The sequence below is a fragment of the Microbacterium dextranolyticum genome (assembly GCF_016907295.1).
Lineage (GTDB): Bacteria > Actinomycetota > Actinomycetes > Actinomycetales > Microbacteriaceae > Microbacterium > Microbacterium dextranolyticum.
In genome coordinates, this window is record NZ_JAFBBR010000001.1 from 573657 (window position 1) to 687290 (window position 113634).

A 113634-nucleotide genomic window follows, 5' to 3' on the forward strand; every position below is an offset into this window, starting at 1 on the left:
AGCAGGTCGCCGTTCGGGCTCTTCGCGGTGAGGTCGACGTCGTCGGTGACGATGCCACCGGACAGCGGCGCGCCGCTGACCTGACTGCGTCCGACCGTCGCGTCGCGCGCGTCGGGCGCCAGCTGACGGAACGCGTCGACGGCGAGCGCGAAACGCCGGATCACGCACACGGTGCCGCCGGCGAGCGGGCCGCTCGCGATCCACACGTTCTCATCGAACTCGGCGGGCCCGTGCGGGACCTTGATGCCGTCCAGGTATCCGAACGGGTTGCGGGTGGCAGTGCCCTCCACGGCACCGCGGTAGCCGAAGTCCGACCAGCGCAACGCGAATCCCGGCAGGAGTGCGGTCAACGAATGCAGGATGGGCTCGAGCACGACGGGGTCGCTCGCGTTGACGGAGAGCAGGATGTCGCCGCCGCGCCGTTCCGGCGAGAGTGCGGGATCGCCCGCGAAGTCGGGCAGCGCGACGACGCCGGCAAGATCGGGGTGACCGGTCGCGGCGAGTGCGCGAGGCCCGAGGCCGATCGTGACGGTCGTATCGCCCACACCTCCCGGAGTGAGGTCGGTCAGCGGCGCCGCGGCGTCCGTCGCGCGGAGGATCTGGGTGCCGAGCGCTGTGAGCGTGCCGCGCAGATCGGCGAGGGTCAGATCGCCGATCGCCACGATGCAGTGCTGCTGGGGCATCGCGGGTGCGGCGATTCCCCCCTGGTGCAGCCCAGCCGCAACGACCGGAGCGCCGGGCACGGCGGCCGTGGCCGTGCCGGAGGGCGCGGGTGCGGCGGCGGGATCCGTTCCGCGAGAGGCAGCGAGCGCGATGCCGGTGCCGCCGGCCGCGCCCGCGATCAGCCCCGCCGTGGCGCCGGCGCCGAACAGCAGCGCGCGGCGTGACAGTGCCCGCTCCGGCGCGTGCGTGGAATCGGACTCGTCAGCGTCGGCAGGATGTCCGCGATCGTCCACCGCGCTCATCGCGCTCCTCCTGTCGAGGTCATGTCGGGCAGGTCGGCGCCGGTGCGGGTGCCGAAATCGACCGTGCTCCAGTCGTCGCCGAGGCGGAGCTCGGCGCGCAGGATGAGTCCCGAGGCATCCAGCCACAGTCGCACCGGCGACGAGTCGGCGGTGACCGGGGGGGAGGTGACGCCGAGCGGCTCATCGCTCGGAGGCGTCGCGAACACCTGCACGGGAACGCCGTCGACCGTGTCGGCGCGCAGCCACAGCCCCCCGGCCTGCTGGACGAGCAGGGGGTTGTCGGGCCGATCGGCGCCGAGCGCGGTGATCGCCGACAGGAGGGCGTCCATGCGCGAGGAGGCCGGGTCCATCGGGCGGCTCGTCCATCGGGAATCCGAGAGCGGGAGCACCGGCAGCGGGGGATCGCCCGCCGCGTCGGGGGCGGCCGGTGTGATCCCCACGGTCGAGGCCGACCACAGCAGCGCCTGCGGGTCGAAGGATGCCCCGCGGCTCGTCACCGAGACGTATCCCGATCCGTGCGGGTAATCGATCCACCCCTGCAGGTGCAGCGCCGTGCCCCGCTCGGTGAGATCGGTCGTGAACGGCCGGCTCCCCGCGTCGAAGCTCCGGAACCGTGCGATCGCGATCAGCTGCGCCTGCTCGGCGGTCACGCCCTGCGGCGAGGGGGTGGCAGCCTCGTCGGGCGACGCGGCACACCCGGCGAGCAGCAGGACGGCCAGCGCGAGCGCCGCGGCGCGGGGACCTGCGCCTCTCACCGCGTGCCCGACAGGTCGCCGAGAAGATCGCGGCCCGGTACCGGGAACGAGGCTGCATCGGGCAGGTCGATGCGATCCGGAAGCCGCGGATAGGAAGAACGCTGCGCCAGGTTCGGCTGCGGCTTCGGAGCGGGAACCTTCAGGAACGACATCCCCGGGGGAACGTCGGGACCGGGGGCCGACGCCGCCGCCGGCTGCGCGCTCGTGCCATCGCTGCACGAGGTCAGCGCGGACAGCAATGCGTCCGGAAGGGCCGTCGCGGCGGTCGGGGCGCAGGTCCCGACGGCGGGCGAGCGCGCCGCCGAGATGTTCGCCACGTCGACGCCGTTGCCGGAGAACACGTCGCCGTCGAAGCGGTTGCCGATCGAGGGGATGTCCTCGGTGTTGCTGATGATCGCTCCGGCGCGCGGGTTGCCGGCGATGAGGTTGCGTGCGAACCGGTTGTTCTGCCCGCCGCTGATGCCCACGCCGGTCGCGAAGGCTCCGTCGGCCTGCGACGGGGAGTCGGCCGCCACGTTGTCCGCGAGGAGGTTTCCGACGATGTCGTTGCCGCGCTGCGGGGTGAACGCCTCCTGATAGCTGGACAGCAGGGTCATCCCGATCCGGTTGCCCGCGAAGCGGTTGCCCGCGACCAGCACCGAATCGCTCGCATTCGCGTTCTCGAAGCCGACCGCGTTGCGTTCGGCGACGTTGCCGGTGATCAGCGCATCGCAGTTCACGCACTGCCCCAGGTAGATCCCGCTGTCGGCCGAGCCCGACGCGTACGAGTCGCGGATCACGCCGTGCTGCGCGTTGAAGGCGTAGATGCCGTACAGGCCGTTGTTGGTCGCCGTCACGTGGTCGACGAGGTACCGCTGCAGCGGCGGGAACTTCGTCGGGTCCCACTTCTCGTAGCCGTTGGCCGACGGTGCCGAGGGGCCGCTGTCGTCGTGCAGCCCCGTGAACAGGACGCCGTAGAAGGTCGCGCCGGTGACGGTGAGGTTCTCGACCCGCACGCCGTCGGCGATCGAGACGACGCCGTACGGGCGGATGCCGCCGCCGTCGATGACGGTGCCGTTCCGGTCCTCGCCGCGGACCGTCACGTCCGGAGTCGAGATGGTGACCGTCTCGGGATAGGTGCCGGGGGCGATCAGGATCATCCCGCCGGGCGCGACGCGCGCCGCGGCATCCTGCACCGTCGGCGCGTCCGCGGGCACACGTACCAGCTGCTCCTGACCGATGCTCGACGCCGAGGCGCCGGGGTCGGTGGGACCGCTGCAGGCCGACAGAGTGAGGACGGCGCACACGGCGAGCGCGAGGGCGCCGAGCGTCGGGGCGAGGCGAGGCGGAAGCACGGATCCCAGGGTACTGGCGCCGACGCGATCGCTCCGACCAGAATGGAGGGGATCCGCCCACGGGGGGCGGCGAAGGAGGCGATATGGGCATCGAGGACCTCGTCAATCAGGGCAAGGACTTCCTGGAGGAGAACAAGGAGAAGATCGACGAGGTGATCCACAGCGAGCAGGCCGAGCAGGTCAGCGACAACGTGCTCGACGCCGCCGCCGACTTCGTCAAGAAGATCGCTCCCGAGAGCGTCCACGGTCAGGTGGACAGCGTCCGCGACAGCGTCGACGGGGCCGTCGGCAACGAGTGACGCGTCTCCGGCGCGTATGAGCCGCGTGCACAGAGGGGGGATGCCTGAGGCATCCCCCCTCTTGGCTGTCCCAGGCTCCCTCGAGCACACCCGGGCGGTCCGCACCGCAGGCGCGACACGCCCGGGTTTGCGACACGCCCGGGCGCCGCGTAGACTAGTCAGGTTCCACATTCCTGCGCCGTTTCGGCATGCGCGGGATCACTGCCAGGGCAGTGCATAGGCGGCGCCACCTCGCGAGGGTCGGCGCAGGGTCCTAGGCCGCGGGCAGTAGAACAACACAATCCACCCCTTCCGCCTGGACTCAGGTGTTGCGCGTGCGCAACGAGGTGGGCTTGACATCAGAACAGTGGTGCAAGTCCCTCGAAGGCCTGGCGACAGGTTCGAGGAGGAAGTGCCCCGGCGCCACAAGCGCCCCGTGCGTCCAATGCCCGTGAGGTATGACGCGAGAAGAGAGAGAGCAGACAATGGCGGGACAGAAGATCCGCATTCGCCTGAAGTCGTACGACCACGAGGTCATCGACACGTCGGCACGCAAGATCGTCGACACGGTGACCCGCGCGGGCGCCACGGTCGTCGGCCCCGTGCCGCTTCCGACCGAGAAGAACGTCGTGTGCGTCATCCGGTCGCCCCACAAGTACAAGGACAGCCGCGAGCACTTCGAGATGCGCACCCACAAGCGCCTGATCGACATCATCGACCCGACGCCCAAGGCCGTCGACTCGCTGATGCGTCTCGACCTCCCGGCCGATGTCAACATCGAGATCAAGCTCTGAGGTTCGACATGGCTGACATCAACTCCAAGGTTTCCAAGGGTCTGCTCGGCACCAAGCTCGGCATGACCCAGGTCTGGGACGAGAACGGCAAGCTCGTTCCCGTCACCGTCATCGAGGTGGCCCCCAACGTGGTCACCCAGGTGCGCACGCCCGAGCGCGACGGCTACAACGCCGTCCAGATCGCCTACGGCCAGATCGACCCCCGCAAGGTCAACAAGCCGCTGACGGCTCACTTCGACGCCGCCGGCGTCACCCCTCGCCGCCACCTCACCGAGGTGCGCACGGCGGATGCCGGTGACTACAGCCTCGGCCAGGAGCTCACCGTCGACGCGACGTTCGAGGCCGGCCAGCTGGTCGACGTCGTCGGCACCAGCAAGGGCAAGGGCACCGCGGGTGTCATGAAGCGCCACAACTTCAAGGGTGTCTCCGCGTCGCACGGTGCGCACCGCAACCACCGCAAGCCCGGTTCGATCGGCGCCTCGTCGACCCCGAGCCGCGTCTTCAAGGGCATGCGCATGGCCGGCCGTATGGGTGGCGAGCGCGTGACCGTCCTCAACCTCACGGTGCACGCCGTCGACGCCGAGAAGGGTCTGCTGCTCGTCAAGGGCGCCGTCCCCGGCGCGCGCGGCCGCATCGTCTACGTCCGCAACGCAGTGAAGGGTGCCTGAACATGGCTGACTCGACTCTCGCGCTCGACGTCCTGAAGTCCGACGGCAAGAAGGTCGGCTCCGTCGAGCTGCCCGCCGCGATCTTCGACGTCAAGACGAACATCCCCCTCATCCACCAGGTCGTCGTGGCGCAGCTCGCCGCGGCTCGCCAGGGCACCCACTCGACCAAGCGTCGCGGTGAGGTCTCCGGTGCCGGCCGCAAGCCCTTCAAGCAGAAGGGCACGGGTAACGCCCGTCAGGGCTCGATCCGCGCGCCGCACATGACCGGCGGTGGCATCGTCCACGGCCCGAAGCCGCGCGACTACTCGCAGCGCACCCCCAAGAAGATGATCGCCGCCGCCCTGCTGGGTGCGATCAGCGACCGCGCTCGCGGTGGACGCCTGCACGTCGTCGACTCGTTCGGCATCGAGGGAACCCCCTCGACGAAGGCCGCCGCGGCGGTCCTCGCCCAGCTCGCTCCGACCAAGAACGTCATGGTCGTCATCGAGCGCGGCGACGAGCTCACCCTCAAGAGCATCCGCAACCTCGGCTACGTCCACGTGCTCGAGGTCGGCCAGCTCAACGCCTACGACGTGCTCGTCTCGGACGACATCGTCTTCACCAAGGCCGCCTACGACGCGTTCGTCGCTGCGAAGGCCGGCGCCACCGAGGAGGTCTCGGCATGACCACTGCGAACGTCTCCCTGAACAAGGACCCGCGCGACATCATCCTGAAGCCGGTGGTTTCGGAGAAGAGCTACGGCCTGATCGACGAGGGCAAGTACACCTTCCTCGTGGACCCGCGTGCCTCGAAGACCGAGATCAAGCTCGCCATCGAGAAGATCTTCGGCGTCAAGGTCGCCGCGGTCAACACGCTCAACCGCGCGGGCAAGGCCCGTCGCACCCGCTTCGGCATCGGCAAGCGCAAGGACACCAAGCGCGCCATCGTCACGCTGAAGTCGGGCACCATCGACATCTTCACGGCCGTCGGCTGACAGCTGGGATAGAGGACAACACACCATGGCTATTCGCAAGTACAAGCCCACGACCCCGGGTCGCCGCGGTTCGTCGGTGGCCGACTTCGCCGAGATCACGCGATCGACGCCCGAGAAGTCGCTGCTGCGCCCGCTGTCCAAGACCGGTGGTCGCAACAACCAGGGTCGCATCACGACGCGTCACATCGGTGGCGGTCACAAGCGTCAGTACCGTGTCATCGACTTCCGTCGCAACGACAAGGACGGCATCGACGCGAAGGTCGCTCACATCGAGTACGACCCCAACCGCACCGCGCGCATCGCGCTGCTGCACTACGCCGACGGCGAGAAGCGCTACATCCTGGCTCCCGCCAAGCTGGCGCAGGGCGACGTCGTCGAGTCGGGCCCCTCGGCCGACATCAAGCCGGGCAACAACCTGCCGCTGAAGAACATCCCGACCGGTACGGTCATCCACGCCATCGAGCTCCGCCCCGGCGGCGGCGCGAAGATGGCGCGTTCGGCGGGCGCCTCGGTGCGTCTCGTCGCCAAGGACGGCCCCTACGCCCAGCTGCGTCTGCCCTCGGGTGAGATCCGCAACGTCGATGCGCGCTGCCGCGCGACCATCGGCGAGGTCGGCAACGCCGAGCAGTCGAACATCAACTGGGGCAAGGCCGGCCGCATGCGCTGGAAGGGCGTGCGCCCGACCGTCCGTGGCGTCGCCATGAACCCGGTCGACCACCCGCACGGTGGTGGTGAGGGCAAGACGTCCGGTGGACGTCACCCCGTCACTCCTTGGGGTCAGGCGGAGGGTCGTACCCGCCACCCCAACAAGGAGAGCGACAAGTACATCGTCCGTCGTCGCAACGCCGGCAAGAAGCGCAAGTAGGAGTAGAGGAAGATGCCTCGCAGCCTGAAGAAGGGCCCCTTCGTCGACGAGCACCTGCTCCGCAAGGTCGCCTCGCAGAACGAAGCCGGTACCAAGAACGTCATCAAGACCTGGTCGCGCCGCTCGATGATCATCCCGGCGATGCTGGGTCACACGATCGCCGTGCACGACGGACGCAAGCACATCCCCGTGTTCGTGTCCGAGACCATGGTCGGCCACAAGCTGGGCGAGTTCGCGCCCACCCGCACCTTCCGCGGCCACGTGAAGGACGACAAGAAGGGTCGCCGCCGCTGACGCGGTGGTGATCCTGGAGAGGACTAGAGGAGGAGAGACATGGTGGATTCCATCGCACGCGTCAAGCACATTCGCGTGACCCCTCAGAAGGCTCGTCGTGTCGTCGCGCTCATCAAGGGCAAGCAGGCTCAGGAGGCTCTCGCCATCCTGAAGTTCGCCCCGCAGAGCGCCAGCGAGCCGATCTACAAGCTCGTCGAGTCTGCGGTCGCCAACGCTCGCGTGAAGGCGGACAAGGACGGCGAGTTCCTGGACGAGCAGGACCTGTACGTGCGCAACGCGTACGTCGACGAGGGCTCGACGCTCAAGCGTTTCCGGCCCCGCGCCCAGGGCCGTGCGTTCCAGATCAAGAAGCGCACGAGCCACATCACCGTCGAGCTCGCGACCCCCGAGGTCGCCGAAGCAGCCGGCACCAGCAAGAAGGCGAGCAAGTAATGGGACAGAAGGTCAACCCGTACGGCTTCCGCCTCGGCATCACGACCGACCACGTGTCGCGTTGGTTCTCGGACTCGACCAAGCCCGGCCAGCGTTACGCCGACTACGTCGCCGAGGACATCAAGATCCGCAAGCTCCTGCAGACGCAGCTCGACCGCGCCGGTGTGTCCGGCATCGAGATCGAGCGCACCCGTGACCGCGTCCGCGTCGACATCCACACCGCCCGTCCGGGCATCGTGATCGGTCGTCGTGGCGCCGAGGCCGAGCGCATCCGCGCCGACCTCGAGAAGCTCACGGGCAAGCAGATCCAGCTGAACATCCTCGAGGTGAAGAACCCCGAGGCCGACGCTCAGCTGGTCGCCCAGGGCATCGCCGAGCAGCTCACCGCCCGCGTGGCGTTCCGCCGCGCGATGCGCAAGGGTCTGCAGGGCGCGCAGCGCGCCGGCGCCAAGGGTATCCGCATCCAGGTCTCGGGTCGCCTCGGCGGCGCCGAGATGAGCCGGTCGGAGTTCTACCGCGACGGTCGTGTGCCCCTGCACACGCTGCGCGCGAACATCGACTACGGCTTCTACGAGGCCAAGACCACCTTCGGCCGTATCGGTGTGAAGGTCTGGATCTACAAGGGCGATCTGACGGCCAAGGAGCTCGCTCGCGAGCAGGCCAACGCCCCCAAGGCGCCGCGTGGTCGTGACGACCGTGGTGGCGACCGTCGTCGCGGCCCCCGCAACGAGGCCCCCGTCGCAGAAGGAGCGTCTGCCTGATGCTTATCCCCCGCAAGGTCAAGTACCGCAAGCAGCACCACCCCGGCCGTTCCGGCCAGGCGACCGGTGGCACGAAGGTCTCCTTCGGCGAGTTCGGCATCCAGGCCCTGACCCCCGCGTACGTGACGAACCGTCAGATCGAGTCCGCTCGTATCGCGATGACCCGTCACATCAAGCGTGGCGGCAAGGTGTGGATCAACATCTACCCCGACCGTCCCCTCACCAAGAAGCCGGCCGAAACCCGCATGGGTTCCGGTAAGGGTTCGCCGGAGTGGTGGGTCGCGAACGTCAAGCCGGGTCGCGTCCTCTTCGAGGTCGCAGGCGTCAACGAGGAGCTCGCACGCGAGGCCCTCACCCGGGCAATCCACAAGCTGCCGCTGAAGGCACGCATCATCAAGCGCGAGGAGGGCGACGCGTAATGGCTGTCGGAACCAAGACGCTCGCACCGAGCGAGCTCGACACGTTCGAGGACCAGCGCCTCGTCGAGGAGCTGCGCAAGGCCAAGGAAGAGCTGTTCAACCTGCGCTTCCAGTCGGCCACCGGCCAGCTCGAGAGCCACGGCCGCATCCGTGCGGTCAAGCGCGACATCGCGCGGCTCTACACCGTGATCCGTGAGCGCGAGCTCGGCATCCGTGCCACGCCCGCGCCCGCCGAGGTTGCGACGAAGGCGAAGAAGACGAAGGCCAAGAAGGCGGATGCCGCCGACGAGGCCGTGAAGGAAGAGGCTGAGTAATGGCCACCACGAAGAAGGCCGCCGAGGCGGTCGTCGAGGCGACCGAGCAGGCCGGGCACGAGCACGGCGCGCACGACGTGCGCGACGCGGATGCCCGTGGCTACCGCAAGGCCCGTCGCGGTTACGTCGTCAGCGACAAGATGGACAAGACCATCGTCGTCGAGGTCGAGGACCGCGTGAAGCACCCGCTGTACGGCAAGGTCATCCGTCGTACGTCGAAGGTGAAGGCCCACGACGAGCAGAACTCCGCCGGCATCGGCGACCTCGTGCTCATCAACGAGACCCGTCCGCTGAGCGCCACGAAGCGCTGGCGTCTGGTCGAGATCCTCGAGAAGGCCAAGTAAGGCCTCGGCCTTCTTGGAACCCAAGGAGTAACAAGTGATTCAGACAGAGTCCCGCCTCAAGGTCGCCGACAACACCGGCGCCAAGGAGCTGCTCACGATCCGCGTGCTCGGTGGCTCGAACCGCCGCTACGCCGGCGTGGGCGACATCATCGTGGCGACCGTCAAGGACGCGATCCCCGGCGGCAACGTCAAGAAGGGTGATGTGGTCAAGGCCGTCATCGTCCGCACCGTCAAGCAGACCCGTCGTCCCGACGGGTCCTACATCAAGTTCGACGAGAACGCGGCCGTGATCCTGAAGAACGACGGGGAGCCCCGCGGCACCCGCATCTTCGGCCCGGTCGGTCGTGAGCTTCGCGACAAGAAGTTCATGAAGATCGTCTCGCTCGCACCGGAGGTGATCTGACCGCATGGCCAAGATCAAGAAGGGTGACCTCGTCCAGGTCATCACTGGCAAGAAGCAGGACAAGGGCGGCGACCGCGGCAAGCAGGGCAAGGTCCTCGACGTTCTCGTCGAGCAGAACCGCGTCATCGTCGAGGGCGTCAACTACGTCACCAAGCACACGCGCGTGGGTCAGACCCAGCGCGGCACGAAGACGGGCGGCATCGAGACGATGGAAGCCCCGATCCACATCTCCAACGTCGCCGTCGTCGACCCCTCGACCAAGAAGCCGACCCGCGTCGGTCACCGCGTCGAGGAGCAGACGAAGGACGGCGTGAAGCGCACCGTCCGCGTGCGCTACGCGAAGAAGAGCGGTAAGGACCTCTGATGAGCACCACCACTGCCACGGAGACTGGCAAAATCCAGCCCCGTTTGAAGCAGAAGTACCAGGCCGAGATCCGCAAGGCCCTGCAGGAGGAGTTCGGCTACTCGAACGTCATGCAGATCCCCGGGATCGTCAAGGTCGTCGTGAACACGGGTGTCGGCGAGGCGGCTCGTGACTCCAAGGTGATCGATGGTGCGGTCGAGGACCTCACCAAGATCACGGGTCAGAAGCCCATCGTCACCAAGGCCCGCAAGTCCATCGCGCAGTTCAAGCTGCGCGAGGGTCAGCCCATCGGCGCGCACGTCACCCTCCGCGGCGACCGCGCGTGGGAGTTCCTGGACCGTCTCGTGACGCTGGCGCTGCCCCGCATCCGCGACTTCCGGGGCCTGTCGCCCAAGCAGTTCGACGGCAACGGCAACTACACCTTCGGTCTCCAGGAGCAGTCCGTGTTCCACGAGATCAACCAGGACAAGATCGACCGCGTCCGCGGCTTCGACATCACCGTCGTCACGACGGCGAAGACGGATGCCGAGGGCCGTTCGCTCCTGCGCCAGATCGGCTTCCCCTTCCAGACGGAAGACGCCAAGGCGTAACCACCTCAAGAAGGTCGGATGTCGTGTAACGGCATCCGAAACCACGTGAACAAAGGAAACAAGACATGACGATGACAGACCCGGTCGCAGACATGCTGACCCGTCTGCGCAACGCGAACTCGGCGCACCACGACACCGTGTCGCTGCCGAGCTCCAAGCTCAAGACCCACATCGCCGAGATCCTCCAGCAGGAGGGCTACATCTCCTCCTGGGAGGTCTCGGACGCCCGCGTCGGCCAGACGCTGACCCTCACGCTGAAGTACGGCCCGAACCGCGAGCGGTCGATCGCCGGCATCAAGCGCGTCTCCAAGCCGGGTCTGCGCGTGTACGCACGCTCGACCGAGATCCCCACGGTTCTCGGCGGCCTCGGCGTCGCGATCTTGTCCACCTCCTCCGGTCTCCTCACGGACCGTCAGGCCGAGCAGAAGGGCGTGGGTGGGGAAGTCCTCGCCTACGTGTGGTGATCTGACATGTCGCGTATCGGACGCCTGCCCATCGACATCCCCGCCGGCGTGACCGTTTCGGTCGCCGGCCAGGACGTCTCCGTCAAGGGCCCCAAGGGCGAGCTCGCGCTCACCGTGGCCAAGCCCATCGAGGTCAAGGTCGAGGAGGGCCAGGTTCTGGTCTCCCGTCCCGACGACGAGCGCGAGTCGCGTTCGCTGCACGGGCTCACCCGCACCCTGATCAGCAACAACATCATCGGCGTCACCGAGGGCTACACCAAGGGCCTCGAGGTCGTCGGCACCGGTTACCGCGTCGCGCAGAAGGGTGCGGCCGTCGAGTTCGCGCTCGGCTTCTCGCACCCGGTGCTGATCGAGCCCCCGGCCGGCATCACGCTGACCGTCGAGGGCAACAACAAGGTCACCGTCAGCGGTATCTCGAAGCAGGCGGTCGGCGAGGCCGCTGCGAACATCCGCAAGATCCGCAAGCCCGAGCCCTACAAGGGCAAGGGTGTGCGGTACGCCGGCGAGGTCGTTCGCCGCAAGGCCGGAAAGAGTGGTAAGTGATCATGGCTGTCACATCGAAGAGCGACGCTCGTACGCGTCGTCACCTGCGCCTGCGCAAGAAGATCGTGGGCACCGAGGCGCGTCCGCGCCTGGTCGTCACCCGTTCGGCCCGCCACGTGTTCGTCCAGCTCGTGGACGACAGCAAGGGCCACACCGTGGCCTCCGCCTCGACGCTCGAGGCGGACCTGCGTGGGTTCGACGGCGACAAGACCGCCAAGGCCCGCAAGGTCGGCGAGCTGGTCGCTGAGCGCGCCAAGGCTGCCGGCGTCTCGGACGTCGTGTTCGACCGCGGCGGCAACCGCTACGCGGGCCGCGTGGCAGCGATTGCGGACGGCGCCCGCGAAGGAGGTCTGAACCTGTGAGCGATGCAACTGCTCAGAATGTGGAGAACGAAGTGACCGGAGAGACGGCACCCGTCGAGGCGCCTGCTGCCGAGGCGCCCGTCGAGCGCGAGCGCGAGCCCCGTCGGGGCGGCCGCGAGCGCAGCCAGACCCGCGACCGCGGTGGTCGCGACGCCGAGAAGAGCCAGTTCCTCGAGCGCGTCGTCACCATCAACCGCGTGTCGAAGGTCGTCAAGGGCGGTCGCCGCTTCAGCTTCACGGCGCTCGTCGTCGTGGGTGACGGCAACGGTCTGGTCGGTGTCGGCTACGGCAAGGCGCGTGAGGTTCCCCTCGCCATCTCCAAGGGTGTCGAAGAGGCCAAGCGCAACTTCTTCCGCGTTCCCCGCTCCGGCTCGTCCATCCCGCACCCCGTGCAGGGTGAGGCCGCTGCCGGCGTCGTGCTGCTGCGTCCCGCGGCTGCCGGTACCGGTGTCATCGCCGGCGGTCCGGTTCGCGCCGTGCTCGAGTGCGCCGGCATCCACGATGTCCTGTCGAAGTCCCTCGGCTCGTCGAACACGATCAACATCGTGCACGCGACCGTCGCGGCGCTGAAGCAGCTCGAGGAGCCCCGTGCCGTCGCCGCCCGTCGTGGTCTCGACTTCGACCAGGTGGCTCCGGCCCGTCTGATCCGTGCCGAGGCCGACGCCCTGGCCGCTGCAAAGGGAGGTGCCTGATGGCTGCGCGCCTCAAGGTGACCCAGGTCAAGTCCAAGGTGAGCGAGAAGCAGAACCAGCGTGACACGCTGCGCTCGCTCGGTCTGAAGCGGATCGGCGACTCGGTCGTCCGTCCCGACGACGCGCAGACGCGCGGCTACGTCAAGACCGTCGCTCACCTCGTCAAGGTTGAGGAGATCGACTGATGGCCGAGAAGGCTGAGAAGGCGACCGAAGAGGTCGTCGAGAAGAAGGCTGCCGCCAAGAAGCCGGCTGCCAAGAAGGCGCCCGCGAAGAAGGCCGACGCCGCCGCGTCGCGTCCCGGCGTGCTGAAGGTGCACCACCTGCGCCCGGTTCCCGGCGCCAACACCGCCAAGACCCGCGTGGGCCGCGGTGAGGGCTCGAAGGGTAAGACCTCGGGCCGTGGTACCAAGGGCACGAAGGCCCGCTACCAGGTGAAGGTCGGCTTCGAGGGTGGGCAGATGCCCCTCCACATGCGGACGCCGAAGCTGCGCGGGTTCAAGAACCCGTTCCGCGTCGAGTACCAGGTGGTCAACCTCGACAAGCTCGCGGAGCTCTACCCCAACGGTGGCGACGTCACCGTCGGCGACCTCGTCGCCAAGGGCGCGGTGCGCAAGAACGAGAAGGTCAAGGTGCTCGGCACCGGCGACATCTCGGTGAAGCTCACCGTCGCTGTCGACAAGGTCTCGGGTTCGGCCGAGCAGAAGATCGTCGCCGCCGGCGGTTCGATCAAGTAAGTCCACGGCAGGGGCCGGCACATCATCCCGAGTCATTCGGGATCCGGTGCCGGCCCCTGTTGCCGTACTCTGGGAGACGGTGTCCCCGGTCCCGGCCGGCTGGAACCGCCCGACCACTGGAGGAAATCCCCTTGTTCAGCGCCATCGCGCGGGTCTTCCGCACCCCGGACCTCCGGAGGAAGATCGCCTTCACCCTCGGCATCATCGCCATCTACCGGCTCGGTGCGCACGTTCCGACGCCCTTCGTGAACTACCCGAATGTGCAGAGCTGTCTGCGAGACACAGGATCGGCCAGTGAGGGTCTCCTGTCGCTCGTGAACCTCTTCTCCGGCGGTGCACTGCTGCAGCTGTCGATCTTCGCACTCGGGGTCATGCCCTACATCACGGCGACGATCATCGTGCAGCTGCTGCGCGTGGTCATCCCGCACTTCGAGACCCTCTACAAGGAGGGTCAGGCGGGGCAGGCGAAGCTCACCCAGTACACGCGCTATCTCACGATCGCGCTCGCGCTGCTCCAGTCGACGACGCTGGTGACCGTGGCGCGCTCGGGTCAGCTGTTCGGCAACACGTCGATCGCCTCGTGCAACAGCCTGCTGACCAACGACGCCTGGTGGGCGCAGCTGCTCATGATCATCACGCTGACCGCCGGCACCGGCCTCATCATGTGGTTCGCCGAACTCGTCACCGAGCGTGGCGTCGGCAACGGCATGTCGATCCTCATCTTCACCTCGATCGCCGCGACGTTCCCCGTCGCCATGTGGTCGATCGCCCAGTCGCGCGGCTTCGAGGTCTTCCTCCTGGTTCTCGCCGTCGGCATCGTGGTCATGGGGCTCGTCGTCTTCGTGGAGCAGTCGCAGCGTCGCATCCCCGTGCAGTACGCCAAGCGCATGGTCGGGCGTCGCACGCTGGGAGGGACGAACACGTACATCCCGATCAAGGTCAACATGGCCGGCGTCGTGCCCGTCATCTTCGCGTCGTCGCTGCTGTACATCCCGGCGCTCATCGCGCAGTTCAACCAGACTCCGGATGCCAACGGCAACATCCCCGGCTGGGTGACCTGGATCCAGTCGTACCTCACCAAGGGCGACCACCCGCTGTACATGCTGCTGTACTTCCTGCTGATCGTCGGGTTCACCTACTTCTACGTCGCGATCACCTTCAACCCCGTCGAGGTCGCCGACAACATGAAGAAGTACGGCGGCTTCATCCCCGGCATCCGTGCGGGACGTCCGACGGCCGAGTACCTCGACTACGTGCTGACGCGCATCACGCTGCCCGGCGCGATCTACCTGGGCCTCATCGCCCTGCTGCCGCTGATCGCGCTGGCGACCGTCAGCGCCAACCAGAACTTCCCGTTCGGTGGCGCATCGATCCTCATCATCGTCGGTGTCGGCCTCGAGACGGTCAAGCAGATCGACGCCCAGCTGCAGCAGCGCCACTACGAAGGGCTTCTGCGATGACCGCGGCCCGTCTGCTGATCGTCGGACCGCAGGGATCCGGCAAGGGCACGCAGGGCGTGCGCATCGCCGAGCTGCTGTCGGTCCCGGCCGTCTCGACCGGGGACGTCTTCCGGGCGAACGTCTCGCAGGGCACTCCTCTCGGCCAGCAGGTGAAGGCGATCATCGACGCGGGTGACCTCGTGCCCGACGCGCTCACCGGCGAGATCGTGCGCGACCGCCTCGCGCAGGCGGACGCTGCGGAGGGCTTCCTCCTCGACGGCTACCCCCGCAACCTCGGCCAGGTGTCGGATCTGGACGAGTTCCTCGATGGACGCGGTGAGCCGCTCACCGCGGTCATCGAGCTCGTGGTGCCGCGTGAGGAGTCCATTCGGCGGATCGCGGTGCGGGCTGCCGAGCAGGGGCGCGCCGACGACAACGACGAGTCCATCGCGAAGCGACTGGCGATCTACGAGAGCGAGACGGCACCGATCCTCGAGGTCTTCCGCGGGCGCGGGATCGTCGACCAGGTCGACGGCGTCGGCTCGCTCGACGAGGTGTTCGGCCGCATCGTCGACGCCCTCGCGGCGCGCGGGATCACCGCGACCGTGGCGTGAGAGCGCTCTGATGGGCCTCCGTCGATCGCTGTACAAGACGCCGGCGCAGCTGCGCTCGATGGTCGAGCCCGGCCTCATCACCGCGGCGGCGCTCGACGCCGTGCGCGAGATCCTCGCACCCGGCGTCACGACGGGCGAGGTGGATGCCGTGGCATCCGCCGTCATCGTCGAGCGCGGTGCGGAGTCGAACTTCCAGCTCGTGCGCGGGTACCGGCACACGACGTGCATCTCGGTCAATGACCAGGTGGTGCACGGCATCCCCGGAGATCGCGTGCTCGAGGCGGGCGACATCGTCTCGATCGATGCCGGCGCGCAGTTCCGCGGGTGGAACGGCGACTCGGCGATCACCGTGGTGGTCCCGGGCGGCGATCCCGCGGTCGCGGCGTCGCGCACGCGCCTGTCCGATGTCACGGAAGGCTCGCTATGGGCCGGAATCGCGGCGCTGGCATCCGCTGACCGCGTCGGTGAGATCGGCGACGCCGTGCAGGGGTACATCGAGCGTGCGGCGGCCGAGGACGGCGGCGAGTACGGCATCCTCCGCGACTACGTCGGGCACGGGATCGGGCGCCGGATGCACGAGGGCCCGACCGTGTTCAACTACCGCGTGGACGACCTGGGGCCCCAGGTGCGGCCCGGGCTGTGCCTGGCGATCGAGCCGATGGTCACCTCCGGTTCGGATGCGACGTTCGTCGAGGACGACGACTGGACCGTCACCACCGTGGACGGCTCGGACGGTGCCCACTGGGAGCACAGCGTCGCCGTGCACGAGGGCGGCATCTGGGTGCTGACCGCGGCCGACGGCGGTGCCGCCGGCCTCGCCCCCTGGGGCGTCACGCCCACGCCCATCGTCTGACTTCTCGCCGCGCGCGCTTCGCGCCCGCCGCCGCGCCGCTTCGCGTCCGCCGCCGCGCGCGCTTCGCGCCCGCCGCCGCGCGCGCTTCGCGCCCGCCGTCGCGCCGCTTCGCGTCGCGCCGACATCCGTGTCGAGACAGGACATCCGCGTCGAAACAGGACGTGTCACGTGTCGTCTCGCCGTGAATCTCCTGTCTCGTGCGTGCGTTCACCTTGGCCGACGGGCGTCCCACCGCTTCGCGCCTGTCGGATGCCCGCGTGACGCCCGCCGTGCCGAGCAAGGCCATCTCTGTCGTGAGTCACGACATCCGCGTCGAGACAGGACACCCGCGTTGAAACACGGTGAGGCGTATGTCGTCTCGCCGTGAATCTCCTGTTTCGCGCTTGGTCTTGGGCTGGCGGGCGCGTGTGCCGCCGCCGCGCGCCTGCGGGATGCCCGCGTGACGCCCGCCGTGCGTGAGGACGGCCATCGCTGTGGCGAGACAGCACGTCCGTGGCGAGACAGGACGTGCTGCGTGTCCTCTCGTCGTGGACGTCCTGTCTCGTGCTTGGCGTTGGCGTCGGGGCGACCGGCATCCCGCCCCTTCGCGCTAGCGCGATACCTACGTGACACCTGCCGCACGCGAGTGAGGGCATCGGTGCGAGACGGCACGTCTGTGACGAGGCATGACGTGGCGCGTGTCGGCTCATCGCGTGTGTCCTGTCTCACGGCGGCGCGACCGGCGCGGCTCGGCGCGGCGCGACGAGGTGGATGCCACGTGAGGGTCAGCGCGCGGGTGGTGGATGCCCGACGGGAGCGGGCGGGAGGGCGCGCGGGCTCTGGCGCAACGTCGTGAGCAGCGCGGGCTCAGGCGCGCGGACAGGCCGGACGCCCGCCTGCTGCAGCGCTCGGCAGAGTGGCTGCACCCGCATCGCGTCGCCCAGCTCCCAGCGGGCGACCGTGTGGCCGCCGCGGCGCAGACGATCCTCGCGGCGCTTCTCGCGCATCAGGTGAGCCCGCGCCTTCTCGGGGTCGTCGAGGTCGTACTTGCCCCAGCCGTCGGATTCGCCGACGGCGTCGGTGGAGGGAAAACGGAAGTCCGCACGATCCGTGCACCCCTCGGAATGGAACACGGGCTGCAGCTCTGGCTCTTCGTAGCCAGTCCACTCGATGACCGCGCGACTCACCGACTCAGCCGGCGACTCGGAGAGGCCGTTCGCGCGATCCCACACCCAGCGCAGACGTGCACGTCCCCGCCGGTCCTCCTGCCCGGCTGCGCGATCACGCAGCTCGTCGAGGTGCAGCGGTCCGCCCTGTGCGCGCGAGATCACGGCATCCGCCACGCTCAGCGCCTGTGCCGGAGGCACGAGGCGCGCCAGATCCACCGCCGTGTCGACGAGGCCCGTCGCCCGGATGCCCGCGAACCGGTCGATCTCTCTGCCGTCTCGGTGCGTGTGCACGATGACGTCGCCGAAGCGGTGACCGCCGCGCGGCGCGGGGGAGAGGATGTGGATATGGGCGGTCTCGCCGAACAGGGGAATGCCGTGGATCACCGCGGCCGACTCGAGACAGAGCACGGCATCGGGGCTCACCAGCAGGAACGCGTGCACGCGGGTCGCGTAGCGCTGCCACGGCGCCAGCGCCTCCCACGCGGACCGCATCGTGTACACGCCCGGTCGCACGCGGTGGTGCAGGTGCGGTGACGGGCGGATGCCGGCGCGCGCGGCATCCCGCGCCGTCACGAGGGCGACGGGCGCGGCGACGACGGCGCGATCGGCGAGCAGCAGCGGCATGCTGAGATCCTGCATCGTGCCCGCATGCCGCCGTCCATGGCATCCGCCGCTTCGTGGACAACCGCCCGCGGCGCACCCCTGGGGAGGGTGCGCCGCGCCCGGTGCCGCCGCGCCTACGTCTGGCCGCGATCGCGATCGCGACCGCGGCGCGACACGACCGCCGCCGCCGCCGCGAGACATGACACGCGCGACGAGACACGACACCTCGCGCCCTGTTTCGTCATCGATGTCGTGTCTCACCGGCGCGCCCGGCGCACCTGGCGCGGTCGCGAGCCACGACCACGACGAGACCAGACACCCACGACGAGACCGGACACCCACGACGAGACCGGACACCCACGACGAGACCAGACACCCACGACGAGACCAGACACCCACGACGAGACCGGACACCCACGACGAGACAGGACGGCGGTGACGAGACACGACACGTCGCGCCATGCCTCGTCGTCGATGTCGTGTCTCGCGAGCGCGCCGCCCGCCGGGCGCCCCGCAGGGCAGCTCTCGGGGAACACCAAGGGACGGATGCGAGAGAATCTCTTCAGATGCGGTGGATGCCGCGCGAGAGAGGCAATCACATGGCACAGGCAGCAGCGGGCAAGACCAACTGGTTCGCGATCTGGGTGAGTGTGGCGGTCGTGGCGGTCGTGGCCGTCGTCATCGCCCTCGTCGTCTGGATGAACAACTCCGCGACCGACCCGGGAACCGCCCCCAGCAGCTCGGGCGTCAACCAGACCACCGGTGCCATCTCCGTCGGCACCGGCGAGAAGACTCTCGACACGTACGTCGACTTCATGTGCCCGATCTGCAACACCTTCGAGCAGACCTACGGCGGCGAGATCCTCGACCTGGTCAACGCAGGCACGATCACCCTCAACATCCACCCGATCTCGATCCTCGACCGCGCGTCGCAGGGCACCCAGTTCTCCACCCGCTCGGCCAGTGCCATGTACTGCGTCGCCGAGTCCGACCCGAAGGCGGCCGTGCCCTTCATGCAGGCGATGTTCGCCAAGCAGCCGCAGGAGAACTCGGCCGGTCTCACCGACGAGCAGATCACCGACATCGCCAAGAGCGTCGGCGCCGACAGCGCCGCCTCGTGCATCACGGCGGGAACGTACAAGAAGTTCGTCACCTCGATGACCGAGAAGACGCCGATCGCCCCGGGCGCCTCGGGCATCGGCACGCCGACCATCGCGGTCAACGGCACGGTCATCGACAACAAGACGATTCCGGCCAAGGGCAAGTTCGCCTCGCTCTTCCAGTGAGCCGCACCGCCTGCGCGTGAGGCAGACGGCGCGTGAGGTGAACGGCGCGGGCGGCAGGTTGCCGCCCGCGCCGTTATCACGTACAGTAGACCTTTGGTGTCTTACGCCTTCATTGGCGTGTCGCGACACCGCCCCAACCATCCACCGCAGACCGACCGGTCTGCTCATTGTGAGTGAGCGAATGGCGAAAAAAGACGGAGTCATCGAGATCGAGGGTGTGATCTCCGAGGCGCTGCCCAATGCGATGTTCCGCGTTGAGCTGACCAACGGGCACAAGGTCCTCGCGACGATCTCCGGAAAGATGCGGCAGAACTACATCCGCATCATCCCCGAAGACCGCGTCGTCGTGGAGCTCTCGCCCTACGACCTCACGCGCGGTCGCATCGTCTACCGCTACCGCTGAACCGGTCGAGAAGTAACGAGCGGGCGGATGCCACGGCAGCCGCATGACTCGAAGACAGCGATAAAGGAAGCATCATGAAGGTCAACCCCTCCGTCAAGCCGATCTGCGACCACTGCAAGGTGATCCGCCGCCACGGCCGCGTGATGGTCATCTGCAAGTCCAACCCGCGCCACAAGCAGCGCCAGGGCTGACGGCGAGCGGATGCCACGGCATCCGCTCCCACAAACGTACAACTGAACACGCAGACAGGCAGGATCAGATCCCCGCGAGGGGGGACACCCCGGGTGGAGGCCCGGGCACCGATCCTGCTCCACACCTCCACATACTCCTAGGAGACATCGCATGGCACGTCTTGCCGGCGTTGACATCCCGCGCGACAAGCGCGTGGTGATCGCCCTCACCTACATCTACGGCATCGGCCGTACCCGTTCGGTCGAGATCCTGAAGGCCACCGAGATCGACGAGTCGATCCGCGTCAAGGACCTCACCGACGACCAGCTGGTCGCGCTGCGCGACCACATCGAAGGCACCTACAAGGTGGAGGGTGACCTGCGCCGCGAGGTCGCCGCTGACATCCGCCGCAAGGTCGAGATCGGCTCGTACGAGGGACTCCGCCACCGCCGCGGCCTGCCCGTGCGTGGTCAGCGCACCAAGACCAACGCGCGTACGCGCAAGGGTCCCAAGCGCACCGTCGCCGGCAAGAAGAAGGCGCGCTAAGGCGCGGCCCGGGATTAGGAGAACCTGAACATGGCACAGGCCAAGACCGCTGCGCGCAAGCCGCGCCGCAAGGAGAAGAAGAACATCGCGCTGGGCCAGGCCCACATCAAGTCGACGTTCAACAACACGATCGTCTCGATCACCGACCCGTCGGGCGCCGTCATCAGCTGGGCGTCCTCGGGTGGCGTGGGCTTCAAGGGCTCGCGCAAGTCGACCCCGTACGCCGCCGGCATGGCCGCCGAGTCGGCTGCCCGCCAGGCTGCCGAGCACGGCGTCAAGAAGGTCGACGTCTTCGTGAAGGGTCCGGGTTCGGGCCGCGAGACCGCGATCCGTTCGCTGCAGGCCGCGGGCCTGGAGGTCGGTTCGATCAACGACGTGACGCCGCAGGCCCACAACGGCTGCCGTCCGCCGAAGCGCCGCCGCGTCTGACTCTACGAGCCGGATGCCGTCGCCCCTGTCGGGCGCGGCATCCGGCATCGGTCGTTCCTGAACACAACTCCATACCTCTTGCTAATCGCACGTGTCATATAGCGGGCACGTGACGGAAAGGAACACATAGTGCTCATCGCACAGCGTCCCACCCTGACCGAGGAGAAGATCGGCGAGTTCCGCAGCCGGTTCGTCATCGAGCCGCTCGAGCCCGGTTTCGGTTACACCATCGGCAACGCGCTGCGTCGCAGCCTGCTCTCGTCGATCCCCGGCGCGGCGGTCACCAGCATCCGCATCGACGGCGTGCTGCACGAGTTCAGCACCATCCCCGGTGTGAAGGAGGATGTCACCGAGATCATCCTCAACATCAAGCAGCTTGTGGTCTCGTCCGAGCGCGACGAGCCCATCACGGCGTACCTGCGCAAGACCGGCGCCGGTGAGGTCACCGCCGCCGACATCTCCGCGCCCGCCGGTGTCGAGGTGCACAACCCCGAGCTGGTCATCGCGACGCTCAACGACTCGGCACGCTTCGAGCTCGAGCTGACGATCGAGCGTGGCCGCGGCTACGTCTCGGCGACGCAGAACCGCAACGAGTACGCCGAGGCCGGGCAGATCCCGATCGACTCGATCTACTCGCCCGTGCTGAAGGTCAGCTACCGCGTCGACGCCACCCGTGCCGGTGAGCGCACCGACTTCGACAAGCTGGTCCTCGACGTCGAGTCGAAGCCGTCGATCACGCCCCGCGACGCCGTCGCGTCGGCCGGTCGCACCCTCACCGAGCTGTTCGGCCTCGCCCGCGAGCTGAACGTCGAAGCCGAGGGCATCGAGATCGGCCCCGCGCCGGTCGCCGAGGTCCTCACCAACGAGCTGTCGATGCCGATCGAAGACCTCGACCTGTCGGTGCGCTCGTACAACTGCCTGAAGCGCGAGGGCATCAACACGGTGTCCGAGCTCGTCGCCCTGTCGGAGACGCAGCTGATGAACATCCGCAACTTCGGTCAGAAGTCGGTCGACGAGGTGCGCGACAAGCTCGTCTCGCTCGGTCTGTCGCTGAAGGACTCGGTTCCCGGGTTCGATGGCGCGCACTTCTACGGCGGCTACGACGACGAGACCATCTGACCGGCGCTCGACCGGTTCTGTGACACTTTCCACCTGGAGTAATTGACATGCCCAAGCCCACCAAGGGTCCCCGCCTCGGAGGCGGCCCCGCCCACGAGCGCCTTCTTCTCGCGAATCTGGCCGCTGCTCTGTACACGCACGGTGCGATCACGACGACCGAGACCAAGGCCAAGCGCCTGCGTCCGCTCGCCGAGCGCCTCATCACCTTCGCCAAGCGCGGCGACCTGCACGCTCGTCGTCGGGTGCTGTCGGTCATCGGTGACAAGGAAGTCGTGCACGTCCTGTTCGCCGAGATCGCGCCGCAGGTCGCGGAGCGTGAGGGCGGCTACACGCGCATCACGAAGATCGGCAACCGCAAGGGCGACAACGCCCCCATGGCCCGTATCGAGCTCGTGCTCGAGCCGGTGAACCCGAAGCCGAAGTCGGCGAAGAAGGCTGCGGCGCCCGCCGCGGTCGCGAAGGACGAGGACGCTGCGGCGACCGAGGTCGTCGCCGAGGCCGACGAGACGCAGGATGCCGCGGACGAGGTCGCCGCCGAGAACGCCGGCGCCGAGTCGCAGGCCGAGGGCGAAGCCGCTGAGGCTGCCGCTGCGGACGCCGTCGTGGCACCCGCCGAGGGGAAGTCCGAGTAAGCACTCGCACATCGCTCGACAGGCCCGCACCCCGTTTCGGGGCGCGGGCCTTTCACGATGTGCCCGCTCGCAGCAGGAGGGAGCGGGTAGGGTGACGGGGTGAGCGCGCACACTCTGTCTCAGCGGATCGACGACCTGCGGGCGGCGCCGCTCGTGCTTCCGACCGGTGTCGCTGACGTGACCTGGAGGCCGCCGACGGCGGATGACATCGACGCCATGCACGCGGTCGCGGCGGCGGCCGACGCCGTCGACCACCCCACGTGGCTCACCCCGCGCGACGACATCGCCGACACGTTCGACCTACCGCACATCGATCACGCGCACGACACCCTGCTCGCGGTGGATGCCGCGGGCACCGTCGTCGCGTTCGGGTCGGCCCTGCTGCATCCGGCACGTGTGGGCACGCTGTCGGTGCACCTGGCCGGATCGGTGCACCCGCAGTGGCGCCGCCGGGGGATCGGTGGGGCTCTTCTCGCCTGGGAGCGGGCGCGAGGCCTCGAGAAGCTCGCCGATGCGGTGCGCGCGGGGCTGCCGGACGTGTCGGATGCCGCGGGGCCCTGGCAAGCCGAGCTGAAGGTCTACGCCGAAGAGAGCAACCGCGATCACGTCGTCATCGCGGAGCGGGCGGGTTTCGGAGTGGAGCGCTGGTTCACCTCGATGGAGCGCGATATGGCCGTGGTCGTGCCGGACGTCGCCGCACCCGAGGGGGTCGCTCTCATCGCGTACAGCCCGGATCGAGAGACGGATGCCCGTCTGGCACGCAACGATGCGTTCCGCGACCATTGGGGCAGCCAGCCCTCGCCGCCCGAGTCGTGGGCCAAGTTCGTTCGTGGGACGTTCTTCCGCCCCGACCTGTCGCGCCTCGCGCTCGATGCCGACGGCGAGGTGATCGGGTTCTGCCTCGTCTCGGTGAACGAGGACGACTGGGTCACGATGGGCGCCTCGAACGCGTACATCGACCTCATCGGGGTCGTGCGCGGCTCGCGGCGTCGTGGCGTGGCGCCGGCGGTGATCGCGGCATCCCTCGCGGCGATCGGTGCGGCGGGTCTCGAGCGAGCGGTGCTCGACGTCGACACGGCGAGCCCGACCGGCGCGCACACGCTGTACAGCGGTCTCGGCTTCGTGCCGACCGAGCGGACGGTCGCGCTCGTCACGCACGTCTGACGGATGCCCGGGCCGCGGCCGACGGTCGCGGGTCGACGGGTGCCGGGTCGGGACGCTACGGTGTCGGCGCCGGTGCGGGCTCGAACGCCTGCAGCGTCGCGGCGCGGATGAGGTCGACCCGATACCGCATCTGCGCGCGCTGGTTCTGGGCGGCGTCGAGTGCGGCGCCGACGGTCTGCGCGTAGATCTCTCCGCCGCTCGCCCCGGGGTGGATCTCGTCACCCGCCAGCAGATCGACGTGTGGCGCGATGGCCTGCGCCCAGTCGGCGATGACGACGCGGGGATGTGACGCGGCGAAGGCGGTGAGTTCGGCGTTGACGCCGGGAATCCAGTCGCGCGGCGCGAACGCGGTGACGAGGACGAGCGTGCGGTGGGGTCCGACGGCGTCGGAGATCGCTTGGAGGTCGCCGTCGTCCACGGGGCCGTTCGTCCCGAGCCCGACGACGACGTTCTCGCGCAGCGCGCCCTGCGCGGAGAGGCTCTGGACGATCTCGACGCCCGCCCACATCGACCGCGACACGGCCGCGTCGATCTGGATGCCGGGTCGCGCCGTCAGCAGTCCGTCGGCGGATGCCAGCATGACCGAGTCGCCGATCGCCGTGACGCGATCGCCGCTGACCCTGGCGACGGCGGGTGGCTGCGGCGTCTCGCGCGGATCCGTCGGAGCGGGCGGTGCGGATGCCCCGGCGGCGGGCCCGGGCGCGGAGCCGGACATCGTCGGGGCGGCGGGCGCCGCCGAGGCGCGGGCGAGGGCATCCGCGCCGGCCTGCACGACCGCCTCGCTCGAGGTCGACCGCGGGGGAGCGGTGACCGCCGCGACCGATCCCGTCACGATCGCCAGTCCACCGGCGACGGCGAGCACGGCGCGGAACCGACGCAGCGGAGAGCCGGAGAGGCGCGCTCCGAACGAGGCGAGCGCTCCCCGAAAACCGAGGCGGCGGACGGGCTGCTCGAGCAGGCGGTACGACAGGGCGCTCGCGATGAGCGTGAGGGCGAGGGCCGCCAGCCCGATCGGAACCGGCACGGCGGCGTCGACGAAGCGGCCCGTCACGGCGGCGGCCAACAGGACGAGAAGCGGCCAGTGCCAGAGGTAGATGCCGTACGACCGGGCGCCGATCCAGCGCAGCGGCGGGGTGTCGAGGGCACGTCCGACGGGCGAGTCCGCGGCGACGGAGACGGCGATGAGCACGGCGGTGAGCAGGGATGCCGCGATCGAGACGACCGGGAACAGCGCCCCGCCGCCCGGCCACGACGCGACCACGATGAGCGCCCCGAGCGCCGTGACGCCGACGCCGGCGAGTACCTGTGCGCGGGTGCGCTCGGAGAGCCGCCGCCAGGCGGCGGCGAGACCCTGCGGGTCGGCGGTGCCACGCACCTCGTCGGTGCGAGCGGTCCGTGCGAACGCGAGCGCGACGCCCAGCAGCAGACCGAAGGCGTGGGTGTCGGTGCCGTAGTAGACGCGGGTGGTGTCGGCGTGCAGCACGGTGGCCGCGACGAGCGCCCACACGGCCGATCCCGTCGCGGCGGCGAGGGCGATGCCCACCCGTGACCACCGGGCACGCGCGAGGAGCACGAGCGGCAGCAGCAGCGGCCACAGCACGTAGAACTGCTCCTCGACGGCGAGCGACCAGAGGTTGCGGAACAGCTCGGGCTGGCCCGCGCTGAAGTACGAGGCGCCGGCGGCGATAGAGAGCCAGTTGTACGAGAAGGTGGCCGCGCCGAGCACCTGGCGGCCGAGCCCGAGCACGACGTCTCCGCCGATGACCCAGGCCGCCGCGGTGCAGATCGTGACCACCGCGGCCAGGGCGGGCAGCAGTCGCCGTGCGCGCCGCACCCAGAAGGCCCCCAGTGCCACGCGGCCGGAGCGCTTCCGCTCGCGCAGCAGCAGCGAGGTGATGAGGAACCCGGAGATCACGAAGAACACATCGACGCCGACGAAACCGGAGTGCAGGAACCAGCCCGGGAACAGGTGGCACACCACCACCAGCAGCACCGCGATCGCGCGCAGACCGTCGAGTCCGGCGAACCGGGGCGCAGAAGACGTGGGCATCATGACGTGGAGGAGAAGCCGAGGATCCGGGGCGGACGGAGCGGGCAACGCCCCAGTTTACGCGCCCTGCACGGGCCCGGTGCGGCGCCGCGAGAGCGTCGATGTGACGCGCGGGCAGAACTTCGGTATGACTGAACCATGGATGCGGACGTGCTGGTGATCGGCGAGGCCCTGATCGACATCGTCGAGACCCCGGAGGGCGATGAGGAGTTCGTGGGCGGCAGCCCCGCGAACGTCGCCGTGGGACTCGCGCGGCAGGGGCACGCGGTGCGTCTGCTGACCCGGATCGGGCGCGATGACCGGGGCGCGCGCATCGCCGCACAGATCGAGGACTCGGGTGCCGGTGTCGACGATCGCTCGTGGACGGATGCCGCGACCTCCACCGCCCGTGCGCGTCTGCGCGCAGACGGCTCGGCCGAGTACGAGTTCGCGATCGACTGGGACATCCCCGTCTCGCCCGCGGCGGGCGTGCGCGCGGTGCACACCGGATCGATCGCGCTGTTCCTCGAACCCGGGGCGACGGCGGTGCGCGAGACGCTGCGCGCGGCGGCGGGCGCGGCGTTCGTCAGCATCGATCCGAACATCCGACCCGCCCTGGTGGGGGAGCGGGAACGCGCGCTCGCGCGATTCGCGGATGCCGCGGCATCCGCCGACCTCGTCAAGCTCAGCGATGAGGACGCCGCCTGGCTCTACCCCGATGCGTCGGCCGAGGAGGTGCTCGAGCGGATCGCCGGGTACGGTCCGCGCCTGGTCGTGATGACGCGCGGTGCCGAGGGGGCGATCGGCCGGGGGCCGGGCGGCATCATCGCCGTCGCCCCGCTGACGGTGACCGTCGCCGACACGATCGGCGCAGGCGACGCCTACATGGCGAGCCTCATCTCGAGCGTGCTCGATGACCCGACGGTCGTCGACGACGTGCAGGCCTTCGCCGCGGCGCTCCGCCGCGCCGCGGTGATGGCGGGTATCACGGTCTCGCGGGCGGGGGCGAATCCTCCCTCGCGCGCCGAGATCGACAGCCGGCTGGGCTGACGCGGTGCGGCTGCGCCTCGACCTCGCGTACGACGGCACCGACTTTCGCGGATGGGCCCGCCAGCCGGGCCTGCGGACCGTGCAGGGTACGGTCGAAGCCGCCCTGGCCCGCATCCTCGGCGGGGCTCCGCAGCTCGTCGTCGCGGGCCGCACGGATGCCGGTGTGCACGCGTCGGGTCAGGTCGCGCATCTGGACCTCACCGATTCCCAGCGCGAGCGCCTCGAGAAGGTGCGGACCCCGAGCGCCTCGACGCGCCCCCGCGCCGAGGCGCTCGCCGCCCGGATCGCCGGTGTACTGGGGCCGTACCCCGACGTCGCGGTGCATCGCTCCGCCGAGGCGGCGCCCGGCTTCGACGCGCGCTTCTCGGCCGTGTGGCGCCGGTACTCGTACCGCATCGCCGACCTGGCGACGCCGTACGACCCCCTCGACCGTGCCCGGACCACCACGGTGAAGGCGCACCTTGACGTCGATGCGATGGATGCCGCTGCGCGCTCGCTCATCGGTCTGCACGACTTCGCGGCGTACTGCAAGTGGCGCGAGGGCGCGACGACGATCCGCACGCTGCTGGAGTTCGACTGGCACCGGGGCGCCGACGGCATCCTGGTCGCGAACGTTCGGGCCGACGCGTTCTGCCACAGCATGGTGCGCGCGCTCGTCGGCGCGTGCGTGGGAGTCGGCGAGGGGCGGCTTCTGCCCGCCGAGGTCGAGCGCATCCGTGATGAGGGGGTGCGCACGAGCGAGATCAAGGTGCTCGCGGCGCGTGGCCTGACCCTCACCGAGGTGGGCTATCCCGCCGACGACCTGCTCGCCGCCCGCGCTGACCAGACGCGCGCGCGGCGTTCGCTCGACGAGGACTGACCGCGACGACCGGTCCCGTGAACTCCCGGGGAGATCTCACGGCGGCGGGAAAGGCGAGAACACTATGCTGTCGGCACGATGAAGGTCATCTCCTACAACCTCAACAAGCACAAGGCGGCCGGCGAGCTCGACGCGCTCGTCGAGTCGACGGGGGCCGACATCCTGTGTCTGCAGGAGGCGGTCAGTGACGCCCTGCCGGCGGAGATCTCGGGACTGCAGCTGGTCGAGGCGACCGCTCGCAACCGGTTGGGGCTCGCCGTCTATCTCCGCCGCAACACGTTCGAGCCGCTCGAGGTGCGCACGCTCGCGCTGAAGAAGTCGTTGCACGACATGGTTCTGAAGCCCGCCGAGGAACGGATGCTGGCGGTGCGGGTGCGCGACATCGACCTCGGCCGTGAGCTCATCGTGGCGAGCTTCCACGCGGCGCCGCTGACGGCTCTGAACTCGCTGCGGCGCAAGCAGATCACGGCGGCGCTCGGAGAGCTGGCGAGCCTGGGTGAGGGCCTGCCGATCCTCATGGTCGGCGACTACAACTATCCCGTGTTCAAAGAGAACCTCGGGCAGAAGGTGCGTGACGCCGGCTACGAGCTGAGCCTGAGCGATGCCCGCACGTACACGCGCTACAAGTTCTTCCGCGGGCACTACGACTTCGCGACCAGCGTCGGGTTCGACATCGACACCATCACGACGCTGCCCCAGGGGCGCAGCGATCATCTGCCGATCCTGGTCACCGCAACCCTCACGTGACCCGCCGGCGGGGAAAGGGAAGGACCCCTCGGCCGTGGCCGAGGGGTCCTTCGTCTGTTCGGAGAGGCGTCAGGCCTTGTTCTCTTCGCGGTTGCGGCGGACCGTGGCCGCCACGGCGACCGTGGCGCCGGCCAGGACGAGCGCGCCGCCGCCGACCCAGATGCCCAGGAGCGACTCGCTGTTGCCACCGGTCGAGGGGAGGGTGGACCCGGCGCTCGTGTCGCCGCCGGTGCTGCCACCCGCGCCGCCGCCGTTGCCGCCCGCGGCATCGGCACGGGCGCCGGAGGCCGAGAGGGTGTACGAGCCGCTGGCGCCAGCCGGCAGGTTGACGTAGACGGCCGCGACGCCGGAGGCGTCGGCGGTGCGGCTCGTGGAGATGGACTCGCGGGCGATCTTCACCGTGGCGAACGAGGCCTGGCTCGCGTTCTCGCCGACGAGGGTGAAGGTGACCGATGCGCCGGGCTGGAAGCCCGAGACCGGAACGGTGCCGCTGGAGGTGATGGTCACCGAGACGGTGTCGGGGCCCGTGGGCGTGTACGCCTGAGCCATGGCGGGGGCAGCGAACACCAGCGTCGTGGCGAGGGCAGCCGAGGCGAGCGCCGTGTAAAGACGGTTCTTCATGATGGCCTGCTTTCGATGCGGTCGTGCATGCATGAGGAGGTGATCCGCACGCCGAAGCGGGCGCGGAGGGAGGGGCGGGGGGTCCATTGAGTAGGTAGGGTGTACCTGACCTCCCTCTGAGTATCCCGTAAGGTCGTGCGAGAGTGCAAACCTCGGGGGTTTCCACTGTGTAAACAAAGTGCAACACTCGTGGTCGGTCGTCTTTGGAGAAAGGGCACACGTGCGCCATCGCAGCTCTCGGACGGCGGTCGTCGTCGGCCTCCTCGCCGCCTCGATTCCTGTGCTCGCGGGCTGCGGTCCGGCGCCCTGGGACCTTCCTCGTTCCGACGCCCCGACGCCCTCGCAGAGCGCGTCGCCCGTGGCGCCGCCGGCGCAGAACGATCTGTCGAGCGGGTCGACGCAGCGCGACCTCACCGCAGGCCCCGTCGCCGCGACGATCAGCTACTGGTCGACGCTGCGGATGGATCGGTGGACCCCGAGCGCCGTGAAGCCGATCAGCCTGTCGATGGAGACGCACGTGACGCCCGACAACGGGCAGAAGGTCTATCTGCAGCGCGCGACCATGACCGCGGTGCCCTCGAACGGGTCGCAGACGTTCGACCCGCTCGACCCGCAGGTCGACCAGTCGACCGTCGCGCCCGGCTACCTCGTGCTCGCCCCGTACAGCTACTCGAACTCGTTCAACATCGGCACCCTGCCCGACGACGCGACCTCGGTGACGGTGCAGTTCGTGTACGACTTCCTCGTGCAGACGACGCCGACCTCGACCGAGTACGCGAAGCAGACCGCGACCGACACCCTGACGATCGCGATCTCGCGGTCCTGAGCATGGATCGGCACGCACGGGCATCCGAGGCGAACCTCAAGATCAGGTAAAGACAACCGCGAGGTTCGCTCAAGTCGCCCGATTGCGGGGTGACGCTTTTCTAGCATGGTCGGCATGCCCCCTGCTCCCCTCACCGTTCGTGCGGCCGCCGTCGCCGCCACCGGCGTGCTCGTCGTCACCTCGTTCACGGGCTGCTCCGACATCGCGAACGCGTTCAACGGTCTGCAGCAGAACGCGGTCTCGACGCCCGCGCCCGGTCCGTCGGCCTCGACCGCCGCCATGCCGTTCGACTCGAAGTTCACGTACGACGGATCGGTCTCGCTCTCCAGCGACGTCGCCGAGGGGCTCGAGGTGCGGCTGGACGTCTGGGCCGCCGACCCCAAGCGGACGCTCGAGTGGACCCCGCAGAACGACAAGACCTTCGGCTTCGCGGTCAACGTCTACGACCACCGCGTCGACGAGAAAGCCGTGCTCACTCAGAAGCGCCGCGTGTACCTGTCGATGGTCAGCATCACCTCGCAGGTCTCGCAGTCGACGATCGGCGCCCCGCAGCAGCCGACGATGTCGCCGTTCCAGTTCTCCGCCGACCCCCGCACGCTCGTGCCCACCGACACGCTGCGCTCCGACCGGGGACTCCTGCTCAACAGCTATCAGGGCGGGCTGCTCGTGCCGCAGACCACGATCCACCAGCTGCCGGGCGACACGTACGGCATCACGCTGCAGTTCGCGCTGCAGATCTGGGTCGAGGGCACGGCCAACACCGATTCGAGCTTCGCCCAGCAGACCGTCTACGAAGTACTTCCCATCGCGATCTCCGATCCGACGGTGTCGGCGCGCTGATCGACGGCTACTCTCAGAACCACACCAGACACGAAGGAACCCACGTGACCACCCCCTTCGACGCCGGGCGGCCTGCGGCCGATCCCCCCTCCCCGGCGGTCCACGCGCCGGGCGGGCCCGGCATGCCGCACGCGCCGGAAGGACCGCTCCTGCCGGTCGCTCCGGGCGACGGGGGAGGGCGCCGGTACTCGATCAGCGCGCACGAGGCATCCCTGAACCCGTCCGAGCTCGACTTCACCGACTACGACGACTTCGCCTCGGTACTCGAGAACACGACCGTGCACCGGTCGACGATCGGCTGCGTCGTGCCTGCGTACAACGAGGAGGAGTCGATCGCCGACGTGCTGCGGTCGCTGCTCGGGCAGAGTCGGGTTCCGGATGTCATCCACGTCGTCGTGAACAACACGTCGGATGCCACGGTGAAGATCGCCTCGGAGTTCAGCGGACCCCACGAGATCACGACCGAGCTCGGTGAGCAGTTCACCGAGGTGTTCGTGCACGACATCGGCAAGAACCCCGACAAGAAGGTCGGTGCGCTCAACTACGGGTACGCCCTCGTCGAGGGGTACGACTACCTGCTGGGCGTCGACGGCGACACGATCGCCGATCGGCGGGCGGTGGAGTTCCTCGAGAGCGAGGCCGTGTCGGACTCGCGGATCGGCGGCATCTCGGCGATCTACTCGATCGACGACAAGCCGATCACGGGGGCGATCGCGAAGTTCCTCATCGCCGGCCAGCGCACGCAGTTCGCCGCCTTCAACCTGCAGAACCTGCTGCGCGGGCGCAACATGGCCGTGCTCGGCGGGCAGTTCTCGGTCTTCTCGACGACGGCGCTGCGCGAGGTCATGAAGGCCAACCACCAGAACTCGCCGTGGGTGAAAGACAGCGAGGTCGAGGACTCGCTGCTGTCGCTGCAGATCAAGAGCGCCGGCTACCTCACCAAGATCAGCCCGTTCGCGCGGGCGGACGTCGGTGGCATGACGACGCTCAAGGGCTACGACGCCCAGCAGGTGAAGTGGACGTACGGCGCGATCGAGCTCATGTGGCCCGGCCAGCGCGGCGACACGAAGGGCCAGCCGTTCCACCCGAACCTGCGCCTGCGGTGGTTCGAGAACTTCTCGATGCTCACGAACCTCTTCGTGCGCGTCGCGTTCCTGACCCTGCTCGTCGCCTCGCTGTCGATCGGCGCGTTCGTGTTCTCGGCGTGGTGGCTGATCCCGCCCGCGGTCGCGATGCTCCTGAATCTCCGCGTCGCGCGGGCGATGGAGGCCTGCGACACGCGCGACATCCTGTTCGCGGTGCTGATGCTGCCCGCCGAGGTCTTCATGTGGATCCGCATCAGCCACTTCCTGCGGTCGTGGACGAGGTTCCTCTCACGCAAGAAGGTCGACAACTGGGCGATGCAGGCCAAAGCCGAACGCGGCGGCGGCAGCATCGGGCACTGGGTGCCGTTCATCATGCTCGCGATCGTCGCGATCGCCGTCGCGGTGATCTGGGGCATCCTGACCCCGGTGACGCAGTCGGCGATCCTCTGGATCGGCTGGCCCATCGTCGGAGTGGTGACCGTCATCCAGACGGTGCTGATGGCCTTCAAGCTGTTCCAGCGGCACCAAGGGTTCAAGGTGTGACACGCTGCTGAGACCGGTCGGGATGCCGGGGGGCTCCCGACCTCGTCGGTCCGGGTTGTGCGTGAGGCGTTTCGCCCGCACGGCCCGGGCCGGCACTTTCTTTCCCTCCGCGGCGCCGGAAGGATGCCGGAGAGGTGCCGGCGGCGTGCTCAGGCGGCGTGCTCGGAGGTGAGGCGGTAGCCGACGCCGCGGACCGTCTCGATGTAGCGCGGGTTGTTGGGGTTGTCGCCGAGCTTGCGGCGCAGGTTCGTCATGTGCGCCTCGATCGCCCGCTTGTCGGCCTCGCCGACGAAGTAGCTCGTGACGTACGACTCGCCGCGCAGCACGAGCGTCAGATCGGCCTTGCTTCGGACGCGACGCTTGGATTCCATCAGGGTGGCGAGCAGGTCGAACTCGGTGCGGGTGAGCACGACCTCCTGCCCGCCGACCACGGCAGTGCGCTGCTCGGCGTTGACGGACAGATCGCGGTGCGCGACCCAGCCGGGCCCCGAGACGAGCACGGGCCCGGCCGCGGCATCCGCGGTCGCGAGGTCGGTGCCCGGCACCTGCGGACCCGCGGTGGCCGGCACGACGATCGGCACGGCGGCAGGGGCGGGCTCGGGCGTACGTCGATCGTCGAAGCTGTACGGCGGGTCGCCCAGGGGGGCCTCGGTGGGGGCGTCCGTCGCGGTGCCGGGCGGCACCGCCGCCGGCGGTTGCATCGGCCACGGTGCAGCGGCGGGCGGATATCCGTAGCCCGGCGCCTGCTGCGGATACCCGGGCTGCGGGTAGCCGGGCGGCGGATACGCAGGCTGGGCCGGGTACGCGCCCGGGTAGCCGGGATACCCCGGACCGGCGGCGATCGGCTGCCCGGGACGGGCGCCCGGGAACGAGGGGCCGCCGATCTCTTGACGAGGTGCCGACGGCGACGCGGCTACCGACGGAGCGCCCCCGCGGGGGCGGCGCAGCAGCGAGTCGATGCGCGCGCGCAGCTCGCGCGGGCGGAAGGGCTTGACGACGTACTCGTCGGCGCCTGCGCCGAGGCCGACGACGACGTCGGCCTCTTCTTCGAGGCCCGTGATCATGATGATATAGGTGTCGCTCTGCGCCCGGATGCGTCGCGCCGCCTCGAAGCCGTCGATGCCGGGCATGTTGACGTCGAGGGTCGTGACCAGCGGCTGGTACGAGGCGACGGCGCGCACGCCGTCGATGCCGTTGCCGACCGACACGGTCGAGAAGCCCGCCGCTTCGAGGACCTCGACGATCAGATGACGGATGTCGGGGTCGTCCTCGATGATGACGGCGGTCTTGAGGGGGAGGGAAGCATCTGTCATGGCCCGGTGTTCTCCAGTGGGGGGTGGTGGAGCGTGGGGGTGCGTGTGCCACAGTCTAACCACCGGCACGGCGGCGGTTCGGCGCTCGGGCCGTGCGTGCGACGCGGCCGGGGTGGCGGTGTGGTCAGCGGACATCCCGGGTGAGGTCTTCGGCGGCCTTCGGCCACCACACCCCGGCAGCGGGTCCGCCGTTGCAGGTGCCGTCGCTCTCGCCGGGGGGTTTGATCCACAGGTTGGTGTCGACGACGTCGTCGCCGTAGGTACCGCCCGGCGCCCCGACCGTCTGGCGGGGCGGGTTGCACCACGCCGATCCGGCGGTGGCGGAGCCGTTGCGCGAGGTGTCGATGATCGCGTGCGTTCCCCCGAGACGGTCGGAGAGGGCGTGCGCGTACGCGAACTCGGCGTGGCTGGACTGGTAGTTCGAGACGTTCGTCGCGACACCGCGCACACGGTCGATGAGACCCATCTGGCGGATGAGCGCCGCCATGTCGTCGGGGCTGTGCCAGGCGCTGTGGCCGCCGTCGATGTAGATCCAGGTGCCGGTCGAGGCGAGCGCGTCGACCGCGCGGGAGAGGTAGCCCGCGCGCGTCGGGATGTCGCCGCACTCGGATGCCAGGGCGATGCTGTCGGGTTCGAGCACGACGATCTTCTGCACATCGGGGGCCGTCTTCAGCGCGGCGGCGATCTCGTCGATCCACACCGGGTAGTCGATGGCCGACAGGCCGCCGGCCGAGTGGTTGCCGCAGTCGCGGTCGGGCAGCCCGTAGACGACCATCGCGGCGGCGCGCTTCTGGTCGCGCGCCTGCGACACGAGGCTCACGACGGTCGTGCCGGCCGTGCCGATCGGGTCGTGCTCGGGCGTGAGCCAGTACGCGGTCGGCTGGTCGGCGAGGTACTGCGTCGCGGCGGTGCCCGCGGCATCCATGGGCACGTTCTCGAGCGCGGTGCGGGCCTTGGACTGGGTCGGGGCGATCATGACGGTGCCGACCTCGGGCGCCTGCGCGGTGAGCGAGTACAGGCCGCGGGTCACGGTGATGCCGATCACGGCGATGATCGCCACGACGAGCACGAACGCGACGACGGCGAGGACGATGATGGTCCGCGTCGAGAGTCGGCGGCGCCGACGAGAGGCGAGGGGGGATGCCACTCCTGCACTGTACCTCGCGGGCGCTCAGCCGATGCCGCAGGAGGCCTCGACTGTCGGCGACAGTGCGGCCTGCGCGGTCGGGGTGACGATCGCCTCGGCCGCCGCCACGCGGGTCGTCGCACGGACGACGACCGTGAGGTGCGCGCTCTCGCCGGGGGCGAGGTTCACGGCCGAGGTCAGCACGCGCCGTCCCTCGTGCGTGCCCGAGGCGACCTCGCGGCCGGCGGAGTTGACCGCCGAGACGAGTTCGAAGCCTTCGGGCAGGTAGACGTTGCTCACGACCTCGGTGACCCCGGGGGCGGTGCCGAACCATCCGTCGCCGGTGATGTACGCCGGCAGCGCGGTCGCGGCGTCGGCCGGGGCGGTGCTCGTCAGAGTGACATCGAGGGTCAGCTCGCGTGCGGCGAGGGTTCCGGCGGGCTCGCAGGAACCCCAGCGCAGGGCGACGTCGGGGGTCGTGTAGTAGCTCATCTTCGAGCCGGTGCCGTCGTTGAGGTAGACGCCGAATCGGGCCGTGCGCGCGTCGGTGACGGGCAGGGCGCCGGCGATGACGCTGGTGTCGAGCACGGCCTCTTCGCCGGGGTCGGCGCTCCAGACGAGCAGGCGGTGCTCGATGCCGGCGCGGGTGAGGGCCGAGACGAGCTTCTCTGCCGAGCCGTGGCCGGCCGCGAGCGCCTGGAAGACGGCGCCCGAAGCGCCGGCGAAGAACGCGTCCTGATCGGCCGGGTTCGCGTAGCGGAAGTAGACCTGGTTGAGCAGCATCGGCACGGCGTCGTCGGACGACAGGGTGTCGCCGGTGGGCAGCGTGACGGGTCCGGTCGCCTGCAGCAGGTACGAGAGCACGACGGGGTCGACGGCGATGACCCCGTCGACCTGCACACCGGAGTGGCGCGCGTACATCTCGCGGGCGAGCGGGGCGCCGACGGCGAAGTCGGGCACCTGCGTGACGTTCTGGATGTACCGTGCCGGCTTCGTGTCGAAGATCTTCGTGACCTCGTCGCCGAGCGGGGCGACCGGTTCGGCGAACCCGCCCGGGAAGTCCCGCGTCGAGAGGGTGCCGACGAGGGAGAGCGCGCCGTTGTCGGCGCGCAGAACGACCCCCGCCCCGGCGATGCCGCCGAGCGAGCGCCACTCGGCGTTGTTCTGCACGAGCACGAGATAGGTGCGCGGTCCGTTCTGGCCGAGCATGCCCGGCAGCAGCTGCGTCGTGCGCGCGAGCGCGTCGGTGGCGGTGGCGACTCGGGTGAACAGCGTGTCGGCGGCATCCACCGCCCGCGCGACCTCGCCGACGAGCGGGGCGCGGTCGATGTCACGGATGCCGGTCGACGCGGCATCGGCGCGCGCCGCGGCGGTCTGGGCGGGTCCCGCGAGTGGGGCGAGCACGGCCGGGTCGATCCGGCCGCCGACCGGTCGGATCGCATCGAGCGAGAGCCCCTCGGCGGCGGACGCGAGCGGCGCCAGCCCCCCGAGCAGCTGATCGCCCGACGCGGCGACCGCGGCGAAGGCACCCAGCTGCGGGCCGAGCCAGGGCAGGTGCTCGGCGGCCCGCCAGACGGGGTCGGAGGTGAGGGTGTGGGCATCGGCGGCATCCGCGGCGAGGCCTCGCAGGGTTTGCGCAGCCGAGACGGGGTCGGCGGTCAGGGCGGCGGTTCCGGCGCCGGCGGTCTGCTCGATGTTGCGCAGGTGACCGTAGGCGTCCGCTCCGCGCACGCCGATCCAGACGGCGGCGATGAGGGCGAGCAGCAGCAGGGCGCCCACGACCCAGGCCAACACGCGGCCTGCCGTGCGCGCCGGAGGGGGGAGGGTGCTCACGCGAACGATCCTACGGGCGTGATGCCCGCCGCCGGCACGGGGTGGTCGCCGGCGACTCCCGGATCAGATCGATGCGATCGCGCGGTCCCAGCGGTCACCGCCCGCGCGCTGCGCGTCATCGGCGGCCGCGGATGCCGCGTGCACGAGGTCGTCGAGAGCGAATCCGAACATCGACACGCTCGCCCAGCCGACGCTCGCCGAGAGGCGCACCGTGATCGACTGGTCGTCATCGACGGTGGTGAGCCGGTCGAGGAGCGCGCGGATGATGGGCCGCACGGCCGGATCGTGCCGCGGCAGCAGCACCAGAGCGCGCGTCGGATCGAGCATCTCGATGTCGGCCTCGGGCGGCACGACGTCGAGGAGATCGTTCGCGAACCGTTCGAGCACCCGCGAGTAGGCGAGCGTGCTGGATGCCTCGCGCAGCACCTGCGGGTCGTCGAGGCGCACCTCGAGCACCGACCACCAGGCATCGCCGGCGCGCTCGGCGCGGGAGAGCCGGTCGCGGGCGACACGGTCGAATCCGGCGCCGGGGACGGTGTCGGTGGGTGCCGCCTCGGTGCGGCACAGCAGGAGCGTCGTGACGAGCGCGGTGACGAGGTAGATGATCGCCATGATGCCGAGGTCGGCGCGGATGGTGTCGACGGCACTGGCGACCGCGGCGGTGTCGTTGGTCGGACGCAGCACGCGAGTCACGACCCAGATGAGGGCGAAGACGCTGGAGACGCCGGCGCCGACCGCGAGGGGAAGCACCGCAACGCGAGTCGCGCCCCGCAGTGCGACGAGCTCGGTCGAGGTCGCGATGAGGGCGGCGGCGGCCAGAACGACCCCGACCGCTTCGGCGACGTCGAGGGCCACGCCGGGCGAGCGCTGCAGTACGAGCAGCACCGCGGTCCCGCCGATCGCGGCGGCGATCGTGGGCAGCAGGAACACGCGGGTGCGCCCGGCGCGGACGCGCACCCCGACCCAGACGAGGCCGAGGGCGAGGAGGGCGAACCCGGCCGACATCGCATTCAACGGGGCGACGTCGGCGGAGGCCGCCGCCTGGGCGAGGTAGGACGCGCCCATCGCCGAGGTGAAGGCGCTCGACCAGATGACCGACTCACGCGACGGGCCGGGCAGGAACCCGACACCGATCATGATCACGGTGCACAGCGTCGTCAGGGTGATGAGGACGGGGGCGATGCTCGCGTCGATCACGAGGCTCCTCCTTCTGCGGCGCCCTCGAGGGGGAGCGATACCGTCGCGGTGGTGCCCGAGCCGAGGGAGGACTCGAGGGTGATCGTGCCGTGGTTCTCTTCGACGATCGTGCGAACGATCGACATGCCGAGGCCCGTTCCCGAGATGCCGACCGAGGTCGCGCTGCGGGCGCGGAAGTAGGGGCGGAAGACGTTCTCGAGGTCGTCCGCGGCGATGCCGATGCCCGTGTCGCGCACGGTGAGCACCGCGCGGCCCTCGTCGCGGCGCAGGGTCACGTGCACCGCGCCGCCGCGCGGCGTGTACTTGATGGCGTTGCTCATCAGGTTGTCGACCACCTGACGCATGCGGAAGCCGTCGCCGACGATCTGCAGTCGCCCGTCGTCGTCGAGCGTGAGCTCGACGTCGGCGGCGGCAGCGGCCGGTGCGAACGCCTCGACGGCGGAGGTCGCGATCGTCGTGAGGTCGAACGCGTCGCCCACCTCGACGGGACGGTTGGCATCGAGCAGACGGGCGATGAGGACGAGCATGCGTTCGGCGGCGCCGTCGATGAGCGCGGCGTGCTCGCGCTGCGCAGGAGTCAGATCGTCGTCGAGCAGCAGGTCGGCGTGGCCGATGATGACGGTCAGCGGGTTGCGCAGCTCGTGCGAGACGGCACTGGTCGCGGCGCGCTGCGCGCGGCGGCCCATCTCGGTGACGGTGACGTCGTCGAGCTCGATGATCGACACGCCGTCGGTTCCCGGCTCAGCGCCGGTACGGCCGCGGATCGACAGCGAGAGGGCGCGCCAGCGGCCGTCGGCGTCGTACAACCACAGCGGTTCGTTGCGCACGCGCTCGCCGCGGCCGGCTCTCGCCAGAGAGGTCTGGTCCACGGGCACGACATCGCCGCGATAGGCCGCATACTCGACGGCGCGGCCGGGGTGGCGTTCATCGACCTCGCTGAGACCGTAGAGCGAGCGGTAGGCGGCGTTCGTGCGCTCGAGGCGGCCTTCGCCGTCGACGATCGCGAGCGCCGTGCCGATCGAGTCGAACAGGGCGATGGCGCGGCGCTCCTGCACCGTCGCCCGAGCGAAGGCGCGATCGACCTGCCGCGACTGCCGGCGGATGAGCCTGCGATACGCGCGTCCGCGCCGGGTGCCCTGACTCATCGCCACGCCGAGGAAGCCGAGCGCCAGCAGCACGATGATGACCTCGAGCGGCTCGGCCGCATCGGTGCCGGGCAGCCACCATCGGGTCACCTGCGAGCCGACGATGAGCGCGAGGGCGACCACGATCGCCACGGAGGAGTAGTAGGTCGCGATCCACGCGATCGGCACGATCCAGAGGTAGCCGAGCACATGGTCGGCGTTGGCCAGGCATCCGATTGCGAAGATGTCGACGATCGGCAGCGTCAGCGCATACGGTCTTGCCCGTGCCCACGGGGTCACCAGGGTGACGACCGTCAGGGCCGCGACGGCCATGATGCCGACGAGGAACCACCCGTCCGAGAACAGTGCCGGGTCGAGGGTCGCGATGACGACCGCGACCGTCACGGAGCTGAAGGCGACGACGAGCTGCCATTGCCATACCGAGCGCACGATGGTGCCGATCAGCTGCGAGTCATCCCATCTGCTCCAGTCGGCATCGGCGGTCGCCCACCGGTGGGACATCATGACGGGTCTCCTGTCGTCGCGTCGTCGGCCGGGGCCGGCGTCGGTGTCGTGTCGAGCGCGGGGGCACCGGCTCGACGCAGCAGCAGGGTGGCGCGCGTTCCCTGCCCGGGATGCGACACGATCGTGACCTCACCGCCGTTGCGGCGCGCGAGCATGCGGGCGATCGCGAGGCCGAGCCCCGTGCCCGGCATGGCGCGCGTCTCGGACTGCTCACCGCGGTAGAACGGCTCGAACGCCTGCAGCAGCGTCTCGTCGGCCATGCCGGGCCCGCTGTCGGCGACGGTGATCATGATGTCGTCGGCGACCGCGACCGCGGTGAGGTGCACGCGCCCCTGCGGCGGCGTGAACTTGATCGCGTTCGAGACGAGACTGCTGAGGGCGCGCTTGGCGTGGATCGGGTCGGCGTGGAGGGTGGGGCCGGGCGTCTGGTCGATCGTCACCGAGACGCTCCGTCGCTTCGCGTCGCCGGCGTGCAGGTCGACGACCGCGGCGATGAGGGTGGATGCCGGGATGTCGACCCCGACGGGCGGCGAGGCCTGCGAGCGCGAGAAGGCGAGAAGGTCGTCGAGCATGCCGGCGAGGCGGCCGGTGTTGCGGTGGATCGCCTGCACCCACGGCTGCGTCTCTGCGGGGAGGTCGTCGTTCTCGCGCAGCAGGTCGGTGTAGCCGGCGATGATCGTGACGGGGGTGCGCAGCTCGTGGCTCGTCGTCGACAGGAAGTCCTCGCGCTGGCGTTCGAGGTCGTAGCGCACGCGGAGAGTCTCGGTGGTGGCGCGAGCCGCCTCGGCGCGGGCGTTGGCGGCTTCGAGTGCGCGCCTCGAGTTGGCCAGCGACGCGGTGCGCTCGGCCGCGGTCGCCACGGTGAAGATCGCAATCGTGCAGAGGAAGCCGACCGTGCTCGTCGCGAGTTCGATCGACTCGAGTCCGGTGCCGAGACGCGACGGCCAGGCGAGGCGGGTCAGCGTGAGGATCGCGATCGCGATGAGGAGCGTCTCGACGTGGGCGAATCGCGGCGGAAAGCGCTGGGTCGCCCAGATCAGCGGCAGGAACACGAGGAACCCGAGCCGCAGCTCGAAGAAGAAGCCGAACCCGATGGCGAGCGTCGCGATCGTGACCGCGATCTGGGCGGCGATCTCACCCGCGCCGGGAACGGTGACGATGCGGCGGCGGGGCAGCAGGACGAGTGGGGTGATCAGGAGGATCGCGGACAGGTGCGACCCCGCGGTGAGCAGGGCCATCGCGCCGAAAGCCGAGTGCACGGTGACGCTTCCGATGGCGCCGGCGAGCAGCCCGAAGGCCGTCGAGGCGATGAGGGCCGAGACGGCGAACCGCAACGAATCGGCGGCCGTGTGCAGGCGCACGTCGGTGCGGGTGCGCAGCAGGAGGGCGATGAAGATCGCGGCCTCGAGCGCGTTCGCGGCCCCCAGGGCGATGGCCTGCGCGGGATCGCGACCGCCGACGAGGCTGCCGAGCGAGGTCGCCGCGAACACCGCGACGAGCGCCCACGGGCGATGTCGTGCGGGGGCGAGTAGGGCGAGGCACGTCGAGACGCCGGCCGCGGGCCACCACAGCGCGATGGGCATATGCGCCGGAGTGAATGCGACGCTGCCGACGGAGAGAGCGAGGATGAGAGCGGGGCCACCGGTCCACAGCACAATGCCGCGCCGACGCGAAGTCTCTGCGCGGCTGCTGCGATCCGCCGCACGAGCCTTCATACACCTACGCTAGTGCGTGGAGGGGTGCCCGCGCCTCCACCGAACGTCGCCCCGAGGAGCGGATCAATGGCGAATGTGCTCGTCGTCGAGGATGATGCCGATGTGGCAGAGTTGCTGCGCACGGTGCTCACCTTCGCCGGTCACTCCGTCGAGATCGCCGTCGACGGGCCGTCGGCGCTCGCCGCCGCGGCGGCCCGTCGGCCGGACCTCGTGACGCTCGACTGGATGATGCCGGGCATGACCGGCATCGACGTCTGCCGTGCGCTGCGCGCGGATACGTCGCTGGAGGGCGTGCGCATTCTGATGCTGACGGCGAAGTCCGCCCCGCACGACATCGCGCTCGCCCGCGAGGCGGGGGTCGACGAGTACGTCGTCAAGCCGTTCTCTCCGCGTGACCTGCGCGCACGGATCGCGACGCTGCTCGGCTGACGCCGGAGCATCGTGGATCCTCCGCTCGCGGGTCGTCAGCCCAGGCGGACGGTCCGGTCGCCGGTCCACACGATCGCGCCGGTCGAGGTGAGATCGAGGGCGACGGGCTGCGTGGGATCGGTCTCGACGCAGCCGAGGTCGCGGGCGTCGGGCTCGTAAGCGGTGACGCGCACGCCGGCGCACGAGGCATCCGTGTGCGCGACGACGACCGAACCGCGGGTGGCGGCGAGGGCGTGGGCCGTCATGGTGAGGGCGGTCCAGCCTCCGCTGGAGCGGACGTACGCGGTGCCGTCGCAGATGAGGCCGGCGGTGCCGTCGGATGCCACGCGCAGCCCCCACGGCTCGGCGCAGGGCGTCGCGGCCGTGCGCCCCGCGAGCGTGACGGAGCCGTCGGTGTGCGCGTACGACTCGGCGCCGAACTGGGCCGGGTAGGGCTCCCAGAACTGGCCGTCGGTGTAGGTGCGCACGGTGGTGGTCTGGCAGGCGGCGCCGAGGTCGGCGACGATTCCGGCGGCGTGCGGCGAGATCGCGGTGAGGCCGCGCACCTGCGCGAGCGGCTGCGCGGCGGGGGTCACGTTCTGCCAGGTCGCGCCGCCGTCGGCGGAGTGCTCGATGACGGGCGCGGTGCCGCCGCAGGTGCCGGCGGTGGCGCGCCAGAGGGCATCGGCGCCGATGGCGAGAAAGCGCTCCGCGGCGCCGGGGGCCGCCGCCGGGCGCGCCGTGGCGGATGCGCTGGGCGAGGGCTGCGGGTGCGACGCGGTCGGCGTCGGGTGCGGCGTCGGTGTGCGCGGGGTGACCGAAGAGGTGGGGGCTTGATAGGAGGGGGCATCGGATGCCGGTCGCACCTGCCGCAGGGCGAGCACGCTGAGCGCGCCCACGACGATGGCGAGCACGATCACGGCGACGGCGACCGTGATGGCGCCGCCTCGTGTGGCGGAGAGTCGGCGATCCGCACCGGGGCGGGCCACGACTCAGGAGTCCTGGCGGCCGTCGGTGGGTTCGCGTCGCGTGGCGTCGAAGCCCAGCTCGTCGAGCGAGGGCGCCGCGGGGACGGTGGCCAGGGGCGACGTGCGCCCGCGGGTCTTCTTGCCGCGGGTGTCGCTCGGGGTCTCGCGGTAGCCGTATCCGTATCCGTATCCGTACCCGTAGGCCGAGTAGTACGAGTCGGGGCCGCGCGTGGGGACCATCGACATGACGAAGCCGGCGAGCTTGGCGCCGACGGTGCTGAGTGCTTCGGTGGCTCCGGTGAGCTGGTGCTTGGTGGCGCGACCGGCCGAGACGATGAGCAGGGCGCCGCTGGTGGCGCGGGCGAGGATCGCGGCGTCGGTGACGGGCAGCAGCGGGGGCGCGTCGCACAGCACGACGTCGAACTCGTGCTCGAGGGCGTCGAGCAGGGTCGCCATCTGCTGCGAGCCGAGCAGCTCGCTCGGGTTCGGCGGAACCTTGCCGGCGGGCAGGACGAAGAGGCTGCGTCCGCCCCAGGGCTGCAGGACGTCGTCGACGCGGGCGCGGCCGATGAGCACGTCGGTGAGGCCGGCGCCGCCTTCGATGCCGAGGTATTCGGCGATCTTGGGCTTGCGCAGGTCGGTGTCGAGCAGGGCGACGCGCTTGCCGGCGTCGGCGAGGGCGATGGCGAGGTTGATCGCGGTGGTCGACTTGCCTTCGCTGGGGATCGAGCTCGTGATGACGAAGCTGGCGCGACCGCCCATGTCGAGGAACTGCAGGTTGGTGCGGAGGGCCCGGAAAGACTCGGCGCGGGGGCTGAGCGGGTCGGCGTGCACGATGAGCGGGCGCTCTTTGGCCTTGGCGTCGTAGGCGATCGCGCCGATGGCGGGGGCCTGCGTGATCTGCTCGGCGTCGCGCGGGGTGCGGACGCGATTGTCGAGGGTGGTGCGGAGCACGGCGACGCCGATGCCGAGCGCGAGGCCGACGAGCACGCCGAGCGCGAGGTTGAGCGGCACGTTGGGGCTCGAGGGCTTGAGTGCGGGCTGCGCGTCGGTGACGCGGCTGAGGCGCACGGGGCTCGACCCGTCGGCGGCTTCGGGCTCGAGCTGCGGCACGGCGGTGGCGAGGCTCGTGGCGATCGCGTTGGCGATGTCGGCGGCACGCACCGGGTCGGGGTTCGAGACGGCGATCGTGATCAGCGTCGAGTTGAGCGCGGCAGACACCTTGACGTCTTTGGCGAGGTCGGCCGACGTGCCCTTGAGGCCCAGGTCGGAGATGACCGGGTTCAGGACGACCGGCGTCGAGGCGAGGCCGACGTAGGTGTTGATGCGCGCCTGCGTGAACGTGGAGCCCTGCTGCAGCTCGGCGGCGGTGGACCCGGCCTGAGTCGACACGAAGACGGTGCTCGACGACTCATAGATGGGCGTGCGTGTGAGGGAGTACCCCGCGGCCGCTCCCAGCCCGAGAAGCGTCAGCACGACGATCACGAGCCAGTTCTTGCGGAGAATGCGGATGTAGTCGCTGAGCTCCATGGTGCCTCTCGGGGGGATCTGCGTCCGCTTGCTGGTGCGCAGGCCGGACGTGACGGGGATCAGTCTGCCACAGCGAGTGTTTCGCTCTGGTGACGTGGAGGTGTGCGGATGACGTTTGCGTCATCTGCGGGCACGGATCCGCGATGGCAGGGGGAGAGCGCGGCGGTTAAACACCAAGATGCGGCGGCGGGCACGGTTGCGGGGTGCCAGGCGTGGGGCCTCGGGGGCAGGGCCGGCCCACCCCGTCAGCCGGCCGTGGAGCCTCGGGGGCAGGCCCGGCTCACCCCGTCAGTCGGCCGTGGAGCCTCGGCGGTGGACCCGGCTCACCCCGCCAGCCGGCCGTGGAGCCGCGGCGGCCAAGCCCGGCCCGACCCGCCGTCCGGGCGCGGAGCCGCGCCGAGCCGCGGCGGCCAGGCCTGGCCCGCCTCACCCCGCCAGCTGGGCACGGAGCCGCGGCGGCCAAGCCCGGCCCACCCCGTCGGCCAAGCACCGAGCCGAGCCGAGCCGAGGCGCGACAGGGCGGCGACAGGGCGGAGGTCAGGCGGTCAGGGCGTAGCGGGCGGCCCCGCCGGGGCGGGGTGTGCGTGTCGGGTCTATCCACGGGGGTGGGATGAACCAGACGTGCGCGGTCGTTCCGGTGCCGTCGACATGGATGTCCCATCCGTCGTTGTGGATGCGGTGGTGGCATCCGGTGCAGAGCAGCACTCCGTTGGAGAGGTCGGTGGTGCCGTGGTCTCGTTTCCACCAGTTGATGTGGTGGGCGTGGGTCCAGGGTGGGGGCGCCGAGCAGAAGGCGCAGCCGCCGTCGCGTTCGACGAGGGCGAGCTTCTGTGCCGGGGTGAACAGGCGCGTGGTGCGGCCCCAATCGAGGATCTCGCTGTCGCCACCGAGCACCGCGGGCACGATCTGCAGGTCGGCGGCGAGGCGCCGCACCGCCCCGGCAGGCAGCGGCGCGTCGGTGCCGTCGACCTGCGCGGCGCCGAGGCCGGATTCGAGCTGTTCGAGCGTCATCCGCACGACGACGGTGGTGGTCGCCGCGGTGGGCACACGGGTGCAGCCGATCGCGTGCGCGCACACGTCGCTGAGCGCGTCGGCACGCATCTGGGTGGGGCTGCGGTGGTCGCGGGTGGCGTCGTCGGCGTGCTCGTTGCCCTGCATGATGCGGGTGACCATCGCATCGACGGCGGTTCTGATCGGAGCGGCGGTCTCGATGTCGAACACCCCGGTCAGATGCACCAGCCCGTCGCGCTCATGAATAGTGAGTGAACGCTTCGCGCGACGGTCTTCGTGGCGGTCGTCGACGCCGTTCGGGTCGAGGTGCGCCTCGGCCCGGGCGATGAGTCGGGCGAGGTCGTCGGCGCGCATTCCGGGAGCGCGTGCGCACAGTTCGCGTTCGGCCGAGTCGAGCCGCCCGGCATCCACCCGCACAGCCAGCCGGTCGAGGAGGGTCACGATCACCGCCGCCGTCGTCACCGACAGAGCCCCGGATGCCACGGCCGCGGCGACATGGGGGTGCGGGGCGGGCAGATGCTCGCCGTCGAGCGACATCCGCGGGGCGGTCGCCTCGCCGACCTGCACGATCTTCACCGCTTCGGCCACCGACGACCCCGTCGTCGCCTGGATCAGCGCGACGGGCGACCGGAACCCCTGCGTCTTCGCGAGCGACTCTTTGCCCAATTCGGTGCGCGACTGCCGCGAGATCTCGGCGGCGACCGGCGCGAACGCCGCATTCACGTGGCGCAGCAGGGCGCCGAATGCCTGATTCACCGCGACCAACGCGCCCGGCGTCAGCGACTCGGGCGCCTGCCCGCCACCCGCCGCGGTCAGCGCGGCGAGGGCTTCAGCGATGCCATCGAGTCGGTTCTCCATGACTTCGACATTAGAACATACCTCCGACACTGGCGCAGGTTATCCACAGTACGGATGTCGGCCCCGCCGCAGAAGCCAGCGCCGCACTGCACGCGCTCGGTCGTGTGAATGCCCGCGCTGCTCGGGAGGCTGCGGATGCGATCGGTCCCGTCGATGCCACCACTACGTCGGGTGTCGCGGATGCGCTCGATCCTGGCGATGCCCGCGCTGCCCCGGACACCGCTGATGCGCTCGATGCCGTCGACGTGCTCGGCGCCGTGGATGCTGCCGCTGTTCCGGACGCCGCGGATGCCGCCGCAACCCCGGATGCCAGAGGCGCGCGCACCCCTGCCCACACCAGCGCTGCCCCCGGATCCCACGGGCGCGCCCCGCCCCGCGAACACCAGCGCTGCCCCCGGATCCCACGGGCGCGCCCCGCCCCGCGAACACCAGCGCTGCCCCCGGATCCCACGGGCGCGCTCCGCCCCGCGAACACCAGCGCTGCCCCCGGATCCCGCGCACGCGCTCACCCCGCGAACACCCGCGCTGCCCCCAATCCCGCGGTTCCGCTCCGCCCCGCGAACACCTGCACTGCCCCGATTGCCGCGGAAGAGCCCGCTCCGGTGGCCGCCGACCGCCGGCCGCCGACCGCCGACCGCCGACGGGACGACCCGGGACCCTCCTGTGCCGGGTCACCGGCCCCGAGATGCCGCGCGGATCTCGGACGACCCCGAGATACGGCGCGACCCCGGTCGCGCGCCGTGAAGCCCAGCTTCGAGACCCCTCGACGCCCCACCCGCGCAACCCGCGACGCAGCGCCGAGCCCCGACAGGGAGCCCCGCCGCAAAACCGCGCTGGTGGCGACGCGCCCCTACGCGAGCCCCGACAGAGAGCCCCCCGAACAGCCGCTACGCGAGCACCGCAGCACCCGGACGCTCCGCTACGCGAGCACCGCACCACCCGGACGCTCCGCTACGCGAGCACCACCCGGAACACCCGCTCGACCGCGTCGATCGCGGGCGCGAGCTCGTCGGCGGACTGGGCGTACAGCTCGGCGCTTCCGCCGATGGGGTCGATGACGTCGTCGTCTTCCGGCGCCGCCGGAGGCAGGACGAGCCCGCGCCGCCCGGCGATGGCGGCCAGCGCCGCCGTGATCCGCGCCCGTGAGTCGAGCGCACCGTCTGCCGCTCCGACCGACGAAGCCGGCCCACGCGACCCCTCCGGCTCCACAGCCGAAGCCTCCGCCGCACCGCGCCGCCTCGACCTGAGAGACCCCAGAGACCCCAGAGCCCCGAGACCCCCGAGACCCCCCAGAGACCCGAGACCGTCGGACCCCCCCAGAGCATCAACAGCACCAAAAGCACCCACGGCATCCGCCGCGGCGCGCAGCTCGTCGTCCGAGACGGCGGCGGCGAGCCGGGCGAACTCGCGGGCGGTGAAGGTCGACCGTCCGCGCGCGGGCGCGAGCTCGACGACTTCGCGGCGGTGGTCGCGGGCCATGGCGAGCACGAGCACGGGGGATGCCAGGTGCGCCGGCGTCAGGTGGCGCGCGCGGTGGGCGGCGGTGGCATCCGCCTCGATTCCGCGGGCGATGGCGAGCTGCGCCGACTCGGGCATCATGGGCGCGCCGTCGCGGGCGCGCGTTCCGGCGCTCGAGGTGGTGACGCCGAGGTCGGCGAGGCGGCGCGCGATCAGCTGCGCGGCGAGGGGCGACCGGCAGATGTTGCCGGTGCAGACGGTGAGGATCTCGAGCACGACTGCTTCCTGAGGGGGAGGGGGACTGCGTCTCGCGGCGCGAGACCGGTAGTTTGGCCGCGTGCCCGATCAGCATAGCGATGACCGACCTGCGTCCTCCGCCGCGGTAGAGCCCCCCACTCCGCCCGAGTCGACGGCCCCCGCGCCCGACGCGAGCAGCGACCCCGCGCCCGGCCCGACCAACATCCCCGACCAAGCCCCCGAAGGCCCGACCCCGCCCCGCCACCGCCCCCGGCGCGACTGGCGGCAGGGCGGTCACGCCGTGCGCCGGTGGGACCTCACCGTGCTGTCGGTCGCCCTCGTGGGCCTCGGGCTCGGCGTGGTCGCCGGCGGCGCCGTCAACCGGATCGCCGCCCCGTGGGCGCCGTTCGCCTCGAGCGTCGTGCTGTGGGTGGGCATGCTCGCCGCCATCGTCTTCGCGCTGGCACGGTCGCGCCCCGCACGGCTGCTGCGGTTCAAGCCCACCGACCTGCTGTGGGGTGTCGCCTTCGGCCTCGGTCTGAGACTGCTGCAGGGGTGGATCGCGGGCGGCGGATCGTTCCCCTCCGCCGGTGCGCTCGGCGGTGGGCTGCCCTCGTCGTGGTGGCTGACCGATGCGCTGCCGGCGGTGGTGATCGCTCCGCTCATCGAGGAGTTCTTCTTCCGCGGCATCCTGCTGGTCGTCGTCTACCAGCTGTTCCGCCGCTCGCTCGGCGGGCTGTCGGCGGGCCTCACGGCGCTGCTCGTCTCGACCGGCGGATTCGTGCTGCTGCACGCCGCGTCGGGGTCGCTGACGCTGAGGGATGCCATCGTGCTGTTCGCCGTCGGTGCGACGTGCTCGCTGGTGGTGCTGCTGACGGGACGCATCTGGGGCGCCGTGCTCACGCACGCGGTCTACAACGCCGCCTACGTGGTGCTGATCGTCGCCGGCACCGCACTCGCGTAACGCCGAGGACGCCGCACGGCGCCGAGTCGAGCCTGTGCGGCATGCGACGAGACCGCGAACATTTCATCCAAAAGTAGATGAGACGGCTCTCATGTATGCCCCTAGTATGCAAGATGCCCCCCGGCATCGCCGCGGACGGTGAGCACCACTCGTCGCCGTTCGTTCTCGACACACCGTCGACACAATCGACTGCTAGTCTCCCGCTCACGCCGGACTTTCCCCCCACCCAGCGAAGGAGCCACCGCAGTGTCGACCGACTTCGAGGTCGATGCGACGACGGAGTCGCTTCACAACTCACCTTCCCCCGATAGGCCACGCGGCGCACGCGTCGCGGCTCTGGGCGAAAGCGAGGCGACGAAAACTCATTCGCGCCCCGCCCTGCGCGTGGCCGACAACTGGCGTCGCCGCTTTCAGCGTCGGCTCATCGTCAGCGACCTGCTTGCACTCGTGTGGGTCGTGTTCGGCACGCAGATCGCCTGGTTCGGCTTCGGTAACGCGCAGCTCGCGATCGCCAAGGACGCCCGCATCTCTGACATCTCGTACTGGCTGTTCTCGATCATCCTGATCGTCGCCTGGATGGGCGCCTTGTCGTGGAGCGATTCGCGCAGCTACCGCGTTATCGGAATCGGAACCACTGAGTACGTTCGCGTCGCGTCGTCCAGCTTTCGACTCTTCGGCGTCATCGCGATCATTGCATTCTTAACGCAGACGGATGTTGCGCGAGGATTCTTGCTGCTCAGCCTGCCGATCGGCGTAGTCATTCTTCTGTGGACCCGGTGGCTATGGCGTCACTGGTTGCTCTCGAAGCGCGGTCGCGGAGAGTGGTCGGCTCGGCTGCTCCTCGTCGGGTCCGAGTCCTCGGTATCTCAGATCGCTCGCGAACTGCAACGTTCGCCGAGGTCGGGCTACGTCGTGGTCGGAGCTTGCATCCCCCACGGCAAGATCGCGGACACTATCGAGGGGACCGACGTGCCTGTGATGGGCAGCGTGAACGCGGTGTCGTCGGCCATGGCTGTAGTTCGGGCAGACACGGTGGCCATCACGAGCACTGACGAACTGCCGGCCGACAAGGTGAAAGAGATCTCGTGGCACCTCGAGGCGGGGCGACAGCACATGGTGCTCGCCCCGAGCATCATCGACATCGCCGGCCCTCGTCTGCATACGCGTCCGGTGGCGGGGCTGCCCCTCATACATGTGGAGACCCCGAGATTCTCCATGGGGCAGCGCTTCGTCAAGCGCACCTTCGATCTGATCTGCGCATCGATCTTTATCGTGCTGCTCTCGCCGTTGTTGCTCGCGGTGACCATCGCCGTCTCGTGGACGAGCACTGGGCCTCTTCTCTATAAGCAGGTGCGCATCGGCCGCAACGGCCAGCCGTTCAAGATGCTCAAGTTCCGTTCGATGCGTGTTGGTGCCGACAAGGAGCTCAAGGCTCTGCTCGAAGCACAGGGAACGAGCGAGAAGCCGCTCTTCAAGATCAAGGATGACCCCCGAATCACTCCGGTGGGCACGTTCATCCGGAAGTACTCGCTCGACGAGCTTCCACAGCTGTTCAACGTGCTGGGCGGCTCGATGAGCCTCGTCGGCCCCCGTCCGCAGATCGCGGCGGAAGTGGCTCTCTACACGGATGCCGCTCGGCGGCGGCTGCTCGCCCGCCCAGGCCTCACCGGGCTGTGGCAGGTGAGCGGACGGTCCAGCCTTGATTGGGAGGACGCGGTGCGTCTCGACCTTTACTACGTGGAGAACTGGTCGCTTGTTAGTGACCTCGCAATCTTGATGAAGACGGCGAAGGCCGTGCTCGCACCGGGGGAGTCTGCGCACTGATGTCGGGATTGCTGGTTCATGAGTGGATCGCATCGAGCGGTGGATCTGAAAACGTACTTGAGCGGTTCGCTTCCATATATCCAGACGCGGACATCCTTTGCCTCTGGAACGATGCGCACGCCAGATTCGATTCCTCGAGAGTATCGGAGACGACGCTGTCTAAGACGCCGCTCCGTAGGAGCAAGGCGGCTGCGTTGCCTTTGATGCCCCTTGTTTGGCGCGCCAGACGCGAGGGATTCGATTGGGCACTGGTCAGCTCTCACCTCTTCGCACACCACGTTCGGATGCCGTCAGTCGATGTGCCTAAGCTCGTCTACGTACACACGCCCGCTCGGTACATCTGGGCGCCGGAGCTCGACAGACGCGGTGATGGCTCGCTCGCACGAGCCGTGGGCGACAGGTTCAAGAGCCTCGATCGTCGTCGGGCGGGCGAGGCACGGAGCATCGCAGCCAACAGCCACTTCATCGCCGACCGAACCCAAGAGGCTTGGCATCGCGACGCGATCGTCATTTACCCGCCGGTGAACACCGAACAGATCACAGCTATCGCCGACTGGCGAGAGATGCTAGGTGAGCGGGAGCGCGAGACCTTGGAAGCGTTGCCTCAAAGCTTCGTCCTCGGGGCTTCTCGACTAGTGGACTACAAGCGGCTCGATCTAGTCGTCAAGGCCGGCGAGTCGGTAGATCTTCCGGTCGTCATAGCTGGTTCGGGTCCTGCGCGTGCACAACTGGAGGAACAGAGCCGCCAAGCGAAGGTCCCAGTCACGTTTGTGGACTCGCCTACTACTCCTTTGCTCTACGCGCTGTACCAGAGGGCCACGGTTTTTGTGTTTCCGCCTGTCGAGGACTTCGGGATCATGCCCGTGGAAGCCATGGCGGCGGGCACCCCTGTGGTGGTCAATGCCATCGGCGGCGCCGCGGAGAGCGTGAATGCGCCGGAAGCCGGTGCAGTCTTTGTCTCGGAGGATAGACACGAACTACGGCGTGCGGTACTCGATGCGTCATCCATCGATCCTGCTGCTGCGAGGGCTCGCGCGGAGCTCTTCAGCGCTTCTCGGTTTGACCGCGAAGTTGCCGCATGGGTAGCTACAAACGTAAAGGGAGGTGGAACCGATTGATTAACGGTCCCGAAGCGGTGGCACGCGCAGGTGCGGGAGCAGTTCGTCACTCAAGTCGGGAAAGCACAGTTACATCCTGGACACCCCTCGGAGAAACGCGTGAACTCCTCGATTGAAGTCAGCACACCCGCAGAGCGCTACCAAGGACGAGAAGTCCTCGTAGTTCGACACGCTTTTCCGGTGCTATCGGAAACCTTTATTCGTCGCCAGGTAGCCGCTATGAGGCGGACGCGAGGGGTCATTTTCTGCCGAGACCAGCTTGCGAGCGATGGACCATATGAGATCGCCGGTGGCAGCCAACTGTCCCGATTCGAGAGATTTTTCTACACTATTTTTCGGTCGACCAAGATTCCTCTCCGGCATTTGCGAGGTCGCGAGGTGGCGCTCGTTCACGCACACTTCGCCATCGAGGGTGTCTATGCGCTCAAGCTCGCGAAGAAACTCCGAGTTCCGCTTGTAGTCACTCTCCACGGCTTTGATATCTCAATGCATAGAAGTGCTCTACTACGAAGTATGAAGCCGGCTTGGGTGAATTTTGCGCTCTTCGAAGCGAGATTGAAGAAATCACCGACGCAGTTTATTGCAGTATCGGAGCACGTCCGGCGTGCGGCGGTGGAGCGAGGTTATCCGGGCGGCCAAATTCGAACCATGCCGATTGGTGTCCCCGTAGAGCAAACAGTTACGCGTGAGCCTCGCGGCCAGTTTCTTCACGTCGGTCGACTTGTCGAAAAGAAGGGAACATCTACGCTGCTCCGAAGCTTCGCCAAGATTTCCTCAGAGACAGACTGGGAACTGAAGATCGTTGGCGATGGCCCGCTTAGAAACGAACTCGAGGCTCTTTCTCGTGAACTAGCCATCGACTCCAGAGTGGTCTTCGTGGGAGCGCAGTCGTCAGCGTATGTGCGTGAGTCGATGGAGACGAGCGGTATCCTGGTCGTACCTAGTAAGACCGCCCACAACGGAGATCAAGAGGGTCTTCCGACGGTGGTTCTCGAGGCGTTAGCCCTAGGCGTACCCGTGCTCGCTACAAGGCATGCGGGTATCCCTGAAGTTGTGGTCGATGGCCAGAACGGATGGTTGGTCGATGAGGGAGACGAAGCAGGTTTAGCGCGTACTCTGCTCGGTGTGGCAAGCATGAATGCGATTGAACTCCAGGGTTTCTTCTCCCGGGCCCGCGAGTCTGTCGAGAAGAGCCACTCCTTGGAAACGCAGACCGCGAAGCTCGAGGAGCTATATGACGAGTTAATAGAAGGTGCGCAGGTGACTAAATGAAGCTATTGCAAGTAGCTCGCGAGATTCGTCCGGGTGGCGGGATATGCGGTGTTGCCTACGAGCTGGAGGCCGAGTTCCAGCGCCTCGATGTTGACGTTGACCGCCTCGACTTGGAGGTCATTGGGCGTTCGCTACCAAATGTCTCGCGTAGTCGCATCATCAATAAGTTGCGACTAATGCGCGACGTAATCTGGTTCACTCATCGAGCCACTCGCGAAGTGCGAGCTTGGAAGTTGGCAAATCCGCGGGGCGTCGTTCTTACGCACGGCGACGCGGTTGTTGGCGACATCTACGTTAACCATGGGTTTCATAAGGCCGTGGTTCAACGTCGCGGATATCTTCGGGCTATCCTGGGGAACCCATTTCATATCTATCTTATGTGGCGAGAAAGGCGACGCTTCTCTGCTAGCGATCTTCGCCTGGTTGTGTCGCTTTCAGATGAAGATGCAGAGCTCTTACCGACCCTCTATCCGGGATATCGCGGATCCACGGTCGTTATCCCGAACGGGGTAAATGTTGAGAAGTTTAGCATTGATAGTGTGGCCCGGCCCGAGAATCCCTCGCTGGTATTCATCGGTCACGAGTTCGAACGGAAAGGTCTCGACGTGGCGCTGGAGGCGCTGGTCGAATTGCCAGCGTGGAGACTTCTCATCGTCGGAGGCGATGAGTCTATGGTGGCTACATATAAATCGAAAGCCGCTCAGTTGTTTGTTCAGGACAGAGTAATCTTTCTCGGACGACAAAGTGACATCCGCCCCTTCCTCCAAGAAGCCCACTTTCTGATACTTCCGAGCGCGTATGAAGCCTCTCCGCTGGTCGTTGCAGAGGCCTTAGCCGCCGGGGTGCCTGTTATTGCGACGCCCTATGGGTCGGTGAGTCAATGGGTGGCGACCGGTGTCAACGGCTTCCTTATCGAGAAGCGGGCAGGGGACGTCATAGCGGCGCTTTCCACATTTGATGTAGAGGAATCATGGGCGGATATGAGTATCCGAGCGCGCGAGTCGGGCGCGAGGCTCTCCTGGGGGGCGGTCGCGGAGAAGTATTATCAAGAGATGGCAGCATTAAAATGAAGAGTCTCACTGTTGCCAGTGCGGTGTTTCCGGTCCCCGTTGATCGCGGGGACGCTCTGCGCGTAGCGGCGCTGCTGGATGCTCTTTCCGTTGAGCCGCGGTTTGCGAAATGGTCGAAAACACTAGTGGTTTCCAGAAGACCTGACACGACTGCAGACGACGTCGCCGCGCTCCGGAGGCGCTATCCAGGCTTCAACATCGTATGCACCTCCGCCTCGCTCCTACTTGGACATGGTCGGCCGGCGCGAGCTGTGAGATGGTTAGTTAGTGTCCTTGCCCGGACTCCGAATGGCATCCTTGAAAAAGCTCCCGCCCGCTTTGTTCGAGCTCGTCGCGATCGCGGTCCCGCTGATCTCCTGTGGGTACTTGGTGAGGGTGGTGCAAGGCGACTCGCCGCCGCTGAAGCCGATCTCGTGGTTTGGGACAAAGCGAACGTTCTGGGGGCGTCCATGACATCCATGTGGGCTAACCGCGCAATCCGCACCGCTCTAGGGGTTGTCGCTGCTCGTGCGTTCGAGCGCCGCGTGCTGCGCCATGTGGACAAAGTCGTTGTAACCTCCATCGACGAGGACATCCGGCTGCGTTCTATCTATGGAAGGTCTGCGGACGCGATCGTCGCCTCAGGAGTTCAATTGGGTGTGATCTCGAGGTCGGCGCATCGGAACGGCATTGGGTGGATGAGTTCGTTCAACTATGGTCCGAACGTCGACGGCTTACGCGCATTCCTGCAGCTTGCGTGGCCGGCTCTGGCCGATGAAGGTCATCACCTGTGGGTCGCGGGTGCTGGGGAACCGCCGGCCGATTTGAAAGCAATCATGGAGCGCGATCCTGCGATAACGTTTAGTGGATTCGTAGCTGATCTGGACACATGGATGTCTGAGCGCGAAGCCGCCGTCGTTCCAATCTGGGCTGGAGCTGGTGTCAAGCTGAAGACTCTCACATGGCTTGCCAGCGAAACGCCTGTGATTTCTACCGACGCCGGCATTGAGGGGATTGCGGTGCGGGATGGTGAGAGTTTTCTCATTGCTTCTACTCCAGTGTCCTTCGCCGCCCGAATTAGGGATTTCTACGGTATGACGGTGAACGACCGAGAAAATCTCGGCCGCTGTGGTAGAGAATTGGTGGAGCGTGAGTTCGGGGCAGAAACGCTGTCGGTCGACTATGTGAAAAAAGTAGCGTCCTGGGCGGGTGCATGAACCTCGCGCGACGAACCTGGGTGAATGTCTTTGCTCGCTTATTTGGGTCTCTATCAGGGGCGTTGGCCGGCGTTTTCTTGGCGCGCGGACTCTCCGTAACAGACTTTGGTTTTCTGTCTAGCACTTTCGCCCTCGTTGGCGTCGCGACCTTGGCGTCGGATCTTGGTGTTTCGCAGACCACCACGCGCCTCGTCAGCAGGCATCCGGAGAAAAGCGCAGAGATTGGTTGGATCGGAGCTCTGCAACGAGGTAGCCTAGCTCTGCTTTTTACAGCGCTGTCGTGCCTCGTGATTCTCTCGCAGCCAGTTCCGGTGAGGATCGCGAGCATAATACTAGCGGTGTCGATCATTGCCGCTGCAGGGAATGTCGGTCAGTCCTTGCTACTAGCACGACTTCGCCCAGATCTCGTCGCAAAGGCCGGGCTTGTTCAGAGTCTGATTTGGACCCTGGGCGCCTTTTCTTGTTGGCTTCTATCCGGCGGTCCCGTCGTCTTTGCCGTGTTTTTCCTGATTTCTCAGATTGCGCAGAGCTGTGTAGTTCTTGCGCTGAGCAGAGACTTGTTGCGGGCGCCGCGCCGCGCGTTGATGTTAAGGCTTGCGAAGCCAATCATCGCGTCGTCGGTTACGGTTGGCGTCGGCGCGCTCGCCTGGGCAGCAATGCAGCGCCTGCCGATCGTCTTTGTCACTTCGACGGCCGGTGCACAGGAGGGGGCTTTTCTGGGTGTAGCGGGACGGATTCTGGACGTCCTTTTCATATTCCCGACCGTAGCAGCGGCAACGCTTCTTCCTGTGCTCGCAAATCGAGCGGGAAGTGCCAAGCAGGGTGACGTTCAGCGTCGCTCGCTTGCACTAATGACTGCCCTTGGCGCCGTCCTGGCGTTCGGTGCCAGCATCGGTGGGGGCGCCGCCGCGGTCATAATGTTCGGCTCCGACTACGTCGCGTCGGCGGCTACCGTCGCCGTCTACTCTCTCGTTGTCCTGCCGTTCGCAGTGGACTGCTACTGGGGCACTCAATTGATCGCCGCAAACCGCGGATCCGCAATGGCGTGGACTGGTATCGTCTCGGCGTTAGTTTCCATCACGCTGGCTATTGTCCTGACGCCTACGTGGGGTGCGGTCGGCGGTGCTTTTGCCGTCCTCTTGGCGCAGAGTCTTCGCGCGCTGTGTCTTTGGATTGCTGCATCAGATCTGCGGCAGCGGGCAACGCGATGGGATCAGGGCGTTAGCGCAATTCTGGTTGTAGTTGCGGTAGGGGCAGTATCGTTCATCACAGATATCTCGCATGTCCTCGCAGTGACGCCAGTTCTTGGCATCTTGGTTGCTGGCATATCGAGTGTTGTCTTCGCTCTCATCATTATGGTGCTGTTGCAGATTCGTTGGCGCGAATTTCTCGCTGTATTCGGAAGAGGGGCCTGAGGCCATGCGCATATTGCTTATCTCCACTGCTGATTGGGATCATCCATTCTGGACCAACAAGCAGCATGTTGCCGTGACGCTGGCTGATTTGGGTCACGAAGTACTATATGTAGACAGCCTGGCCATTAGGTCGATGAGTTCCGCGGATCTGACTGCCAATCGTGGTCGCATCATCCGCCGCATTAGGTCCGCGTTTCGGGCTCCTCGGATTGTTCCAGAAGGTGTGCAAGTAGTGAGCCCCCTTGTCTTGCCAGCGTGGGACAGGGCCTTTGTGAGGTTTGTTAATCGGGTGGCGTTGGCTTTTCAGAGCAGGTTTTGGCGCGTGAATCGGTTCGCCCCGGATGTGGTGCTAACTTACTCTCCTATCACGCTTGTTGCATGGCCTCGGCTCAGGTGGCCGGTCTATTACCACCTTGTGGACGATATTTCGGCGCAACCCGGAATGCCTCAGGCTCTAATAAGGTCGGCAGAGGATCATCTTTTAGCTGAGGCGCGTCTAGTTTTTGTGACGAGCCCGGCGTTAGCAGAAATCGCAGCGAGGGTTGCGGCACCCGATCGCATAATCGAGCAAACGAACGTGGTCGGCGACGAGTGCTTCGTGTCACGCTCGGAAGTCGTGCGTCCGGTCGACTTGCCGCCTGGTCCAATCGTTGGATTTGTGGGTGCGGTGAGTGAGTACAAGTTCGACTTCACCCTGTACCGACAACTGGTGGAGCTTCTTCCGGGGGTTAACTTCGTGATCATCGGGAAGCTTGGCGAGGGGCAGATCGGTCAGGAGCTGCCGGACTTCTTTGATCTTCCGAATGTCCATTTCCTCGGCCCCAAGCCATATTCCGAGGTTCCTCATTACATGACACACTTCGATGTGGCTGTTCTTCCATGCCCCTTGAACGAGTATACGCGTGCGATGTTCCCAATGAAGTTCTTCGAGTATCTGGCAGCGGGAGCTGCCGTCGTGTCGACTAGGCTTGAGTCGATTCAAGCCTTCAGCGATGTAGCATTCTTTGCCGACTCGGCAGCGCAGTTTGGGGAGCAGATCCGCAAAATACTGGATTCTGGTAATCCCCGCGCTGCGGCCGGTGTTGACATCGCTCGTGAACACACCTATCAGTCGCGAACGGCGGCGATGATCCGTCATTTTGAGAATGTGGACCAACCGTGACTGCGACGTCTCGCCGTCGGCCCGCCCTCATTTTTCGCTCACCTGGGCGCGCGTCAAGCTCGACTGAGCGTCTGCTGGCGGCGGTGGTGTGTTTAGGCGTTCTGCTGCCGTCGCTGCTCGTTGTTCTCGCTGGCACCCGCTACTTGACACCCACAGGCTGGGCCTCGCCAGATAGCCCCGCGGCGAGTCTTGCCCGCAATGCTCTGCTTGGCGCGCTCCTTGTACTTCTCTTATCCAGAATGGTTGTTGCGCCGTCAAGTACGTCTAGACCGCCGTCCACGCTCCTTGTAGGGATTGCACCCGTTGTTGCAGTAGTTTCATCGCTGGCTAGTGGTGGTGATGTGGTGCCGACGGTCATCGCTTTTGTTACGGTTGTTTCCTTCTGGGTGCGACCTCCTGGCCTCGAGCTAGTTCGTCATATCGCCGGTTGGGGAGTTGTGTCCTGCGCCGTCAGCCTGCTGCTTGGTGTCGCGCTTCCGGCCTATGGGCTCATGCCCACAGTAAGCGGCGATCAGTCAGACAAGGCGATAGTCGGTGGCACCCTGCTATCTGGAATGTTCAATCATTCGAACACGCTCGGTGCAGTTGCCGCACTGACTCTTCCGCTGGTTTTTTTGTTTCGCCGTCGCATGACAGTATTCTTGTCGATAATTTTTACGTTTTGCGCGTTGATCTGGTCGGCGTCGCGAACTTCGATGATCGCGGCGATCGCTATGGCTTTCGCGTGGTTTGTCGTCCGTCTTTTTCGGAGATCGAATCGCGTGTCTGTGGCCGTTGTCTCGTTCGTGTTGATCGCTTCATTGCTCTTGGTTGCGATTACCCCCTTTGTTACTGACGACCCGACAGCGTTCACCTCGCGTGGTCAGATTTGGATCTTTTCCCGCGGTGCTTTTGAAGCGGCTCCTATATTCGGCAACGGAGTTTCTTTCTTCCAGGACATTTGGGCTGTGAATAATGGGCTCTTCAAGGATGCTCAACACGCGCATAATTCTTTCTTGACTCAGCTCACTACCCTAGGATTGGTTGGCGGAGTCGGCCTATTTTTACTTGTCTTTATGTGCGCTCGCGTTTCCCTGGCGTATGCGCGAATAGGTGACCTTCGACTGTCTATGTATGTAGTGGTCTGGCTCGTTTTGAGTATCGGTGAGACGGTCTGGCGCTTTAATGTCACTCAACCGATGTGGCTCTTCGGAACTTTGCCTTTAATTGTCCTGGCGGCCTCGGGAGTTCCGCGTTGGATTCCTTCGCAGGCAGAGGATGGCCAATTGAGGCAGGCGCGGCCTCGTCCGTCGTGGTACCAACGGGGCGCACCGCTGGTATCCTCTGATTCTGTCGCGCATCGATAGGAGCGCTTACTGCCTTTTTCCAGTTCCCGGTCTCGTTTGCCGCGATTTCGTTTAGAAGCTGGATGCGCGCTTCTGGTAGGAACAGTCTTGCGTGTTCTCCCCCGATTCCGTCCCCCCACTTGGAGTTCGTATGAAGCTGTCGGTCATCGGTTGCGGTTATCTCGGCGCGGTTCACGCAGCCGCGATGGCATCCATCGGACACGACGTCGTCGGTATCGACGTCGACCAGCGCAAGATCGACGCGCTGTCGAAGGGTGAAGCGCCGTTCTTCGAACCGGGACTGCAAGAGATTCTCACTGCTGGCATCGCGGCGGGCAACCTGCGCTTCACGACCGACATGGCCGCTGCGGCTGGCGCCAAGGTGCACTTCGTCGGCGTCGGCACGCCGCAGCAGAAGGACGGCTACGCCGCCGACCTGACCTACGTCAATGCGGCCATCGATGGGCTGCTGCCTTATCTCGCCGAGGGCGACATCGTCGCGGGTAAGTCGACCGTCCCCGTGGGCACGGCCGCCGGTCTGGCGCCGCGCGTCTCTGACACCGGCGCGACGCTCGTGTGGAACCCCGAGTTCCTGCGCGAGGGCTTCGCGGTGCAAGACACCGTCGACCCCGACCGTCTCGTCGCCGGTGTACCGGCCGGCGAAGAGGGTGAGCGCGCGGCATCCGTGCTGCGCGAGGTCTACCACCCCTCCGTCGCGAAGGGCACGCCGTTCATCGTGACCGACTACGCGACGGCCGAGCTGGTCAAGGTGTCGGCGAACGCGTTCCTCGCCACCAAGATCAGCTTCATCAACGCGATGGCCGAGATCGCTGAGGTCACCGGTGCCGATGTCACCCAGCTCGCCGATGCGATCGGTCACGACGCGCGCATCGGCCGTCGCTTCTTGGGCGCGGGCATCGGCTTCGGCGGCGGGTGCCTGCCGAAGGACATCCGTGCCTTCTCGGCCCGCGCAGAAGAGCTCGGGCGTGGCGAGTCCGTTGCGTTCCTCCGCCAGGTCGACGAGATCAACCTGCGCCGCCGCGAGCGGGCCGTGCAGCTTGTGGTCGAAGGACTCGGCGGTGCCGTGTTCGAGAAGAAGGTCACCGTCTTGGGCGCAGCGTTCAAGCCGCACTCTGACGACATCCGCGACTCGCCCGCACTCGATGTCGCCGTGCGTCTGCATGGGCTCGGCGCGAACGTGACCGTCACCGACCCGGCGGCCATCGAGAACGCGCGTCGCATCCATCCGCAGCTCACCTACGTCGAGGATCGTGACGAGGCCATCCGCGATGCGGATGCTCTCGTGCTCGTCACCGAGTGGGACGAGTACCGCCGTCAGCTGGCTCCTGAGTACGCCGCGACGCTTACCGAAGGGCGGGTCGTCGTTGACGGTCGCAACGGCCTCGACGCGGCTGCCTGGCGCGCCGCGGGGTGGACGTACTTCGGAATGGGGCGGCCGTAACGAGCGATCGGTCTCGTTTGTCACGGCGCCGTCGTCGTTTTCCGTTGCGCCGGTGAGCGATAGCGTCTGACAAAACCGGGGGGAGTGTCGATGACGAACGTGCAACCGGGGTGGTACCCCGACCCGAACGGCGGAGCGCACGTCCGCTGGTGGGACGGCGCCGCATGGACGGCTCACGTTGCAGATGGGCCGAGAGCGGTATCGCCGGCCTCTGCGCGCGAGCGTCGGCCGGGTCGATCGACCCCGCGCCGTGGATCGAGCCGACGCAAGGGGCTGCTCGTCGGTGCGGGTCTCGTGCTCGGCATCGCGCTGATGGGCGGCACGATCAACGCGGTCACGCTCGCCGCGCGTTCTGCGGCCGACGCGCGTGAGCCCGTCGCGTTCGTTGCCTCGTCGGCGTCGCCCACCGCGGCATCCACACCGACACGCACGCCCACGCCGACCCACGTTCCGGTCATCACGACGCACGATGAGGTCGCGGCCGAGCCGGTGCCCTTCGAGCGCACAAGGGTCGACGATGCGTCGATGCCAGCGGGGCAGAGCGCGGTGACCACGGCCGGGCAGAACGGCGAGCGCACGCGCACCTACCGAGTGACCCTCACTGACGGTGTCGAGACTGCGCGAGAGCTCGTCTCTGACGTGGTTACGACGGCTCCCGTTGCCGAAGTCACGTCGGTCGGCACGTACGTCGAGCCGGCTGCGCCGCCGCCTGCTGCAGCGTCGGACGGCTGCGATCCGAACTACGCCGAGGCATGCGTGCCGATCGCGAGTGACGTGGACTGCGCCGGAGGGCGAGGCAACGGCCCGGCGTACTTCGATGGCGTCGCCCGCGTCGTGGGTCGCGACATCTACAAGCTCGACGGGGATGGCGACGGGTGGGCGTGTAACGGGCTCTTCGCAGTTGAGGGTGTAGTCGAGGGTCGGCGGCTGGTTCGCGGATAGACGTCGAGGTCTTCCAGGATGGAAGTTCTCACACTGCCCATCTGCCGGAAGACCTCGACTTGCACCACCCTACGTTCGCGACCCCTGACCTCACCACGTTCTGCCGTCTCGATGAGCTCGGCCTCGAAGCCATCGGCCAGTTGATCGAGCCCGACCGGGCGGTACTCGAGTGCCGCGTCGTTGACGATGACCCGTGGTGTCGGAAGTGTGGCGCCGAGGGCGTGCCGCGCGACACCGTGACGCGTCCGCTCGCGCACGAGCCGTTCGGTCACCGGCCCACGACGCTGCTGGTGCGGGTGCGCCGCTACCGGTGCGGCCACTGCCGCCGCACCTGGCGGCAGGACACGACGAACGCGGCGGCGCGGCGGGCGAAGATCTCCCGCGGCGGGGTCGGGTGGGCGCTGAAGGCGATCGTGGTCGACCACCTCACCGTCTCCCGCGCCGCGGCAGGCCTGGGGGTGTCGTGGCACACCGCGAACACCGCGATCCTCGCCGAGGGCAAGCGGCGGCTGATCGACGATCCGGCCAGGTTCGACGGCGTCACCACGATCGGCGTCGACGAGCACGTCTGGCGTCACACCCGGTTCGGTGACAAGTACGTGACCGTGATCATCGACCTCACGCCCGCCCGCAACAAGACAGGTCCCGCACGGCTGCTGGACATGGTCGAGGGCCGGTCGAAGCAGGTATTCAAGGAGTGGCTCGCCGCCCGGCCTGCGGAGTGGTCGAGCCGGATCGAGGTGGTCGCGATGGACGGGTTCTCCGGGTTCAAGACGGCCGCGGCCGAAGAGCTCCCCGACGCGGTTCCGGTGATGGACCCGTTCCACGTCGTCCGCCTGGCCGGCGACGCGCTCGACCGGACCCGGCAGCGCGTCCAGCAAGACACCCTCGGGCACCGCGGTCACGCCGGCGACCCGCTCTACGGGGTCCGCCGCACCCTCCACACCGGCGCGAGCTTCCTCACCGAGAAGCAGACCGCGCGGCTCGACGCGGTGTTCGCCGCCGAGGAGCACGTCGAGGTCGAAGCGACCTGGGGCATCTACCAGCGCATCGTCGCCGCCTACCGCGAACCCGACAAGAACAAGGCGAAGGAGATGATGCGGGCGGTGATCGATTCCGTCAGCAGTGGCGTCCCCGCGATGCTGGCCGAGATTTGCCGGCTCGGTCGGACGTTGAAGCAGCGCGCCGCGGACGTCCTCGCGTTCTTCGACCTGGCCGGCACGAGCAACGGTCCGACAGAGGCGATCAACGGCCGACTCGAGCATCTCCGCGGCTCCGCGCTCGGCTTCCGCAACCTCGCGAACTACACAGCCAGGAGCCTGCTCGAGGCCGGAGGTTTCAGACCCTCCCTACACCCTTGATTCCGAAGAGCCGTGTAACGGGGGGCGGTGAGCGTCGGGGCTCCGTGCCGTGTCGTCGTCTAGCTCGTTGCGTGACGCACGGATCTTGTGCGGCGTCAGCATCCCCCCGATGTTCGGAGATATGCGCTGCGCGTACCCGTCAGCGTACGCCTCGGCTGGCTGATCTAACGGGGCGGAGATAGTCCCGATACGGTCGAGAGCATGGATACGTTTCTCGCCGCCATCATCGCCCAGATCGCCTATGTCTTTCTCGCGATCATCTTTGGAGCGCTCATCCTGCATCTCGTCATCCGCACTGCGATCACCGCGGGCATGAAGTCGTACAAGAGGTGGGAACGCAGCGGCGACGCCTGAAACGCATGAACAACCCCGACCTGTCGGTGCGGGCCGGCCCGGGGTGTCGCGTCGTGGTGCTGATCCCGAACCGCCCCGGCACATCACGCCTCGCTTCGACCACCGCACGCAGGCTGACCGGCGGCCGCCCCGTCGACTCTGCAAGCGGGAACAGCGGGCCGATCACAGCCCAAGCCTCATCAGAAATCTCAACGCGCGACACACCCCAAGCCTTGCCAGCGCCCACCGATCAGGGTTTAGCAACACGCACTAGGAGGCGCGCGCAGAGATCACTCAGCGGAGCCCTTGCGCTGGGAGCGTGCGAGCTCACTCGGCCCGAAGTCATGGTTGCTCAGTGCGAAGGCACGCTCGAGCCAGTCGGAAAGCGAAGCCTCGCTCTCGGCTTCGGTCTCGAAGATCGTGTGCTCGCGAAAACTGGCAGCAAGCTTCGTGTGGGTTTCGGCAAGACCCGCGGCTGTTTCGTGGGCCAGCAGCATCTGAACCTTTTCCAAGGCGTGTCCCCGCGCGGTCGATGCAGCTGACGCGGGCACTACGTCGCCCTGGAGAGCAGTCAGGAGCGCGCGGGACGATCTGTGTCGTGATCTCTCCTGGATGTGCGCGAGCTCACTCAGAGCACGTACGAAGACGCTCATACGTCTCCACCCAGCGGCTTCTACCCAGCGTGATGGTGACGGGGGTGTGGCCTGTGCTTCCATGCGCGCGGCTTTAGTGGGCTTCAAGCGATGTGTACGTGCGCGTGCGACTGATTCGATAGCGCCACGAACACAGGTCATTGAATCATCAACATCCTGGAGCCACAGCACCCACGCGGACTCCATCGCCGCCGCCGCCGCACGTAAGGCCTGCTTTCGAGCACGAGCCTCGGTAGAGGTGGCAACGAGACCCGTCATCTCTGTGATGGCGCGCAAACGGATCAGCCTCCCGCGAAGCACATCCGGGTCGAACGCATCGCCCATCGTGTGTCTTTCCAGCACGAAAGCTCGCCGCGCTTCGTCTCCTGCCCGAACCCATCTTTCTTCGAGGGGCATCCATGCGTGGAAGCTCCTTAGCTCGAGTGGTGCCCCCAAGCTACGCCGAACGATTCGCCGATAAGCCTGTCCCCATTGTCTGAGTGTGGAGGAGCGTTCCGAGGTGACGAAGTCGTAGTCTGGCGGTTCGAGGAACACGCTCAGAAACGATGGCTCGACCACGTCGAAGTCAAAGGCGGAAAGAGGTGCGACAAGCATCCGGTCGATTTCCTCGTTCTGCTGATTCGCGGCCGCGAGGCCCACGCAAACGCGGACCTGGTTCAACGGGGCGCTCGCGCATCGAACGATGAAATCGGACACGTGTCGTCGATCAACGTCTTTGAGGTCTAGCTCGACGGCCATCGTGCGGGATCCGAGGGGGACGGATCGGCCATGCAAGATCTCGGACAGTGCAGCCCAGTCGCTCCCTACATCCGCCTCAACGAGATGAGCGGGTTGCCGTGCCCACACGTGGCGGAAGTACTCAACGTCTGTCAAGCCTTTTGGGCGGTCTATCTCGTACGAGAACGCCAGATTGTAGGTCCAGCGTTCGATGTAGCGTCTAGTGAGTGCAGCAGCTGCGTAGATGTACCCAAACCGCAGACACCACACGATGCGTCCGTAGACATCGAGCCCTTCCCGCAACTCCGAGAGCCATATTCGTTCTATAGGTGTCGTCGGCGGAACTTCCTCTCGGAACCAGGGCGCCTTCAGCGTCTCCAGAGCCAGGTCGGCTGCGGCGATGGCGAAACCCCCTCGCCACGCGGCGGTCGGCACGCGGCCTGACGCGGCGAGTAGCGAGGCGCGAGCTTTTGACTGAGCCGCGAGGTGGAAGGGTAGCAGCGGCGGGTCAATCCGTTTGAGTTCTTCGAGAGAGTGAGGTGCGATCTCCTGCCGCGTTCGGGCCCTCTCCTCAGACCTGGCCGGCGGGACGTCGCCGTTGGAGTCTGCCCCGGCAGAGGCCGCTCGGCGCCTTGCCCTCGCCTTCCTGCCCGACCCCATGCGAGAGAGACTAGTGCGAATGGGCGGCGACGTGGTTGAGACGCCCATATGCCATCCAGTTTCCGGATAGGAGAACTCCACGACCTAGGGTGCGTTGATCAAGAGGGTTTCGCTCTCCGCTGGGCGAGTCTTGAACGGTGACGCGACGCGAGGTCCGAGGTGCAGAAGCATGCCGACGCCGCCGGGGGAAGATCGACTGGGTCGTCTCGATCGACTTATTGTTCTTCCCTGGGACGTTGTGAACGTGTGAGGTAGCGATGACCTCCGGGACGATGTGGGTTACCACACTCGCATCATCACATGGAGGTCTTCGTGACTCACGTTAATGCGCCCTTCGCTCTCGAGGGCAGAACTCGTCTTGCCAGGTTGATCGTTGTCGACGGTTGGCCGGTCCGGCGGGCTGCGGAACGGTTCCAGTGCTCGCCGGCGACCGCATCCAGATGGGCCCGCAGATTCAGGGCTGGAGAGCCGACGACGGACCGCAGCTCTCGGCCGCTGGTCTCACCGTCAAGGGTGTCGGCTCGCGTCGAAAGACGGATCGTCGCGCTGCGGTTCACGTGCCGTTGGAGACCGCACCGCATCGACTTTCACGTGGGTGCTCCCCGATCGAGCGTCGGCCGGGTCATCGCGCGCTACCGGATGCCGCTGCTGGCGCACATGGATCAAGCCACCGGGCTTCGAGTGCGCAAGCCTGCGGCGAACCGCTACGAGGTTGCAACGCCCAGGCGAGCTGGTCCACGTTGATATCAAGAAGCTCGGCCGCATCCCGAACGGCGGCGGCTGGCGCAAACTCGACCTCACCCTCGGACGCCGAGGCCTGGGCTAGTGCAGCGCCGTCGACTTCTAGCGGCTGAGGCCGTGACCGGCCATGCCACGCGCCGGCGGGTGGCCCGGGCATCCGCCCGAACCACCCGCCTGGGGGCGTTACGCGCCGGAGCGAGATGCGCGGCGGCGGCGCGTGGCGATCAGCAGCAGTGTGCCGGCGAGGCCGGCCGCGGCTGCGCTCCGCTGTGGTCGCCGCCTGACGGGGGCTGCGATCCGCCGGTGTCGGGGTCGCTCGGGCCCGGGTCGACCGGCGTCGGCGGCGGGTCGGCGGTCACGACGCCGGCGCGCACGTGCGCACCGAGGCCACGGCTGTCGCTGGCATCCACCGCCACCACCGTCAGCGCACCGTTCGCCTCAGACTGCGCGTTGAGCGTGAACGTCATGCTGCGCCCCGGCACCGTCACGCGCGTGTTCGCGGCGACCGGGCCCGCGGCGAGCGTCTGCCCGCCGACCGTGCCGCCACCCGTCGTCAGCGTCGTCGCCGTCGGCGAGACCGACAGCCGCACATCGCGCAGCGACACCTCGAGCGCCGTTCCGGGGTAGAGGGTGAGCCGGTCGATCGACACCGTCGAGGCCGTCGCCGCGCTCGCCGTCGCCGCGCCGGTCAGCGCGATCTGGCCCGGGTCGCCGTCCGACACATCGGTCGGCGCCGTCGTCGAGGTGGTGCCGTCGCGATCGGCCACGAGCGCCGGATCGATCGTCGACGGACCCGTCGCCGACACCGCGAACGCGTACCGCGGCGGCAGCTGTGGCGGCGTCGACGGGGTACCACCGCCGCCGTCCGTCGGCGGCGTCGAGGTCGGAGCCTTCCAGCGCACCGTGCCGAGGCTCACCGCGGGGTAGGCACCCGTCAGGTCTTCATAGCGCAGAGCCGTGATCACGACGCTGCCGTCGCTCTGCGGCACCCGCTCGTTGAGGTGCACCAGCACCCGCGGCGTGCCCGAGGGGTCGCGTCCCGTGTACAGGTCGGTGCCGGTGTTGATCCAGATGCCGTTGACGAACACGGCCGACCCGGTGTTGCGGAACGACACGGTCGACGACCCGTCGGCGGCCACATCGAGCGACAGCCCGGCACGGTGCCGTGTCGAAGACGCGGGGGTGTCGCCGAGCGGCGACGGGGGAACACAGGCATGGGTGTCTTTCTCGATCAAGGGGGTGAAGAGGGCGAGAGCCCATCGACATCTTATTGATATTGAGACGCGTTCGCATTTAGGGAGGGTGGCGACTCGCGCGTGCACACGACGAACAGCCCCGGCCCTTCCGAAGACGGGTCGGGGCTGTCGGGTGCGGGTCGCGCCGGGCCGGCTCAGCGCAGCGCGCGCCTCGTGCGGCGTGCGCGCAGCGTCAGGCCGAGGCCGGCGGCCGACAGGATCGCGGCCAGAGTCACCAGGCCCGGCAGCATCGTGGCATCCGACCCCGTGCTCGCGAGCGCGGTCGCGGCGGGCGACGAGCTCGAGGCGGCGGGGGTCGGCGTGGTCGTCGACGTCGAGCCGTCCGTGGCGGTCTCACTCGGCTCGGCCGTCGGGGTGCCGTTGCCGCCCGGCGTCTCTTTCTCGGGCGCCGTGGCCAGCACGTACGCATAGACGGCGGCGCCGATGCGCTGCAGGAACGGGTTCGCCGTCGCCGAGATGTCGCCCTCGAAGCCCGGCTTGCCGGTCGAGAACACCGACAGCGTCAGCTCTTGCCCCGGCACGAGCAGCAGACCGATGTCGTGGCTCACCAGAGCGTTCTCACCCGTCTTGTCGGCCAGCACCGTGCTCGGAATCACCGCACCGAGCTTCGTCTTCACCTGCTGATTGCGCATCAGGCCGATGATCTTTCGCGCCGACTCGGCCGTCAGCAGATCGGGCTTCACGACGCTCCCGGTCGAGATGTCGTAGAACAGCGCCATCAGGCGGTTCACGCCGTACGGCGTCAGCCACACATCGCCGTACACGCCGACGACCGGGCCGAACATCTTGCGGCCGAAGTGCAGATCGCCCACGCCGATCCCGGCATCCGCGATCACCGCGTTGATCGCATCGACGCCGCCCACCACATCGACCAGCTTGTTCGTCGCCGTGTTGTCGCTGATCGTCACCATCAGATCGAGCATCCGCCCCACCGAGACGTCCTGCGGGAACGCGTTGTTCTGCAGCGTGCCCGACCCCGGGTACCGCTCGTCCTGGGTGATCGTGACGACATCGTCGAGCGACAGCCGGCCCGACTGCACCTGGTTCATCACCGTCGCCGCCAGCGCCATCTTGATCGCGCTCGCCGTCGTGTACCGGTCGGTCTTGCCCAGGTACACCGTGCGCGACCCGTAGTAGCCCGACAGGTCTTCGATCGCGACACCCACGTCGACGCCGGCCGCCGCCGCCTCGGCGACGATCGGGTCGAGACGGTCGGTGAGCGCGGGCCAGGCGTCGGATGCCGGGGTCGTCGCCGCGGGAACGGGCGGCTCGATCGGCTGCTGCAGCTGGTCGAAGACCAGCTTCGCCGCGCGCTGCACGTACACGTTCGCCTTGTTCAGGCCGCCCGACGCGAACGACGTCGTCACCGTCAGCGCCACCTCGCGCCCGTCGAGCAGGATGATACCGCTGTCGTGCGAGACGTCGCCGAGCTCACCCGTCTTGTTCGCCAGGTACTTGCGGGGGATGACCGCACCGAACTTCGTGTTGACCAGCTGCCCCTTCATGAGGCCGATGATGTACTCGCTCGACGATGCGCTGAGAATCTGGTGCCGGTACAGCTTCGAGATGAGATCGGTGACCTCGTTCGCGTTGATCCAGTTCTCACCGAGCGGGGGAGTGGCCGTGTGGATCATCTTCCGACCGAACCACATCGTCTGATACCCGAGCGTCTTGATGTACGCGTTGATCGCGTCGAAACCGCCCGCGCGATCGATCAGCACGTTCGTCGCCGTGTTGTCGCTCACCTGCACCATCAGCGTCATCAGCTCGCCGACGGTGATCTCCAGCGGGAACGACCGCGACTGCAGCGTGCCCGCGCCGCCGACGATATTCGAACTGCCCTTCGGAATCGTCACCTTCTCGTCGAGGCTGAGCCGACCGGCATCCGCCTCGCTCATCAGCAGCGCCAGCAGCGGCAGCTTGATGACACTCGCGGCCTTGACGGGCTTCTGGCTGCCCTCCGACAGGATGCCGCCGCCGTACGCGCCCGACAGATCCTCGATCGAGACGCCCATCGTGAAGCCGTTGTCGCCCGCCTCGGCGACCAGCGCGGTGAGCTGGCTGTCGAGGTCGTCCCACAGCGTAGAAGCCGACGCCGCGTAGGCGGCAGGCGCGGCGGTGACGACCGACAGCGCCGCTGCGGCGACCGCCAGAGCGGCCGCGAGTGTGCGTGACCGGCGGCGGAAGACATGTCGGCGAAGGCGCGACGAATGCATGGAGTTCCTCTCGGGACGGGGAAGGGGGATGCGGCGGAGCGCGGGGCGAAGAACGCGACACCGCGCCGCCGAAACGATTCGAGCAAGAGCGTGTTTCGCAGACGTTTCGACACGGTCACGATGGAACGAAGCTTCTAATCAGTACATGCCGAAACAAAAGCGGATGCCCGCGCGCGAACCTCTCGTCGCGGCGCCGTGGGCGGCCCCTCGTTACGGTCTCGTGAACGCTGCGTGGACGTCGCCTGGCACTCCCGCCGTCAGTGATCAGAGACGGGCCCGATCGGGTGCACAATAGACGCGTGACGACCTGGGAGTCGTCACAACGCACTCTCCGTCACGGTGGCGGGGCACCTCTGCGGCGCTGCGCACCCACGTGGCGGTCGCGCAGGTGAGTCGTGCGTACGCGCTTCCTTGGGGGGACGCCAATGAGACGAGCCGTAGGCGAGAGAATCAGTGAGGTCTATGCGGATGCCCGCTGGCAGCCGCCGAGCACACCGATCCGACTGACCGCCGACACCGCGCGCACCCTGCGCGCCGAAGGCATCACGATGGTGCGGGTCGCACCGTCGTTCTGGCACCGCATCACCGGCCGAGCCGGCGGCATCTCGCGCCGCGACATCTCCATCTCCCGCTTTCTGAGCGCCACCGACCACGGCCCCCGCGACTGAGCGACCGCGGGGGCGTCAGGGCAGGGTCGTGCGCGAGCGCGCCAGGATCTCTGCGAACACCGCGATCAGCATGCCCAGGCACGCCCCCGCCGTGTTGGCGACCAGGTCGTGCACGCTCGGCGTGCGCGCCGCCAGCGCCAGGCCCTGCCCGCACTCGATCGCGAACGTCGTGAGGAAGGCGATCGGCAGCACCAGCCAGCGCTGCGTCGGAAGCAGGAACGTCAGCAGCAGCCCCCACGGCACGAACAGCACCACGTTCGCCCCGAACTCGATGCGGTCGTAGGTCAGCATCGGAAAGAGTCGCGTGACCGTGCGCAGGAACGGACCTGCGCCCGAATCCACCGGCACCGGCCAGAACGCGATCAGCGCGAGCGTCACCACGTAGACCACCAGCCAGGCGCGGGGCTCTCGCACCATTCGCGACGCCCAGGCCTCGGGCTGCGCCGCCGCCGTCGTGGTCGCGGCGTTAGCTGCGGCTCTCGCGGTTTGTGCGGCGGCGGCTTGTGCGGCGGCGGTCGCGGCCGCGCGGGCGGCGTCGTCGGCCGACTGCGCGGGCAGGGGCGGGCGCGGCGGAATCACCGACTGGTCTTCGCGCATCGGCACCTCCTCGAGTGGGTTCGGGTCGCGCCGCTGCGACGTCACGATCGACCCATAGCGCCTGGGCCGAGTCCTTATATATAGACGTTGGGTGAAGATCTGTCGTCATATGTAGACGTATGGATATGCTGGCCGCACGAGGGAGGGCGAGCCTGTGCAGAAGCACATCCGATGAACCGCGGTCCGTGGCACGCCGCGACCGTGCTGACAGCCTATGGCGAGGCCGCCGTCAGCGGACGCTTCTTCACGCGCTGGAGCGCCCTGGTGTCGCTGCTCGTCGCGGTCACGATGCTCACCCCCGTCCTGCCCGGCGGCACCGCCGGCTACGCCCAGGGCATGCTCGGCTCGTTCGCCGCCTGGTGCGCGCTCGCCGTGCCGGTGCTCATCGTCGCGGCGCTCGAGCGGCGCCTCGAGACCCGCTCCGTCCGGGGCATCCTCGTCACCGCGACCATGATCGCCGTCGCCATCGCCCGGCCGTTCGCCAACGACGCCGCCCTCCACCTGCTCTTCGGGCGCGGCTCGCACGGTGACATCGTCGCCCGCGTCAGCACCAACCTCGTCGTCGTCGTGCTGCTCTTCTCGCTCGTCGGCGTCATCACCACCCAGTACCAGCGCGCCAGCGACAGCATCGAGCGCCTCGACGCGGCCCTCGAACGCCTCAGCGAGGCCCGGCGGGCGTTCGAGGACGAGCGCCGTGCGGCCCACGAGCTCGTGCACACCGAGGTCGCCGACCTGCGCGCCGCGCGCGACGAGATGCTCGCCGGAACGATCGACTTCGACGCCGTGCGCGACTACTCCGACCTGGTGCGCGCCGCGAGCCACCGCTTGGAGGCCCTCGCCGACGCCCCGGCGGGCGCCCTCGACCCGGCCGCCTCGCGCGCCGCATCGGTGGCGCTGTCGGCGTCTGCGTCGGTCTCGACGGCGGTACAGGCCCCGGCGCCGAAGCCCCGCATCGTGCGCGCACTCCGGCCCACGCCGATGCTCCTCGTCGGGGCGATCTACCTGCTCACCTGCGCTCCCTTCCTCGTCTCGACCGGCGACCTGATGGTGGTCGCGCTCGCGATCATCAGCAGCGCTGCGATGGATGCCGTCGTCACCCTGATCCTGCGCGCCGCCGGGCCGGACGGGCGGGTGCCCCTTGCCGGCTTCATCGCGACGTGGCTCGCCGGGGGAGCGTTCGCCAGCCTCGTCGCCGCCTGGCTCGCCCCCGACCTCGGTGCGCTGCTGCTGCTCGTACCCCTGGTCGCCGTGCCCGCCAGTGCCGTCGTCGTCGGGTTCGCCATCGACGCCAGTCGCCGCGCACGCGACGAAGAGAACGCCTCGACCGCCGCCCTCGCCGGCGCCGCCGGCGCGCTCGCCGCCCTGCGGACCGGCACGGGCGCGCCGCTGCAGCACGCGGCATCCACCCTGCACGGCCGAGTGCAGGGCCGATGCGTGATCTTCGCCGCCCTGATCGACGACGCACCGCCCACAGGCGCGCAGATCGACGGATTCCGCGACCAGACCGACCTCGCCTTCGACGACGTGCTGCGTGCAGGCCGCGCCGCCGACGCGGCCTGCACGGGCGACCTCGATCGCGTGATCGACGGATGGCAGCCGCTGCTGCACCTCGACACCCGCATCGACCCCGCCCTCACCACCGCGATCGCGCGATCGGGCGTGGCGCCCCTCGTCGGCGACATCGTCAACGAAGCCCTCGTCAACGCCGTGAAGCACTCGGGCGCGCGCGCCGCCCGCATCGAGATCGTGCACGTCGACGACGACGTGCATGTCCGCGTCGCCTCGGCGGGGCAGCTGCCCCGCCCCCTCGTGCCGACCCGCCACTTCGGCAGCCGCACGCGCCTCTACCAGGACGGCCCAGACGTCGTCCTCGAGGCGGTCGTGTCGGCCGCCGGTGCCCTGACCCGTCAGGTGTGACGTCGGGCCGGGCCTCGCGGCCTGGCAGGGGGCGCGACGCGGGGCCGGGGCCGCGGGCGGTGCGGGATCGTCGTACCGGGCGCGATACAGGGCCGACACGCGGGAACGATATGCTCACCCTCGACGCGTCACCCACGCGCTCGATCCCTCCGCGATCCCCCCTGTGCGCACCTAGGAGTCCTCATGCCCGCCTACAAAGCAGTCATCCCCGCCGCCGGACTCGGCACGCGATTCCTGCCCGCCACCAAGGCGATGCCCAAAGAGATGCTCCCGGTCGTCGACAAGCCCGCGATCCAGTACGTCGTCGAAGAGGCCGTCGACGCCGGCATCCGCGACGTGCTCATCATCGTCGGACGCAACAAGAACAACATCGCCAACCACTTCGACTCGGTGCCCGAGCTCGAGACCGCGCTGACCACCAAGGGCGACACCGGCAAGCTCGGCAAGGTCGAGCACTCCTCGAAGCTCGCCGACATCCACATCACCCGCCAGGGCGAGCCCCGCGGACTCGGCCACGCCGTCTTCCGCGCCAAGTCGTACGTCGGCGACAGCTCGTTCGTCGTCATGCTCGGCGACGACCTGATCGACGAGCGCGATCCGCTGCTGCCGCAGATGCTCGCCGTGCACGAGCGCACCGGCGGCGCCGTCATCGCCCTCATGGAGGTCGACCCCGAGCAGGTGCACCTCTACGGCGTCGCCACCGTCGGCGAGACCGCCGACGACGGATCCGTGCGCGTCGTCGACCTCGTCGAGAAGCCCGCGCGAGAGGATGCCCCCTCGAACCTCGCGGTCATCGGCCGCTACGTCCTGAGCCCCGAGATCTTCGACGTGCTCGAGCACACCGCGCCCGGCAAGGGCGGCGAGATCCAGCTCACCGACGCGCTGCGCGAGCTCGCCGCCGACCCCGACGGCCCCGGCGTCTACGGCGTCGTCTTCGGCGGACGCCGCTACGACACCGGCGACCGCGCCGACTACATCAAGGCCGTCGTGCAGCTCGCGGTCGACCGCGACGACCTCGGCGCCGAGCTGCGCCCGTGGCTGAAGCAGTTCGTCGCCGGATTCGACGCCGCCGAGTAAGCCCCCGTCGGCGCCGCGTCGGCGCCGAGTCGGCCTCGACGACGACCCCGACGACGACAGGACGCCCCGGCGCGGTGCGTGAGACGCCCCGCGCCGGGGCATAATGCTGTGTACGGTCGCCGCTATCGCGACCGAGCGTCCCCCCGCGCTGCAGCCAGGCTCCGGTCGTGTGCCCCCACCGACCGGTAGGCGGTCGTCGACCCCCCGCGACGACTGCCCCGCCGAGGGGTCGAAGCACCCCTTCGGCCCCTCGGTGTGCGGAGGACGAGCGCTCCCGAACGCCGACGGTTTGGCCCTGGCATCCGGATGTCGTAGACTCGACCTTTGGTGTCCGCCGTTCGGCGTGATCGACGACGGATGCCTCTCACGAACGTGAGCCCTCCACTGGCGTCTTTCATGGGCTTCGCCTCACGAAAGCACCCCGGAGCGGGATTCACGAACCTCTCCGTTCGATTCAAGAAAGCAGCACTACTGTGACGCGTACCTACACCCCCAAGGCCGGTGAAGTGACCCGCGAGTGGGTCGTCATCGACGCGACCGACGTCGTCCTCGGACGCCTCGCCTCGCACGCCGCCCGCATCCTGCGCGGCAAGAACAAGCCCACCTTCGCGAACCACATCGACACCGGTGACTTCGTCGTCGTCATCAACGCCGAGAAGGTCGCGCTCACGGGCCAGAAGCTCCAGAAGAAGATGGCCTACCGCCACTCCGGCTACCCGGGCGGCCTCACGGCGACCTCCTACGCCGAGCTCCTCGAGAAGAACCCGGTCCGCGCCGTCGAGAAGGCGATCCGCGGCATGCTCCCCAAGAACAGCCTGGGCCGCCAGCAGCTGTCGAAGCTGAAGGTCTACGTCGGTGCCGAGCACCCGCACGCTGCCCAGCAGCCCACCCCCTACACCTTCGACCAGGTCGCCCAGTAAGCGCCGCTTCGAAACCAGGAATCAAGGAAACGAACATGGCGAAGATCGCTGACTCCATCGAAGAGACCCCCGAGTCCTACAGCACCGAGAGCGCGCCCGTCGAGGCCGCCGCGGCTCCCCGCCCGGTGCTCTCCGTCCCCGGCGCAGCCGTCGGCCGTCGCAAGCAGGCCATCGCCCGCGTGCGCCTGGTCCCCGGCTCGGGCACCATCACGGTGAACGGCCGCACCATCGAGGACTACTTCCCGAACAAGCTGCACCAGCAGCTCATCAACGACCCGTTCACGGTGCTCGAGCTCGCCGGCGCCTACGACGTGATCGCCCGCATCTCCGGCGGCGGCCCCTCGGGCCAGGCCGGTGCCCTGCGCCTGGGCATCGCGCGTGCGCTCAACGAGATCGACGCCGAGAACAACCGCCCGACGCTGAAGAAGGCCGGCTTCCTGTCGCGCGACGCGCGCGTCAAGGAGCGCAAGAAGGCCGGTCTCAAGAAGGCCCGCAAGGCTCCTCAGTACTCGAAGCGCTAAACACTCATGGCGCTGTTCGGAACGGACGGTGTGCGGGGCCTCGCAAACGGCTCCCTCACCGCCGATCTGGCGCTCACCCTGGCCCAGGCGACTGCTGTCGTCCTGGGCCAGGGCCGTATCGCCTCTGCACGAAAAGCCGCCGGCAAGCGGCTCACCGCGGTCGTCGCACGCGACCCGCGCCTGTCGGGCGAGTTCCTCTCGGCCGCCGTCGAGGCCGGTCTCGCCTCATCCGGCGTCGACGTGCTCGAAGCAGGCACCCTGCCCACGCCCGCGGCGGCGTTCCTCATCGGCGACATCGACGCCGACTTCGGCGTCATGATCTCGGCGTCGCACAACCCCGCCCCCGACAACGGCATCAAGATCTTCGCGCGCGGCGGCGTCAAGCTGCCCGACATCGTCGAGCAGCGCATCGAAGAGGCCATGACCGGGCCCAAGCTGCAGCCCACCGGCGGCGACGTCGGCCGCGTGACGCGGTTCTCCGACGCCGAAGACCGCTACGTCATGCACCTGCTGGCATCCCTGCCGCACCGCCTCGACGGACTGCACGTCGTGCTCGACTGCGCGCACGGCGCGGCATCGGGCGTCTCGCCCGAGACGTTCCGCAACGCCGGCGCCAAGGTCACCGTCATCGGCGCCGACCCCAACGGACTCAACATCAACGACGGCGTGGGCTCGACCCACCTCGACAAGCTCTCGGCCGAGGTCATCCGCGTGGGCGCCGACGTCGGCATCGCCCACGACGGCGACGCCGACCGCTGCCTCGCGGTCGACGCCGACGGCAGCATCATCGACGGAGACCAGATCATGGCGATCCTCGCCGTGTCGATGAAGCAGCGCGGCGTGCTGCGTTCCGACACCCTCGTCGCCACCGTGATGAGCAACCTGGGCCTGCACCGCGCCATGGCCGCCAACGGCATCGCCGTCGAGACGACCGGCGTCGGCGACCGTTACGTGCTCGAGCGCATGAACGAGGGCCGCTACTCCCTCGGCGGCGAACAGAGTGGCCACGTCATCATGAGCCGCTTCGCCACGACCGGCGACGGTGTGCTCACAGGTCTGCACCTGTGCGCCGAGATGGCCCGCACCGGCAAGACGCTGGCCGAGCTGGCATCCGTCATGACCGTCTTCCCGCAGGTGCTCGTCAACGTCCGCGGCGTCGAGCGCTCGCGCGCGACCGACCTCGACGTGCTCGATGCCGTGCGTGCTGCCGAGCTCGAGCTGGGCGACAGCGGACGCGTGCTGCTGCGCCCCTCGGGCACCGAGCCGATGGTGCGCGTGATGGTCGAAGCCGCCTCGCAGGCCGACGCCCAGCGCATCGCCGACGAACTCGCCGACGTCGTCCGCGGCTGACTCGCGCCCTGCCCGTGCGGGCGCGGGCGTGGGTTTGTGTGGGCTGGGTGCGTGGGGCTGGGTGTGTGGGACTGGGCGTGGGTTTTGGGGTCGCGTGGTGTCGCGTGGGCGTGGGTTTGTGTGGGTTTTGGGTCGCGTGGTGTCGGGCCGGCGTGGGTTTGGGGTCGCGTGGTGTCGCGTGCTCCGGGTTTGGGGTCGCGTGGTGTCGCTCGCCGGGCGGTGAGGCGGCCGCTGGCGACCCTAAACAGGTGGGCGATCCCGTCACCTTGGTGTCCTCGAACACCTTGTTGACCCCGAGGGGGCGATCCCGAAGCAGAGGGGGATGCCAGGGGGGTCGCGTCCTGGGTGTCTCGTCCCCGGGGCGGCGTGCCCGGAGGGCGCGTGCTCGGGGTTTGGGGTCGCGTGGTGTCGGGCCGGCGCGGGTTTGGGGTCGCGTGGTGTCGCTCGCCGGGCGGTGAGGCGGCCATTGGCGACCCCAAACAGGTGGGCGATCCCGTCACCTTGGTGTCCTCGAACACCTTGTTGACCCCGAGGGGGCGATCCCGAGGGGGCGATCCCGAAGCAGAGGGGGGATGCCAGGGGGGGCGTCCTGGGTGTCTCGTCCCCGGGGCGGCGTGCCCGGAGGGCGCGTGCTCGGGGTCTGGGCCGCGTGGTGTCGGGCCGGCGCGGGTTTGGGGTCGCGTGGTGTCGGGCCGGCGCGGGTTTGGGTCGCGTGGTGTCGCGTGGGCGCGGGTTTAGGGTCGCGTGGTGTCGCGTGCTCCGGGTTTGGGGTCGCGTGGTGTCGCTCGCCGGGCGGTGAGGCGGCCATGGGCGACCCCAAACAGGTGGGCGATCCCGTCACCTTGGTGTCCTCGAACACCTTGTTGACCCCGAAGGGGGGGGGGAGCCCGAGGGGGCGATCCCAAGGGGACGACACCGAAGCAGAGGGGGATGCCAGGGGGGTCGTGTCCTGAACGGCCCGCCCCGGCCCGGGGCCGGGCAGGGCAGGCCCCGGACCGGACGGCCGTGGCGGGCGCCTGATCAGACCGCGGGGGCGCTCCAACTGAGCGACTCGATGTAGCGCAGCAGCACGCCCTCGCGCAGAGCCCACGGGCTCACCTCGAGCTCGTCGATGTCGAGCAGGGTCATCGCGGTGTGCAGCACGACGGCGCCGGCCACGATCTGGAAGGCGCGGTCGGCCGTGATCCCGGGAAGCTCCTGGCGTGCGCTCGCGGGCAGGCGCGACAGCCGTGGGATCCACGAGCCCAGAGCGCCGCGAGGTAGCAGCATCCGTTCGCTTCCGCTCCATCCGGGCACGGGGTACCCCGCGAGCTTCGCGAGCGACCGGATCGCCTTCGACGACCCGACGACGTGGTCGGAGCGCGGCTGGCCGGCCATCGCGGCGACGACCGGCGCCAGCGTTTCGCGCGCGTGGGCGCGCAGCACCTCGACCGCCTCTTCGCCGGGAGGATCCTGCGACAGGAACTCGACCGTCATCCGGCCCGCGCCCAGCGGCACCGAGGATGCCACGTCGGGCAGTTCGTCGGCGCCCGCGGCGATCTCGAGCGACCCGCCGCCGATGTCGAACAGCAGGATCTGCCCCGCCGACCACCCGAACCAGCGCCGCACCGCGAGGAACGTGAACCGCGCCTCGGACTCACCGCCGAGCACCTGCAGGTCTTGGCCGAGCGCTTCTTCGATGCGTGCGATCACGTCGGCGCCGTTCGTTGCCTCGCGCACGGCGCTGGTGGCCGTCGCGAGCAGCTCGGCGACGTTCTCGCGCTCGGCGACGGCGCGCGCCTCGGACACGGCCGAGACCAGGGCATCCACCCCCTCGGCGCTGATCGAGCCGTCCTCCTGCAGGTATCGCATGAGGCGCAGGACCGTCCTCTTGCTCGTCGTGGCCTGCGGGCGCCCGCCGGGGCGGACATCGGCGACGAGCAGGTGAACGGTGTTCGAGCCGATGTCGAGCACTCCGAGACGCATCCCGCCAGGTTAGCGCCCCCTCCGTGCGTCCGTGCGTCCGTGCGTCTGTGCGTCTGTGCGTCTGTGCGTCTGTGCGTCCGTGCGTCCGGCCGTGCTGGCGAGACAAGACACCCGTGGCGAGACCGGATGCCAGGCATCCTGTCTCGGCGTGATCGTCCTGTCTCACGCGTGGCAAGCGGCGGCGACGCAGCGAGGCGCGCGGGGCTGGCGCTGGCGGCCGTGCTGGCGTGGCAGGGTATCCGGGGCGAGACAGGGCGTCTGTGGTGAGACAGGATGCCTGGCGCCCTGTTTCGGCGTGATCGTCTTGTCTCATGCGCCGCGTCGCGTGGCGAGCGGCGGGCGCGGCGCGGGGCTGGCGCTGGCGGCCGTGCTGGCGTGGCAGGGGATCCGGGGCGAGACAGGGGATCCGTGGCGAGACAGGATGCCTGGCATCCTGTCTCGGCGTGATCGTCTTGTTTCGGCGTGATCGTCCTGTCTCACGCGTGGCAAGCGGCGGCGACGCGGCGCGGCGCGGCGCGGGGCTGGCGCTGGCGGCCGTGCTGGCGTGGCAGGGTATCCGGGGCGAGACAGGGCATCCGCGGCGAGACAGGGTATTCGTGGTGAGGCAGGATGCCTGGCGCCCTGTCTCGGCGTGATCGTCCTGTCTCGCGCGTGGCGCGGCGCGGCGAGGCGGCGTGGCGAGACGCGGCGCGGCGAGACGCGGCGCGGCGCAGCAGCGCGCCGCAGCGCGAGGCTGGCGGCTAGAGTGGGCGCGATGTCCACCGAAGACGCGACGACCGACGTCGCCTCGCTGTACCGCGAGGTCGACCGAGCCGAGTGGGCGGCCCTCGCCCCCGGCATCCCGGCCCCTCTCACCGAGACCGAGGTCGTGCAGCTGCGCGGCATCGGCGACCGCCTCGACCTCACCGAGGTGCGCGAGGTGTACCTGCCGCTGAGCCGGCTGCTGTCGACGTACGCCGAGAACACGAAGCGACTCGGCGCCGAGACCTCCGCGTTCCTGCGCGAGCCCGACACGACGACTCCCTTCGTCGTCGGCGTCGCCGGCTCGGTCGCCGTCGGAAAGTCGACCATCGCGCGCCTGCTGCGCGAGCTCATGAGCCGGTGGCCCGGCACGCCCCGTGTCGAGCTGGTCACCACCGACGGGTTCCTGTACTCCAACGACGAGCTCGAGCGCCGCGGCATCATGCACCGCAAGGGGTTTCCCGAGTCGTACGATCGGCGCGCCCTGGTGCGCTTTCTCACCGACGTGAAATCCGGTGCCCCCGAAGCGCGCGCCCCGTTCTACTCGCACATGCGGTACGACATCATCCCCGACGCCCTCGTCACCGTGCGCCGCCCCGACGTCGTCATCGTCGAGGGGTTGAACGTGCTCTCACCACCCCCGACGCCCAACGACGTCGCGGTCAGCGACCTGTTCGACTTCTCGATCTACGTGGATGCCGACGAGGCCGACATCGCCCAGTGGTACGTCGACCGCTTTCTCGCGCTCCGCCAAGGCGCGTTCTCGAACCCGAGCTCGTTCTTCAGAGTGTTCGCCGAGCTGTCGGACGCCGAAGCGGTCGACACCGCGATGGGGTACTGGAACGACATCAACCTGCCGAACCTGCGCGAGAACGTCGCCCCGACACGGCACCGGGCGACCCTCGTGCTGAACAAGGCCGCCGACCACACCGTCGAGAGCGTGCTGCTGCGCAAGCTCTGACGCCGCTGTCAGCGGTGCCCGCCGCCCGACCCGCCGCCCGCCCCACTGGCCGGTGCGGCATTTTCTCCAGGTTTGTCAGGCATCCGCACAAACCCCCGAGACTACCCTGGGGACTATGTGTGGAATCGTCGGATACGTGGGCCCGCGCGACAGCCAGGCCATTCTGATCTCGGGCCTGGCCCGTCTCGAGTACCGCGGGTACGACTCCGCCGGCATCGCCGTCGTCGACCGTGACGGCGCCCTCGAGATGCGCAAGCGCGCCGGCAAGCTGCAGGTGCTGCGCGACGACCTCGCCGCACACCCCATGCCCGACGGCACCACCGGCATCGGGCACACGCGCTGGGCGACGCACGGCGGACCGACGGATGCCAACGCGCACCCGCACCTCGCCGACGACGACAAACTCGCCGTCATCCACAACGGCATCATCGAGAACTTCGCCGAGCTGAAGGCCGACCTGGTGAGCCTCGGCTACACCTTCCGCTCCGAGACCGACACCGAGGTCGCCGCCGTGCTGCTCGGGCACGAGTACCGGGCATCCGGCGACCTCGTCACCGCGTTCCGCGCCGTGGTCTCGCGACTCGAGGGCGCGTTCACGCTCCTCGCGATGCACCAGGACGAGCCCGGCCTCGTCGTCGGCGCCCGCCGCAACTCGCCCCTGGTCATCGGCCTCGGCGAGGGCGAGAACTTCCTCGCCTCCGACGTCGCCGCCTTCGTCGAGCACACCCGCCACGCCCTCGCGATCGGCCAGGACCAGATCGTCGCGATCACCCCCGCCGGCGTCGAGGTCACCGACTTCGACGGCGTGCCCGTCGAAGCCTCCCCGTTCGAGGTCGTGTGGGATGCCTCCGCCGCCGAGAAGGGCGGCTGGCCCTCGTTCATGGCCAAGGAGGTCTCGGAAGAGCCCGAGGCGGTCGCCAACACGATCCGCGGACGCGTGCACCCCGGCGCCGAGGGCGGAGAGGTCGTCATTCCCGAGCTCGACGGACTCGACGAGCTGTTCGTCGGCATCCGCCACATCATCGTCATCGCGTGCGGCACCGCCGCCTACGCCGGTCAGACCGGCGCCTACGCCATCGAGCAGTGGACCCGCATTCCCGTCAGCGTCGAGCTCGCCCACGAGTTCCGCTACCGCGACCCGGTCATCGGCGATGACACGCTCGTCGTCTCGATCAGCCAGTCCGGCGAGACCATGGACACCCTCATGGCCGTCAAGTACGCCCACGAGAAGGGCGCCAAGACGCTCTCGATCTGCAACACGCAGGGCGCCACCATTCCGCGCGAGTCGGATGCCGTGATCTACACCCACGCGGGGCCCGAGGTCGCCGTGGCATCCACCAAGGCGTTCGTCGCGCAGATCACCGCGCTGTACCTGCTGGCCCTGCACGTCGGCCGCGTGCGCGGCGTGCTCTCGGCCGCCGAGTCGGCCGACCACGTGCGCGAGCTCGAAGCGATCCCCGCGAAGATCCAGCGCGTGCTCGACGAGGAGCAGGCCCACATCGAGCAGTTCTCGCACTGGATGGCCGACACGCAGTCGGTGCTGTTCCTGGGGCGTCACGTCGGCTACCCGGTCGCTCTCGAGGGCGCGCTGAAGCTCAAGGAGATCAGCTACATCCACGCCGAGGGCTTCGCCGCCGGCGAGCTCAAGCACGGCCCCATCGCGCTCATCGAGCCCGGCCAGCCCGTGTTCGTCATCGTGCCGTCGCCGCGCGAATCGGCCGAGCTGCACAAGAAGGTCGTCTCGAACATCCAGGAGATCCGCGCCCGCGGTGCCCGCGTGATCGTGGTCGCCGAAGAGGGGGATGCCGCCGTGCTGCCCTTCGCCGACGAGGTGCTGCGCATCCCGCTCGCCGGCCCCTTCTTCGAGCCGCTGCTGGCCGTGGTGCCGCTGCACATCTTCGCGATGGGCCTCGCCAACGCCAAGGGCCTCGACGTCGACCAGCCGCGCAACCTCGCCAAGTCCGTCACCGTCGAGTAACCGCGGGGCCGGGCCCGGGGGAGCGGAAACGCGGGGATAGGCTGGGGGGATGATCGTCGGTATCGGCGTCGACCTGGTCGACATCCCACGATTCGAGCGTTCCCTGGAGCGCACGCCCCGGCTCGCCGAGCGGCTGTTCGCCCCGGCGGAGCGCGCGCTCAAGCCGCACTCGCTCGCCGCGCGCTACGCCGCGAAAGAGGCCCTGATCAAGGCTCTCGGCGGCTCGGACGGCGTGCACTGGACCGAGATCGAGATCGCCTCCGAGCCGAGCGGGCGCCCCGTCTTCTCGCTCTGCGGCGAGACGTCGGCGACGGTGGATGCCCGGGGCATCACCGCCCTGCACCTCTCCCTCAGCCACGACGCGGGACTCGCGACGGCCTACGTCGTGGCGGAGGCATCCGCATGAGCCGTCTGCCCGCCGGAGTGCTGCGCGAAGCACTGATCGACACCACCGCCATCACCGAGAACGTGCGGCACCTGCGGCGCCTCACCGACTCGCAGGTCATCGCCGTCGTCAAGGCCGACGGGTACGGACACGGCGCCGTGCGGTCGGCGGTCGCGGCCCTCGCGGGAGGTGCGAGTCGGATCGGCGTCTCGGACATCACCGAGGCCCTCGCCCTGCGCGCCGCGGGCATCGACGCCCCGATCTTCGCCTGGCTGCACGCCCCCGGTGCCTCGTTCGTCGAGGCCGCCGCGCAGCGGATCGAACTGGGCATCTCGAGCATGGCGCAGCTGCAGGCCGCGGCCGACGCGGCATCGCCCGACGTGCCCGTCGGCGTGCACCTGAAAGCCGAGACCGGCCTCGGCCGCAACGGCATCGCGCCTGCCGAGCTGCCGGCGGTGTTCGCCGAGGCGGCACGGCTCGAGCGGATCGGGCGGCTGCGCGTCATCGGCATCTTCAGCCACCTCTCCAACACGACCGTCGACGACGACCGGGCCGCCGTGGCGCGGTTCCGCGAGGCGCTCGCGCTCGCCGCGTCGGTCGGACTCGAACCCGAATTGCGGCACATCGCCGCCTCGCACGCGGCGATCGACCTGCCCGAGGCCCGGTTCGGGTGCGTGCGCCTCGGTCTCGCCATCTACGGGCTGTCGCCGTTCGCCGACCGGACGTCGGCCGACCTGGGCCTGCACCCCGCGATGACCCTGCGCGGTGCCGTGGCCGCCGTGCGCCGCGTTCCGGCCGGCCAGGGCGTCTCGTACGGGTACCTGCACCGCGCCGAGACCGAGACGACCCTCGCCCTCGTGCCCCTCGGCTACGCCGACGGCGTGCCGCGCGCCGCCTCGTCGGGGGCGGCGGTGCGCATCGCCGGCGAGACCTTCCCGGTCGCCGGGCGCATCGCCATGGACCAGTTCGTCGTCGACGTCGGCGACCACGAGGTCGCGGTCGGCGACGCCGCCGTGCTGTTCGGCGATCCGACTCTCGGCGACCCCGCGGTCGAGGTGTGGGCGGATGCCGCCGACACCGTCAACTACGAGGTCGTCACCCGCATCGGTCCGCGCGTCCCGCGGCGCGAGGTCGAGCGGTGACACCGCGCGCCGCCGGCGCTCGCGGCGGTGCGCGTCGGAGCGCTGCGCTGGACGGCTGCGCCCTCGACGGGCCCGGCTTCGACGGGCCGGCCGTGCGCCGGAATGCGCGCGCCGCGGCATCCGTTCTCTTCTGCGGCAGAGAAGGAGGCGCACGATGACGGGACTCGATGCCTTCGTCGGCGAACGCGAGGTGGCATCGGCCGGCGACATGGAGGCGCTCGGCCGCGACCTGGGAGCGGCGCTCGGCGCCGGCGATCTGGTCGTGCTGACCGGGCCCCTCGGCGCAGGCAAGACGACGCTGACCCGCGGGATCGCCGAGGCGCTCGGCGTCCGCGGGCGCGTGCAGAGCCCGACCTTCGTGATCGCTCGCACGCATCCGTCGCTGGGCGACGGACCGGCCCTCGTCCACGTCGACGCCTACCGGCTCGGCACCGACGGCGAGCTCGACGACCTCGACATCGATTTCGCGCATTCCGTCGTGATCGCCGAGTGGGCCGCCCCGTTCGCCGCCGCCGTCGCCGACCACTGGTGGGAGGTCGAGATCGACCGGGGCTGGTCGGGCACCGGCGTCGACAACGCCTGCGGCACGGCGGGGCACCATGTCGCCGACATGGAGGATGCCGCGCCGCGCCTGGTCACGATCACCCGGCGCTCCCGCTCCTGACCCGCTTCTTTTCCGCTCCGCGCTGACGCGGGGGACGGCAGAAACGGGGGAGATACGCTGGGGAGCGTGATTGTTGGCATCGACACCTCGCTCGGCACGGCCGTCGCCGTCGTCGAAGACGACGGGGTCGTGCGCGCCGAGGCATCCAGCGAGAACCCGCTCGCGCACGCCGAAGTCATCGGCACGCTGCTGCAGAACGTGCTCGCCGGCGCCGCACACGGCCCGGTCGGGGCGACGACGGCCGCCACGCCGGTCGAGGTGACGCACGTCGCGGCGGGCATGGGACCCGGGCCCTTCACGGGACTGCGCGTCGGCATCGCCGCGGCACGCGCCTTCGCCCTCGGCCGGAGTGTTCCCGTGGTCGCCGTGCCGAGCCACGACGCGGCCGCCCTCGCCCTGCTGATGCACGCCGCCCTCGCCGACCCCTTCGACGACGCGTCGCGATTCGCGGTCGTCACCGACGCACGCCGGCGCGAGTACGCCTACTCGGTCTACGACGGGCTCGACGACGACGGCATCCCCGTGCGCGTCGCCGGCCCCGCCCTCGCCCCGCGCGACGACGTCGACGCCGTGCTCGCGGGCCTCGGCGCCGAGCGGCGCGACGTCACCGCGATCCCCGCGGCGATGGTCGCCGCCCTCGCCGCGCGCGCGATCGCCGCGGGCCGCGCGCTCACCGGCGACGAGCCCCTCTACCTGCGCGCCCCCGACGTCACCCTGCCCGCCGCGTCGAAGCGGGTGAGCGCATGACGCTGCGCACCGCGACCGCCGGCGACCTCACCGCGATCATGGACCTCGAGCGCACGTCCTTTCCGACGGATGCCTGGAGCGAGCCCATGATGCAGAGCGAGCTCGCCTCGCCGCACGGGCGGTACCTCGTCGACGTCGAGGCGGGCCGCGTGATCGGCTACGGCGGCGTGCGCGCCGTGCAGGGCAGCGCCGACGCCGACATCCAGACCATCGCGCTCGCCGAGGCCGCGCGTGGGCGCGGGCGGGGGCGCACCCTGCTGCGGGCGCTGCTCGAGGTCGCCCGCGAGCGCGGCGCGCGCGAGATGTTCCTCGAGGTGCGCGCCGACAACCCCGTCGCCACGGCGCTCTACGCCTCGGAGGGCTTCGTCGAGATCGGACGTCGCCCGCGGTACTACCAGCCCGACGACGTCGACGCCGTCATCATGACCCTCGACCTCGTCGCCTGGGCCGCGCACCGCGCCGCGGACGGCACCGCCCTCGACGCAGGAGCCTGCTCATGAGCGCCGCCGAACCCCTCGTCCTCGGCATCGAGACCAGCTGCGACGAGACGGGCATCGGGATCGTCCGCGGGCGAACGCTCCTCAGCAACACGATCGCCAGCTCGATGGACGAGCACGCCCGCTACGGCGGCGTCGTGCCCGAAGTCGCCGCCCGCGCGCACCTCGAGGCGCTGCAGCCGACGATCGAGGCCGCGCTCGCCGAGGCGGGCGTGGCCCTCGACGAACTCGACGCGATCGCCGTCACGAGCGGCCCCGGACTCGCCGGCGCCCTCATGGTCGGCGTCGGCGCGGCCAAGGCGCTCGCCGTCAGCCTCGGAAAGCCCCTCTACGCCGTCAACCACCTCGTCGGTCACATCGCCGCCGATCTCCTCGCCGGCGACGAGGTCGAGTACCCGACGGTCGCCCTGCTCGTCAGCGGCGGGCACACCTCACTGCTGCTCGTGCGCGACCTCGTCTCCGACGTCGAGCTGCTCGGCGAGACGATGGACGATGCTGCGGGCGAGGCCTTCGACAAGATCGCCCGCATTCTCGGGCTGCCCTACCCCGGCGGGCCCCAGATCGACCGTGCCGCCGCCACCGGCGACCCGACCGCGATCCGCTTTCCGCGGGGGCTGTCCCGGGCATCCGACATGGCGGAGCACCGCTACGACTTCTCGTTCTCGGGGCTCAAGACCGCCGTCGCGCGCTGGGTCGAACAGGCCGAGGCCGCCGGCGGCGACGTCTCGATCGGCGACGTCGCCGCATCGTTCCGCGAGGCGGTCGTCGACGTGCTGGTGACGAAGGCGCTGGATGCCTGTGCCCGCCACGACGTGCCGCGCCTGCTGCTCGGCGGCGGCGTCATCGCCAACCGGCGTCTGCGCGAGGTCGCACTCGCCCGCGCCGAGGCTGCGGGCGTCGCCGTCCGGATCCCGCCGCTGAGTCTCTGCACCGACAACGGGGCGATGATCGCCGCGCTCGCGGCGCAGCTGATCATGAGCGGCCGGCGCCCCTCGACCCTCGCCTTCGGCGCCGACTCGACCCTGCCCGTCACCCAGATCCAGATCGCCGAGCAGCCGCCCGCGGGCCCCGGGGAGGCGCGGTGAGTCCGGAGGACGAGCGGATGAGGGTGGGCGTTCCCGGCGCGGCGCCGCAGGCTGACCCGGCCGGCGCTCCGACTGACGTGCCGGTACCCGCCCTGGCGGACACCGAGATGCCCGCCACGCCCGCCGCCTCCTCCGCTACCCCCGCCGATGCCCCGCGGATCGCGGCGCCCTCCGAGGATGTCGCGACGGCGCAGACCGTCGCTCTGCCCGGCGAGCATCGCGGCGGCTTCCGGCGCGAGCTGACCGAACCCGTGCCGGTGACCGCGTCGGTGCACACCGACCCGGGGTGGACGCCCGCGCCCGGCCCCGACGCTGTCGTGGCCCTGCCGTGGAGCGCGGCGTGGGCGCTCGCGTTCGGCGTGGTCGGCCTCATCGTGGCCATCTTCGTCGGGTGGGGGTTCCCGCTCGGGCTCGTCGGTGTCGTGCTCGCGATCGTGGCGCTCCGCCGCCCGTGGGAATCGCGGCAGACGGCCGTGTGGGCGCTGTGCCTCAGCGTCGCCTCGCTCGTCTACAGCGCCGGCTGGCTGTGGTGGGCGTCGACGCAGGGGCCGCTGTTCGGCTGAGCGCCCCCGTTCCCGCGCGGTGCGTCGGGTCTCTCGTCAGACGCGGTCGGCGAGAAGCGTCACCCGTCGGTCGCCGATGCGGGTCAACAGCAGGGTGGCCGATGCGGGGCCGCGCAGCTTCAGCTTCGTGCGCAGCGTCGCCGGATCGACGTCGACGCCGCGCTTCTTGATCTCGAGGGTGCCGACGCCGCGCTCGCGCAGCGCGCGCGAGAGCGCCTTGAGGTCGTTCGGCAGGTGCTCGCGGATGCGGAAGCTCTGCACGAACGGGTTCGGGCCCCCGCCCGGCGTGGTGGCCGGGGCATCCGAGGTCAGATACGCGATCCGCGGGTCGAGCATGCCCGCGTCGATGCGGCGGGCGACCTCGCCGATCAGGCGCGCGCGGATCACGGCACCCTCTGGCTCGTGCACGTACGCGCCGAGTGCGCGCACCGGGGCGTCGTCGGCGTCGGCCGCGCCGGTGAGCTCGGCCGCGGCGCCGGCGCGCACGACGAGCGCCGCACGACGGATGCCCGGCCGCGCCAGGCGCCCCGTCCACACGACCAGTTCGATCGTCGAGCCGTCGACGCTGATCCACTGCGCCTCGGCGTCGTCGGGGATGAGCGCGCGATCGAAGGCCGGACCCAGCTTGATGCCGGCCGGAATGCGGGCGGCCAACTGCCACACCCAGTCGAGGGGCGGCGACCACTCGCCCGCGCCCACCCGGGTCGTCTCGGCATGGCCGGCGGTGCGCCGGGCAGGATCGAGCCACACGGCATCCGCACCCGCAAGGTCGACGTCCTCGGCGCGGGCGTGCTGCACGTGCGCGGTGTCGGCGAAGGGTGCCAGGTTGTAGGCGGCCAGCGCGGCGGTGACCTCATCGGCGTCGACGGCGAGCACGTCGAGGCCGATTCCGGCGAGGGCGAGCGCGTCGCCGCCGATGCCGCAGCCGAGGTCGGCGACGCGTGCGACGCCCGCATCGCGGAAGCGCCCGGCGTGCCGCGCGCCGATCTCGAGGCGCGTCGCCTGTTCGAGCCCCGCGCGGGTGAAGAGCATCCGGTCGGCGAACGCGCCGAACTTCTGCCGCGCCCGGGTGCGCAGCCGCGCCTGACCGACCGCCGCCGAGACCAGCTCGGGGGCGAGGCCCGCCGCGCGCAGTCGCGACACCGCCGTGGCGACGCCGTCGGTCGACTCGATCGCGCCCAACTCGTCGACGAGTCGCAATCCTTCGGGGGTCAGGAGCGCGGTGAGCTCGGCGAGTTCCATCCGGCCAGCCTACGGGCGCGTGGCCTGCGCCCATCGACGGTGTCGCGCGGCTGGCACTCGCGTTGCACGAGTGCCAGCCGCGCTCTAGACTTGCCATTAGCACTCCACCCCGGTGGGTGCTAATCAGTCTTTTCATGTCAACGGCATAACGCCCACGCCAGAAAGAGGTAAACCGTGTCGGTTTCCATCAAGCCGCTCGAGGACCGCATCGTCATTCAGCAGGTCGAGGCCGAGCAGGTCACGTCCAGCGGTCTCGTCATCCCCGACACCGCCAAGGAGAAGCCCCAGGAGGGCGAGGTCGTGGCGGTCGGCCCCGGCCGCATCGACGACAACGGCAACCGCGTGCCGCTCGACGTCGCCGTCGGCGACCGCGTGATCTACAGCAAGTACGGCGGCACCGAGGTCAAGTTCGGCGCCGACGAGTACCTCGTGCTCTCGGCCCGCGACGTGCTCGCGGTCGTCGTTCGCTGAGACGCCCCCACACGTACCTCGAAGGGTCCGGATGCCATGGCATCCGGACCCTTCGTCGTTCCTCTGACCCTCTCTCGGAGCGGCCGAAGGATGTGCACGTCGGGTCGCGGCGGAGTTCTACGATCGGAGTATGCCCCGGTTCGATCTCCCGCTGTCCGAGCTCGTCGACTACCGCCCGGAGATCGCGATACCGGCCGATTTCGACGATTTCTGGCGACGGACGCTCGCCGAGGCGCGCGCTCTCGGCGGCGCCCCGATCATCGAGCGGGCCTCGACGCCGCTGACCACGGTCGAGGTGTACGACGTCACCTTTCCCGGGTTCGGCGGCGACCCGATCAAGGCCTGGTACATGGTCCCGGCGGGCACGTCGGGCCGGTTGCCCACCGTCGTCGAGTTCAACGGTTACGGCGGGGGTCGGGGCTTTCCCGAGGAGCGTCTCGCCTTCGTCTCGAGCGGCTACGGATACCTCGTGATGGACACCCGCGGTCAGGGCTCGCACTGGGGCGGGGGCGGCGAGACCGCCGACCCGCACGGCACCGGACCGTCGGTGTCGGGCTTCATGACGCGCGGCATCGAAGACCCGCACGACTACTACTACCGCCGCGTGTTCACGGATGCCGTGCGCGCCGTCGACGCCGTCCGCACGTTCGACCGGGTCGACCCCGAGCGCGTCGCGGTGTGCGGCGGCAGCCAGGGCGGCGGCATCACCCTCGCCGCCGGGGCGCTGTGCGACGGCCTCGTCGCCGTCATGCCCGACGTGCCGTTCCTGTGCCACTTCGAGCGCGCCGTCGGGATGACCGGCGCCGAGCCGTACGGAGAGCTGGTGCGGTACCTCTCGATCCATCGGGGGAGCGAGGAGCGCACCTTCCGCACGCTGTCGTACTTCGACGGCGCGGCGATGGCGACACGGGCATCCGCCCCCGCGCTCTTCTCCGTCGCGCTGATGGACCCGATCTGCCCGCCGTCGACCGTCTTCGCCGCCTACAACCGATACGCCGGCGCCGACAAGCACCTCGAGGTCTACCCCTTCAACGAGCACGAGGGCGGCCAGGGCTACCAGTGGCGCGCGCAGGCCGCCTTTCTCGCCGCGCGGGTGTGACCTCGCGGCTCTTCTCGTTCCTTTTCCCCTTTCTCACCTCGGATGAGTCGAGGGGGAGTGGCGGGGATCGGTGGGTGTGTGGCAGTCCTCGTGAAGCGCGGGATGTCAGGACCGTTCTAGGCTTTGTCCCATGACACCCGACGAGGCCGCCCGCAAGGAGGAGACCCTCGGCGGCGTGTACGCGTTCGTCGCGTACTTCCTGTGGGGCTTCATGCCCCTCTACTTCTTGACGCTCGCCCCGATCGGCCCGTGGGAGATCGTCGTCTGGCGCATCCTCTTCTCGCTGCTGTTCTGCGGCATCCTGCTCACCGTCACGCGCACGTGGGGCAAGCTCTTCGCGATCCTGCGCGATCGCCGCCTGGTGTTCTGGACGGTCATCGCCGGCCTGCTGATCTACGTCAACTGGCAGGTGTTCCTCATCGGCATCCTCACCGGACACGTCATCGAAGGCAGTCTCGGTTACTTCATCAACCCGATCGTCACGGTGCTGCTCGGGGTGATCGTGCTGAAGGAGCGCCTGCGCCCCGCGCAATGGACCGCGATCGGGGTGGCGGTGGCGGCAGTCGTGGTCATCGTCGTCGCCTACGGCTCGTTTCCGTGGATCGCCCTCACCCTCGCGGCGAGCTTCGGCATCTACGGGCTGGTGAAGAAGCAGATCGGTCCCCGCGTCGACGCCATCAGCGGACTGACGCTCGAATCCCTCTGGCTCACACCCATCGCCCTCATCCAGCTCGTCGTCGTGGCGAGCACGACCGGCCTCGCGATCGGCAGCCAGGGTGCGGGGCTCGCGGTGCTCGTGACCCTCGCGGGCGTCATCACGGCCGTGCCGTTGCTGCTGTTCGCCGCGGGCGCCCGCCGCGCCCCCCTCACCGTGATCGGTCTGCTGCAGTTCGTCGCCCCGATCCTGCAGTTCATCACGGGCGCGTGGATCCTGCACGAGCCGATGCCGATCGAGCGCTGGATCGGGTTCGGCCTCGTCTGGCTCGCCCTCGTCGTCCTCACGGTCGACTCGCTCGTCGCGGCGCGTCGCACACGCGGCGCATCGGAGGTCGTCGACCTCGTCTGAGCCATTCCCACAGGCCCCGCCACGGCATCCGCGCCGTTCATAACGATTGAGCCGCGGTGCTTTTCTTCGATGCGCGCGCGAAACATCCTGGTGACACAGCAGGTTTAGCGTTCAAGCCAGACCGCGGAGCCCGTGCACCGCGCGATGTCATCGAAGAAAGGGAAGAACCTATGGTTCACCGCAACAAGGCGCTCGTCGCCGTGATTGCGCTCGCGGGCGCGGCGTCGCTCGCTCTCGCAGGATGCTCGAGCTCGGGCGGGGGCGGTTCCACATCGGCCCCCACCTCCACGGCCACGGGTTCCAGCGCGGCCGACCCGGCCGCGGCCTGCAAGCCCGGAACGCCCGCGACCGGTCCGCTCACGGTCGCGACGATCCTGCCGCAGACCGGATCGCTGGCCTACCTCAACCCGCCCGCCGAGGCCGGCTACGGTCTCGCCGTCGAAGACATCAACGCCGCCGGCGGTGTGCTCGACCAGCCCGTCAAGGTCGGCCCGATCACCGACTCCGGTGCGTCCTCCGACCTGTCGGTCTCGACCTCGTCGGCCGCGCAGATCGCCTCGTCCGACGCGCAGGTCGTGCTCGGCGCCGAGTCCTCCAGCGTCAGCCTGAACTTCGTCGACACGATCGTCTCGAAGTGCAAGGTGCAGATCTCGCCGGCCAACACGGCCACGAAGCTCTCCGGCTACTCCAGCTACTACTTCCGCACCGCTCCGCCGGACACCGTGCAGGGCTCGGCGCTCGGCAACCTCGTCGTCGGCGACGGCGTGCAGAAGGTCGCCTTCATCGTCTTCAACGACGCGTACGGCACGGGCCTGCGCGACGTCGTCGAAGACACCGTCACCAAGGCGGGCGGCGAGGTCGTCTACGGCGGCAAGGGCAAGGGCCAGGAGTTCGCTCCCGGTCAGAAGACCTTCTCGTCCGAGGTCTCCGCGGCGCTCGCCGCGAAGCCCGACGCGATCGTGATCCTCGCGTTCGACGAGACCAAGCAGATCGTCCCCGAGCTGAAGGCCCAGGGCTTCGACCTGTCCAAGACCTACCTCGTCGACGGCAACACCGCCGACTACGGCAAGGACTTCGAAGCCGGCACCATGACCGGCGCCCAAGGCACCATCCCCGGCGCCCAGCCCGACCCCGAGTTCAAGCAGCGTCTCGTCGACTTCTACAAGAAGACCGCGAACGCCGACCTGAAGGACTTCTCGTACGCCCCCGAGTCCTACGACGCGATCGTGCTGTCCGCGCTCGCCGCCGAGAAGGGCAAGGGCACCGACGGCCCCACCATCCAGGCGAACCTCGCCGCGGTGTCGGGTGTCGGCAACGGTGAGAAGTGCTCCGACTACGCCGCGTGCCTCGCCCTGCTGAAGAGCGGCAAGGACATCACGTACACCGGCAAGGCCGGCATCGGCCCGTTCAACAGCCAGAACGACCCGTCGAGCGCCTACATCGGCATCTACAAGTTCGACCAGAACAACGCTCCCGTCTTCCAGAAGTCCATCCAGGGTTCTGTGGGCTGACGATCGCGTACGAACGAAGGGGCGGATGCCACGGCATCCGCCCCTTCTTTCGTACCCACCGGGCGGGGCGGTTGTGGTGCGCATTCGTGCCAGCTGGTGCTCGCCGCATGGCACGTACTCCGCAGTCTGTCGCGTACTCCGCATCCGTCCGCGGCATCGGGTGCGGAGTACGTGAGATTCTGCGGAGTTCGTGCGGGCCGAGGCGGTGGATGCCGTGGCATCCGCCCCTCTTGTTTGCGCGCAGTCCCGTGGGCGCGCTCGAGCCCCTTCGCGCGCATCGCGGTGCGCGCCGCCCTCGTCGACGTTGATGTGCGCGCTGGATGCCGCGATCGCTGCTCACGTACTCCGCAGCTTGTCACCAACTCCGCACACGTCTAGGGCATTGGGTGCGGAGTACGTGAGATTCTGCGGAGTTCGCGCGGCCGAGACAGCGGATTCTGCGGAGTTCGTGCGGGCCGAGACAGCGGATGCCGCGGCATCCGCCCGCACGTGCGCCGGATGCCACGGGGCGCCCGCCCCACCCATCACCCCAACCACGGCGTACGGAAGAGGCCCCGCCTCACGGCGGATCCCCCTGCCTCGCGCGGTGCGAGCGATCAGTCCGTGTGCGACGCCTCGACGTCGGCGGCGAGCGTGCCGAGGTAGAGCTGGATCACCTTCGGATCCTTCGCGAGCTCGCGGCCGGGGCCCTCGTAGGCGTTGCGTCCCTGGTCGAGCACGTAGGCGCGGTCGCAGATCTGCAGGCAACGGCGCGCGTTCTGCTCGACCATGATGATCGTCACGCCCGTCTTGTTGATCTCGCGAGTGCGGATGAAGGTCTCGTCCTGGCGGACGGGCGAGAGGCCTGCGCTCGGCTCGTCGAGCAGCAGCACCTTCGGCTTCATCATGAGCGCCCGGGCCATCGCGACGGACTGTCGCTCACCGCCCGACAGCGACCCGGCGCGCTGCTTGCGGCGCTCGCCCAGCACCGGGAACAGCTCCCAGATCTCCGCGACGCGGGTCTGGAACTCCTTCGGCCGCAGGAACATGCCCATCTGCATGTTCTCTTCGATCGTCAGTGAGGGGAACACGTTGTTCGTCTGCGGGACGAAGCCGATGCCCGCCTGCACGAGCTGGTTCGCCTTCTGGTTGGTGATGTCCTCTCCCTCGAGCGTGACGGCGCCCGAGCGCACGTTCACCAGGCCGAAGAGGGCCTTCAGCAGCGTCGACTTGCCGGCGCCGTTCGGGCCGATGATCCCGACGAGCTCGCCGGGGAAGGCCTCGAGGGTGCAGCCGTTCAGGATGTTGACGCCGGGCAGGTATCCGGCGACGAGATCATCGGCCTTGACGACGGGCGTCGCCGCGACGGGCGTGGCCGCGACGGGAGCATCCGCGGATGCGGGGGATGGCGTGCTCATCGTTCTTCGTCCTCCTGCTCGGCTTCGGCCTCGACCTTGGCCTCGATCTGGGTGATCAGACCGGTCGTGACGGCGGAGTCGTCGCCGAGATCGGTGTCGTGGTACGCGCCGAGGTAGGCGTCGATGACGGCGGGGTTCTTCATGACCCGCTCGGGATCGCCCTCGGCGACCACCTCGCCCTGGGCCATGACGACGACCCAGTCGGAGATGTGGCGCACCATGTGCATGTCGTGCTCGACGAACAGCACGGTCGTGCCGTCGTTGCGGAGCGCTTGGATGTGCTCGAGCAGGCTCTGCGTGAGTGCCGGGTTGACGCCCGCCATCGGCTCGTCGAGCATGATCATCTTCGGGTCGCTCATGAGGGCGCGCGCCATCTCGAGCAGCTTCTTCTGCCCGCCCGAGAGGCTGCCGGCCATGTCGTCGCGCTTCGCGTCGAGCTTGAAGCGCTGCAGCAGCTCTTCGGCCTTCGCGATGTTCGCCTTCTCGGCCGCGGCCCACAGCGGCTTGATCAGGCCCGCGGCGAGATTCTCACCCGGGTTGCCCTTCGCGCCGATGAGCATGTTGTCGAGCACCGTCATGCGCGAGAGCGCCTTCGTCAGCTGGAACGTGCGCACCATGCCGGCGCGCGCGACCTTCGAGGCGGCGGTGCTGCCCAGGGTCTTGCCGTCGAACGACCACTTCGCGGCCTCGTCGGCGGAGGGCCCGCCGAACAGCTTCTTGGCCGACGACGGCTTGTCGAACCCCGTGATCAGGTTGAAGAACGTCGTCTTGCCGGCGCCGTTCGGCCCGATGAGCGCGGTGATCGCGCCGCGCTGCACCTCGAGGTGCTTGACGTTCACCGCGGTCATGCCGCCGAAGCGGCGCTCGATGTTGTCGACGACGAGGATCGGGTCGGGCTTCTCCGACCCTGGAACCTCTTCGGCGGCGGCGAGGGTCATGCGGATCGCCTTGGTCACCTCCCCCGGCGGGGTCGCGACCGGGATGACGGGCTCTGCGGTCTGGTCAGGCATTGAAGCTCAACTCCTTCTTATTGCCGAGGATGCCTTGTGGCCGGAAGATCACCAGCAGCATCAGCGCCACACCGATCAGCACCCACGACAGCCACTGCGTCTGCTGCGTGTTGAGGATCGAGTCGGGGATGTACTCGCCGGCGATCTGCACGATGGCGATGCGCACGACGAAGAAGATGATCGCACCCAGCAGCGGGCCGAAGATCGTCGCAGCGCCGCCCAGCAGCATGATCGTCCACAGGTTGAAGGTGAGGGGGCGTCCGAATCCATCGGGCTGCACGGATGCCGGGAGCACGACCAGGATGCCGGCGATGCCGCCCAGCACGCCGCCGATGACGAGCGCCTGCATCTTGTAGGAGTAGGAGCTCTTGCCGAGGCTGCGGACCGCGTCCTCGTCTTCGCGGATGCCCTTGAGCACTCGGCCCCAGGGGCTGCGCATCGCCAGCCACGTGAACAGGATCGCGATGCCGACCGCTCCCCAGGCGACCAGACGGGTCCACCAGTCGTTGCCCGAGCCCGGGTCGGTGTTGGGGTACGAGAACCACAGGATCTGCGTCGTGCCCGGCGGCAGGAACGACAGCTGCGTGAACGGTCCGCGGTACTCCGGGCCGACGAGGCCGGTCGAACCGCCCGTCACGTCGACGAGGGCGGCGAGGCGCCCGACCATGCGGACGATCTCTGCCGCACAGATCGTCACGATCGCGAGGTAGTCGCCGCGCAGTCGCAGGGTCGGGATGCCGAGAACGAAGGCGAACACGACGCAGGCGAGGATGGCGACGAGTACACCCAGCCAGAAGCCGCCGCCGTGGATGACGGTGATCGCGAAGCCGTACGCGCCCAGCAGCATGAAGCCCGCCTGGCCCATGTTCATGAGGCCCGTGAAGCCGAAGTGGATGTTGAGGCCGATCGCGGCGATGACGTACGCCGCCGTGACGGGTGCGATCGCCGTTTCGGTGAGCTGCTGCAGCAGCGTGATCCAGAAGTCCATGGCCCTCTCCCTTAGCCGACTCGCTCGGCGCGGCCGAAGATGCCCTGCGGCCGGAACAGCAGGATGACGATGAGCAGTGCCAGTGCGGTGGCGTACTTGAGGTCGCCCGGCAGCCAGATGTTGGTGAGCTCGACGATGAGGCCGATCACCATCGCGCCGGCGAAGGCGCCGAACGCGGTGCCGAGCCCGCCGAGGGTGACGGCGGCGAACAGCAGCAGCAGGAGCTGACCGCCCGTCTCCCAGCCGACGCCGTTGAGCACGAGGCCGAGCAGCACGCCGGCGAGACCCGCGAGACCCGAGGCGAGGATCCACACGCCGCGGATCACCTTGTCGACGTCGATGCCCGAGGCGGATGCCAGTGACGGGTTGTCCGAGACGGCGCGCGTCGCGCGGCCGAACCTCGTGTACATGAGGCCGAGGCCGACGGCGGCGATCGCCACGATCGCGATGCCCATCGCGACATAGGACTGGATCGTCAGGGTGACCCCGAGGATCGTCACCGTCGCGGGGTTCGACTTGTCGATGCGCACCGTGCCGGCGCCGATCCACAGCTGCACCACGTACTGCAGCGCGATCGACAGACCGATCGAGACGATCATCATCTGCGTCAGGCTGAGTCTGCGCCGTCGCAGAGGCCGCCACAGACCGGCATCCTGCACCCACCCCAGCGCCGCCATCGCCACGACGGCGAGGGCGCCGCCGAGCCACAGGTTGCCCGTGACGGTTGTCAGGAACCACGCGAGCACGCCGCCGATCGTGACCAGCTCGCCGTGCGCGAAGTTGCTGAGGCCCGTGGTCCCGAAGATCAGCGACAGACCGAGCGAGGCGAGGGCCAGCAGCAGGCCGAGACGGATGCCTTGTGCCGACTGCTGCCAGAAGCGCTGCCAGTCGAACGAACTCGCTCCGGCTGCGGAACCGTCGGGGCTGTTGGAGAGCTTGAAGATCGCCGACACGTCCGAGTGCAGCGTGACCGCCACACCGCGCGAGTCCGACCCGTCGACGTACTGACCGTCGGCGAGGGTCGTGGCGTCGAGCTTCACCGTGTAGGTGCCCTCCTTGGTGACGGAGAACACCCACTTGCCGGAGCTGTCCGTCTTGGTGGTGGGGCTGGCTCCGACGCCCGGGCCCGAGATGGTCAGCGCCACCCCGACGGCCGGTGCACCGTCGCTCTGGCGGATCGTTCCCTGAACGCACGCGGTCGAGGCGTCCGCCGAGCAGGCATCCGCCGCTGCGGCCGGCTGAGCGGGCAGCAGCACCGCGAGCAGGGCGACAGCGGCGAACAGAAGGGATACGAGGACCGCGACTCTGCGACGCGCGGAGACCTCGAGTCTCGCTGAGGGCACGAGCATGGCACTCCAGTCTGAAAATTTCGGCGGCCATCCATGCGGTCGCCCATCGGTGGGTTGAGGTTACGACCCACATGTGTCGCGCGTGTTTCGCCCAGGGACGCCGAAACTCCCGCGTTGGAGCCTCGTCGAGGTGCGCATCGTCGCGTGACCGAAACGCTCCCTCAGATGGCGTCCCACGTCAAGAGAGGATGCCTGCGCGGGCGCTGCGGCGGGCGCTGGCACGTCGCCGGGACGCGCTCGCGGCGGGCCTGCGCCGGCCCGGACGCAGCGCATCGGAATGCGGGATCGCGCCCGCGACTTACAATCGGTACGCGCGCGAATCGCGCGCGTGGGAGCGCGAACCAGGAGAGCACGTGGAGCACAACGACCCGTTCGGATTCGTCGGACTGACCTATGACGACGTGCTGCTCCTCCCGGGGCACACCGACGTCATCCCCTCCGAAGCCGACACGTCGTCTCGGGTCACCCGCCGCATCACCGTCGCCACGCCGCTGCTGTCGGCGGCGATGGACACGGTCAGCGAGGCACGTATGGCGATCGCCATGGCGCGCGAGGGCGGTCTGGGCATCCTGCATCGCAACCTCGCGATCGCCGAGCAGGCCGCGATGGTCGACCAGGTCAAGCGCAGCGAGTCGGGCATGATCACCGACCCGATCACCACGACCCCCGACGCGACGATCGAAGAGGTCGACACCCTGTGCGGCCAGTACCGCATCTCGGGTCTTCCGGTGGTCGACGACGACGGACGCCTGCTCGGCATCATCACGAACCGCGACATGCGGTTCGTGTCGGGCTTCGAACGTCAGACGACCAAGGTGCGCGACGTGATGACGAGCGAGGGCCTGGTCACGGGCCGCGTCGGCATCGGAGCGAACGAGGTCATCGCCCTGTTCGCGCAGCACCGCGTCGAGAAGCTGCCCCTCATCGACGACGAGGGCAAGCTCGCGGGCCTCATCACCATCAAGGACTTCGACAAGAGCGAGAAATACCCCCTCGCCACCAAGGACGACCAGGGGCGCCTGCGCGTCGGCGCCGCCATCGGCTTCTTCGGCGACGCGTGGGAGCGCGCCGAGGCCCTCCGCGACGCTGGTGTCGACGTCATCGTCGTCGACACGGCGAACGGACAGTCTCAGGGCGTCATCGACATGGTCCGCCGGCTGAAGGCCGACGAGTCGTTCGCCCACATCGACGTCATCGGCGGCAACGTCGCCACGCGCGAGGGTGCCCAGGCGCTCATCGAAGCCGGGGTGGATGCCGTGAAGGTCGGCGTCGGCCCGGGCTCGATCTGCACGACGCGCATCGTCGCCGGCGTCGGCGTGCCGCAGGTGACCGCGATCTGGGAGGCCTATCAGGCGGCCCGCGAGGCCGGGATCCCCGTCATCGCCGACGGCGGCCTGCAGTACTCGGGCGACATCGCCAAGGCCCTCGTCGCTGGCGCCGACACCGTCATGCTCGGCTCGCTCCTCGCCGGCACCGATGAGTCGCCGGGAGAGATCGTCTTCCAGGGCGGCAAGCAGTTCAAGCTCTACCGCGGTATGGGTTCGCTCGGCGCGATGCAGACCCGCGGCAAGAAGACCTCGTACTCGAAGGACCGCTACTTCCAGGCCGACATCCCCTCGGATGACAAGCTGATCCCCGAAGGCATCGAGGGCCAGGTCGCCTACCGTGGCCCCGTCTCGGCGGTCGCGTATCAGCTCGTCGGCGGCCTGCGGCAGTCGATGTTCTACGTCGGCGCCCGCACGATCGAGGAGCTCAAGGCGCGCGGCAAGTTCGTGCGCATCACCGCCGCCGGCCTCAAGGAGAGCCACCCCCACGACGTGCAGATCGTCGTCGAGGCCCCCAACTACAAGAAGTAGGGCCGTGCGGCTGCGGCTGCGGCTGCGGCTGCGGCTGTGGCTGTGGTGCGACCGTGGCCGTGGTATCCCGGGTCGCCTGCCGTGTGCGGGACGAACTCCGCATGATGTGACGAACTCCGCATGCCCTCGTGTGATTGGGTGCGGAGTTCGTGGCTTTCTGCGGAGTTCGTGCGGTGGTGGTGTTGCTGAGGTGAGGGTCCGCGACGTGAGGCGTCATCCTGGCATCCCGCTGGCGTGCGGCGTGACGAACTCCGCATGATGTGACGTGCTCCGCATCTTTTCGTGTGATCGGGTGCGGAGTTCGCGGCTTTCTGCGGAGCTCGTCTCCTCCTCCCCAGGCGGCGAGTGGCGCGGGTTGTCCACGGATGGCGCGGTTGCGGCATCCGTGAGCGCGACGAGTCGACAGGATGCCCGTATGCACCTCGTCCCCGTCGCCGATCGCCTACGCGGCACGGCCGCGCATCGCGGGCAGCTGCGGGACGAGGGATACCGTGATGCCTCGCTACGAGCGGCGGTTCGTGACGGCGCGATCGAGGTGCATCGCCGTTCCTGGTTCGTCTCGGCGGACGCGCCCGCCGATCTGCGCGAAGCGGCGCGCCGCGGCGGCAGGATCACCTGCACGACGCTCGCGCGGATGCGCGGGTGGTGGATGCCGGACGGTGTCGGCGACGACGTGCATCTGCACTTTCCGCCAGGATCGACGGGCCCGCGCACACCATGGGGCGGGGTTGCGCACTGGTCCCGCCCCGTCGCGCCGGTCGGACGGGCACTCATCGCGACCGTCGAGGACGCCCTCGCGCACATCGCTGTGTGCCGCCCTCCGGCAGAGGCACTCGTGCTGTGGGAATCCGCGGCCCGGATGGAGCGGCTGGCGCCGGAGGCGCTGCGCGCGATCTCGTGGCCGTCGCGTGCGGCCGTCGAGCTTGCAGCGCAGGTCACCGGGCTCGCGGACTCGGGGCTCGAGGTGCTCGTCTGCCGCCCCTTGCGGCGGTTGCGGGTGCAGGTCCGGCAACAGGCCGTGGTGGCCGGAAAGCCCGTCGATGTGCTCGTCGGGGAGTGGCTCGTCGTCCAGATCGACGGCTGGGCGCATCATTCCTCGTCGGCGCAGCGCTCGAAGGACATCGCCCACGACGCGGAGCTGCGGCTGCGCGGCTACACCGTTCTGCGCTTCTCGTACGCGCAGGTGGTGCATGACGCGCTCGAGGTCGAGCGCACGATCCGCCGCGCTCTCGCCGCGGGGCTGCACGCGCGGCCATCCTGAGCTCGGGGGCGATGTGTGCGGCGTGCCCGGTCGGGTGGGCGGCGCCGCAGGATGTCGCGTACTCCGCATCCGATCGGGGGGAGGGGTGCGGAGTACGCGACGATCCGCGGAGTTCGTGCGGGTCAGGTCTGCGCCGCGGCGGCTCAGTCCGTGACGGGCGTGGCGGATGCCGTGGCGCGCCCCGACGGCAGCAGGAGGGCCGCCACGACTCCGACGAACAGGACAGCCGCTCCGGTGAAGACGGCGGGGCGCGCGGCATCCACGTACATGTCGGGTCGCAGCTGTCCGCCGGCGCCCACGAAGATCGCCGTCATCACGGCCGTGCCGAGGGCGAGTCCGATCTCGCGCACGGTGGAGTTGACCCCGGATGCCTTGGCGTGGTCGACCACGCCGAGGGTCGCGAGCAGCGCCGTCGCCATCGGCGCGAAGACGAGTCCCATGCCGACCCCGGACAGGACGAACGGCGCGATGAGGGAGGGGTAATCGAGGTCGGTCGACATCGCGAGGCCGATCCAGAGCAGCCCCACACCCTGCAGCAGCAGCCCGACGGTGAGCAGGGCGCGGGTGCCGACGCGCGGCGCGATCAGGCCGGCGACCGGTGCGACGAACATCGGCGCGAGGGTCCACGGCGTCGTCTGCAGGGCGGCCTCGAGCGGCGTGGATCCCTGCACCACCTGCAGGTACTGGATGAGCAGGAAGATGGCGCCCATCGCCCCGAAGCTGAAGAGGAAGCCGACGATGTTCGTGAGCGAGAACGAGCGGTCTCGGAACAGGCGCAGCGGCACGAGAGGGGCCCGCCCCCGCGCCTGCCATGCGATGAATCCGACGAGCAGGAGGGTTCCGGCCACGAGTTCGCCCACCACCGAGAGCGACGACCACCCATCGTCGTTGCCGCGGACGATCGCGTGGACGATGGCGAGGACTCCGCCGGCCGTCAGGATCGCCCCGAGGACGTCGATGCGGGTGCGCTCACCGAACTGATTGCGCAGCGCGAAGAAGGCGAGGGGCATCGCGACGATCGCGATCGGCACGTTGATCCAGAAGATCGCCTGCCAGTTCCACCCCTGCATGATCGCGCCGCCGACGAGAGGACCGGCGGCGACCCCGAGCCCTGCGATGCCTCCCCAGAGGCCGATCGCCAGGGGACGCCGGGCCGGGGCAACGCCGCCCGAGATGAGCGCGAGCGACAGGGGCATGACACCGGCCCCGCCGAATCCCTGTACGGCGCGGGCGGCGATGAGCTGCCCCGGATCAGTGCTGAGGGCGGCGAGCACGGAGCCGACGCCGAAGATCGCGATGCCGGCGAGGAACACGGTGCGTCGCCCGAAGCGGTCGCCCAGCGCGGAGGCCACGAGGATCATCGACGCGAACGCGAGCGTGTAGGCGTTCACGAACCACTGCAGCTGCTCGACGCTCGCGCCGAGTGTCTCGTGCAGCACGGGCAGCGCATTGGTCATGACGAGGTTGTCGAGGGTGGCCATGAACATGGGCACGGATGCCGCGGCGACGACGAGCCCGAAGGGGCGGCGGGGCATCGTGGCCGAGGCATCGGGCGGCGGCGCATCCGATCGTATGGACGTCGTCGCAGTGAGCGTCTCGGTCATCGCCGAGCTCCCTTCGCTTGGTTGTAATCGAATGATTACTTGTCGAAGGCGACTGTAGTAATCGACTGATAACATGTCAACATGAGTCCGATCGAGGCGACGGCGCCCGAGACCGCGCGGCGTATGAGTTCCGACGAGCGCCGCGAGCAGATCATCGAGGCGGCCCTCGCGGTGTTCGGCGCGCGCGGCTATGAGGGAACGACGACCGACGAGGTCGCCCGCCGCGCCGGCGTCAGCCAGCCCTACGTCGTGCGCCTGTTCGGATCGAAGGAGAGCCTCTTCCTCTCGGCGCTGCAGCGGGCGATCGATGAAATGATGGACGCGTTCCGCGAGGCCCTGGCCGACGAGGCATCCGGCGAGCCCATCGCGCGGCGGGTCGGGGATGCCTACATCGGCCTCTTGCGGGTGCGCGGGCTGCATCAGACGCTCTCTCACGCGTGGCTGCTGGGGTCGCACCCCGTGATCGGCCCGGCCGGACGTCAGGGATTCGCGCGGGTGTGGCGGATGTTCCGCGACGAAGCCGGCATGAGCGCCGAGGAGGCGCGAGTGTTCCTGGCCGAGGGCATGCTCATCAACGTCATGATCGGCATGCGCATCGTCGACGACTACGGTTCCGATTCCGACATCACCGAACTCTTCCACTCGTGCTTCCCGACGAGCCTGCCCGAGGTGCTCGAGGTCGTGCCGCGCGGCGACGAACCGTGGTGAGCTGAGCGCGCGATAGTCTGGTCGGCTCTGCGCCGCCGTGGCCGGGGCGGAAGGACCCGCCGTGGGCTACATCGACATCGCCGCCGTCTCGTTCGTCCTGCCGGACGGGCGACCTCTGCTCGACGAGGTGACCTTCCGCGTGGCGGACGGCAAGACCACCGCTCTGATCGGCCAGAACGGCGCGGGCAAGACGACCCTGCTGAAGATCGTCCGAGGCGAGCTCTCACCGCGGTCGGGGACCGTCACGATCGACGGCGGGCTCGGCGTCATGGACCAGTTCATCGGTCACGGCGAGGCCGGTCAGACCGTGCACGACCTGCTGATCGCTGTCGCACCGGGCCGCGTCGGCGCCGCCGCGCGGGAACTCGAGGATGCCGAGGCCGCCATCATCGAGCACGACGACCTCGACACGCAGATGCGCTACGCCGCCGCGCTGGCCGACTACGCCGAAGCCGGGGGATACGAGTACGAGACCGTCTGGGACACGTGCACGGTCGCCGCCCTCGGCATCCCTTTCGCGCGGGCACGGTTCCGCGACCTCGGCACCCTTTCCGGGGGAGAGCAGAAGCGACTCGCACTCGAGGCGCTCCTGCGCGGCCCCGATCAGGTGTTGCTGCTCGACGAGCCCGACAATTACCTCGACGTGCCCGGCAAGCGCTGGCTCGAGGAACGACTGCGCGAAACATCCAAGACCGTCCTCCTCGTCTCGCACGATCGCGAGCTGCTCGCACGGGCCGCCGATCGCATCGTCACGCTCGAGACGGGCGGCGCCGGGAGCACCGCCTGGGTGCACGGCGGAGGATTCGGCACCTACCACGCCGCGCGCGACGACCGGATGGCGCGACTCGACGAACTGCGCCGGCGGTGGGATGAGGAGCACGCCAAGCTCATCCGCTTCGTCGCCGACATGAAGGCGAAGGCCGCCGCCAGCGACGAGTTCGCGTCGCGCTATCGGGCGGCCCAGACTCGGCTGCGCCGGTTCGAAGAGGCCGGCCCGCCCGAGGAGCGTCCCCCCGCGCAGACCCTCGACGTGCGCCTGCGCGGCGCACGCACCGGCAAGCGCGCCGTCGTCGCCGAGCGGCTCGAGCTTACCGGGCTCATGCAGCCGTTCGACCTCGAGGTGTGGTTCGGCGATCGCATCGCCGTGCTCGGATCGAACGGGTCGGGTAAATCGCACTTCCTGCGGCTGCTCGCCCGCGGTGGCACCGACCCCGACGGGCTGCTCGGCCACGTCACCGACATCGGTGCGGCGCTCGATCCCGTCGCGCACACGGGGCGGGCCGTGCTCGGCGCACGGGTTGCTCCCGGCTGGTTCGCGCAGACCCACCGGCATCCGGAATACACCGGGCGCTCGCTCCTGGACATCCTGCACCGCGGCGACGACCGGAGGCCCGGCATGCCGCGGGATGCGGCCAGCTCGGCCCTCGACCGCTACGGCCTCGTCCGGCAGGCCGAGCAGGCCTTCGACAGTCTGTCGGGCGGGCAGCAGGCCCGGTTCCAGGTGCTGCTGCTCGAGCTCTCCGGGGCGACGCTGCTGCTGCTCGACGAGCCCACCGACAACCTCGACCTCGTCTCGGCCGAGGCGCTGGAGGATGCGCTGCAGCGCTTCGAGGGGACCGTCCTCGCGGTGACCCACGACCGGTGGTTCGCGCGCTCGTTCGATCGCTTCATCGTGTTCGGCTCGGACGGACGCGTCGTCGAGACCGACGAGCCCGTGTGGGACGAGAAGCGGGTCACCCGGGCCCGGTGAGCAGGCCGCGCTGAGCGGGCGTGGGTGCGCGCGTGTTCGTGTGTCGGGCGGCGGGTTGGGGGTCGCGTACTCCGCAGAATGTGACGAACTCCGCACCTGAAGCGGCGAACGGGTGCGGAGTACGTGGAATTCTGCGGAGCTGGTGACGTGTGCCGGGGCTCGTGGGGCATGGCCGCGCGGGTATCGGTGCGGGTGCGGGCGTGGCTGAGCGGATGTGGAGGTCGCGGTGTGGGCGGGTCGCGTACTCCGCAGGATGTGACGAACTCCGCACCTGAAGCGGCGGACGGGTGCGGAGTACGTGGAATTCTACGGACTCGGTGACGTGCGCCGGGGCTTGTGGGTCGGTCAGACAGACAGTCCGCACTCGTCGGACGACCGCGCGACCGAGAGCGTCAGACGGATGCCAGGCGGAACGCCTCGGCGGCCCGCGCCGACGGGTCGAGCGCGAGCGCGGCGAGCGTCGCGCCGACACCGGGCGCGAACTTGAAGCCCTGGCCCGAGAACCCCGCGCCCACGACGATGCGCTCCACCCGGTCGAGCACGAACGCCTCGGTCGGCGTCGACGTGTACGTGCACGAGATCGGCACCGCCGTGTCGGGGTCGAGCCCGGGCATCCACTCCCGCACGTAGTCGCGCAGCTCATGCTGCAGCACCGGCCGGTGCGGACGGCGGTCGGGATCGACCTCGTCGCCGATGCCGTGGAAGCCGACCTTGATCCCCTCGCCGGGCGTCGGCATGCCGTACACGTTCGACGGTTGCGAGCCGGGTGTGACGAAATGGTTGAACGACAGCCACGGGCCGGCGACGAACGGCGTGAAGTGCGCCGGCGTCTCTTCCGTCACGCGAAGCGGCGGCAGAGGGATGCCCGGTCCCGAGCCCGATCCGAGCGCCGGTCCCAGCAGTGACGAGGTCCACGCGCCCGCGGTCACGACGACCACGTCGGCGCGGAGCGTCCCGGCATCCGTCACGACATCGACGCCGTCTGCGTCGGGGGACAGGGCGCGCGCCGGGATGCTCCACCGGACCTCGCCGCCGCCGGCCGTGATGCGGCGCTCGAGCTCGCGGATCGCCGCGGCGGCGCGGGCGACCCCGGCGTCGGGGGAGTGGAGGACGGTGTCTTCGAAGCGCATGCCCGGCCAGCGTCGCGCGGCGTCGGCTCCGGTGAGCAGCTCGGCGGGGATGCCGCGGGCGGTCAACCCGTCGGCGATCCCGGCGAGGCTCGTGGCCGAGCCGCTGCCGAGCGCCGCGCCCCCGCCGTGCGAGACGAGACCGTGCAGACGCAGCAGCGGCTCGCCGTCGACGTCGCCGAGGGCATCCCAACCTTCGCGCGCGAGCGCGAGCAGGTCGAGGTAGTGCGCCTCGCCGTAAGCGTTGTTGAAGTTGCGCGTCTCGCCGTGGGACGCGCCCTCGTGGTGGCCGCGCGCGAACCGGTCGATCACGACGGGGCGTTCTCCTCGTCGAACGAGCTGCCATGCCGCGGCAAGCCCCATGATCCCGCCGCCGATGACCACGATGCGCTGGGCCATCCGTCCTCCTCCGTCGAACCCATCCTGCCGTCTTACGTCGGCGTCGGGTCAGCGCCGGTCATACGGCGACGCACGCGGGAGATCTGCGCAGGCGGCGCGGCGCGGCGCAGGCGTCCGAGGTTGCGCGCCGGCCGCATACGCAGGCCGCACTCGGCGGCTCCCTCGAGAAACCGTCGCCGTCGCGAGAAACGCGCGCCGCGGTGGTTTCTCGCGGTGGATGTGGTTTCTCGCGCTCATGGTCGCGGACTTCCGGGTCGGCGCGGGCGGCTTGGCCGGCTTGGCCGGCTCGCGCGGCTCGGGGTACGGGGTGGTGCACGTGAGAAACCATCGCCGTCGCGAGAAACACGTGCCGCGGTGGTTTCTCGCGGTGGATGTGGTTTCTCGCGCGTGCCCGCCCTCGCCCCGCACCGCCGCCGGGGTGTTCTGCGGGCGGTGCGGGGGCGGCGGGTAGGCTGGAGGGGTGACCATGGAGATCGAGCTCGGCCGCGCCAAGCGCGCCCGCCGCGCCTATTCGTTCGACGACATCGCGGTGGTGCCCTCGCGGCGCACCCGCAACCCCGAGGACATTTCGACGGCATGGTCGATCGACGCGTTCGGATTCGAGATCCCCGTGCTGGGCGCTCCGATGGACTCGGTCATGAGTCCGGCGACGGCCATCATGCTCGGCCAGCTCGGCGGCCTCGGCGTGCTCGACCTCGAAGGCGTCTGGACTCGCTACGACGACCCCGAGCCGCTGCTCGCCGAGATCGCGTCGCTGCCGGCCGACGAGGCGACGCTGCGGATGCAGGAGCTCTACTCCGAGCCGATCAAACCCGAGCTCGTGCGTGACCGTCTCGCCGAGATCCGCGCGGGCGGCGTCACCGTCGCCGGATCGCTCACCCCGCAGCGCACGCAGGACCTCTACGAGACCGTCGTCGCCGCCGGCGTCGACCTCTTCGTCATCCGTGGAACCACGGTCTCGGCCGAGCACGTGTCGTCGGATGCCGCGCCGCTCAACCTCAAGAAGTTCATCTACGACCTCGACGTGCCCGTCATCGTGGGCGGCGCCTCCACGTACACCGCGGCGCTCCACCTCATGCGCACCGGAGCCGCCGGCGTGCTCGTCGGCTTCGGCGGAGGAGCGGCGTCGACCACGCGGGCGACCCTCGGCATCCACGCCCCCATGGCGACCGCCGTGGCCGACGTCGCCGGCGCACGCCGCGACTACCTCGACGAGTCGGGCGGACGGTACGTGCACGTCATCGCCGACGGCGGCGTGGGAACCTCCGGCGACATCGTCAAGGCGCTCGCGATGGGCGCCGATGCCGTCATGCTCGGCGTCGCCCTCGCGCGCGCCACGGATGCCCCCGGTCGCGGCTACCACTGGGGCCCCGAAGCGCACCACGCGAAGCTTCCCCGCGGCAAGCGGGTCGAGGTCGGCCAGGTCGGTCCCCTCGAGCAGATCCTGTACGGCCCCGCACCGGTGGCCGACGGCACGGCGAACCTTATCGGCGCGCTGAAGAAGTCGATGGCCACGACCGGGTATTCCGACCTCAAGGAGTTCCAGCGCGTCGAGGTCGTCGTCGCGCCGTACCGCGTCTGATGGCTGACGGCGACTCCTCGGCCCCTGCAGTGGCCGGGTCGGCCTCCGCAGGGGCGCCCAGCGTGGCCCCCGCCGAGGTCTTCGCGCCGACGCTGCGCGAAGTCATGCTGCGCCCGTGGTGGATCGGGATGCTGCTGTTCGCTTTGGCCGTCGCTGCCGTGTTCGCGTGGCTCGGCCAGTGGCAGCTCGGACGCTCGATCGACACGAACCCGCCGCCTCCGGGCATCACCGAGACGGTGAAGCCCATCGTCGAGGCGCTTCCGCCGGGGCAGTACCTGCCCGAACCGCTGGTCGGCCAGCGTGTCGACGTCGTCGGTTCGTTCGTCGCCGACGATTTCGCGGTCGTCTCGTCGCGCTTCAACGACGGCGTCGAGGGGTACTGGGTGACCGCTCAGTTGCGCCTCGACTCGGCCGGCCTGCCGGTGCCGACATCCATCGCGACGGCGGTCGGGTGGACGGCGAACCGGGCGACGGCTGACGCCGCGGCATCCGCGCTCGACGCGCTCGCCGGTTCGGCCGTGAGCCTCACGGGCCGGCTGATCTCGGATGAAGGCCCCGCCCTGCCTCCCCGCGGAGGAGCCGTGACCGACATGTCGCGGATGTCTCCCGCGGCGCTTCTGGGGATGTGGCACGACACGACCGACCTGAACGTCTACCGGCCGTACCTCGTCGCCGACGGCGGCGATTCGCTCGCCGGCATCGTCGCGGCATCCGGTCTCGCCGGGATCGACTCGCCGGCGCCCGCACAGGGGTCCAACGTCAACTGGTTGAACGTCTTCTACGCCGTCGAGTGGGCGATCTTCGCGGGTTTCGCGTTCTACATGTGGTACCGCCTGGCGCGGGATGCCTGGGAGAAGGAGGTCGAGGCGCTCGAAGAGGCCGCCGGCTCCACCCCACAGGAGGTCGAAACGTAGGCGCCGAGCCGCAGGGTGCCGAGCCGCAGGGCGCCGAGCGCCCCGGTGCTGACCGTCCCACACTGCAGGACCAGGCGTGACAGGAGTGACTCCTGACCGCTCCACGACCGGGTTCTGCGGACGTTCCTCCTGCAGATTGCGTCGCCCGCACGCCCAGTAGACTGGAACCCATGCCCCAGCCCAAGCTCGCCACCTTCCCGGCGATCCGCGGAGCGCTGCGCTTCTACCAGATCGCCTCGGTCGTCACGGGTGTCATGCTGCTGTCGCTGTGCGCCGAGATGATCATCAAGTACGGCCTCGGCTACGAGCTGTTCTTCGGCGGAACAGGTGGATTCCTCCACTTCGCCCCGGTGGTCGAGACGGCGACGGGCCACGAGTCGACCGGCGACGGCGTCAACCTGTCGCTCGGCATCCTCATCGCCCACGGCTGGTTCTACGTCGTCTACCTCTTCGCGTGCTTCCGCGTGTGGAGCCTCATGCGCTGGGGCTTCCTGCGGTTCATCATGCTCGCCCTCGGCGGCATCGTGCCGCTGCTGTCGTTCTTCATGGAGGCGCGCGTCGCCCGCGAGGTCAAGGCCTACCTCGCCGAGCGCGAAGCCTCTGAGGCATCCGTTCCTCCTCTCCCCGCCACGGAAGGCACCCGGTGACCACCCAGACCGAGACCGCCCAGCGTCCCGTCCTCGTCGTCGATTTCGGCGCGCAATATGCCCAGTTGATCGCGCGCCGCGTCCGCGAGGCCGGCGTCTACAGCGAGATCGTCCCGCACACCGCGACGGCCGCCGAGGTCGCCGCGAAGAATCCCGTCGCCCTTGTGCTGTCGGGTGGGCCCTCCTCGGTGTACGAGCCGGGCGCGCCCTCGCTCGACCCGGGCATCCTGCAGCTCGGGGTGCCGACCCTCGGCATCTGCTACGGCTTCCAGGTGATGGCTCAGCAGCTCGGCGGCACGGTCGCCAACACGGGCCTGCGCGAGTACGGCGCGACGGATGCCACCCTCGCCGGCGACGGCGGGGTGCTGCTGGGTGGCCAGCCCGCCGAGCAGAACGTCTGGATGAGCCACGGAGACCAGGTCGCCGAGGCCCCCGAAGGCTTCGAGGTGCTCGCCTCGACCGCGGCGACGCCCGTGGCCGCGTTCGGCAACGCCGAGAAGTGCTTCTACGGTGTGCAGTGGCACCCCGAGGTGAAGCACTCGGACTACGGCCAGGACGTGCTCGTGAACTTCCTGCACAAGGCGGCGGGCCTTCCCGCCGACTGGAACAGCGGCAACGTCATCGCCGAGCAGGTCGCGCGCATCCGCGAGCAGGTCGGCACGGGGCGGGTGCTCTCGGCTCTGTCCGGCGGCGTCGACTCCGCCGTCTCGACGGCGCTCGTGCACGAAGCGGTCGGCGACCAGCTCGTCGCCGTGTTCATCGACCATGGCCTCCTCCGCAAGGGCGAGCGCGAACAGGTCGAGAACGACTACGTGGCATCCACCGGCGTCCGTCTCATCACCGTCGACGCGCGGGAGACGTTCCTGAACGCGCTTGCCGGCGTGAGCGACCCGGAGCAGAAGCGCAAGATCATCGGGCGCGAATTCATCCGTGCGTTCGAGAAGGTTCAGCAGGACCTGATCGCCGAGGCCGCGGCCGAGGGCGACCCGATCCGCTTCCTCGTGCAGGGCACGCTCTACCCCGACGTCGTCGAGTCCGGCGGCGGCACGGGCACCGCGAACATCAAGAGCCACCACAACGTGGGCGGCCTTCCCGAAGACCTCCAGTTCGAGCTCGTCGAGCCGTTGCGGACGCTCTTCAAGGACGAGGTGCGCCAGATCGGACGCGACCTCGGGCTGCCGGCCGAGATCGTCGGACGCCAGCCGTTTCCGGGGCCCGGCCTCGGCATCCGGATCGTGGGTGAGGTCACCGCTGACCGCCTCGAGATCCTGCGTGACGCCGACGCCATCGCCCGCGAGGAGCTGACCAAGGCGGGCCTCGACGGCGAGATTTGGCAGTGCCCCGTCGTGCTGCTGGCGGATGTCCGCTCGGTGGGTGTGCAGGGAGATGGCCGCACCTACGGGCATCCGATCGTGCTGCGTCCGGTCTCTTCGGAGGATGCTATGACGGCGGACTGGACCCGTCTGCCCTACGACGTGCTGTCGAAGATCTCGAACCGCATCACGAACGAGGTGCGCGAGGTCAACCGGGTCGTGCTCGACGTCACGTCGAAGCCCCCGGGGACCATCGAGTGGGAGTGAACTGACCGGATGCCGGGGCCGCGCGCCCCGGCATCCGTCGTTTGTGGCGAGGGCGGTGCGGTGGTGGTGGTGCGCTGGTGCTGGCGTGGGCGGTGCGGGTGCGGGTAGCGTGCGGTGCGATTCGAGCCGTGTCCCACTTTCTGTCGCTACGCCGGCCTGCAAGCGACACTTTGTGGGACATGGGGCACCGAGAGTGGGACGTGCCCTGCAGTAGAACGCCCGGGTCCTGCGGCTGCCGCTGTCCCATCCGGATGCCTGCCGTGTCCCACTTTCTGTCGTTGCGGGGTCTGTGGGCGACGCATTGTGGGACATGGGGCACCGAGAGTGGGACATGCCCTGCCGAAAGTGGGACATGGGAGTTTCGCGGAGCGCGTGTCGGGCGGACGCGGGATGCACAGGCACGAAGCGGGTGCCGGATGCCTGCCGCGTCCCACTTTCTGTCGTTGCGGGGGTCTTCGGGCGACGCTTTGTGGGACATGGGTCGCTGGAAGTGGGACACACCCTGCCGAAAGTGGGACACCCCACCCAGAGACCGGGACATGCACCGCAGAAAGCGGGACACGCACACGCAGAAAGTGGGACATGCCCCGTCGGGAGAGCCGGCAGAGCGCGGCAGGCGGGGGAGAAAGGCAGACGGGGAGAAGAGGCAGACGGGGATGAAAGGCAGAAAGGCCCGCCCGGCGTGCGCCGGACGGGCCTTCTGGAGGCGGGAGCGTCAGTTGTTGCCGCGGAGGATCGCGATGAGGCGCAGGATCTCGACGTAGAGCCATACGACCGTGACCATGATGCCGAAGGCGCCGAGCCAGGCGTACTGACGGGGCGCGCCGTTACGGACGCCCTGCTGGATCGAGTCGAAGTCGAGCACGAGCGAGTACGCGGCCATGATGACGACGAGGATGCCGATGATGACACCCAGCGGGATGCCCATGATCTTGACGTCCGACAGCATGCCGAACGGGCCACCGCTGCCGGCGGGGAATGCACCGAACATCATCATGACGACGTTGATGAGCGAGAAGACCAGGTAGCCGATCATCGCGATCATGAAGACCTTGGTGGCCTTCGCCGAGGCGCGGACCTTGCCGCTGGCGAACAGCGCGAGCGTCACGCCGACCACCGACAGGGTCGCGATCGTGGCCTGGACGACGATGCCGGGCCACATGAACTCGAAGAACGCCGAGATGCCACCGATGAACAAGCCCTCGAAGGCGGCGTAGCCGAGGATGAGGCCGGGGCGGATCTTCTTGCGCGACGTGAAGCTCACGATCATCGCGAGGACGAAGCCGCCGAGCGCGCCGATCATCCACGGCACGATCGTGGGGGCGGGGTTCGACACGGAGACGGGCGCCATCGTCCAGATCCAGCCGACGACGGCGGTGACCAGCAGGACGGCGAAGAGGCCCACGGTCTTGACGACGGTGTCTTCGACCGTCATGCGACCGGTCTGCGCCGCGCCGGCGGACGGTGCGGCGAACGCGCCCTCGAGCTGCGCCTGCGCAGCGAGGTCGGCGGCCTGCGCGGACGAGGCGGCGTACTGGGTCTGGGCAGCCGGCGGGGTCAGCCCGGGCCGCTGCTCCTGGAAGGCGGGGTTGCTGAAAGCGGGATTGCTGCTCGAGGCCATGGTGGTCTCTCTCCAATGCGAAGGGTGCCGCGGGGCATTCCCGCGGAATTCCAGCGTATCGGACGCCTGCGGAGCGGGGCAGGTGCTGTGCTGTGAGCACGCTTGGAACGCTCCGAGCGTCGGCCGCCCGTCGCGCTAGCCTGGCAGCATGACCCGTCGCGCCCCGCTCGTGATCGGACACCGCGGTGCGCCGGGGTATCGCCCCGAGCACACGCGTTCGTCGTACCTGCTTGCGCTCTCGTTCGGCGTCGATGCCGTCGAGCCGGACGTCGTCTTCACCTCGGACGGCGTCGCCGTCGTGCGCCACGAGAACGAGATCGGCTCGACGACCGATGTCGAACGACACCCGGAGTTCGCCGCACGTCGAGCGACGAAGCGCATCGACGGGGTCGAGCACACCGGCTGGTTCACCGAGGACTTCACGTGGGCCGAGCTCTCGACTCTGCGGTGCCGCGAGCGGCTGCCGATGCTGCGGCCGGCCAGTGCGGCGCACGACGACACCGAGCCTCCGCTGCGACTGCGCGACCTGCTCGACGTCGTGCGACGGGCATCCGCCGATCAGGCCCGCCCGATCGGCGTGGTCCTCGAGATCAAGCACGCGACCTACTTCGCCCGGCTCGGCGTCGACGTCGCGGCCGCGATCGCGCGCGAGCTGTGCGCAGCGGGCTGGGCGCAGGAGCGGACGGAGGGCGAGCCGCCGCTGTTCATCGAGTCGTTCGAGCAGACCGTGCTCTCCGAGGTGCGCGCCCATGGCATCCGTGCGACGTACGTTTACCTCGTCGAAGCGAGCGGGAGCGCGTTCGACCTCATCGCCGCGCACGGCTCCGACGCCCCGACCTACGCCGCGCAGGTGTCGGCGCGCGGCCTCGATCGCCTCGCGGACGGTGTCGACGGCATCAGCGTCGACAAGGCGATGATCCTCGCGGGAACCGCCGGGCGAGACGGGCCGGTCGGCGCCCCCGGGCGGGAAGACCCCGCGCCGGGCATCGTCGCCGACGCCCATGCCCGTGGGCTGCTCGTGTTCACGTGGACCTGCCGGCCCGAGAACGCCTTTCTCTCCGCCCCGTTCCGCAGCGGGGGCGACGACGGGGACTTCGGCGACTATGCCGCCGAATGGCGCGTGATTGCGGATGCCGGTGTCGACGGCGTCTTCGTCGATCACCCCGATCTCGGCGTCGACGTCTTCCGCTGAGCGCAGCCGATCCACGCCCACGGGCGACCGATCGGCCGCTGACGGTGCGCCGATCACAGCTCCGGGACGCCTCCCCGGCTTCGCGGAATGTACATCGCAGGGAGGACGCGTGCAGTCATAGGCTCCGCCTAGGGT

The 113634-nt window shown here is 69.0% G+C and carries 109 protein-coding genes and 1 pseudogene (1 of these 110 cut by a window edge); 81 read left to right on the forward strand and 29 right to left on the reverse strand.

The genetic code is table 11. From position 1 onward, the window contains the following. The 3 genes in view from JOE64_RS02430 to JOE64_RS02440 are tightly spaced (each overlapping or abutting the next) and all read right to left on the reverse strand, a layout consistent with a single transcriptional unit that may run on beyond the window. On the reverse strand, positions 1–965 hold the 5' portion of the coding sequence (locus JOE64_RS02430) for a Dyp-type peroxidase (protein ID WP_204962791.1). The gene continues 274 nt to the left of window position 1, outside the view; only the first 965 of its 1239 coding nucleotides appear in the window; the start codon lies at positions 963–965; its stop codon lies beyond the left edge, outside the window. Beyond that, a complete protein-coding gene (locus JOE64_RS02435) occupies positions 962–1720 on the reverse strand; it encodes a hypothetical protein (protein WP_204962792.1) in 759 nt (252 codons plus the stop codon). Before JOE64_RS02435 ends, JOE64_RS02430 begins: the two co-directional genes overlap by 4 nt. Continuing rightward, positions 1717–3054, reverse strand: coding sequence for a right-handed parallel beta-helix repeat-containing protein (locus JOE64_RS02440; protein ID WP_204962793.1), 1338 nt, complete (start codon positions 3052–3054; stop codon positions 1717–1719). The genes JOE64_RS02435 and JOE64_RS02440 overlap by 4 nt, the downstream gene beginning before the upstream one ends. A gap of 83 nt (positions 3055–3137) precedes the next feature. Here JOE64_RS02440 and JOE64_RS02445 point away from each other — a divergent pair, with 83 nt between their 5' ends. The 24 genes from JOE64_RS02445 (at position 3138) to map (ending at position 16256) form a co-directional block, all read left to right on the forward strand. Beyond that, complete coding sequence (locus JOE64_RS02445) at positions 3138–3353, forward strand: antitoxin (protein ID WP_204962794.1); 216 nt, start codon at positions 3138–3140, stop codon at positions 3351–3353. Positions 3354–3817: 464 nt separating this feature from the next. Beyond that, positions 3818–4126: a 30S ribosomal protein S10 gene (gene rpsJ, locus JOE64_RS02450; protein WP_005050520.1), complete on the forward strand. Its 309-nt coding sequence runs from the start codon at positions 3818–3820 to the stop codon at positions 4124–4126. Between the two features lie 8 nt (positions 4127–4134). Then, positions 4135–4794 carry a 50S ribosomal protein L3 gene (gene rplC / locus JOE64_RS02455; protein ID WP_204962795.1) on the forward strand — a complete coding sequence of 220 codons (660 nt, stop codon included), beginning with the start codon at positions 4135–4137 and terminating at the stop codon, positions 4792–4794. Positions 4795–4796: 2 nt separating this feature from the next. Next, a complete protein-coding gene (rplD, locus tag JOE64_RS02460) occupies positions 4797–5459 on the forward strand; it encodes a 50S ribosomal protein L4 (protein WP_204962796.1) in 663 nt (220 codons plus the stop codon). Continuing rightward, positions 5456–5767, forward strand: a complete 312-nt coding sequence (gene rplW / locus JOE64_RS02465) for a 50S ribosomal protein L23 (RefSeq protein ID WP_204962797.1) — start codon at positions 5456–5458, stop codon at positions 5765–5767. The genes rplD and rplW overlap by 4 nt, the downstream gene beginning before the upstream one ends. Before the next feature lie 25 nt (positions 5768–5792). Beyond that, complete coding sequence (gene rplB, locus JOE64_RS02470) at positions 5793–6632, forward strand: 50S ribosomal protein L2 (protein ID WP_204962798.1); 840 nt, start codon at positions 5793–5795, stop codon at positions 6630–6632. 12 nt (positions 6633–6644) lie between these two features. Then, positions 6645–6926 (forward strand): 30S ribosomal protein S19, encoded by a 282-nt coding sequence (gene rpsS, locus JOE64_RS02475; RefSeq protein WP_204962799.1) that lies wholly within the window; start codon positions 6645–6647, stop codon positions 6924–6926. A 39-nt stretch (positions 6927–6965) separates the two neighbouring features. Further along, positions 6966–7358 (forward strand): 50S ribosomal protein L22, encoded by a 393-nt coding sequence (gene rplV / locus JOE64_RS02480; protein WP_204962800.1) that lies wholly within the window; start codon positions 6966–6968, stop codon positions 7356–7358. Continuing rightward, complete coding sequence (gene rpsC / locus JOE64_RS02485; RefSeq protein WP_204962801.1) at positions 7358–8119, forward strand: 30S ribosomal protein S3; 762 nt, start codon at positions 7358–7360, stop codon at positions 8117–8119. The genes rplV and rpsC overlap by 1 nt, the downstream gene beginning before the upstream one ends. Further along, positions 8119–8538 (forward strand): 50S ribosomal protein L16, encoded by a 420-nt coding sequence (gene rplP, locus JOE64_RS02490; protein ID WP_018171451.1) that lies wholly within the window; start codon positions 8119–8121, stop codon positions 8536–8538. The genes rpsC and rplP overlap by 1 nt, the downstream gene beginning before the upstream one ends. Further along, complete coding sequence (rpmC, locus tag JOE64_RS02495) at positions 8538–8852, forward strand: 50S ribosomal protein L29 (protein WP_204962802.1); 315 nt, start codon at positions 8538–8540, stop codon at positions 8850–8852. Before rplP ends, rpmC begins: the two co-directional genes overlap by 1 nt. Beyond that, positions 8852–9196: a 30S ribosomal protein S17 gene (rpsQ, locus tag JOE64_RS02500; protein WP_204962803.1), complete on the forward strand. Its 345-nt coding sequence runs from the start codon at positions 8852–8854 to the stop codon at positions 9194–9196. Before rpmC ends, rpsQ begins: the two co-directional genes overlap by 1 nt. A 34-nt stretch (positions 9197–9230) precedes the next feature. After that, positions 9231–9599, forward strand: a complete 369-nt coding sequence (gene rplN, locus JOE64_RS02505; RefSeq protein ID WP_204962804.1) for a 50S ribosomal protein L14 — start codon at positions 9231–9233, stop codon at positions 9597–9599. A gap of 4 nt (positions 9600–9603) precedes the next feature. Next, the gene (gene rplX / locus JOE64_RS02510; protein WP_204962805.1) at positions 9604–9963 is read left to right on the forward strand and encodes a 50S ribosomal protein L24; all 360 of its coding nucleotides are present in this window, start codon (positions 9604–9606) and stop codon (positions 9961–9963) included. After that, on the forward strand, positions 9963–10553 hold the full coding sequence (rplE, locus tag JOE64_RS02515; RefSeq protein WP_204962806.1) for a 50S ribosomal protein L5: 591 nt from the start codon (positions 9963–9965) through the stop codon (positions 10551–10553). The genes rplX and rplE overlap by 1 nt, the downstream gene beginning before the upstream one ends. A 65-nt stretch (positions 10554–10618) precedes the next feature. After that, entirely contained in the window at positions 10619–11017 is a 399-nt protein-coding gene (gene rpsH / locus JOE64_RS02520) for a 30S ribosomal protein S8 (RefSeq protein ID WP_204962807.1), read from the forward strand. Positions 11018–11023: 6 nt separating this feature from the next. Then, positions 11024–11560 carry a 50S ribosomal protein L6 gene (gene rplF, locus JOE64_RS02525; RefSeq protein WP_204962808.1) on the forward strand — a complete coding sequence of 179 codons (537 nt, stop codon included), beginning with the start codon at positions 11024–11026 and terminating at the stop codon, positions 11558–11560. A 2-nt stretch (positions 11561–11562) separates the two neighbouring features. Next, positions 11563–11922 carry a 50S ribosomal protein L18 gene (rplR, locus tag JOE64_RS02530; RefSeq protein ID WP_204962809.1) on the forward strand — a complete coding sequence of 120 codons (360 nt, stop codon included), beginning with the start codon at positions 11563–11565 and terminating at the stop codon, positions 11920–11922. Further along, positions 11919–12614 (forward strand): 30S ribosomal protein S5, encoded by a 696-nt coding sequence (gene rpsE, locus JOE64_RS02535; RefSeq protein ID WP_204962810.1) that lies wholly within the window; start codon positions 11919–11921, stop codon positions 12612–12614. Before rplR ends, rpsE begins: the two co-directional genes overlap by 4 nt. Further along, complete coding sequence (gene rpmD / locus JOE64_RS02540; protein WP_023954062.1) at positions 12614–12799, forward strand: 50S ribosomal protein L30; 186 nt, start codon at positions 12614–12616, stop codon at positions 12797–12799. Before rpsE ends, rpmD begins: the two co-directional genes overlap by 1 nt. After that, a complete protein-coding gene (rplO, locus tag JOE64_RS02545; protein ID WP_204962811.1) occupies positions 12799–13350 on the forward strand; it encodes a 50S ribosomal protein L15 in 552 nt (183 codons plus the stop codon). The genes rpmD and rplO overlap by 1 nt, the downstream gene beginning before the upstream one ends. 131 nt (positions 13351–13481) lie before the next feature. Further along, positions 13482–14810, forward strand: coding sequence for a preprotein translocase subunit SecY (gene secY, locus JOE64_RS02550; RefSeq protein WP_204962812.1), 1329 nt, complete (start codon positions 13482–13484; stop codon positions 14808–14810). After that, on the forward strand, positions 14807–15403 hold the full coding sequence (locus tag JOE64_RS02555; RefSeq protein WP_204962813.1) for an adenylate kinase: 597 nt from the start codon (positions 14807–14809) through the stop codon (positions 15401–15403). Before secY ends, JOE64_RS02555 begins: the two co-directional genes overlap by 4 nt. 10 nt (positions 15404–15413) lie before the next feature. Then, positions 15414–16256, forward strand: a complete 843-nt coding sequence (gene map / locus JOE64_RS02560) for a type I methionyl aminopeptidase (RefSeq protein WP_204962814.1) — start codon at positions 15414–15416, stop codon at positions 16254–16256. A gap of 764 nt (positions 16257–17020) precedes the next feature. Here map and JOE64_RS02565 read toward each other — a convergent pair. Continuing rightward, positions 17021–18028, reverse strand: a complete 1008-nt coding sequence (locus JOE64_RS02565) for a hypothetical protein (protein ID WP_204962815.1) — start codon at positions 18026–18028, stop codon at positions 17021–17023. 578 nt (positions 18029–18606) lie between these two features. Between JOE64_RS02565 and JOE64_RS02570 the strand changes: the two genes are divergently transcribed. The 8 genes from JOE64_RS02570 to JOE64_RS02605 all read left to right on the forward strand — a co-directional run bounded on the left by JOE64_RS02570 (position 18607) and on the right by JOE64_RS02605 (position 23757). Beyond that, positions 18607–19293 (forward strand): DsbA family protein, encoded by a 687-nt coding sequence (locus JOE64_RS02570; RefSeq protein WP_204962816.1) that lies wholly within the window; start codon positions 18607–18609, stop codon positions 19291–19293. 181 nt (positions 19294–19474) lie between these two features. Then, on the forward strand, positions 19475–19696 hold the full coding sequence (gene infA, locus JOE64_RS02575; RefSeq protein WP_028496510.1) for a translation initiation factor IF-1: 222 nt from the start codon (positions 19475–19477) through the stop codon (positions 19694–19696). A gap of 74 nt (positions 19697–19770) precedes the next feature. Continuing rightward, entirely contained in the window at positions 19771–19887 is a 117-nt protein-coding gene (gene rpmJ, locus JOE64_RS02580) for a 50S ribosomal protein L36 (protein ID WP_005050492.1), read from the forward strand. A 151-nt stretch (positions 19888–20038) separates the two neighbouring features. Next, the gene (rpsM, locus tag JOE64_RS02585; RefSeq protein ID WP_067242101.1) at positions 20039–20413 is read left to right on the forward strand and encodes a 30S ribosomal protein S13; all 375 of its coding nucleotides are present in this window, start codon (positions 20039–20041) and stop codon (positions 20411–20413) included. 30 nt (positions 20414–20443) lie between these two features. Then, positions 20444–20842, forward strand: coding sequence for a 30S ribosomal protein S11 (gene rpsK, locus JOE64_RS02590; RefSeq protein ID WP_204962817.1), 399 nt, complete (start codon positions 20444–20446; stop codon positions 20840–20842). Positions 20843–20971: 129 nt separating this feature from the next. Beyond that, on the forward strand, positions 20972–21961 hold the full coding sequence (locus JOE64_RS02595) for a DNA-directed RNA polymerase subunit alpha (protein WP_204962818.1): 990 nt from the start codon (positions 20972–20974) through the stop codon (positions 21959–21961). A 47-nt stretch (positions 21962–22008) separates the two neighbouring features. Next, a complete protein-coding gene (gene rplQ, locus JOE64_RS02600) occupies positions 22009–22593 on the forward strand; it encodes a 50S ribosomal protein L17 (RefSeq protein WP_204962819.1) in 585 nt (194 codons plus the stop codon). Between the two features lie 99 nt (positions 22594–22692). Next, on the forward strand, positions 22693–23757 hold the full coding sequence (locus JOE64_RS02605; protein ID WP_204962820.1) for a GNAT family N-acetyltransferase: 1065 nt from the start codon (positions 22693–22695) through the stop codon (positions 23755–23757). A gap of 55 nt (positions 23758–23812) precedes the next feature. On the opposite strand, the gene JOE64_RS02610 is transcribed toward JOE64_RS02605, so the two are convergent. Continuing rightward, a complete protein-coding gene (locus JOE64_RS02610; RefSeq protein WP_239531678.1) occupies positions 23813–25810 on the reverse strand; it encodes an acyltransferase family protein in 1998 nt (665 codons plus the stop codon). Between the two features lie 135 nt (positions 25811–25945). Here JOE64_RS02610 and JOE64_RS02615 point away from each other — a divergent pair, with 135 nt between their 5' ends. From JOE64_RS02615 to JOE64_RS02625, 3 genes are all read left to right on the forward strand, one after another. Further along, positions 25946–26836: a carbohydrate kinase family protein gene (locus tag JOE64_RS02615; protein WP_204962821.1), complete on the forward strand. Its 891-nt coding sequence runs from the start codon at positions 25946–25948 to the stop codon at positions 26834–26836. Positions 26837–26840: 4 nt separating this feature from the next. Beyond that, on the forward strand, positions 26841–27695 hold the full coding sequence (truA, locus tag JOE64_RS02620; protein WP_204962822.1) for a tRNA pseudouridine(38-40) synthase TruA: 855 nt from the start codon (positions 26841–26843) through the stop codon (positions 27693–27695). 78 nt (positions 27696–27773) lie between these two features. Beyond that, entirely contained in the window at positions 27774–28442 is a 669-nt protein-coding gene (locus tag JOE64_RS02625; protein WP_204962823.1) for an endonuclease/exonuclease/phosphatase family protein, read from the forward strand. A gap of 69 nt (positions 28443–28511) precedes the next feature. Here JOE64_RS02625 and JOE64_RS14670 read toward each other — a convergent pair whose 3' ends face one another. After that, positions 28512–29063, reverse strand: coding sequence for a hypothetical protein (locus tag JOE64_RS14670; RefSeq protein ID WP_204962824.1), 552 nt, complete (start codon positions 29061–29063; stop codon positions 28512–28514). 220 nt (positions 29064–29283) lie between these two features. Between JOE64_RS14670 and JOE64_RS02635 the strand changes: the two genes are divergently transcribed. From JOE64_RS02635 to JOE64_RS02645, 3 genes are all read left to right on the forward strand, one after another. Next, positions 29284–29889: a hypothetical protein gene (locus JOE64_RS02635; protein ID WP_204962825.1), complete on the forward strand. Its 606-nt coding sequence runs from the start codon at positions 29284–29286 to the stop codon at positions 29887–29889. Positions 29890–30003: 114 nt separating this feature from the next. Next, complete coding sequence (locus JOE64_RS02640; RefSeq protein ID WP_239531679.1) at positions 30004–30729, forward strand: fructose 1,6-bisphosphatase; 726 nt, start codon at positions 30004–30006, stop codon at positions 30727–30729. A 44-nt stretch (positions 30730–30773) separates the two neighbouring features. After that, complete coding sequence (locus JOE64_RS02645) at positions 30774–32357, forward strand: glycosyltransferase family 2 protein (protein ID WP_271202424.1); 1584 nt, start codon at positions 30774–30776, stop codon at positions 32355–32357. A gap of 149 nt (positions 32358–32506) precedes the next feature. Here JOE64_RS02645 and JOE64_RS02650 read toward each other — a convergent pair whose 3' ends face one another. The 6 genes from JOE64_RS02650 to JOE64_RS02675 all read right to left on the reverse strand — a co-directional run bounded on the left by JOE64_RS02650 (position 32507) and on the right by JOE64_RS02675 (position 41190). Next, positions 32507–33670: a response regulator transcription factor gene (locus JOE64_RS02650; RefSeq protein ID WP_204962827.1), complete on the reverse strand. Its 1164-nt coding sequence runs from the start codon at positions 33668–33670 to the stop codon at positions 32507–32509. A gap of 124 nt (positions 33671–33794) precedes the next feature. Then, complete coding sequence (locus JOE64_RS02655) at positions 33795–34817, reverse strand: glycoside hydrolase family 6 protein (RefSeq protein WP_204962828.1); 1023 nt, start codon at positions 34815–34817, stop codon at positions 33795–33797. Between the two features lie 24 nt (positions 34818–34841). Continuing rightward, positions 34842–36629, reverse strand: a complete 1788-nt coding sequence (locus tag JOE64_RS02660) for a DUF4012 domain-containing protein (protein WP_204962829.1) — start codon at positions 36627–36629, stop codon at positions 34842–34844. A 63-nt stretch (positions 36630–36692) separates the two neighbouring features. Next, positions 36693–37826, reverse strand: a complete 1134-nt coding sequence (locus JOE64_RS02665; RefSeq protein ID WP_204962830.1) for a hypothetical protein — start codon at positions 37824–37826, stop codon at positions 36693–36695. Further along, positions 37823–39475 (reverse strand): sensor histidine kinase, encoded by a 1653-nt coding sequence (locus tag JOE64_RS02670; protein WP_204962831.1) that lies wholly within the window; start codon positions 39473–39475, stop codon positions 37823–37825. Before JOE64_RS02670 ends, JOE64_RS02665 begins: the two co-directional genes overlap by 4 nt. Beyond that, the gene (locus tag JOE64_RS02675; RefSeq protein ID WP_204962832.1) at positions 39472–41190 is read right to left on the reverse strand and encodes an ATP-binding protein; all 1719 of its coding nucleotides are present in this window, start codon (positions 41188–41190) and stop codon (positions 39472–39474) included. Before JOE64_RS02675 ends, JOE64_RS02670 begins: the two co-directional genes overlap by 4 nt. A gap of 66 nt (positions 41191–41256) precedes the next feature. Between JOE64_RS02675 and JOE64_RS02680 the strand changes: the two genes are divergently transcribed. Next, positions 41257–41619, forward strand: a complete 363-nt coding sequence (locus JOE64_RS02680) for a response regulator transcription factor (RefSeq protein ID WP_204962833.1) — start codon at positions 41257–41259, stop codon at positions 41617–41619. 35 nt (positions 41620–41654) lie between these two features. Here JOE64_RS02680 and JOE64_RS02685 read toward each other — a convergent pair whose 3' ends face one another. The 4 genes from JOE64_RS02685 to JOE64_RS02700 all read right to left on the reverse strand — a co-directional run bounded on the left by JOE64_RS02685 (position 41655) and on the right by JOE64_RS02700 (position 47699). Continuing rightward, on the reverse strand, positions 41655–42587 hold the full coding sequence (locus JOE64_RS02685) for a hypothetical protein (RefSeq protein ID WP_204962834.1): 933 nt from the start codon (positions 42585–42587) through the stop codon (positions 41655–41657). Positions 42588–42590: 3 nt separating this feature from the next. Next, on the reverse strand, positions 42591–44096 hold the full coding sequence (locus JOE64_RS02690; RefSeq protein ID WP_204962835.1) for a tyrosine-protein kinase domain-containing protein: 1506 nt from the start codon (positions 44094–44096) through the stop codon (positions 42591–42593). Positions 44097–44633: 537 nt separating this feature from the next. Next, on the reverse strand, positions 44634–45965 hold the full coding sequence (locus JOE64_RS02695) for an HNH endonuclease (protein WP_204962836.1): 1332 nt from the start codon (positions 45963–45965) through the stop codon (positions 44634–44636). Positions 45966–46916: 951 nt separating this feature from the next. Next, the gene (locus JOE64_RS02700; RefSeq protein ID WP_204962837.1) at positions 46917–47699 is read right to left on the reverse strand and encodes an arsenate reductase/protein-tyrosine-phosphatase family protein; all 783 of its coding nucleotides are present in this window, start codon (positions 47697–47699) and stop codon (positions 46917–46919) included. Between the two features lie 61 nt (positions 47700–47760). On the opposite strand from JOE64_RS02700, the gene JOE64_RS02705 reads away from it, so the two are divergent. The 13 genes from JOE64_RS02705 to JOE64_RS02770 all read left to right on the forward strand — a co-directional run bounded on the left by JOE64_RS02705 (position 47761) and on the right by JOE64_RS02770 (position 63125). After that, complete coding sequence (locus tag JOE64_RS02705; RefSeq protein WP_271202425.1) at positions 47761–48624, forward strand: CPBP family intramembrane glutamic endopeptidase; 864 nt, start codon at positions 47761–47763, stop codon at positions 48622–48624. A gap of 246 nt (positions 48625–48870) precedes the next feature. Further along, positions 48871–50448 (forward strand): sugar transferase, encoded by a 1578-nt coding sequence (locus tag JOE64_RS02710; RefSeq protein WP_204962838.1) that lies wholly within the window; start codon positions 48871–48873, stop codon positions 50446–50448. Further along, positions 50448–51566, forward strand: coding sequence for a glycosyltransferase (locus JOE64_RS02715; RefSeq protein ID WP_204962839.1), 1119 nt, complete (start codon positions 50448–50450; stop codon positions 51564–51566). Before JOE64_RS02710 ends, JOE64_RS02715 begins: the two co-directional genes overlap by 1 nt. A 180-nt stretch (positions 51567–51746) precedes the next feature. After that, entirely contained in the window at positions 51747–52838 is a 1092-nt protein-coding gene (locus tag JOE64_RS14775; protein ID WP_372432897.1) for a glycosyltransferase, read from the forward strand. Then, positions 52835–53908 (forward strand): glycosyltransferase family 4 protein, encoded by a 1074-nt coding sequence (locus JOE64_RS02725; RefSeq protein ID WP_204962841.1) that lies wholly within the window; start codon positions 52835–52837, stop codon positions 53906–53908. Before JOE64_RS14775 ends, JOE64_RS02725 begins: the two co-directional genes overlap by 4 nt. A 449-nt stretch (positions 53909–54357) precedes the next feature. Further along, positions 54358–55104 carry a glycosyltransferase family 4 protein gene (locus JOE64_RS02730; protein WP_204962842.1) on the forward strand — a complete coding sequence of 249 codons (747 nt, stop codon included), beginning with the start codon at positions 54358–54360 and terminating at the stop codon, positions 55102–55104. Continuing rightward, positions 55101–56519, forward strand: coding sequence for an oligosaccharide flippase family protein (locus JOE64_RS02735; RefSeq protein ID WP_239531680.1), 1419 nt, complete (start codon positions 55101–55103; stop codon positions 56517–56519). Before JOE64_RS02730 ends, JOE64_RS02735 begins: the two co-directional genes overlap by 4 nt. Positions 56520–57096: 577 nt before the next feature. Next, the gene (locus tag JOE64_RS02740; RefSeq protein WP_204962844.1) at positions 57097–57681 is read left to right on the forward strand and encodes a glycosyltransferase; all 585 of its coding nucleotides are present in this window, start codon (positions 57097–57099) and stop codon (positions 57679–57681) included. Positions 57682–58025: 344 nt separating this feature from the next. Further along, the gene (locus JOE64_RS14460) at positions 58026–59027 is read left to right on the forward strand and encodes an O-antigen ligase family protein (RefSeq protein WP_204962845.1); all 1002 of its coding nucleotides are present in this window, start codon (positions 58026–58028) and stop codon (positions 59025–59027) included. A gap of 130 nt (positions 59028–59157) precedes the next feature. Further along, complete coding sequence (locus JOE64_RS02750; protein WP_204962846.1) at positions 59158–60468, forward strand: UDP-glucose dehydrogenase family protein; 1311 nt, start codon at positions 59158–59160, stop codon at positions 60466–60468. A 90-nt stretch (positions 60469–60558) separates the two neighbouring features. Next, positions 60559–61410 (forward strand): G5 domain-containing protein, encoded by an 852-nt coding sequence (locus tag JOE64_RS14465; protein ID WP_239531681.1) that lies wholly within the window; start codon positions 60559–60561, stop codon positions 61408–61410. A 59-nt stretch (positions 61411–61469) separates the two neighbouring features. Then, entirely contained in the window at positions 61470–62771 is a 1302-nt protein-coding gene (locus tag JOE64_RS02765; protein ID WP_204962472.1) for an ISL3 family transposase, read from the forward strand. Between the two features lie 201 nt (positions 62772–62972). Continuing rightward, positions 62973–63125, forward strand: a complete 153-nt coding sequence (locus tag JOE64_RS02770) for a hypothetical protein (RefSeq protein ID WP_204962847.1) — start codon at positions 62973–62975, stop codon at positions 63123–63125. Positions 63126–63394: 269 nt separating this feature from the next. Here the strand turns inward: JOE64_RS02770 and JOE64_RS02775 are convergent, their stop codons facing one another. Beyond that, positions 63395–64909, reverse strand: coding sequence for a hypothetical protein (locus tag JOE64_RS02775; protein WP_204962848.1), 1515 nt, complete (start codon positions 64907–64909; stop codon positions 63395–63397). Between the two features lie 537 nt (positions 64910–65446). Between JOE64_RS02775 and JOE64_RS02780 the strand changes: the two are divergent. Next, positions 65447–65948, forward strand: a pseudogene (locus JOE64_RS02780) (helix-turn-helix domain-containing protein); the annotation flags it as partial. 151 nt (positions 65949–66099) lie between these two features. On the opposite strand, the gene JOE64_RS02785 reads toward JOE64_RS02780, so the two are convergent. Together JOE64_RS02785 and JOE64_RS02790 are read right to left on the reverse strand one after the other, a co-directional pair. After that, positions 66100–67110, reverse strand: coding sequence for a hypothetical protein (locus tag JOE64_RS02785; protein ID WP_204962849.1), 1011 nt, complete (start codon positions 67108–67110; stop codon positions 66100–66102). 155 nt (positions 67111–67265) lie between these two features. Then, complete coding sequence (locus JOE64_RS02790) at positions 67266–69347, reverse strand: serine hydrolase (protein ID WP_204962850.1); 2082 nt, start codon at positions 69345–69347, stop codon at positions 67266–67268. A 425-nt stretch (positions 69348–69772) separates the two neighbouring features. On the opposite strand from JOE64_RS02790, the gene JOE64_RS02795 reads away from it, so the two are divergent. Next, complete coding sequence (locus tag JOE64_RS02795) at positions 69773–70015, forward strand: hypothetical protein (protein WP_204962851.1); 243 nt, start codon at positions 69773–69775, stop codon at positions 70013–70015. A gap of 15 nt (positions 70016–70030) precedes the next feature. On the opposite strand, the gene JOE64_RS02800 is transcribed toward JOE64_RS02795, so the two are convergent. Continuing rightward, positions 70031–70612 (reverse strand): VanZ family protein, encoded by a 582-nt coding sequence (locus JOE64_RS02800; RefSeq protein WP_239531682.1) that lies wholly within the window; start codon positions 70610–70612, stop codon positions 70031–70033. Between the two features lie 171 nt (positions 70613–70783). Here JOE64_RS02800 and JOE64_RS02805 point away from each other — a divergent pair, with 171 nt between their 5' ends. From JOE64_RS02805 to glmM, 5 genes are all read left to right on the forward strand, one after another. Beyond that, positions 70784–72529, forward strand: a complete 1746-nt coding sequence (locus JOE64_RS02805; protein ID WP_204962852.1) for an ATP-binding protein — start codon at positions 70784–70786, stop codon at positions 72527–72529. Positions 72530–72712: 183 nt separating this feature from the next. Further along, positions 72713–73606, forward strand: a complete 894-nt coding sequence (galU, locus tag JOE64_RS02810; protein ID WP_204962853.1) for a UTP--glucose-1-phosphate uridylyltransferase GalU — start codon at positions 72713–72715, stop codon at positions 73604–73606. A 473-nt stretch (positions 73607–74079) separates the two neighbouring features. Continuing rightward, positions 74080–74526: a 50S ribosomal protein L13 gene (gene rplM, locus JOE64_RS02815; protein WP_196383075.1), complete on the forward strand. Its 447-nt coding sequence runs from the start codon at positions 74080–74082 to the stop codon at positions 74524–74526. Positions 74527–74561: 35 nt separating this feature from the next. Beyond that, positions 74562–75047 carry a 30S ribosomal protein S9 gene (rpsI, locus tag JOE64_RS02820; RefSeq protein WP_204962854.1) on the forward strand — a complete coding sequence of 162 codons (486 nt, stop codon included), beginning with the start codon at positions 74562–74564 and terminating at the stop codon, positions 75045–75047. A 6-nt stretch (positions 75048–75053) separates the two neighbouring features. Beyond that, a complete protein-coding gene (gene glmM, locus JOE64_RS02825; RefSeq protein ID WP_204962855.1) occupies positions 75054–76397 on the forward strand; it encodes a phosphoglucosamine mutase in 1344 nt (447 codons plus the stop codon). Positions 76398–77417: 1020 nt separating this feature from the next. Here glmM and JOE64_RS02830 read toward each other — a convergent pair. Further along, positions 77418–78362 carry a Ppx/GppA phosphatase family protein gene (locus tag JOE64_RS02830; protein WP_204962856.1) on the reverse strand — a complete coding sequence of 315 codons (945 nt, stop codon included), beginning with the start codon at positions 78360–78362 and terminating at the stop codon, positions 77418–77420. A gap of 754 nt (positions 78363–79116) precedes the next feature. Here JOE64_RS02830 and coaA point away from each other — a divergent pair. The 9 genes from coaA to JOE64_RS02875 all read left to right on the forward strand — a co-directional run bounded on the left by coaA (position 79117) and on the right by JOE64_RS02875 (position 87125). Further along, complete coding sequence (coaA, locus tag JOE64_RS02835; RefSeq protein ID WP_204962857.1) at positions 79117–80064, forward strand: type I pantothenate kinase; 948 nt, start codon at positions 79117–79119, stop codon at positions 80062–80064. Between the two features lie 115 nt (positions 80065–80179). Continuing rightward, complete coding sequence (glmS, locus tag JOE64_RS02840) at positions 80180–82042, forward strand: glutamine--fructose-6-phosphate transaminase (isomerizing) (protein WP_204962858.1); 1863 nt, start codon at positions 80180–80182, stop codon at positions 82040–82042. Between the two features lie 49 nt (positions 82043–82091). Continuing rightward, entirely contained in the window at positions 82092–82448 is a 357-nt protein-coding gene (locus tag JOE64_RS02845) for a holo-ACP synthase (RefSeq protein ID WP_204962859.1), read from the forward strand. Next, entirely contained in the window at positions 82445–83569 is a 1125-nt protein-coding gene (gene alr / locus JOE64_RS02850; protein ID WP_204962860.1) for an alanine racemase, read from the forward strand. The genes JOE64_RS02845 and alr overlap by 4 nt, the downstream gene beginning before the upstream one ends. Positions 83570–83723: 154 nt before the next feature. Further along, positions 83724–84233: a tRNA (adenosine(37)-N6)-threonylcarbamoyltransferase complex ATPase subunit type 1 TsaE gene (gene tsaE, locus JOE64_RS02855; RefSeq protein ID WP_204962861.1), complete on the forward strand. Its 510-nt coding sequence runs from the start codon at positions 83724–83726 to the stop codon at positions 84231–84233. A gap of 66 nt (positions 84234–84299) precedes the next feature. Continuing rightward, positions 84300–84980, forward strand: a complete 681-nt coding sequence (tsaB, locus tag JOE64_RS02860) for a tRNA (adenosine(37)-N6)-threonylcarbamoyltransferase complex dimerization subunit type 1 TsaB (protein WP_204962862.1) — start codon at positions 84300–84302, stop codon at positions 84978–84980. Further along, positions 84977–85480, forward strand: a complete 504-nt coding sequence (gene rimI, locus JOE64_RS02865) for a ribosomal protein S18-alanine N-acetyltransferase (RefSeq protein WP_204962863.1) — start codon at positions 84977–84979, stop codon at positions 85478–85480. Before tsaB ends, rimI begins: the two co-directional genes overlap by 4 nt. Continuing rightward, complete coding sequence (tsaD, locus tag JOE64_RS02870; protein WP_204962864.1) at positions 85477–86562, forward strand: tRNA (adenosine(37)-N6)-threonylcarbamoyltransferase complex transferase subunit TsaD; 1086 nt, start codon at positions 85477–85479, stop codon at positions 86560–86562. Before rimI ends, tsaD begins: the two co-directional genes overlap by 4 nt. 17 nt (positions 86563–86579) lie before the next feature. Beyond that, entirely contained in the window at positions 86580–87125 is a 546-nt protein-coding gene (locus JOE64_RS02875; RefSeq protein WP_239531683.1) for a hypothetical protein, read from the forward strand. A gap of 36 nt (positions 87126–87161) precedes the next feature. Here JOE64_RS02875 and JOE64_RS02880 read toward each other — a convergent pair whose 3' ends face one another. Then, positions 87162–88367: a class I SAM-dependent methyltransferase gene (locus JOE64_RS02880; protein WP_204962865.1), complete on the reverse strand. Its 1206-nt coding sequence runs from the start codon at positions 88365–88367 to the stop codon at positions 87162–87164. Between the two features lie 174 nt (positions 88368–88541). Here JOE64_RS02880 and groES point away from each other — a divergent pair, with 174 nt between their 5' ends. From groES to JOE64_RS02900, 4 genes are all read left to right on the forward strand, one after another. Then, positions 88542–88838, forward strand: a complete 297-nt coding sequence (gene groES, locus JOE64_RS02885; protein ID WP_204962866.1) for a co-chaperone GroES — start codon at positions 88542–88544, stop codon at positions 88836–88838. A gap of 130 nt (positions 88839–88968) precedes the next feature. Beyond that, a complete protein-coding gene (locus JOE64_RS02890; protein ID WP_204962867.1) occupies positions 88969–89937 on the forward strand; it encodes an acetylxylan esterase in 969 nt (322 codons plus the stop codon). Positions 89938–90067: 130 nt separating this feature from the next. Beyond that, positions 90068–91003 carry an EamA family transporter RarD gene (gene rarD, locus JOE64_RS02895; RefSeq protein WP_204962868.1) on the forward strand — a complete coding sequence of 312 codons (936 nt, stop codon included), beginning with the start codon at positions 90068–90070 and terminating at the stop codon, positions 91001–91003. A 170-nt stretch (positions 91004–91173) separates the two neighbouring features. Beyond that, positions 91174–92514, forward strand: a complete 1341-nt coding sequence (locus JOE64_RS02900; RefSeq protein ID WP_204962869.1) for an ABC transporter substrate-binding protein — start codon at positions 91174–91176, stop codon at positions 92512–92514. 596 nt (positions 92515–93110) lie between these two features. Here JOE64_RS02900 and JOE64_RS02905 read toward each other — a convergent pair. Genes JOE64_RS02905 through JOE64_RS02920 form a run of 4 tightly spaced genes read right to left on the reverse strand, consistent with a single transcriptional unit; the run spans position 93111 to position 97258 of the window. Continuing rightward, entirely contained in the window at positions 93111–93911 is an 801-nt protein-coding gene (locus tag JOE64_RS02905; protein ID WP_204962870.1) for an ABC transporter ATP-binding protein, read from the reverse strand. Then, positions 93908–94921: an ABC transporter ATP-binding protein gene (locus tag JOE64_RS02910; protein ID WP_204962871.1), complete on the reverse strand. Its 1014-nt coding sequence runs from the start codon at positions 94919–94921 to the stop codon at positions 93908–93910. The genes JOE64_RS02905 and JOE64_RS02910 overlap by 4 nt, the downstream gene beginning before the upstream one ends. After that, positions 94914–95909, reverse strand: coding sequence for a branched-chain amino acid ABC transporter permease (locus JOE64_RS02915; RefSeq protein WP_204962872.1), 996 nt, complete (start codon positions 95907–95909; stop codon positions 94914–94916). The genes JOE64_RS02910 and JOE64_RS02915 overlap by 8 nt, the downstream gene beginning before the upstream one ends. An 11-nt stretch (positions 95910–95920) precedes the next feature. Further along, entirely contained in the window at positions 95921–97258 is a 1338-nt protein-coding gene (locus JOE64_RS02920) for a branched-chain amino acid ABC transporter permease (protein ID WP_204962873.1), read from the reverse strand. A gap of 353 nt (positions 97259–97611) precedes the next feature. Here JOE64_RS02920 and guaB point away from each other — a divergent pair, with 353 nt between their 5' ends. Both guaB and JOE64_RS02930 read left to right on the forward strand, forming a co-directional pair. Continuing rightward, complete coding sequence (gene guaB, locus JOE64_RS02925) at positions 97612–99114, forward strand: IMP dehydrogenase (protein ID WP_204962874.1); 1503 nt, start codon at positions 97612–97614, stop codon at positions 99112–99114. A 415-nt stretch (positions 99115–99529) separates the two neighbouring features. Continuing rightward, a complete protein-coding gene (locus JOE64_RS02930; protein WP_204962875.1) occupies positions 99530–100375 on the forward strand; it encodes an endonuclease domain-containing protein in 846 nt (281 codons plus the stop codon). A 143-nt stretch (positions 100376–100518) separates the two neighbouring features. Here JOE64_RS02930 and JOE64_RS02935 read toward each other — a convergent pair whose 3' ends face one another. Continuing rightward, on the reverse strand, positions 100519–101979 hold the full coding sequence (locus JOE64_RS02935) for an MFS transporter (RefSeq protein WP_239531684.1): 1461 nt from the start codon (positions 101977–101979) through the stop codon (positions 100519–100521). Positions 101980–102060: 81 nt separating this feature from the next. On the opposite strand from JOE64_RS02935, the gene JOE64_RS02940 reads away from it, so the two are divergent. Both JOE64_RS02940 and JOE64_RS02945 read left to right on the forward strand, forming a co-directional pair. Continuing rightward, on the forward strand, positions 102061–102687 hold the full coding sequence (locus JOE64_RS02940; RefSeq protein ID WP_204962876.1) for a TetR/AcrR family transcriptional regulator: 627 nt from the start codon (positions 102061–102063) through the stop codon (positions 102685–102687). 61 nt (positions 102688–102748) lie between these two features. After that, complete coding sequence (locus tag JOE64_RS02945; RefSeq protein ID WP_204962877.1) at positions 102749–104437, forward strand: ABC-F family ATP-binding cassette domain-containing protein; 1689 nt, start codon at positions 102749–102751, stop codon at positions 104435–104437. A gap of 392 nt (positions 104438–104829) precedes the next feature. Here the strand turns inward: JOE64_RS02945 and JOE64_RS02950 are convergent, their stop codons facing one another. Further along, the gene (locus JOE64_RS02950) at positions 104830–105963 is read right to left on the reverse strand and encodes an FAD-dependent oxidoreductase (protein ID WP_204962878.1); all 1134 of its coding nucleotides are present in this window, start codon (positions 105961–105963) and stop codon (positions 104830–104832) included. A gap of 466 nt (positions 105964–106429) precedes the next feature. On the opposite strand from JOE64_RS02950, the gene JOE64_RS02955 reads away from it, so the two are divergent. The 4 genes from JOE64_RS02955 (at position 106430) to guaA (ending at position 110686) form a co-directional block, all read left to right on the forward strand. Further along, positions 106430–107545, forward strand: coding sequence for a GuaB3 family IMP dehydrogenase-related protein (locus JOE64_RS02955; RefSeq protein ID WP_204964939.1), 1116 nt, complete (start codon positions 106430–106432; stop codon positions 107543–107545). Between the two features lie 104 nt (positions 107546–107649). Next, positions 107650–108459: an SURF1 family cytochrome oxidase biogenesis protein gene (locus JOE64_RS02960; RefSeq protein ID WP_204964940.1), complete on the forward strand. Its 810-nt coding sequence runs from the start codon at positions 107650–107652 to the stop codon at positions 108457–108459. 170 nt (positions 108460–108629) lie between these two features. Next, positions 108630–109106: a DUF3817 domain-containing protein gene (locus JOE64_RS02965; RefSeq protein WP_204962879.1), complete on the forward strand. Its 477-nt coding sequence runs from the start codon at positions 108630–108632 to the stop codon at positions 109104–109106. Continuing rightward, positions 109103–110686 carry a glutamine-hydrolyzing GMP synthase gene (gene guaA / locus JOE64_RS02970; RefSeq protein WP_204962880.1) on the forward strand — a complete coding sequence of 528 codons (1584 nt, stop codon included), beginning with the start codon at positions 109103–109105 and terminating at the stop codon, positions 110684–110686. Before JOE64_RS02965 ends, guaA begins: the two co-directional genes overlap by 4 nt. Positions 110687–111401: 715 nt before the next feature. On the opposite strand, the gene JOE64_RS02975 is transcribed toward guaA, so the two are convergent. Next, complete coding sequence (locus JOE64_RS02975) at positions 111402–112307, reverse strand: Bax inhibitor-1/YccA family protein (protein WP_204962881.1); 906 nt, start codon at positions 112305–112307, stop codon at positions 111402–111404. A 148-nt stretch (positions 112308–112455) separates the two neighbouring features. On the opposite strand from JOE64_RS02975, the gene JOE64_RS02980 reads away from it, so the two are divergent. Then, the gene (locus tag JOE64_RS02980) at positions 112456–113499 is read left to right on the forward strand and encodes a glycerophosphodiester phosphodiesterase family protein (RefSeq protein WP_204962882.1); all 1044 of its coding nucleotides are present in this window, start codon (positions 112456–112458) and stop codon (positions 113497–113499) included. Positions 113500–113634: the final 135 nt, after the last annotated feature.

Excerpts from the sequence above, each read along its gene's own strand:
- JOE64_RS02715 (WP_204962839.1), top strand. The coding sequence starts at position 50,448 with ATGTCGGGATTGCTGGTTCATGAGTGGATCGCATCGAGCGGTGGATCT.
- JOE64_RS02790 (WP_204962850.1), bottom strand. The coding sequence starts at position 69,347 with ATGCATTCGTCGCGCCTTCGCCGACATGTCTTCCGCCGCCGGTCACGC.
- JOE64_RS02805 (WP_204962852.1), top strand. The coding sequence starts at position 70,784 with ATGAACCGCGGTCCGTGGCACGCCGCGACCGTGCTGACAGCCTATGGC.
- rplW (WP_204962797.1), top strand. The coding sequence starts at position 5,456 with ATGACCACTGCGAACGTCTCCCTGAACAAGGACCCGCGCGACATCATC.
- rpmC (WP_204962802.1), top strand. The coding sequence starts at position 8,538 with ATGGCTGTCGGAACCAAGACGCTCGCACCGAGCGAGCTCGACACGTTC.
- rplV (WP_204962800.1), top strand. The coding sequence starts at position 6,966 with ATGGTGGATTCCATCGCACGCGTCAAGCACATTCGCGTGACCCCTCAG.
- glmS (WP_204962858.1), top strand. The coding sequence starts at position 80,180 with ATGTGTGGAATCGTCGGATACGTGGGCCCGCGCGACAGCCAGGCCATT.
- rarD (WP_204962868.1), top strand. The coding sequence starts at position 90,068 with ATGACACCCGACGAGGCCGCCCGCAAGGAGGAGACCCTCGGCGGCGTG.
- rplE (WP_204962806.1), top strand. The coding sequence starts at position 9,963 with ATGAGCACCACCACTGCCACGGAGACTGGCAAAATCCAGCCCCGTTTG.
- JOE64_RS02750 (WP_204962846.1), top strand. The coding sequence starts at position 59,158 with ATGAAGCTGTCGGTCATCGGTTGCGGTTATCTCGGCGCGGTTCACGCA.
- rpsH (WP_204962807.1), top strand. The coding sequence starts at position 10,619 with ATGACGATGACAGACCCGGTCGCAGACATGCTGACCCGTCTGCGCAAC.
- JOE64_RS02445 (WP_204962794.1), top strand. The coding sequence starts at position 3,138 with ATGGGCATCGAGGACCTCGTCAATCAGGGCAAGGACTTCCTGGAGGAG.
- rplB (WP_204962798.1), top strand. The coding sequence starts at position 5,793 with ATGGCTATTCGCAAGTACAAGCCCACGACCCCGGGTCGCCGCGGTTCG.
- JOE64_RS02975 (WP_204962881.1), bottom strand. The coding sequence starts at position 112,307 with ATGGCCTCGAGCAGCAATCCCGCTTTCAGCAACCCCGCCTTCCAGGAG.
- glmM (WP_204962855.1), top strand. The coding sequence starts at position 75,054 with ATGGCGCTGTTCGGAACGGACGGTGTGCGGGGCCTCGCAAACGGCTCC.
- rpsI (WP_204962854.1), top strand. The coding sequence starts at position 74,562 with ATGGCGAAGATCGCTGACTCCATCGAAGAGACCCCCGAGTCCTACAGC.
- JOE64_RS02900 (WP_204962869.1), top strand. The coding sequence starts at position 91,174 with ATGGTTCACCGCAACAAGGCGCTCGTCGCCGTGATTGCGCTCGCGGGC.
- infA (WP_028496510.1), top strand. The coding sequence starts at position 19,475 with ATGGCGAAAAAAGACGGAGTCATCGAGATCGAGGGTGTGATCTCCGAG.
- rplQ (WP_204962819.1), top strand. The coding sequence starts at position 22,009 with ATGCCCAAGCCCACCAAGGGTCCCCGCCTCGGAGGCGGCCCCGCCCAC.
- rpsS (WP_204962799.1), top strand. The coding sequence starts at position 6,645 with ATGCCTCGCAGCCTGAAGAAGGGCCCCTTCGTCGACGAGCACCTGCTC.
- JOE64_RS02725 (WP_204962841.1), top strand. The coding sequence starts at position 52,835 with ATGAAGCTATTGCAAGTAGCTCGCGAGATTCGTCCGGGTGGCGGGATA.
- JOE64_RS02960 (WP_204964940.1), top strand. The coding sequence starts at position 107,650 with ATGCTGCGCCCGTGGTGGATCGGGATGCTGCTGTTCGCTTTGGCCGTC.
- JOE64_RS02920 (WP_204962873.1), bottom strand. The coding sequence starts at position 97,258 with ATGCTCGTGCCCTCAGCGAGACTCGAGGTCTCCGCGCGTCGCAGAGTC.
- rpsK (WP_204962817.1), top strand. The coding sequence starts at position 20,444 with ATGGCACAGGCCAAGACCGCTGCGCGCAAGCCGCGCCGCAAGGAGAAG.
- rplP (WP_018171451.1), top strand. The coding sequence starts at position 8,119 with ATGCTTATCCCCCGCAAGGTCAAGTACCGCAAGCAGCACCACCCCGGC.
- JOE64_RS14670 (WP_204962824.1), bottom strand. The coding sequence starts at position 29,063 with ATGAAGAACCGTCTTTACACGGCGCTCGCCTCGGCTGCCCTCGCCACG.
- JOE64_RS02880 (WP_204962865.1), bottom strand. The coding sequence starts at position 88,367 with ATGGAACTCGCCGAGCTCACCGCGCTCCTGACCCCCGAAGGATTGCGA.
- JOE64_RS02670 (WP_204962831.1), bottom strand. The coding sequence starts at position 39,475 with ATGATGTCCCACCGGTGGGCGACCGCCGATGCCGACTGGAGCAGATGG.
- JOE64_RS02610 (WP_239531678.1), bottom strand. The coding sequence starts at position 25,810 with ATGATGCCCACGTCTTCTGCGCCCCGGTTCGCCGGACTCGACGGTCTG.
- JOE64_RS02980 (WP_204962882.1), top strand. The coding sequence starts at position 112,456 with ATGACCCGTCGCGCCCCGCTCGTGATCGGACACCGCGGTGCGCCGGGG.
- tsaE (WP_204962861.1), top strand. The coding sequence starts at position 83,724 with ATGACGGGACTCGATGCCTTCGTCGGCGAACGCGAGGTGGCATCGGCC.
- rplO (WP_204962811.1), top strand. The coding sequence starts at position 12,799 with ATGGCCGAGAAGGCTGAGAAGGCGACCGAAGAGGTCGTCGAGAAGAAG.
- JOE64_RS02625 (WP_204962823.1), top strand. The coding sequence starts at position 27,774 with ATGAAGGTCATCTCCTACAACCTCAACAAGCACAAGGCGGCCGGCGAG.
- JOE64_RS02915 (WP_204962872.1), bottom strand. The coding sequence starts at position 95,909 with ATGGACTTCTGGATCACGCTGCTGCAGCAGCTCACCGAAACGGCGATC.
- JOE64_RS02735 (WP_239531680.1), top strand. The coding sequence starts at position 55,101 with ATGAACCTCGCGCGACGAACCTGGGTGAATGTCTTTGCTCGCTTATTT.
- JOE64_RS02770 (WP_204962847.1), top strand. The coding sequence starts at position 62,973 with ATGGATACGTTTCTCGCCGCCATCATCGCCCAGATCGCCTATGTCTTT.
- JOE64_RS02940 (WP_204962876.1), top strand. The coding sequence starts at position 102,061 with ATGAGTCCGATCGAGGCGACGGCGCCCGAGACCGCGCGGCGTATGAGT.
- rpsC (WP_204962801.1), top strand. The coding sequence starts at position 7,358 with ATGGGACAGAAGGTCAACCCGTACGGCTTCCGCCTCGGCATCACGACC.
- JOE64_RS02570 (WP_204962816.1), top strand. The coding sequence starts at position 18,607 with ATGGCACAGGCAGCAGCGGGCAAGACCAACTGGTTCGCGATCTGGGTG.
- coaA (WP_204962857.1), top strand. The coding sequence starts at position 79,117 with ATGTCCACCGAAGACGCGACGACCGACGTCGCCTCGCTGTACCGCGAG.
- JOE64_RS02800 (WP_239531682.1), bottom strand. The coding sequence starts at position 70,612 with ATGCGCGAAGACCAGTCGGTGATTCCGCCGCGCCCGCCCCTGCCCGCG.
- map (WP_204962814.1), top strand. The coding sequence starts at position 15,414 with ATGGGCCTCCGTCGATCGCTGTACAAGACGCCGGCGCAGCTGCGCTCG.
- rplC (WP_204962795.1), top strand. The coding sequence starts at position 4,135 with ATGGCTGACATCAACTCCAAGGTTTCCAAGGGTCTGCTCGGCACCAAG.
- JOE64_RS02890 (WP_204962867.1), top strand. The coding sequence starts at position 88,969 with ATGCCCCGGTTCGATCTCCCGCTGTCCGAGCTCGTCGACTACCGCCCG.
- rpmD (WP_023954062.1), top strand. The coding sequence starts at position 12,614 with ATGGCTGCGCGCCTCAAGGTGACCCAGGTCAAGTCCAAGGTGAGCGAG.
- alr (WP_204962860.1), top strand. The coding sequence starts at position 82,445 with ATGAGCCGTCTGCCCGCCGGAGTGCTGCGCGAAGCACTGATCGACACC.
- JOE64_RS02640 (WP_239531679.1), top strand. The coding sequence starts at position 30,004 with ATGCCCCCTGCTCCCCTCACCGTTCGTGCGGCCGCCGTCGCCGCCACC.
- JOE64_RS02965 (WP_204962879.1), top strand. The coding sequence starts at position 108,630 with ATGCCCCAGCCCAAGCTCGCCACCTTCCCGGCGATCCGCGGAGCGCTG.
- JOE64_RS02955 (WP_204964939.1), top strand. The coding sequence starts at position 106,430 with ATGGAGATCGAGCTCGGCCGCGCCAAGCGCGCCCGCCGCGCCTATTCG.
- JOE64_RS02935 (WP_239531684.1), bottom strand. The coding sequence starts at position 101,979 with ATGACCGAGACGCTCACTGCGACGACGTCCATACGATCGGATGCGCCG.
- JOE64_RS02875 (WP_239531683.1), top strand. The coding sequence starts at position 86,580 with ATGAGGGTGGGCGTTCCCGGCGCGGCGCCGCAGGCTGACCCGGCCGGC.
- JOE64_RS02830 (WP_204962856.1), bottom strand. The coding sequence starts at position 78,362 with ATGCGTCTCGGAGTGCTCGACATCGGCTCGAACACCGTTCACCTGCTC.
- rplX (WP_204962805.1), top strand. The coding sequence starts at position 9,604 with ATGGCCAAGATCAAGAAGGGTGACCTCGTCCAGGTCATCACTGGCAAG.
- rplF (WP_204962808.1), top strand. The coding sequence starts at position 11,024 with ATGTCGCGTATCGGACGCCTGCCCATCGACATCCCCGCCGGCGTGACC.
- rimI (WP_204962863.1), top strand. The coding sequence starts at position 84,977 with ATGACGCTGCGCACCGCGACCGCCGGCGACCTCACCGCGATCATGGAC.
- tsaD (WP_204962864.1), top strand. The coding sequence starts at position 85,477 with ATGAGCGCCGCCGAACCCCTCGTCCTCGGCATCGAGACCAGCTGCGAC.
- JOE64_RS02950 (WP_204962878.1), bottom strand. The coding sequence starts at position 105,963 with ATGGCCCAGCGCATCGTGGTCATCGGCGGCGGGATCATGGGGCTTGCC.
- rpsJ (WP_005050520.1), top strand. The coding sequence starts at position 3,818 with ATGGCGGGACAGAAGATCCGCATTCGCCTGAAGTCGTACGACCACGAG.
- JOE64_RS02695 (WP_204962836.1), bottom strand. The coding sequence starts at position 45,965 with ATGGAGAACCGACTCGATGGCATCGCTGAAGCCCTCGCCGCGCTGACC.
- JOE64_RS02555 (WP_204962813.1), top strand. The coding sequence starts at position 14,807 with ATGACCGCGGCCCGTCTGCTGATCGTCGGACCGCAGGGATCCGGCAAG.
- JOE64_RS02910 (WP_204962871.1), bottom strand. The coding sequence starts at position 94,921 with ATGCCTGACCAGACCGCAGAGCCCGTCATCCCGGTCGCGACCCCGCCG.
- JOE64_RS02905 (WP_204962870.1), bottom strand. The coding sequence starts at position 93,911 with ATGAGCACGCCATCCCCCGCATCCGCGGATGCTCCCGTCGCGGCCACG.
- JOE64_RS02565 (WP_204962815.1), bottom strand. The coding sequence starts at position 18,028 with ATGCCGCTGCTGCTCGCCGATCGCGCCGTCGTCGCCGCGCCCGTCGCC.
- JOE64_RS02615 (WP_204962821.1), top strand. The coding sequence starts at position 25,946 with ATGGATGCGGACGTGCTGGTGATCGGCGAGGCCCTGATCGACATCGTC.
- JOE64_RS02930 (WP_204962875.1), top strand. The coding sequence starts at position 99,530 with ATGCACCTCGTCCCCGTCGCCGATCGCCTACGCGGCACGGCCGCGCAT.
- rpsQ (WP_204962803.1), top strand. The coding sequence starts at position 8,852 with ATGGCCACCACGAAGAAGGCCGCCGAGGCGGTCGTCGAGGCGACCGAG.
- rpmJ (WP_005050492.1), top strand. The coding sequence starts at position 19,771 with ATGAAGGTCAACCCCTCCGTCAAGCCGATCTGCGACCACTGCAAGGTG.
- JOE64_RS02730 (WP_204962842.1), top strand. The coding sequence starts at position 54,358 with ATGACATCCATGTGGGCTAACCGCGCAATCCGCACCGCTCTAGGGGTT.
- JOE64_RS02650 (WP_204962827.1), bottom strand. The coding sequence starts at position 33,670 with ATGACAGATGCTTCCCTCCCCCTCAAGACCGCCGTCATCATCGAGGAC.
- JOE64_RS02690 (WP_204962835.1), bottom strand. The coding sequence starts at position 44,096 with ATGGAGCTCAGCGACTACATCCGCATTCTCCGCAAGAACTGGCTCGTG.
- rplD (WP_204962796.1), top strand. The coding sequence starts at position 4,797 with ATGGCTGACTCGACTCTCGCGCTCGACGTCCTGAAGTCCGACGGCAAG.
- rpsM (WP_067242101.1), top strand. The coding sequence starts at position 20,039 with ATGGCACGTCTTGCCGGCGTTGACATCCCGCGCGACAAGCGCGTGGTG.
- JOE64_RS02795 (WP_204962851.1), top strand. The coding sequence starts at position 69,773 with ATGAGACGAGCCGTAGGCGAGAGAATCAGTGAGGTCTATGCGGATGCC.
- JOE64_RS14465 (WP_239531681.1), top strand. The coding sequence starts at position 60,559 with ATGACGAACGTGCAACCGGGGTGGTACCCCGACCCGAACGGCGGAGCG.
- JOE64_RS02675 (WP_204962832.1), bottom strand. The coding sequence starts at position 41,190 with ATGAAGGCTCGTGCGGCGGATCGCAGCAGCCGCGCAGAGACTTCGCGT.
- galU (WP_204962853.1), top strand. The coding sequence starts at position 72,713 with ATGCCCGCCTACAAAGCAGTCATCCCCGCCGCCGGACTCGGCACGCGA.
- JOE64_RS02845 (WP_204962859.1), top strand. The coding sequence starts at position 82,092 with ATGATCGTCGGTATCGGCGTCGACCTGGTCGACATCCCACGATTCGAG.
- rplR (WP_204962809.1), top strand. The coding sequence starts at position 11,563 with ATGGCTGTCACATCGAAGAGCGACGCTCGTACGCGTCGTCACCTGCGC.
- JOE64_RS02680 (WP_204962833.1), top strand. The coding sequence starts at position 41,257 with ATGGCGAATGTGCTCGTCGTCGAGGATGATGCCGATGTGGCAGAGTTG.